Below are 115343 nucleotides of genomic sequence, written 5' to 3'. Positions count from 1 at the left end.
ACCGAGCGACGTGGCCAGCCCGGTGGCCGGCACCGGGCCGAGCCCACCCAGGCGTCCACGCACCAGGTCGATCAGCGCCGCGTCGGCCGTCCAGGCCTGGGCGGCGTAGTCCGCCGGCGCCACGATGGCGGGGGCCAGCGAGACCTGTGGATGCACCGCCTGCCACGCGGGCAAACGCTCCGCGGCGATCCACAGCGTCGTGCCGCCGATCGTCATCGCGGTGGCGCGGGCATCCTTCGCCAGGGCGGTCAACAGCTTTTTCCAGCCCGGCTCGCGCGCGGCTTCGTCGGCCGTGACCGCGCCGAGCTGCACCAGCGCCTCGTGCATTTCGTCCGCGCTGCGTGCTTCCGGCCAGGCTTCCTCGCACACCGACGCGATGGCCTCGGCATCCAGCCGGCCCAGGTCGTCCGCCGTTTCCGCTGTGTTCCAGCGGCGCGACTGCACGGCCTGGGTGCGCCGTTCTTCCAGCGGCGCATCGTCGAGGAACGCGTACGGCGCCGCACTGAGCACTTCCGCCGCGAGTGGCGATGGGGTGGCCAGGTCACGCGCGACCATGGCGATGGTGCCCGCTTCCAGGCCCCGCAGGATGGTGAGCAGCCCTTCGCTGTCCATTGCCTCGTGCAGGCAGTCTTCCAGCGTCTGTTTGACCAGCGGGTGGTCGGGCACCTCGCGCTCGCCGACGAGGTTCTCCGCGCAGGCCACCTGGTCCGGGAACACGGTGGCCAGCAGATCCTCGCTCTTCATGCGCTGCAACTGCGGCGCGACCTTGCGGCCGCCGGTGAACCGCGGCAGCGCCAGCGCCGTCGTCGCGTTCCAGCGCCAGCGCACGCCGAACAGCGGCGCATCCAGCAAGGCCTGGATCAGCACGTGCTCCGCGGAGTGGGAGTGCAGGTAGCGGGCCACTTCGTCCAGCGGAAAACTGTGGCTGGTGGACAGCGACAGCACGATCGCATCTTCCGTCGCCGCGGCCTGCAATTCGAAGTTGAACTTCCGGCAGAACCGCTTGCGCAATGCCAGGCCCCAGGCGCGGTTGATGCGGCTGCCGTAGGGCGTGTGGATGATCAGCTGGGTGCCGCCGGATTCGTCGAAGAACCGTTCCATCACCAGCGTCTCGCGCGTGGGCAGCGCGCCCAGTGCCGCGCGTGCACGGAACAGGTAGTCGACGATCTGCTCGGCCGCGGCTCGCGACAGGCCCAGGTCGTCCATCAGCCAACGCAGCGCGCCGTCACGGCCGCCCTCGTCGAACTTCGTCGAGATGTCCGTGCGCAGCCGCGACACGCCGATCGAGAGTTCGTCCGTGCGCCCGGGCGCCTCGCCCAGCCAGAAAGGGATGTTCGGCGGCTGGCCCTGCGCATCCTCCACGCGCAGGCGGCCCGTCTCCACGCGCATGATGCGATAGGAGCGGTTGCCCAGCTGGAACACGTCGCCGGCCAGGCTCTCGACCGCGAAGTCCTCGTTGACGGTGCCGACCACGGTGGACTGCGGCTCCAGCACGACGTTGTAATCGCCCGTCTCGGGAATCGTGCCGCCAGAGGTCACGGCGGTGAGTCGCGCGCCGCGCCGTTCGCGCAGGCGCTTGTTCACCGCATCGCGATGGATATACGAGCCACGCGGCCCGACCCGCGTGGTGAAACCGTCGGCCAGCATGCGCACGGTGTCGTCGAACGTCGCGCGTGGCAGATCGCGGAACGGATACGCCCGGCGGAACAGGTCGAACAACGCGTCCTCGTCCCATTCCTGGCACGACACCTCGGCGACGATCTGCTGCGCCAGTACGTCCAGCGGTTGGTGCGGCATGATCAGCGCGTCCAGTTCGCCGCGGCGCACGCAGTCCAGCAGCGCAGTGCATTCCACCAGATCGTCGCGCGAGGTCGGGAACAGACGCGCCTTCGGTGTGCCACCCACGGCATGGCCGGCCCGCCCGGCCCGTTGCAGGAAGGCGGCGATGGAGCGTGGCGAGGCGATCTGGCAGACCAGGTCGATGTCGCCGATGTCGATGCCCAGCTCCAGCGACGCGGTGGCCACCAGTGCGCGCAGCTGGCCCGCCTTCAGGCGTTGCTCGGCATCCAGGCGTTGCTCGCGCGACAGGCTGCCGTGGTGCGCCGTCACCGCGTCGCGACCCAGCCGCTCCGACAGGTGGCGCGACAGCCGCTCGGCCATGCGCCGTGTGTTGACGAAGATCAGCGTGGTGCGATGTTGCTCGATCAGGTTGGCCAGCCGGTTGTAGACCAGCTCCCACATGTCGTTGGACATGACGGCCTCGAGCGGCACGGGCGGCACTTCCAGTGCCAGGTCGCGCCGACGTGCGTGGCCGATGTCGACGATGGCGCAGTCGTCCGTGGCGCCGCCGGTAAGGAAGGCGGCCACCTTCTCGATCGGTTTCTGCGTGGCCGACAGGCCGATGCGCGTGATGCGTCGCTGGGCCAGCGCTTCCAGCCGCTCCAGCGACACCGCCATGTGGCTACCGCGCTTGCTCGCCGCCACGGCGTGGATCTCGTCGACGATCACCTCGCGCACATGGCTCAGCATGGCGCGGCCCGACGCCGAGCCGAGCAACACGTAAAGCGACTCGGGCGTGGTGACCAGGATATGCGGCGGTCGCCGTTTCATCCGCTCGCGTTCGGATGCCGGGGTGTCTCCCGTGCGCACGGCGGTGCGGATCTCCAGGTCGGGCAGGCCCTGCTGGCGCAGTTGCTCGCGGATGCCGGCCAACGGCGCCTCGAGGTTGATCCGGATGTCGTTGGACAAGGCCTTGAGCGGGGACACATAGACGATGACGGTGCGGTCGCTCAGCCCGCCGTCGCGCACCCCTTCACGCACCAGCATATCGATGGCGGAAAGGAAGGCGGTCAGGGTCTTGCCCGAGCCCGTGGGCGCGGCCACCAGCGTGTGCCGCCCGGAGCGGATCGCCGGCCACGCGGCCACCTGCGCCTCGGTGGGCGCCGGAAAGGTCTGTGCGAACCAGCCGGCGACGGCGGGATGGAACGCGGCGAGCGGCGTCGACTTTTGTGAATTCATTGAACCACTTAAGTGGGGTCGCGGGGCGGGACGGTCAAGGTTTCAGCATACCCCCGCCGGGTCTCGTGGGTTGCGATGAAACCGTTACTTGGCGATGGTGTAGGCCTGTCCCCCGGATCGAATGGAAGATCATGTCCGCTACCCTGCGCCGCTCCGCCCTCGCCTTTGCCGTCGCGGCGGGCCTCACCGCCTCCGTCGGCGCGGCCACGCCGCCCGCCCGCCCCTGGATGGATCGCTCGCTGTCGCCGGATCGCCGCGCGGAGCTGCTGGTGGCCGCGATGAACGACGATGAGAAGTTCCGTATTATCCGCTCGGACTTCGGCCTGGCCAGCGACAAGCACGGCGTGCCCGAGGGCGCGGTGGGTGGCGCGGGCTATGTGCCTGCCCTGCCCCGGCTCGGCCTGCCGGCCATCAACGAGACCGACGCCGGCCTTGGCGTCAACAAGCCCGGTATCGACGGCAAGGGTGCCATCTCGCTGCCGGCGGGCCTGGCCGCCGCGGCCAGTTTCGATACCACGGTCGCCCATGCCGGCGGCCGGATGATCGGCGGCGAGGCGCGCGGCAAGGGTTACGGCGTGCTGCTGTCCGGTGGCGTCAACCTGGTGCGCGACCCCCGCAACGGTCGCAACTTCGAATACGCCGGTGAAGACCCGGTGCTGGCAGGCACGATCGTGGGCGCGACGGTGAAGGGCATCCAGGAGGCGAAGATCGTCGCCACGGTGAAGCATTTCGCCATGAACGACCTGGAGACCGGCCGCAACACGCACAGCGCCGAGATCGACCCGGTCGCCATGCGCGAGTCCGACCTGCTGGCCTTCCAGATCGCCATCGGCCACGGCAACCCCGGCTCCGTCATGTCCTCCTACAACCGCATCAACGGCACCTACGCCGGTGAGGACGACTGGCTGCTCAACCAGGTGCTGAAGCAGGAATGGGGCTTCAAGGGCTTCGTCATGTCCGACTGGGGTGGCGTGCATAGCGCCGGCAAGGCGGCACTGGCCGGCATGGACCAGGAGTCGGCGGGCGAGGTGTTCGACAAGGAGTTGTACTTCGACCAGCCGCTGCGCAAGGCCATCGCCTCGGGCGAGGTACCCAAGGCGCGCCTGGACGACATGGCGAAGCGGATCATGCGCAGCCTGTTCGCCCACGGCGTCATCGACGATCCCATTCCGACCAAGGTCGTGACCCCGGTGCCCTACGTCGCCGACCGCCGTATCGCACGTGACACCCTGGAGGCCGGTGCTGTGCTGCTGCGAAACGAAGGCGGCCTGCTGCCGCTGTCGCGCAAGGGCCAGTCGGTGGTGGTCATCGGTGCGCATGCCGACAAGGGCGTGCTCGCCGGTGGCGGTTCCTCCACCGTCACGGACGAAGGCGGCGACCCGGTGCCGGGTCTCGAGCCGACCGGTTGGCCGGGCCCCGTGCGCTACCACGCGTCGGCACCGCTCACCTTCATGAAGCAGCTGGGTGAGAAGGTCAGCTTCGATGCCGGCACGGACCCCGCTGCCGCCGCCAAGGCCGCCGCGGCTGCCGACGTGGCGGTGGTCTTCGTGTCCAAATGGGCCGCCGAATCCTACGACGCACCGGACATGTCGCTGGCGCCCGCGGACGATGCGCTCGTCGCCGCCGTCGCCAAGGCCAACCCGCACACGGTGGTGGTGCTGGAAACCAACGGCGCGGTGAAGATGCCCTGGCTTAACCAGGTCGGCGGCGTCTTGCAGGCATGGTTCCCCGGCTCCGGCGGCGGCGATGCCATCGCGCGTCTGCTCTACGGCGAAGTTTCGCCATCGGGCCGCCTGCCGGTCACGTGGCCCAAGGACGAGTCGCAGCTACCGCGTCCGACGATCCAGGCCGCCGGCCTGGGCAACAAGGACGCACCCGCCGACACCATCGACTACAACATCGAAGGCGCCGATGTCGGCTACCGCTGGTTCGAGAAGACCCACCGCGAGCCGCTGTTCGCCTTCGGCTATGGCCTGACCTACTCGCACTTCGACTACAGCGACTTCGCCGTGGACAAGGACGCCAAGGGCCAGCCGGTGGCGCACGTCACGGTAAAGAACACCGGCAAGGTCGCCGCGGCCGACGTGCCCCAGATCTACGTGACCGCCCCCGGCGCACCGACGAAGCGCCTCGCGGGCTGGAGCAAGGTGGCCCTGAAGCCCGGTGCCAGCCGCCGTGTCGACATCCCGCTGGAGCCGCTGGCACTGGCGCGTTACGACGCGAACGGCAAGCGCTGGCGCGTGGCCCCCGGCAATTACACCGTGCGCCTGGGTCGCTCCGCCACGGACATCGCCGGCGAGAAGACGGTGACGGTGGCGGAGAGCTTCCCGGTGATGAAAGCGCCGAACTGAGCCTCTCGGCGGGGTCTGCAGGCAAACCCTGCAGCCCTCCGGCTGGTGTAGGAGCCCACGATGTGGGCGATCCCGCCAAGCCACACGCCTCGTCACTGCCACCTCCACACGACAACGACGCCCCACGGGCACAATGCCCGCATGAACCTACGCCCTGCCCTCACCGCCGCTTTACTCCTCGCCATCGCAGCGCCAGCTTTTGCCGATGCCCCCGACTTCGACCGCCCCGGTGCCGGCTTCGCCACCAGCGTGCTGCCCGCCGGCACACTGGCCCTGGAACAAGGGCTGCCGTCATACCAGCGGCAACGCCAGGACGGCTACCTCGATCGCACCTATACGGCCGACAGCGTCATCCGCATCGGTCTGGGTGGACCGGCGGAGTTGCAGGTGGCCGGCTCGGCCTGGAACCGGCTGGAAGAGCGCGGCATGGGCTCACGCCGGCACGCGGTGGGCCATGGTGACACCAGCGTCGGCCTGAAGATCGCGCCCGGTGGAGCCAACGATGGCGGTAACTTCAGCTGGGCGGCGCTGGGTAATGTCACGTTCGCGAATGGCGACAAGGACTTCGGCAATGGCGCCCGGGAAGTCAGCCTGGGTGCCACCGGCCAGTGGCAGGTCGACGAGACCCATCAGAACACCCTGTACGCCAACGTGGACCGTCTGAAGGGTCGCAATAGCTGGACACTGGCACCCACCTTCGGGCGCAAGTTCGGTGAGAACTGGATGGCCTACCTGGAGGCGGATGCCATCCATGACGCCGAAGACGGCAACGAAGTGCAGGCGGGCGGTGGCGTGGCGTACACCATTGGTGACCATGCGCAGCTGGATGCCTATGCGTTGCACCGGATCGGTAGCCGTGGGCCTTCGGTGGTCGCGGGTCTGGGCGTGTCGGTGTACTTTGGCGGAAAGCGTTAACGTACACAGTCAAGCAGGAGTGCTGGCGGAACATCGCGAGATGAGAAACGCTCGCGCGTGCACGGAGGGCGAGTTCTTCGACTTTCGCTATGGAGCAGAAATGGAAAGTATCAGCTTGAGCGTAGATCACGGCATCCTCTTCGTTGTCGATCCAACGAACAGGGAAGCGATAGTCCCTGAATACGTAGAGGGTGAATTGGTTGCCGCGACGGATTCCTGTCTGTCGATCGCGGTCGACCCCTACGTCGATGGCGAGGTCGAGGTTTCATTGACGACAGAAGACGTGGTCACTACCGGGCTTCATCTGGCTGCGACCCATACCCTGGCCGTGCCGGGTGGAGTCGTAGCGATCGGTACTGCAGAAGTGGATCGCGCCCTCGAATATCGGCTGTCGCCCGGCAGCGTGGTCATTTCGGTTTGGGCGGATTCATTCGTGAGCGCCTCGCGGGTGGTCGTTGCCATAGCTGTGACGGGGCACTAGGAAGGCTCGACCCCTTCGGCAGCGGATCTGGATTGCATGAGTGATGCGTTGGTTGTGGCCATTTGTACTATTCGTCGTCTTGTTTTTTGATATGCGTCAAGCATGCCTGGATCGAAGTCCAGCTCTTGACACGGTTGTTAGTGCGAGGTTTGTCATGGCCTTCGAGCGTTACCTTCATGAGTGGATCGATAAAGGTCCTTCCGAAAACGGCATTCCGGTGGAGTTGCTGAAAGCAGCGCCCGTTGGCCTGCCGGAAGACTATCTTTGCTTCATGGCGAAACGAAACGGCGGTGATGGATTCGTGGGGAAGAGTTACCTGGTGCTATGGCCGCTCGAGGAACTTGTTCCGTTCAACCGTGAGTATGAAGTTGCCACCTACGTACCCGGCCTTTTTCTCATTGGTTCCAATGGCGCGGGTGAAGGCTTTGGCTATGACCTTCGTCCGTCGTCTAAGCGGTCGTTGGTCATTGTTCCTTTCGTCGGGATGGACTGGAAGGAGGCGCTGCCGGTGGGTTCCAGTATGGCGGAGTTCCTCCGTGTGCTTTACAAGGGCAGGTTGTTTGAGTGAACCTTTCTTGAGGGCCAGCCTCGCCGTCTGTGCTCGCTGAACACGACGATCTGTAAGCTTTGTTCAAACGCTGTTTTTATAGCAACGAGAAGTAAAGGATGAGAGTGCGAATCAGCCAGAGGCAATACGAGCTTCTGAAGACGTCGGAAGAAACGATGACGTTACTTCCCTCATTCCTTGTCGCCGGCCCCGACCTCGTGTTGGAGGGAACAGGCTACGCCTTGTCCGAGTTTCGCGACGCATGCGAAGATGTTTTGATACGGCTTGGTCTGGACGAGAGCTATTATCCCAACAGCGATGGGGTCTTACTGGAAGACTTGATCGACAAGATGTTCGAAGGTTAGTCGAGCCATTCAGTCCATCGCAGCAGACTTATGGGTGGCCGCATACCGTCGGACATCCAAGGTGCCCGTACATCGATCATGAAGAATGTTCTACTGATCCTGCTGTGGCTTCCGATGATCGTGCTGGGTCACGTTCTGTCGGCACTGATCTTCAGGCAAGGGTCCCTGGTGAGCTATGTTTTCTTTATTGCGTGGCCAATTGCGAATTTCTGGGCGGCTTACAAGCTGTGTCGGAAGGGGCACGACATCCTGGTCATACGATTAGTCTCCTTCTTCATGGTGGAGCTTGCGGCGCTAGTCGTCTTGCTCACCTATGCCGCATGAGGAGATCCGGTTTTGCTGGTTCGCTTGCGGTTCCGTTGAAGCGAGGACGTGTCAGTGATGAAATCCCAGCTCGTGCTCCGGTGGTGTGAACCGAACCTTCCGGACTTCGATCAGCTTATCGCCATCGAAGAGTCACTGATCGCTGTCATCGGTCAATATGGCGAGATTGACGGTCACGATGTTGGAGCGGCGGAGTGCGATATCTTTATCGAGACCCACGAACCGATGAATTGCTTCGACGCACTCCGGTTGGCATACGGTAGGGAGTCCTGGTTCGCTACGCTAACAGCGGGATATCGCCGCCTGGATGAGCGGGCTTACAAGCCTGTCTGGCCTGCCGGTATGGTCAGCTTCAAGTTGTCGTAGTCCATACGTACCCTCAATGTCTTTGCCGCATTCCATCGAGTCGCTATGTCAAAAAACCTTGGTGTAAAAGAGCGCGGCCGTTTTCCATTTAACTCACCTCCATGAGTCTTCCTTGTTCACTGCACTGTTGTGGTATCGGTCATGAGTGCGCCTGACTACGGGGTATACGGATTTTTTCTTGGAAGCGCACCTGGCATCGCTTACGGCTTATGGAACCTCTCTCGCGTTCAGCGGGTTGTGAGGGAAGCACAAAGGATCGCTCGCGATCACGGCGAGTGGTTGGATATCGATTCTTCCCCGTCGATTCGCTTCGACTACATATTCAGGCCTAAGCACTTCAGTCGCCCGGAAGACGGTGTTGGCGTTCGTCTGGCAAAGTCACGGCTGCTTTCGATTAGGCGCCAGGCGATGCGTCGCCATGTGGCCAGCGCGCTTTTCGCGGCCATCGGAGCCCTTTTGGGTGTCATGGCGGCTGTCGGCGTAGCATCCGGCCCATGAGGTAGATTATCTCCGGTCGCTCTCGCGATTCGTCAGATGCGCTGCGATGATACCCATCGACCATCGACCATCGACCATCGACCATCGACCATCGAGGGAGCGGTCTGGCTTCAGGTCACGAAGGATGTTTAAGGCAATGCAAATCCAAAGATTTCCATGGAAGGCCAGCCTGGCATTGGCAATCTCGTTCGTCGTTCACTACCTCGTCTACGCCTACCGATTCATGTGGTACTTGAGCTATCCGGATTTCGTCATGCTCATAGAGATCTACCTTGCCTTTATGGCGATTGTCGTCGCCGAATTCATCTTTGCTCCGACGTGGTGGCTCATGGGGTCTACAGCCTTTGCTTTAATGTTCATGCCAGCCGTCGCCCGTATCAACTACATACTTCCCGTCGGAATACTCTTTGGTGTAGTTGCGCTTGTATCGGCATGTCCATTCGTTGCAGTAGCTCTTTTGAGGACGCGTAAACACACCGAAATTGTGTAGTCCTCCCCTGACAGACGTAAGCCAACCCCTCCTGAGAAAATAGCCCATGGCCCACCGGGCGGCCCCTGTCAGGAAGCGAACCGTGCATACGATGGATGAGATCGACTCAGGGGTCCTTACCCTCTTCGACGGTGGCCAGCCCGCTTGCCATGTCCTCCCGAGCAACCTCGTCGGCTGGACCAAGCAAGGCAATGCCCTGACCGTCATGCTGCGGGTGACCGGAGCGACGCGCGATATTGTCGAAGCGGTGCAAGTCTCCGTGGCCCCGGCCAACGCCGAGGCGCCTGCCGTGCTGGCGTCGTGGATTCCGCCGGGCTCGCCCGACCAGCTTCGGCAGGCGCATGCCGAAGCGACCGTCGTCGCCCCAGGGGCGCGCCAGGCCTGACCGGCATCGCGGACCCACGGCCTAGCCCGGTCGGTTCGCCCGCCGCATCGCGCGAATGACCAGCGCCGTGCCCGCCAATCCGATCACCAGACCCACGCCACCGCCCCAGAGCGAGCCGGGACGATCGTCGATCAGGTAGCCCAGCCCGAAGCCGAGCAGTGCGAAGAGGGGAATCGGTAGGCAGCCCATCGGGCGATGCTACAAAAAAACATGGCCCTCGCGCTCACGCGGAGGGCCATGACGACCGTCCCTGGGTCGGGTGGTCAGACCACCAGGACGCGGCCCGGCGAAGCCGGCGCAGCGTCACCGCCGATGAAGGGGGGGATCGATCCTGATTCTAGGGACAGACGGCATCCTGCCGTCGGATCGGTCATCGGCGATACGTTGGCCCGCCGGTATAAGCCGGTGGGCGTAACGCTATCTTCCTTGGCTGGTCCGATGACGGATATAGGAGGATTCTTAAAGTTGACTGCTATTTTCCCTACAAGAGCGCCAGCTTACGCTTACGTAGAGGCGCGCTTGCCGCGATCCTGGACGCCGGGCACGACGACTCTGCTGCCCTCCGGACGATCCTTGTGCTTGCTGCCCGCAGGCCTCGCCTGGGGCGAAGAAGGCGGCAGACCGCGACTGGCCAGGCTGCGCAGATGGGCGCTGTCGGACGAACCGTAATCGCGTTTTCCCGGTGTGCGTTGCATAAAACCTTCTCCAGTCGGACTCCCCGCCTTGAAGGCAAGTTGCACCGAAAAGACGAAAGTTTGAGTGGCGCGCCGGTGAAGTTTCCGTGACAGCCGAAAACGTGCCAAGCGCCTTGAAAAAGTTAAGGCGACGTGGGGGTCTTCGGCGGCATGCGTTGCAGAAGCTCGGTAGCCAGCGCTTCGTAGTTCTCGTCGAAGTGGTGCGAGCCCGGCTTCTTGTACACCGTGACGAACGACGGCAGCTTCGGATCGGTGCAGCCGCTGTCGTCCGCGTCCTCGGTGCCGTAGTAGCAGGCCATCGGCGGCCGGCCGGCCAGCGCCAGGATGGGCGGGATGGCGTCGGTGTGCACCACGGGATTCAGCCACTGGAGGAAATTATGGGTGTGGGTGGTCCACCAGCCCTGCTGCATGTAGCCCTCGAGTTCGATCTCGAAATTCACGTCGCGGCTGGCCGACAACAGCACCAGCTGGGCCAGCTTCGCCCGGTTGTCGGGGCGCAGCCGGCCCACGATGGTGGGCAACACGTCCGCACCGAACGAATAGCCGATCAGCAGCACGCGCTGCTTGTTCCACTGTTTGGTATAGCGATCCAGCAGGCCGTCCAGGTCGTGGGCGGATTCCTCCGGCGATCGGTAACGCCAGAAATACTTGAAGGTGCTGACCCCGGCTACGGGCAGGCCGCGACCTGTGAAGACCGCGCCCAGGCGCTGGTCCAGGTCCCACCAGCCGCCGTCACCGGAATAGATGACCACCAGCAGGTCTTCCTGTCCGGCCGGCGCGGCGGCCAGTGCCGGCAGCTCCACGGTGGATTTTTCCATCGATGCGTGGGTCCAGGGGTGCCAGGCCAGCAGGGCCAGCACGACGGCACCGGCCACGCACGACAGTACGACACGCAGCACGTTCCTCTTCTTTGGCGTGCTCACCGGCGCACCACGCCGCCCAGGCCGCCGGAGATGAGGCTGGCCACGTTGGCCAGCGCCAGGGGCAGCGCGATGCCGCCGGGTACCGCGATATAGCGCGGCTCCCACTCGGGATCGAACTTCTCCTTGTAGCGATGCAGGCCACGGAAGTTGTAGAAGCGCTCGCCGCGACCGAACACCATGGCGCCGAAGCGGCTCCACAGGGGCGCGGTACGGCGGTTCTGCAGACCCGACAGGGGGGCCATGCCCAGGTTGAACCAGCGGTAGCCCTGGGCCTTGGACCAGGACATCAGCTCGATAAACAGGAAATCCATGATGCCGGAGGGGCCCTCGGGAAGGTGGCGCATGAGGTCGACGGACGCTTCTTCCATCGACTCGGTAAGAAACATGTTGGCGAAGGCTACCGGCTGGTCGCCCTGCCACACCACCGCCATCGGCGTGCGGGATAGATAGCGTTCATCGAACAGGCCCAGCGAGAAGCGCTTCTCGCGTACCTTCTTGTCGCCCATCCAGGCATCGGAGATGACCTTCAGGCGGGGCAGCAGCGCGGGCACGTCCTCCACGGGTACGATCTCCATGCGCAGGCCGTCACGTTGCAGCTTGTTGACCGTGCCGCGCAGCGTCTTCTTCGACTTGCCGTCCAGGTTGAAGGTCTCCAGGCGCACGCGGGCTTCCTCGCCGATCTTCAGCAGGCTCATGCCCACGTCGAGGTAGAGGTCCAGGTCGGCCGGGCGCACCTGGTAGAACAGCGGCCAGCCACCGGCGCGCTCGCATTCCTCACGGAAGCTCCAGACCAGTTCGCGGCGGGCGTCTTCATCGGTGCCCACCGGATCGCCCATGGCCACCCAGCTGCGTCCTTCCACGTCGTACATGATGAAAGCGCGGTCGTCCGGCGCAAAGCGCAGCATCTTGTCGCCGACCAGCGCCAGGTGGGCCTGGGCGGAGTCGAAAGACTTGACCAGGGGCAGCACGCGGGCCAGTTCGGCGTCGCCGGGGCGGGTGCGACGGGCACGGGCCGGGCGGATCAGGTTGGCCAGGCCGAACAGCAGCAGCGCGGCGGTAGCGCCGACCAGCGCACGCAGCGCGCGAGGCGCACCGCCGTGGTGGAAGCTGAACTCCCACCAGAGGTTGTTGCTGTATTCGACGTGCTTGAAGCTGAAGAACACCAGCCAGGTGGAGCAGGCCAGCACCGCGCCGATGGCCAGCACCCAGCCCGGCGAGAAGCTGGCGCGGAACAGCGAGGCCCGGCGGTAGAAGTGCCGGTGGGCGGGCGCCAGGGCCAGGGCCAGCAGCGACAGCAGGGTGGCTTCCTCGTAGTCGATGCCCTTGAGCATGGACAACACGGCGCCCAGCACCAGCAGCACCAGCGTCAGCACGTAGGCGGCGTCCAGCCGTCGTTGCAGGCCGCGGGCCAGGATCAGCAGCATCATGCCGACCACGCTGGAGAGGAAATGCGATACCTCCACCAGCGGCAGCGGAACGAACCCCCGCAGGATCTCCATGCGGCCCGGAATGGCCAGCGTGGCGCCGGAGAACAGCAGCACCGCGCCGGCGACCAGGGTCAGGCCGGCGAAGAACGGCGGCAGCAGTCCGCTGAACCAGGGCGCGATCATGGCCGCGTGGCGCAGTGCGCGGATCTCGCGCCAGATCACCAGCACGGTGGCCACGCCCAGCGGCAGCAGGTAATAGACCGCGCGGAATGCCGCCAGCGAGCCGAGGATGGGGGCTTCCAGCCCGTGGTTGCCGGTGGCGCCGAAGCCGGCAAGCATCACCGCCTCGAACACGCCCAGGCCGCCGGGCACGTGGCTGATCAGGCCCGCCATCTGGGCGAGCACGAAGATGGCCAGGAAGTGGCCGAAGCCACCGGAGATCGCCTCCGGCATCAGCACGTAGAGCACGCCCGAGGCGAGGCCCCAGTCCAGCGCACCGATCAGGATCTGCCGGGCGGCCATGGCGGGCGTGGGCGTGGCGATCTCCCAGCGCCACAGGCGGATGGGCCGGCGCACGGTAAGCGACACCACGAACCACGCCAGCGGCACCAGCGACAGCACGATCGCCAGAGGAATCCGCAGGCCCGACAGGGGTACCTCGGGCGGAATCGGCACCGCCAACAGGGTGACGCCCGTGATCGCCGCCAGGCCCAGCCAGAAGCTGAGGGTGGTGTAGAGCACCACGCGGGCGATTTCGCCGGGGGTCAACCCGGCCTGCACGTAGAAGCGGTAACGGATGGATCCGGAGACCAGCAGCGACATGCCCAGCGCATTGGAGAACGCATAGCTGATGAAGGAGATCAGGCCGACCCGCGGGGCCGGCAGCCGCTTGCCCACGCTGGCCAGGCCGAACCAGTCGTAGAGCGTCATCACGGCGAAGCCGGCGCCGGTCAGCAGGATGGCAAGGGCGATATCGCTGTTGGGCAGCGCATGCACGTAGCCGCCGATCTGGCGATAGGTCACCTCGCTGGCCATGGCCTTGAGCGCCCACAGCGCCAGGCATAGCAGCACGACAGACAGCAGGGGACCGCCCGCGCGACGGAACAGGGTGACGTAGAGCGCCGGCTTGCCGGCTAGCGGCTGGTCGTTCATCGGGAGCTCCGCCCTTGTTTCTTCTCCCACAGTGCCGTGGCTCCCACAGATATGAATCGTAAGGCCGGGTAGGGTGCCACAAGGCACGTTCGCGCGGCAGATCGGCTTTTCCTACGGGGCCACGATAGCCGACATCGGGGGCCAAAGCTCGATCTAAGCTTCGGGAAAGCCTCACGTAAGCCCACCTGCTTACCCTCGTGGCCGAACCCGGGCGTATCGACGACCGGCATTTTCCTGCGAGGCGTCATGACTCCTGTTTCGTCGGCCCCCGGTGCGCTCCGCCAGCGCTTCCGGCCGTTGGTCTGGTTCGGCATCCTGTTCGTCGGCGTGGCGTTCCTCGTCCGTCTCATCCTGCTGATCAAGACGGGACACGAGATACCGCCCAGCCCGGGCAAGTGGCTCTACCTCTTCCTGGTCGGCTTCGGCTACGACGTGGTGGAGTACGTCTATTTCGCGTGGCCGATGCTGCTGGTGCTCTGGCTGCTGCCCCGGCGTGCCTATGTGTCCCGTTGGGGCCACCGCATCTTCCTCGGTTTCTGTTTCATTCTCTCTTTCGTCGTGCTTTATCTCGGCGCGGCGGAGCTGGTGTTCTGGGGCGAGTTCAGCGCGCGCTTCAACTTCATCGCCGTGGATTACCTTGTCTACACCCACGAGGTGGTCGGCAACATTCGCGAGTCGTACCCGATCGTCACCTGGTCGCTGCTGCTGCTGGCGGCGACCATCGCCGTGGTGTTCTTCAGCCGGCGCATGCTCGCCGCGCGTGACGACGGCTCGCGTTTCGGTGCCCGCAGCCTCGTGGTGGCGGTGTGGCTGGTGCTCACCGTGGTGGTCAGCTTCGCCGTCGACGGCACCATGAAGGATCGCTCGGACAACAACTACGTGAACGAGCTGGCCGGCAACGGCCCTTACCAGTTCGTGGCGGCGTTCCGCGAAAACGAGCTGGATTATGCGAAGTACTACCCGACCCTGCCGGACACGGCCATGTTCGCCAACCTGCGCAAGCAGCTGACGACGCCGGACGCCACGTTCGCCAGCGACGATCCGATGGACATCACGCGGCACATCGCCGGCGACGGTACGGAGCAGAAGCTCAACGTGGTGCTGATCAGCGTCGAAAGCCTGTCGGGCGATTACGTCGAGGGCCTGGATGTCAGCAAGCACAAGCACCTGACCCCCAACCTCGATGCCCTGGCGTCGAAAAGCCTGTTCTTCAGCCAGTTGTATGCCAACGGCACGCGCACGGTGCGCGGGCTGGAAGCGCTGGCGCTCTCGGTGCCGCCGACGCCCGGCGAATCCATCGTGAAGCGCCCGGGTGACGAAAACCTCTGGTCGCTGGCCGACGTGTTCAACGGCAAGGGCTATACCTCCGAGTTCCTCTACGGCGGTTATGGCTACTTCGACAACATGAACCATTTCTTCGCCAGTAACGGCTACACGGCGGTGGACCGCAACGCGATCGACAGCAAGGACATCCATACCGAGAACGTCTGGGGCGTGGCCGACGAGGACCTGTTCACGCTGGTGATCAAGCGCATGGACGCCTCTTACGCGAAGGGCAAGCCGTACTTCGGGCACGTGATGACCACGTCCAACCATCGCCCGTTCACCTTCCCCGAAGGACGCGTGGCGTTGCCGCAGGGCCGTCGCACGGCGGCGGTGGCCTACACTGACTGGGCGCTGGGCGATTTCCTGAAACGCGCGGCAACCAAACCGTGGTTCAAGGACACCGTGTTCGTCATCACTGCGGACCATTGTGCCACCAGCGCCGGCAAGACCAGCCTGCCGGTGGATCGTTACCATATCCCGCTGTACATCTACTCGCCCGCGCATATCGCGCCGGGACGCGTGGATCGCCTGATGAGCCAGATCGACATCGCGCCGACCGTGCTGGGCCTGCTGCACTTCAGCTACACCTCGCGCTTCTACGGCTACGACCTGTTCAAGCTGGAGCCCGGACGCGAGCGCGCCTTCATCAGTACCTACCAGGAACTGGGCTACCTGCGCGGCGACACGCTGACCTCGTTGGTGCCGCGCCAGCCGGTGAAGCAGATGCTGCCGCAACGCGATACGGGCGACGCCACCCCCGTCACGTCCGTCAACCAGGCCGATGCGGATGCCGCGATCACCTATTACCAGTCGGCGGCCCACCTGTTCACCAAGGGCCTGATGAAGCACGGCGCGCCGCACCAGACAGCGGCCACGCCGTAGGCTTTACTAGCGACCCGCGGCGGCGCGTGCCCGTACCTCGGCGAACGACCATTCGCGCCGCAGGTCGCCGTTTTCCCAGACGGTGACCATCGCATCCTCCCAGCCCTCGTCGAGGTGCGCGGCGGGCAACGACAGCGCATCGTCGGGCAGCGGCACCGTGCGATACGTGCCGTGTGTCCGGTGCCGCGCCAGGGTCATCCGTCCGCGCTTGGACAGCTTGCCCTGGTCGGTCACCGGGTCTTTCCAGACGTCGCGCCACACGCCGTCGATGCGAGCCGCCGAACACTTCAGCGCGAACTTCTGCGTGTCGCGCGTCAGCTTCTGCAACAACGCGCCGCCCATGCCGAAGGTGAGGTTATCGGCGGCGTACCCCGCGGCGGTCAACCGTTCCAGGATCGCGCGGATGCTTTCCGGGTTCACGCCGTCGCCCTGGATCACGCGCACGTGGTTCAGCACGCGGAAGCCCTTCGCGTTTACCGTGCTGCCGAACGCTTCGTCCAGCAGGGTGACGCAGCGATGCACCACGTCCACCGGGTCGCCCGAATCGGGTCGCACCACCACGGTGGCGCCGGAGGTGATGACCTCGTCGCGCAGTGTCTTGCCCCAGTGCTCGCGGATCGCGTGGTAGATGTCGTAGCTGTCCGAGACCACCGCCACCAGCGAACCGGGCCGGGCGAACCGGGCCAGCATGTTCCGGTAGGCATCCACTTCGTGTTCGCGCCCCCAGCTTGTGATCGTGCTGTGCTCGGCGGCGGGGATGGAATAACCGGCCATGGTCTCGCCGTAGAACGCACGTGCGGCCAGCACGCCGGCCACGGTATCGGTGCCCATGAAGTTGACCAGGTGCGCCATGCCGCCCAGGCCGGCGGATTCCGCGCTGGAGACGCCGCGCGCACCGAAGTCGTGCAGCTTGAACGGAATCTGCCCGGCCGGATCGTCGGACGTGGCATCGAGGTAATGCAGGATGGTGCGTCGGGCCTGCCAGCTGATGGTGGCGACGGTGACCGGATACCACAGCCGCAGCAGCAGGGTTTCCAGGTACGACGGCAGCCAGAAGGCGTCCGGATCGGTCGATTCGATGGTCAGCAACGCCTGGTGCGTGGGCACCACGAAGCCCTCGGGTACCGCGCGCACGCGTACCGGCAGGCGTCCGCCGTGCACATCGACGATGCGGCGCCAGCCGGTCTCGTTGAAGGGCTCGCCGTGCGCGGCGAAGAAGTCGCGGGCTTCGTCCACATGCGCGTGCGTGACGAGGCGGCCCAGGCTGGCCTTGAGGATGGCCTGCAGGCCGAAGAACACGGTGCTCTCGTAGGTGCCCCCGCGCGATTCCATGTAGAAGAACGTGGCGTCCGTGCCCGGCGGGTATTGCAGCCAGTGGCTGGCCTTGTAGCTGTCGGTATCGAGAACGGGATTGTCGAGGTAGGGCGTGCCGTGGGTCGTCATGACCCACAGCATACCCTCGGCGCGGATCACTCCGCGGTGTCGACCAGCACCAGCTCAGCATCCCTCGTCGCCGTGATGCTCAGCCGCGTCTCGTTGCGGATGGCCGCGCCGTCGCCCTTGTCCAACGCCTGCCCGTTGACCTGCACCGAACCGAAGGCCGGCACCATGTACGCATAGCGTCCTTCGCCCAGGGCGTACTCGATGGTCTCCCCCGCCTTGATGCTGGCGCCGAGCACGCGGGCATCGGTGCGGATCGGCAAGGCGTCGCCGTCGCCCGGCATGCCGCTGGCCAGCGTGACGAACTGACCCGAGCGCTCGCCCTTCGGGAACGGGCGGGTGCCCCAGGACGGCGCCTTGCGCTCGCCGTCGGGAATGATCCAGATCTGAAAGATGCGCGTGGTCTCGCTCTCCGCGTTGTATTCCGCGTGGCGGATGCCGGTGCCGGCGCTCATCACCTGCACGTCGCCCGCTTCGGTGCGGCCCTTGTTGCCCAGGCTGTCCTCATGGGTGATGGCGCCTTCGCGCACATAGGTGATGATCTCCATGTCCGAGTGCGGATGCGCCGGAAAACCGGTGCCCGCGGCGATGGTGTCGTCGTTCCAGACGCGCAGCGCACCCCAGCCCATGCGTGCCTCGTCGCGATAGGACGCGAACGAGAAATGGTGCTTCGCATCGAGCCAGCCGTGGTTCGCGCCACCGAGCGTGGCAAAGCGGCGAATGTCGATCATGTCGTGCTCCCCCGGCAATACCGGACTGGATGAGTGGATGGGTGCATTTTCCTCCTCCGCGCGGGCAGCGACGCATTGCTGGCCGGAACGGACTGTTTCCGTGGCGAGCCCGTGGGTTGCAATCCGGGCGTCCGCCGCCCATCTGGAATCATCGGCGGTTCGTCCGCCCCCCATTCTCGAGGTATGCGCGGATGATTCCGTTTTCGGTACTGGACCTTTCCCCCGTGGCGCGTGGCGCCACGCCGGGCGACTCGCTGCGCCACTCGCGCGACCTGGCCCGGCACGCGGAGTCGCTGGGCTTCCACCGCTACTGGCTGGCCGAGCACCACAACATGACCGGTATCGCCAGCGCGGCCACGGCCGTGGTGATCGGCTACATCGCCGAGGGCACGCACAGCATCCGCGTGGGCTCGGGTGGCATCATGCTGCCCAACCACTCCCCGCTGGTGATCGCCGAGCAGTTCGGCACGCTTGCTTCGCTGTACCCGGGGCGGATCGACCTGGGCCTGGGCCGCGCACCCGGCACCGACCAGGGCACGGCACGCGCGCTGCGCCGCTCGATGGGCCCCAGCGACGACCGCTTCCCGGACGATGTCCAGGAACTACAGATGTACCTCGGCCCGCAGCGGCCCGGGCAGACCGTGCGCGCCGTGCCCGGCATGGATACCAACGTGCCGCTGTGGCTGCTGGGCTCCAGCCTGTTCAGTGCCCAGCTGGCGGCGCACCTGGGGCTGCCTTTCGCTTTCGCCTCGCACTTCGCGCCGGACATGATGATGAAGGCGCTGGAGGTGTACCGGCACATGTTCCGGCCGTCCGAGGTGCTGGAGAAACCCTATGCCGCGCTTGGCATCAACGTGGTCGCCGCGGATACGGACGCGGAGGCCCGCCGCCTGTTCACCTCGCAGCAGCAGGCGTTCTGGAACCTGCGCCGCGGCGCGCCGGGGCAGCTGCCGCCGCCGGTGAACTCGATGGACGGCGTGTGGACGCCGATGGAGCAGGCCCAGGTGGACCATGCGCTGTCCTGTGCCGTGGTCGGCTCGCCGGACACCGTGCGTGACGGGCTGGCCGCGTTCATCGCGCGCACGGGCGCGGACGAACTGATCATCACCGCGCAGGTCTTCGATCACGAGGCGCGCAAGCGTTCCTACACCCTCGTGGCCGAACAACGCGCCGCCCTGGCCGAACGCGCCGCGGCCTGAGCGCGTGCGCATCGTGCTCGACACCAATGTGTGCCTGGATGCGTTCGTCTTCGCCGACCCGCGCGTCGCGGCGCTGGTCGGGGCCATGGTGTCGGGCACGCTGGAGGCCGTGACGCGTCCGGATTGCCGTGACGAGTGGCTGAAGGTGCTCGACTACCCTGCGTTGAAGCTGGACCCGCCGCGCCGGGCGGCCGCGGTGGCCGCCTTCGATCGCCTGGTCACGCTGTTGCCGCATGAGGCCACGGCCACGCGATTGCCGCGCTGCCGCGACCCGGACGACCAGAAGTTCGTGGAACTGGCGTCGACCGCGGGCGCGGGCATCCTGTTCTCGCGCGATGCGGAAGTGCTGAGACTGGCACGACGTACCGCGCTCGACAGCGGGTTCCGGATCCTGCGTCCGCAGGACTGGATGCCGGAACCCGGGCCCGGCCCTAGTCCTGCGGAACCAGCGCGATGAGGTTGCGCAGGCTGTAGTAGTGGTCGTGCCGTGGCCAGTCCACGGAGGCGATGGCCTTGTGGCCCGCCGCCCACGGCTCGTTATCCAGCAGCACCTCGATCTTGCTGCTGCCGTCGCCCACGTTGCCGTAGAACACGCGGATCCAGTGCACGTCGCCGGTCAGCGGGGCCGTGGCGATCGCGGCTTCCAGTGCGGAAAAGCCTTCCTCGGGAATCTCTACCGGTGCGTCTTTCTCGCCGCGCACCGTGAAATCGCCCACGTAGAGGGTGAAGCGCTGGGTGCCGGCCGACACCTCGCGCACGTGCAGCTTGTCCTTGTCCACGGTGTGCCAGCAGGCCGCCATCACCACGTAGAAATCGTTGCGCGCGAAGCTTTCCAGCGCGTCGCGACAGCCGGCCTTGCCGCCGCCGCTGCCACCGAAGCTTTCCTCGATGGTGCGCTCCTCGTCGAGGACGATATCGATGTCCAGGCGGCCCATGCCGCCGTCCTTGCCCTCGTGCCAGATGCCTCGCAGCGCCGGGTAATCGTCGCCTTCGGTAAGCAGCCAGTCTTCATCAGGCTCGAGCGGAATCCCGTGTTCGGCAAAAAGGTCGATCAGGTGGTTCTGGATAAGACGGTCCATGGGTCGTCCGGTGGGGGAATGGGAGGATTATGCGTCTTCGACGCGCTTGCCGAGTGCGACAGCCGCGGTGGGATTGCGTTCCTTCGCGGCGGAGATGAAATACACGAACACGTCGCGCGTGGGGCCCGGCGCCAGTGCATCGCCCACATGCGGCAGGTCGGACGGGTCTTCACCAGCCTGCCAGGCGCCCGCGTGCGTGGCCCACGCCTTCAGCTTCCTGGACGGGTAGCCGTTCGCCTCCTTCGCCCGGCTGCGCATCAGGCGCGCGTACACGAAGGGCCCCGTGATGTCGGCGAACGACGGATGGTCGGGCGAGTCCGTGAACACGGTGGCGACACCGCGCTGGCGCGCCAGGGCCAGCCAGGCCGGGTCCATGAAGCTGTCGTGGCGCACTTCCACGGCATGGCGCAGGGCCAGGCCGCCGTGGCGGTCGGGCAGCAGGTCGAGGAATGCAGCCATGTCGTCGGGATCGAAACGGCGTGTGGGCAGGAACTGCCACAGCACGGGGCCCAGTCGATCGCCCAGGCCTACCGCGCCGTCGAGGAACCGGCCGATGCGCTCGCCCGTGCCCGCCAGCGCGCGGCTCTGCACGATGTGCCGCGGCGCCTTCACCGAGAAGACGAATCCTTCGGGGGTTTCCGCGGCCCAGCGCCGGTAGATGTCGATTCCCGGCGAGCGGTAGTAGGTACCGTTGATCTCGATCGTGGACACCTGCCGGCTGGCGTACTCCAGCTCGCGCTTTTGCACCAGGTCGTCGGGATAGAACAGCCCGCGCCAGGGCACGTAGGTCCAGCCGCCCATGCCTGTACGGACACGGCCGGTGACCCGCGGCGGCGCGGGGGAACGTCGGGTAGCCATGCTCGGCGCCTCCGGAAGGATCAGCTCAGCGCGGTGGGCTGTTCGAACGGCAGGTCGATGGCGCCGGTGGCGCGGATCTCGCGCTGCGATCGTTCCAGCGCGTCGCCCTCGCCATCCACCACCACGAGGATGCGGCCCGATTCGATCTCGCCTTCGAATTTCTGGCGCACCGGGTCCGGTGCGGAGGCACCCATCAATGCGCTGGTCCATGCGCCGACCAGGGCGCCCGCCGCACCCGCCGCCACCGCGCCGGCTATGGTCACTCCCAGCGGGGGGATCGCCATGGCGACCAGGCCGGCCAGGATGCCGGTGGCGCCACCTTCGGCCAGCCCACGCGCCGCGGCGGGGGCGAAGTCGGAGTGCTCGTCCTTGCGGTGCTCGGGAATGGCATCCAGCTCGATGTCGTGCCGTGCGATGAGCGACAGGTCCTCGTCCGGAATGCCGGCATCGCGGGCGGCACGCATGGCCGCGCGTGCCTGATCCAGACCGGACGTGCTGTAAACGTGGCGGGTCTTCATCGCATGTTCCTCGGGCACGTGGGCTGGTCATCCTTCCGTCCAGGGGGTCGACCCGGTGTGACGGGAGGGTCAATCGCCTGCTTCCCGCGCGCTCGCCGTGTTTGATTCGAGAATCATTCGCACTTACGATGGCCGCCTTTCCAGCCCCGTCGGACCGTCACCATGGCAGCTCACCCGCGCCGGCTACGCCGCTGGCTGAAGACGCTGCACCTGTGGCTGGGCCTCACGCTGGGCTTGCTGCTGGCGCTGGTGACCCTGTCGGGCAGCGTGCTGCTGTTCGAGCAACCGCTGTTCGCGGCCATGCACCCCACTCTGGTCACGCGTCCCCTGCCGGACCTGGCAACGCAGGGCCACTCGCTGTCGGCGATGCTCGCCACACCCGCGGCGAAGGGCTGGCGGGGGGTGTCGCTTCCCGACCATGACCTTCCCGTATGGCAGGCCCAGGAACGCGGCGGCAGCCGTACCTATTACGACGCCACCACCGGCGCGCTGCTACTGCGGCGCACGCAGGCCGGCGATCCCTTGCTGGTGTTGCTCGACTGGCACACGCACCTGCTGGGCGGTGAGCCAGGCGAAACGGTGCTCGGCGTGGTGGCCTGCACTGGGTTGTTCATGCTGTTTTCGGGCGTCTGGCTTTACTGGCCCGGACGCCAGCGCGCTCTCCGGCACCTCCGGCCACATACCCAGCCGCCGCTGCTGCGCTGGGCGAGCTTCCATCGCGCGGTGGGTGTCGTCGCCCTGCCCTTGCTCATCGTGATGATCGGTACCGGCACGACGATGGCGTACCGGGGCGCCGTGCGTAACGGACTGGCGGCGGCCTTCGCCGAGCCGGCGCGCCCCCGGCCGCCGAAAACCGCGCCGATGCAGGGGCCGGTGGATTGGGCGGCCGTGCTCGTGGCGGCACACGCCGCCGCGCCCGATGCGGCGATCACCCGCCTGATGCTGCCCTCGAAGGACAACGGCACGGTGGTGGCGCGCATCCGCCGCCCCGGCGAATGGAACCCCGCCGGGCGCAGCGCCTTGTGGATCGATGCGCGGACGGCCACGGTGCTCGGCGGCGACGACGCCACGACGCTGGGCACCGGCAGCCGGCTGGCCAACGCCTTGTTCCCCATCCATTCCGCTGCCGTGGGTGGCCTGACGTGGCGTATCGTGGCCTGTATCGGCGGGCTGCTGCCCACCTTCCTGCTGGTTACCGGGGTGCTGTTCTGGCGCCGTCGGCTGAAGCGCCCCGCTGCCATGGGTTGACCGGGCGCACCGGTCCTACCTCGATCAGCCCTGCGCGGCCAGCGTGGCCGCGATACGCGCATCCTTCTCGGCCCACAGCGTGTTGATCCACGACTGGAACTGAGCGCGGAACGCGGCGTCGCCTTCGTAGTCGCCGCGCATGGCGTCGGGAATGGGCAGCCGGCGGATGTGCACGCGCACCTCGCGGATGCGGCCGGCAATCATGTCCATCATCGACGTGGGGCCGTCGGGATAGACGATGGTCACGTCGAGGATCTGGCGGATGGCCTCGCCCATGGCGTCGATGACGAAGGCCACGCCGCCGGCCTTCGGGCGGAGCAGGTGCGTATACGGCGAGCCCTGGGCATCGTGCTTGGTGCGGGTGAAGCGCGTGCCCTCGGTGAAGTTCATGATCGCCACGGGCAGGTGGCGGAACTTCTCGCAGGCACGACGCGTGGCTTCACGATCCTTGCCGCGCAGCTCCGGACGCGCTTCGATCTCCTGTCGCGAGTGACGCTTCATGAAAGGAAAATCCAGCGCCCACCAGGCGGGCCCCAGGAGCGGCACCCAGATCAGCTGGCTCTTGAGGAAAAAACGCATGAACGGAATGCGCCGGTTGAACACCTTCTGCAGCGCGGGGATGTCCACCCAGCTCTGGTGGTTGCACACCACGAGGTAGTTCTCGCGCGGGCTGAGGTCCTGGTCGCCCTCCACCCGCCATTGCGTGCGGGTGAACACGCCGAACATCCAGCCGTTCACGCCCAGCCAGCTTTCCGCGATCCACACCAGCACGCGCGACACCGCATGGCGAAACCCACGCAGCGGCACGATGAGGCGGATCACCGTCAGCAGCAGCAACGGCGTGACGTGCAGCACCGTGTTGACGAGCAGCAGCAGGCAGGCGAGGGGAATGCGCAGGAAGGCGGGAAGCGAGGCGAGCATGAAAGGCCGGCTTGGTGAGGATGCCGCAGTTTACCCCGTGCACGGCCAGGGGTACGTGACCCTGCGCAGCCCGGGGCGGGTTACTTGCCGGCGAGTTTGCGGGTGACGGCGGCGAGGTCCTGGCGAAGCGTGTCGATCCCCTCCCAGGGATCCTTCTTCAACCGGGCCAGGCGCCGGGGTACCGAGCGGATATCGAACGCCGCGCCGGAGCGCACCCTGCCCAGTTCCTCCCAGCGCAGCGGCACGGCTACCGGCGCGCCGGGGTGGGACCGCAGCGAATAGGACGCCACAGCGGTGGCGCCCCGCCCGTTACGCAGGTAGTCCACGTAGATCCTGTCCTTCCGGACGCGCTTGGCAGCGGTGGCGACGAACTCCAACGGATGCGCCTCGGCCAGCGCCTCGGCAAAGCCCCGCGCGAACGCCTTGACCTCCTTCCAGCCCGCGCCGGGACGCAAGGGCACCACCACGTGCAGGCCCTTGCCACCGGTGGTGCGTACGAACGAGGTGAGGCCCAGTTCGTCCAGGAAGCCCCGGGTCATGCGTGCCGCCACCACCACGCGCGACCAGGCCACGCCGTCGCCGGGGTCCAGGTCGAACACCACGCGGTCCGCGCGGTCGGCATCGTCCACGTGCGAGCCCCACGGGTGGAACTCCACCGCACCGAACTGCACCAGTTCGATCACGCCCGCCGCATCGCGCGGGTAGAGGTAATCCGCCGTGGCCCCGGTTTCTTCCTTCAGCCTGGCGACGCCGACGTGGTCCAGGCCCGCCATGACGTGCTTCTGGAAAAAGCACGGCGAATCGATACCGCCCGGGCAGCGAATGGTCGACGTGGGGCGATCGTGGATGCCCGGAAGCAGCCACGCCATCACGGCCTTGTAGTAATCCACGACATCCTGCTTGGTCAGCCCGTCGGCGGGAAACACCTTCCGGTCCGGATGCGTGATGACCACGGTATCGGGGTCGGCGGCCTTCGTTTTTCGGGTGGCTTTCGGCGGGGCACGATCGCTGTCGCGAAGGTCGTCTGGCGACTTGTCCATACGCAGTGTCCTCAAGCTGGGCTGGCGCAGCAGATCCTTGTTGCCGATGCCGCGGTAGTACACCTCGGCCACCACGGTGGGCGGTACCCACAGGGCGCCGCGGAGCATGGGGTCCACCGCATCGATGCGGACCGTCGGTGTCTTCGACCCACCTTTGGCAAGGGTGTCGCCCAGTTCACGCAGCATCGCGTCGGTGAAGCCGGTGCCGACACGGCCCGCGTACGTCCAGCCGCCGTCCGAATCGGGGCGGGCCAGCAGCAGCGAACCGAACGACAGCCGCGATCCCTTGGCCGGTGTGTAGCCGACCACGGCGAATTCGTCGCTTTCCAGCCGCTTGATCTTTTGCCAGTCGTCGCCGCGACCGCCGCGGTAACCACCGTCGACGCGCTTGGCGACGATGCCTTCCAGCTTCTGTGCCATCGCCATGGCGAACACGTCGTCGCCGTGGCCCACGGTATGCGAACTGAGGGTGAGGTGGGCCGGTGCATGGGCGAGCATGCGCGCGAGCAGCGCCTTGCGTTCGATCAGCGGCACGCGGCCGAGGTCGTGGCCCTGCAGGTAGGGCAAGTCGAACACCACGTACACCAGCGGCGCCTGCGCCTCGCCCGACAACGTGCGTTGCAGCGCGTTGAAGTCGCTGCGTCCTTCGCCGTCCAGGGCGATCAGTTCGCCGTCCAGCCGCGCACTGTCCAGGCCCAGCGCATCGATCGCCTGGACGATCTCCGGCACGCGGTCGTTCCACGGCAGGCCGTTGCGCGACCACAGGTGGGTGGCACCGTCGGCCACGGCGGCCACGATGCGGTAGCCGTCCCATTTCACCTCGTGCAGCCATGCATCGCCCTGCGGCGGGGTTTCACGCAAGCGCGCCAGTTGCGGGGGGAAGAAGTCGCCGGATGCGCGGGCCTTGCGCGCGCCGCCCAGCGCGGCCGCCGCCTTGGCGAGGCTTGCGGCGGATACGCGTCGTGTCGTCGGGGTCGCCTTCCGGCGCGCCGTGGAGCGGCTCGCGGCGACACGGGTGGCGGGTGTTTTCGCCGCCCGCCGGGTGCTTTCGCGCATCGTGGCGTCGAGCAGGTCGTCGGCCTCCACCTCGCCGGCATAGGCGTCATCGGCCTTGATCAGGAACCACGCCGGCTGACGCTCCTTCCTGCCGCTGCGGACCAGGTGCCAGCGGCCCTTGAGACGTTCGCCGAACAGTTCGAACTCCAGGTGTCCCTTGGCCAGTTGGGCTTCCGCATCGCCACGTGTGGCCCAGACGCCTTTGTCGAACAGGTCGACATGCCCCTTGCCGTAGCCTTCGTCGATGTCGCCCTCGAAGTCCGCGTACGACACCGGATGATCCTCGACTTCCACGGCCAGGCGTTTGACCTTCGGGTCGTAGCTGGGGCCCTTCGGCACCGCCCAGCTGCGCAGGGCGTCGCCCACCTGCAGACGAAAATCGAAATGCCGGCGCGACGCGTGATGCAGCTGCACCACGAAGATGGCGCGGCCGCCGCGTGCCGAGTCTTCCGGCGCCGGTTCACGGGTGCGCCCGAAGTTCCGCTTGCGCTTGTACTCGTGCAGGCTCATGCCCGGATCATTGGTGAGCCCCGGTGAATGGGCCGTGCAGCGGGCATAGCGCCGACATCCCGATTTCAGAACCGTCGTATGGGGTCGTACGGAACACGGGCGCACAGTCACCTGCGCCCCCTCCCACGCGGTGCCCCCATGCCGACCCGTCCTGCCCGTGCTTTCGCCCTCGCCCCTTTCGCCGCCATCCCCTTTGCCTTCGCCTGCCTCATCGCCTCGCCCGGCGCGTTCGCGGGCTGCCTGTCGCATCCCTCGCAGGGCATCGCGCAGCCGCTGTCCTTCGGCACCGTGTCCGTTCCCGCGGATGCACCCGTGGGCGCGGTGATCGCCGAACGGACCACGGCCGCCTGGAACTCCCCCGCCTTCAAATGCGTGAAGCCCAGGCGCACGGGCAGCCTCGGCCTGTTCAACACGCCCGCCGCGGGGGGCGACAACGTCCACGCCACCAACCTCCCCGGCGTGGGCATCCGCGTCTATTTCTTCAACAGCAGTTACGGGGAGCGTGTACTGCCGGAGCGCGAATTCATTCCCTGGACCTTCAAGGCCCAGCTGACCAACGCGCATTTCCGCGTGCAACTGGTCAAGACAGGGCCCATTCCCGAAGGCGGCAGCCTGCTCTATGGCACGCTGGCCCGCGCCGGCTACGACGACCAGGCGCAGGTCCGGGTCGACCTGGTCCAGGGGCGTGTCGAGCCGCAACGCCCCACCTGCGCCTTCGCCGCCAGGCGACTGGTTTTCGCCCTGGGCAAGGTGGATGCGCGCGATCTCGCCGTGGCCGGCAGCAGCGCGTGGGTCACGCGGTCGCTGGTGGTCACCGGCTGCACGGGTGCCACCCAGATGCTGATGACCTTCCGTGGCACGCCCGATGCGCGGCAGGCGTCGCTGTTCCAGCTCGGCGGGCCCGGTGCGGCCGGCGGCGTGGCGGTGGAGTTGCGCAGTGTCGATCCCGATGTCCAGGCCATCCCCAACAGTCCTGCACCCCTGGTGCTGCCCGCGCAGCGCGAAGGGCAGTCGTTCGGCTTCCGCGCCCGTTACCGCACCACGGGTGCCCCCCTGGTGCCGGGTACCGCCAATGCCCGCATCACGGTCAACGTCGCCTATCGATAACCCTTGCGGGGGCGCGCGGAGCCACGTCCAGAGTTGTCGTCGTGCAACCACCGTCGCTAGGCTGGCCCTTCGATCGCCACGAAGCCCTTGCCATGCGCCGTCCCGCCGCTCCCGCCGTGCACCTGCCTCGCCGCCGTTTCGTGCAGGGGCTGACCGTGGCCGGCATCGGCCTCGGTACCGGCATCGTTCGCCCCCTGTCCGCCACCCACGTGATGGCACCGGTGGCTTCGCTCAGCGGCAGCACGATGGATCTGGACGTGTGCGAGGCGGCGGTGGACTTCACCGGCCGCGCGCGCCGCGCCGTCACCGTCAACGGTGGCGTGCCCGGCCCCACCCTGTACTGGAAAGAAGGCGATACGGTGCAGGTGCGCGTGCACAACCGGCTGGACGTCGTGTCGTCCATCCACTGGCACGGCCTGATCGTCCCGGCCGACCAGGACGGCGTGCCAGGCCTGAGCTTCGACGGCATTCCCGCAGGCGACAGCTTCACCTACCGTTTTCCGCTGAAACAGTCGGGTACCTACTGGTACCACTCGCACAGCCGCTTCCAGGAACAAAGCGGTTTGTACGGGGCCATCGTCATCGCGCCCAGCGCCGGCGAACGCCGTGCGACCGAGCGCGACCACGTGCTGCTGATCAGCGACTGGACCGACGAAAACCCGGAACGGGTCTACGCAAAACTGCGTACGCGTAGTGACGTCTACAACACCGGGCGCCCCACGGTGGGCGACTTCCTGCGGGACGCGCGTGAGAAGGGTTTCGGCGATGCGGTAGCCCTGCGCCGCATGTGGAACCGCATGCGCATGAACATGACCGACCTGGCGGATGTTTCCGGCGCCACCTACACCTATCTCATCAACGGCGCGCCGCCCGCCGCCAACTGGACCGGCCTGTTCACCCCCGGTGAGCGCGTGCGCCTGCGCGTGATCAACGGGTCGTCCAACTCCATCTTCGACCTGCGTATCCCGGGGCTGCGCCTGCGCGTGGTCGCTGCCGACGGGCAAGACGTGGTGCCGGTCGAGGTGGACGAGCTACGCCTCTCGGCGGCAGAGACCTACGATGTCATCGTCACGCCAACGGCCGATCGTGCCTACACCATCATGGCGCAGTCCATCGACCGCTCCGGCTACGCGCGCGCCACGCTGGCGCCGCGCCAGGGCATGGCCGCGCCGGTGCCGCCGCTGGATCCGCGGCCCCGTCTGGCCATGCGCGACATGATGGGCGCCATGGCGGACGACGCCGACCAGGGCGGCGACATGGTCATGGCCGAGCACGCGCGGTCCGAGTACGGCCCCGGTGTGGACATGCGGGTGGACATGCCGCGCACCAACCTCGACGATCCCGGTGTCGGCCTGCGCGAGCGTCCCCATCGCGTGCTGACCTACGCGGACCTGCATACGCTCGGTGGTGCGCTGGATACGCGCGCGCCAGGGCGCAGCATCGAACTGCACCTCACCGGCAACATGGAACGCTACACGTGGTCGTTCGACGGGCTGCCGTACTCCGCGGCAAAGCCGGTGCACTTTCGCGCCGGTGAGCGACTGCGCGTCACGCTGGTCAACGACACGATGATGAACCACCCGATCCACCTGCACGGCATGTGGAGCGAGCTCGAATCGCCCTCGGGCACGTTCCAGGTGCGCAAGCACACCGTCAACGTGCAGCCGGCTCAGCAGGTCACCTACGCCGTCACGGCGGACAATCCGGGGCGCTGGGCTTTCCACTGCCACATGCTCTATCACATGGAGGCGGGCATGTTCCGCGAGGTGGTGGTCTCGTGACGCGGTGGATGGTGGGACCGCTGCTCGCCCTCGCGCCGTGCCTGGTCCAGGCGCAATCGAGCATGGGCGACATGTCGATGGGTTCGATGCAGGGCGGCACCGCGCCGGCCACCGCGCGCAGCGGCGACTGGTCCGACGGGGTAGCGCCGATGTCGGCGCACGGCATGTCGATGATGAACATGGACGACAGCTCGGCGTCCGGGACACTACTGCTGGACCGCCTGGAATCCTTCGCGGGACAAGGCGCGCATGGGCAGTCGTGGGAAGCCCAGGGCTGGTACGGCAACGACCGCGACAAGCTGGCCTTCCGCAGCGAGGGCGATCGCGCCGACGGTTCCACGCGCGGCGACGCCACGCTCGCGTGGAGCCACGCGGTGGCGGCCTTCTGGGATGCCCAACTAGGCGTCCGTCACGATATCGGGGCCGGGTCGGAGCGTAACTGGCTGGCCGCAGGTGTGCAGGGGCTAGCCCCATACTGGTTCGAGATCGAGGCCACCGCCTACGCGGGCCCTGGCGGGCGCACGGCCGCACGCTTCCGCGCGGAATACGAGCTGCTGTTCACCCAGCGGCTGATCCTGCAGCCCGAGATCGAAGTGAACGCGTATGGCAAGGACGACGAGGCTCGCGGTATCCGCGCGGGCGTGTCGGGCGTCGAAGCAGGCCTGCGGCTCCGCTACGAAATCCGCCGCTCGGTGGCGCCTTACGTCGGCATCGCCTGGGAGCATCTGACGGGTGGGACGGCGGATCTGGCCGCCGACCAGGGTCGGCGGGTCACCGATCGACGGTGGGTGGCCGGCATCCGCCTGTGGTTCTGAGCTTGGGTTGCACAGGTGCAGAAGGGCTTCTGACGGGCTGGACGCGCTGTTGACGGGGTAGGTGGTCTGCTGGGCGTCCTGCCTCGTGGAGCACCGCCATGCACCAGCGCGATCCCGACGACGAGCCCACCACCGGCTCGGGCGACCCCCAGCACCGCACGCCCGGCGCACCGGAGGAACCGGTCACTACCGGCTCCGGTGATCCACAACACCGCCCCGAACCGGAGAATCGCCATGGCGACCGGCTGGGCGGGTGATACCGCCGTACAGGACCAGATCGACGCCACGGTGGAGGATGCGGTCAAGCGGGCGCGCAGCCATCTGCCGAAGGGCCCCAGCCTGACGCATTGCGAGGAATGCGAGGCGCCGATTCCCGAGGGCCGGCGCAAGGCCATACCTGGGGTTCGCCTGTGCGTGGTCTGCCAGGAGAAGGCCGATCTCGGCGAGGCCGTGGCCACCGGCTATAACCGGCGCGGCAGCAAGGACAGCCAGTTGCGCTAGCGGCTTGGTGTCGACCTGCCCGGGCGGATCGGTGGATCGCCCGGGTAGGTCGGTATCGCCAGTCTTCCGGCTGACGTCAGTTCGGCAGCGGCAGCGAGATGGCCTTCTGCTTGACCGCGGCGCTCAGGGCCGGGAACGGGTCGATACCGGTCTCGTCCGTGATCGCCTTGACCGACATCACCGTGCACACCGTCGCATCGACGTTGCTGCAGCGCCACACGGCCGCTCCGCCTTCCGCCGGAATATAGACCGCCTTCCAGGTGTAGTTGGGCACGATGACCGCGTCGGCGCCGATGGTGCTGGGCGTCGGGCCGTCGAAGGCCGGGCCGGTCACGACCCAGGCTTCGCCGTCGTTGGTCACCATGGTGCGCAGGCTGGTTTCGATGCGCTCCCACTTGCCCGTGTTCAGCAGGTGGTCCTGCGGCACCATGTTGGCCAGCGAGAAACTCTGGCGCTGTGCGGTGGCGTTGGGCTCGTCACCCGACGGGGTCATGTGGCCGCGGTCGTAGCCGCTGCCCTTGTAGTCGGCCAGTTGCGAGCGGTCTTCCGCGGGAATGGCCGTTTCCGGATGGAAAGCGTCGGTACGCGGGGTGTTCTTGGCATTGGCGATTTGCGTGGCGGTCAGGTGCTCCGCGGACCACAGCGGACCCTTGGTCACGCCGGAGGCGATCAGCGCATAGGCGTCGTTGCACACCACGGTGGTGCGCTCGGCCAGCGAAGTGTCGATCAGGTCCGGGGCCTGCTGGCCCTGGAAGAACTGCGGACAGGCGGTATCGGACGCATGCACCGTGCCGGCGACGGCGAAGATGACGACGGCAACGGCACTCAAAAAGCGGTTTTGCATGATGTTCCCCAAGCGAATGGCAGTTCCCCTGCTCGCGAGCCCGGGTATTGTTGCCACGATCCATGACAGGAGTGGGACACCCGCGGGCGTGAAGTGAGACCTGGGTCGCACTTCGTATTCATGAAATCCACACACCGTTTCCTTTGATTCTTGCTATGAATCCCGCGTTACCTTCCGCCGGACCCTCGGCGGGCAAGGCAGGCCATCCCGGTCGATCGCATCGACGCAGACTACAGGCCCACCCAAGTGGACACGATAGACACACTGAAGATTTCCCGTCGCGGCTTCCTCAAGCTGAGTGCCGCGACGGCCTCCGCCGGCGCCGTGCCGCCGCTGGTCGCCAAGGCCGCGGCTCCTGCCGCGCCGCGTCCCCCGGTGACCGCCACGGTTACCCTGCACGTCAACGGCAAGCCGCAGACGCTTACCCTGGACACGCGCACCACGCTGCTGGATGCCTTGCGCGAGCACATGCACCTCACCGGCACGAAGAAGGGCTGTGATCACGGGCAGTGCGGTGCCTGCACCGTGATCGTCGACGGCCGCCGGATCAACAGCTGCCTCAGCCTGGCGGTGATGCACGAAGGCGCCCGGGTCACCACGATCGAGGGCCTGGGCACGCCGCAGGCCCTGCATCCGATGCAGGCGGCCTTCGTCAGGCACGACGGTTACCAGTGCGGCTATTGCACGCCGGGCCAGATCTGCAGCGCCGTGGCGGTGCTGGACGAGATCCGCGACGACATCCCCAGCCATGTCAGCGGCGACCTGGGCGTACACGCCACGCCCAGCCCGCTGGAAATCCGCGAACGCATGAGCGGCAACATCTGTCGCTGTGGCGCCTATTCAAACATCGTCGAGGCGATCGCCGAGGTAGCCGGGAGCAAGGCATGAAACCCTTTACCTACGAGCGCGCCACCAGCCCGGCCGCCGCCGCGGCCGCCGCGGTGCGCCAGCGCAACAGCCGCTTCATCGCCGGTGGCACCAACCTGCTCGACCTGATGAAGATCGAGGTCGAGCAGCCCGAGCACCTCATCGACGTCAACGGACTGGACCTGGCCGCCATCGCGGCCACGCCGGAGGGCGGCCTGCGCATCGGTGCGCTGGTACGCAACACCGACCTGGCCGCGGACGCCCGCGTGCGTCGCGACTACGCCCTGCTTACCCGCGCGCTGGTGGCCGGCGCCTCCGGCCAGCTGCGCAACAAGGCCACCACCGCGGGCAACCTGCTGCAGCGTACGCGCTGCCCCTATTTCTACGACACCAACCAGGCCTGCAACAAGCGCCTGCCCGGCAGCGGTTGCGCGGCCATCGGCGGCTTCAGCCGTTCGCATGCGGTGATAGGCAGCAGCGCCTCGTGCATCGCCACGCACCCCAGCGACATGGCCGTGGCCATGCGCGCGCTGGATGCGCGCGTCGAGACCGTGCAGCCCAATGGCACCACCCGGCAGATTCCCATCGCGGATTTCCACACGCTGCCCGGCAGCACGCCGCAGGTCGAGACCACGCTGGTGCCCGGCGAGTTGATCACCGCCGTGACCCTGCCCCGGCCGCCCGGCGGCACGCACATCTACCAGAAGGTACGCGACCGCGCGTCTTACGCGTTTGCCTTGGTCTCCGTCGCCGCGGTGGTACAGAAGGACGGTACGGGGCGGGTCGCCGTGGGTGGCGTGGCGCACAAGCCGTGGCGGGTGGAAGCGGCCGAGGCGTCGCTGCCGCAGGGCGCCAAGGCGTTTACGGCGAAGCTGCTGGCCGGCGCCACGCCGACCGAACAGAATGCTTTCAAGATTCCCCTGGTCGAGCGCACGCTCGGCGCGGTACTCGCCGAGGCAAAGGGCTGAGCCATGAAATTCGACACGCCCGCCACTACCAATCCCATCGACCGCATGAAGGTCGTCGGCCAGCCGCACGACCGCATCGACGGCCCGCTGAAAACCACCGGCACCGCGCCGTACGCGTACGAGCAGCACGCTGCCACGCCCGACCATGCCTACGGCTACATCGTCGCGTCGTCCATCGCGCGTGGCCGCATCGCCGGCATCGATACCCAGGCCGCGCGCCGTGCGCCCGGCGTGCTGGCCGTCGTCACCGCCGCGGATGCCGGCAAGCTGGGCAAGGGCAAGTACAACACCGCCCGGCTGCTCGGTGGCCCGGAGATCCAGCATTACCACCAGGCCGTAGCCGTGGTGGTGGCGGAAACCTTCGAGCAGGCGCGGGCGGCCGCGTCGCTGGTGCATGTGGACTACGTGCGTACGCCGGGACAGTTCGACCTGGCGGCCGTCAAGGCCGGCGCGGTGAAGCCCGACGACGCCGACGCGGACAGCGCGCACGGCGACTTCGCGGCGGGGTTTGCCGCGGCGCCAGTGACGCTGGATGCCACCTACACGACGCCGGACCACGCGCACGCCATGATGGAGCCGCACGCGTCCATCGCGAAGTGGGACGGCGACAAGCTCACCCTGTGGACATCCAACCAGATGATCGCCTGGGGCAAGGGCGACGTGGCCACCACGCTGGGCATGCCGAAGGAAAACGTGCGGCTGATATCGCCCTACATCGGTGGCGGTTTCGGCGGCAAGCTGTTCGTGCGCGCCGACGCCCTGCTGGCCGCGCTCGGCGCGCGTGCGGCGAAGCGCGCCGTGGCCGTCACGTTGCCTCGCCCGGTGATGTTCAACAACACCACGCATCGCCCGGCCACCATCCAGCGTATCCGTATCGGCACCGACACCGCCGGGAAAATCCAGGCGATCGCCCACGAAAGCTGGTCCGGTGACCTGCCCGGCGGCGGGCCGGAAACGGCGGTGCAGCAGACCCGCCTGCTCTATGCCGGGGCCAACCGCATGACCGCCACGCGGCTGGCCGTGCTCGACCTGCCCGAGGGCAACGCCATGCGCGCGCCGGGCGAAGCGTCCGGCCTGATGGCGCTGGAGATCGCCATCGACGAGATGGCAGAGAAGCTGCGCATGGACCCGGTGCAGTTCCGCATACTCAACGACACCCAGGTGGATCCGGAACATCCCGAGCGCCCGTTCTCCCAGCGCCAGCTGGTGAAGTGCCTGCGCGACGGCGCCGACCGGTTCGGCTGGGGCAAGCGTGGCACGGCGCCGGGCAGCCTGCGCGACGGCCGCTGGATGGTGGGCATGGGCGTGGCCGCCGCCATCCGCAACAACCTGGTGATGACCTCCGCCGCGCGGGTGCGCCTGGGTGCGGATGGCCACGCCACCGTCGAAACCGACATGACGGACATCGGCACCGGCACCTACACGATCATCGCCGCCACGGCGGCCGAGATGCTCGGGCTGCCGCTGGAGGCAGTGAAGGTGGTGCTCGGCGATTCTTCGCTACCAGTCTCCGCCGGCTCCGGTGGGCAATGGGGCGCTAACAGCTCGACCGCCGGTGTCTACGCTGCCTGCGTAAAACTGCGCGAGGCCATTGCGGGCAAGCTGGGCCTGGATCCGGCCACGGCCGTGTTCGAAGACGGCAAGGTCACCGCCGGTGGCCGCAGCCTGCCGTTGGCGCAGGCTGCACGCGACGGCGAACTGGTGGCCGAAGACAAGATGGAATACGGCAACCTGGCCAAGAAGTACCAGCAGTCCACCTTCGGCGCGCACTTCGTCGAGGTGGGCGTGGACGCCGCCACCGGCGAGATCCGCGTCCGGCGCATGCTGGCGGTGTGTGCCGCCGGCCGCATCCTCAACCCCAAGTCCGCGCGCAGCCAGGTCATCGGCGCCATGACGATGGGTGTCGGTGCGGCCTTGATGGAGGAGCTGGTGGTCGACAAGCGCCTGGGCTTCTTCGTCAATCACGACCTGGCCGGCTACGAGGTACCGGTGCATGCCGATATCCCGCACCAGGAGGTGGTGTTCCTCGACGAAGCCGATCCCATCTCCTCGCCGATGAAAGCCAAGGGCGTCGGCGAGCTGGGCCTGTGTGGCGTGGCGGCGGCCCTCGCCAATGCCGTGCACAACGCCACGGGTGTGCGTGTGCGCGATTACCCCGTCACGCTGGACAAGCTGCTCGATCGCCTGCCGGCGGTTGGCTGAGCCCGCATGGTCCAGTTCGATTGCACGATGTGCGGCCGCTGCTGCCATGGCCTGCGTCTGCCGCTGAGCCTGGCGGAGGCCATGGGCTGGCTGCGCGATGGGCACGACGTGCAGCTGTTCTGCGAGGCGATTCCCTGGCCGTCCGAGCCTCCCGAGGACAACCTGCCCGCGATGCACAAGCGGCGCCGCTCGTTCGAGGCCATGAGCGGCACCCTGCCGGTGCGCGTGATCGCCACGCTGATGGCCTCCTTCGACGGTCCGTGCCCCAACCTGCAACCGGACATGCGCTGCGGCATCTACGACCGGCGCCCCGCCACCTGCCGGATCTATCCGGCCGAGGTGAATCCGTTCATTCGCCTGGACCCGGCGGTGAAGCTCTGTCCGCCCGAGGCGTGGCAGGGCGAGACCACCATCCTTGCGGACGACGGCCGCTGGGCGAATGCGGACCTGGCCGCCACCATCGTCTGCGCGCGCGACGCCGATGCCTACGACGCGGTGCTCAAGCGTCAGCTGTGTGCCGCGCTCGGTTGCGCCACGGCGGCCTTGTCCAACGAAGGCATGGTGATCTTCTCGCCATCGCGTGAAGCGGCCCTGGCGGCCTTGAGCGACACCCTCGGCAGCGATGGCGACGAGCGCCTGGCCACCGACATGTCCTGGCAGCTGGTGAGCAACCGGTCGCAGACCCTGGGCGCTTTGCTGGAATCGGGCTCGTCGTGCGCCACGCCGGCCACGATGGGCGCCGCGGGGCTCAGGTATCTGGGGTATTTCGAGGGGGAGGTGGCGTGAATCGCTCCGGCTCGACGACGACCCGGTTGCGGCCTTCTCGTTTCGCCCTGTAGAGAGCATCGTCCGCGGCGCGACTGAGCCGCTTGGGGTCGTAGCCGATGGTGTCGGTGCAGGCCACACCGATGCTGGTCGAAAGGAGCACGATGGCGCCCTCCGACGTCAGCGGTGACGCGTCGATCGCCAGGCGGATACGTTCCGCGATGGCGCTGCCACGTTCCCGCGTGGTGCCGGGTAGGAAGATGCCGAACTCTTCGCCGCCCAGCCGGCCGAACAGGTCGGTCGAACGTAGCTGGCTCTTGCATACGGTAACGACGTGGCGCAGGGCGGCGTCGCCGACGGTATGCCCATGCGTGTCGTTCACCACCTTGAAATGATCCAGGTCCAGCGCGAGGAAACAACCGTTTACGGACCGCCGCTTCAGGGTATCGAGGCTGCGCTTCAGCTCGGCGATGAAATGCGCACGGATGAAGATGTCCGTGAGTCCGTCGTGGGCCGACAATCGTTTGTACCTGAGTTGCGAGCGCCGCAACCGTACCAATCCCCAGGTCACCCCCAGCACTACGAGCGCCAACAGTCCGATACGCAGCCGCTCGGTTTCCAGCGCCTTGGCATCCACTTCGCGCTGCAGCCGCAGGATGTCGTTTTCCCTGAGCAGGCTGGCAGCCTGCAGGCGTTGCGCGACGACGTGCTGGCGCGCCGCTTCGTAGGCAAGGGTTCGCGCGCTTTCGTCGCGCCGGTAGCCCTGGTCCTGCGCGACATAGTGCTCGTGGTACGCCAGTGCGGCATCGGCATGACCGCTGTCTTTCTCCACCTGGTAGAGCACCTGGTAGGCATCGCGCAGCCATTCGTTCACGTCGCCGGGATGACTCATCGCCACGGCGCGGCTTGCCCACTCGCGTGCCTTCGCCGGCTTGCCCAGCTGCTGGTACGCCTGTGCGCGTTGCTTGGTGACTGCCACGAGCGCCGGGAAATACGTGCTGGCGCGGATGCCTGGCTCGATGCGGTCGAGCAAGGCCATGGCCCTGGCCGGCTCGTGCTCGTCGAGGTAACGGTCCACCAGGATCAGCGACAGGGCGTTGGCGAAGACCGGTTGACCATCGGTCGTGCACTCGTCGATGGCACCGGTCAGTTCGTCACTGTGCGAGGTCAGCTGCCTGAGTCCTTCCAGCGCTGCCACCTTCATGTAGCGCGCGGGGCAGGGCGTTTCCCCGGCGGGTGTGGCCGGCACCATCAGCTGTGCGTATTTCAGGGCCAGGTCGTGTTGCCCCGCGAAGTTCAGGGTCTGCGACAGGTGGGACAACAGCGTGAAGCGGGCCAACGGATCGGTGGTGCCCGGCAACAGGTCGGTGGCCTCGTTCGCCTGCACATAGGCGTCGGTATAGCGGCCCTGCAACACCAGGTTGTCCATCAGCAGCGCGGTGGCCTTGGCGCGGAGGGCCGGGTCGCCCGAGCGTGCGATGACGTCACGGAACACGGCCTCGGACTCGGGGTAGTGCCCTTCGAACATGCGTTCCCACGCATCCATGTAGCGCAGGTGCCAGGACTGCGCCGCGTTCAGGTGCGTACCGTCGCGCCGGAGCTCGTCCAGCATGGCCAGGAAGCGTGGATGATCCTTCGTGCGTATCGCCTCGGCCTGCGTCAGGCGCGCGTCGATGGTATCGACCGCCGGTGTCGCGGCCGATCCCGCCATGAAAAGCGAGCATCCCATCCACGCCAGCGTGGCGAACGCCCGTCGCGGGGTCATGCCATGCCGTGGCGCGCGGGGTGGGGAAAGGGAAGAGGCAACGGCAAGCTGCCGGTGTCACCATCGTGGCCATCGATCACGACGCGATTGCGACCGGCGCGCTTCGCCTGGTAAAGCGCGGCATCCGAGGCACGGCAGAGCTGCGAAAGGTCGTAGCCCACCGTCTCCGTGCAGGCCAGCCCGATGCTGGCGGAAAACGGAACGACGAGGCCATCCTGGACCAGCGGCGAGGACTCGAATGCCGCGCGCAACTGCCCGGCGATCACCGAGCCCTGCAGGCAAGGCGCATCCATGAGGAGGATGCCGAACTCTTCGCCCCCCAGCCGTCCGAAGATATCCGAGCGACGCAGCTGCGCCTGGCAAATCGCTACCGCGTGCTTCAGAACCGCATCGCCGATGGCGTGGCCATGCGTATCGTTGACCTGCTTGAAATGGTCGAGGTCGAACGACACCAGGCACCCCGCGCCGCCGCGCCTCTCCAGGGCATGCAGCGCCTTCGCGGCTTCCGTCATGAAATGCTGGTGGTGGAAGATGCCGGTAAGGCCGTCGCATGCCGACAACCACTTGAAGCGAAGCTGCGACCGCTTGATGCGCACCGTCCAGAACACGATCGACAGCAAGGCCAAGCCGAGCACCACGATATAGAGCCGGCTGGTCTCGACGGCCTTGGCGTCGAGCGCCTGCTGCAGGCGGAGGATGCTGTTCTGCTTGCTTAGGCCTTCGGTTTCGAGCTTTTCGGCAAGGAAGTGCTGGCGGGCGGCTTCGTAGGCGACGTTGCGTACGTTGGCATCGCGAAGGTAACCCTGGTCCTGCACGACGTAGCGCTCGTAATAGCCCAGCGCGGTGTCTGCATGGCCGCGGCTTTTTTCAATGGTGTAAAGAATTTTGTATGCCGACCGTAATGCTTCATCCACATCGCCTGGATGGCTCATGGCGATGACTTCGAGAGCGGCCGCTTTCGCCGCCGTGTCGTCGCCCATCTTCTGATGAATCTCCGCACGCTGTGTTCCCACACTCATAAGGTGGGGGAAATACTGGGTGCTCTGAATCGTGGGCGTGGTCCGATCAACGACCGCCATGGCATCGGTCAATCGTCCCTCCTGTATGAGCCTGTCCGTAAGTATCAACGACGCCGTATTTGCGAAGACAGGCTGCCCAGCAGCCGTGCAAATATCGATCGTCTTTCGAAGTTCCGGGCTTCCTGAGTTAAGGGATCGGCTTGCCTCAAGCGCTGAGATGCGCTCTACCAGGGCCTGACACTGTGATTCGCCGGGAGGAGTGGCGGCGATCATCATGTTGGCGTATTCGAGGCCCAACTCCGGCTGCCCGGCAAACGTCAGCATCTCGGAAAGGTTGGCGAGAAGAACGAATCGAGCGACGGGATCGGTGATGCTGGGTAAGGTTTCAGCTGATCGAGTCGCGAGGGCGTAACTTTCCGCGTATTTGCCTTGCTGGCTCAGGTTGTTCATGAGTAGCGCAGCGGCACGGGTTTGCAGCGTATCGTCGTCGGCGTGGTCGAGGACGTCCCTTAGCACTACTTCAGCTTCGGGATACCGCCCTGCGAAATTTATGTCCCATCCATCCAGGAATCGGAGATACCAACGCTCACGAGGCGTCAGCGTGTCGACCTGGCGATGTAGCTGTGCCAGCGACTCGACAAATCGTGGATGGTCCGACGTACGTATGGCGTCGACCTGCTCGAGCTTTCCCTTACCCACGGCGGGCGCCGCCGAAATAGCTGATGCCGCCCACCAGAAGGCGATCAGGCTTGCCAGTGCAAACCTATTGCTGCGGAAAAAGAGGGCGAGAGCCACGGGTTTTGTCAGGGCGACGAAGTGTCTTTATTACTCTCGTCGGGGTTTTTGCCGTCCTTGTCTTTCTTTTCCTTGTCGTCATCGGGGTGATGGTGGTGGTCATGGTCATGATCACGGTCACCTTCATGTCCGCCGGTCTGGCTGTGGTGTTCCACATGCATCTGCACGAGACCGAGCTCCTTCGTAAGCGCTGTACTGTCGCCGGTGGCCACAAGTTTGCGAAGCCCTTCGGATGCGCCTGCGGCTTCGAGGGCCTTGGCCAGTTCCTCGGGCGAGGCGTGGCGCAAATCAGAATTCCGGCCGATGGCTTCCAGAAGATCGACGGTGTCATGCATGTGAATTCCCCTGTTTTCGTTAATGTGGAACCGGCCTGCATGGTGATTTCGTCATCACATGCGATGTACGTGGCGTGTAGCGGCAAATGCCATGATTTCTTTAGCCATCAGGCCGACACGGTCTGGTCGGAATCCGCACTATGAAGTGCATCGAGTAAGTCGAGTCGGGCACGCATAGCGGCATTGGGCTTGAGCGCGGTTGCAGGAGGCAGGATCAAGGTTTCCTGCCCCGTAAACTCGGCGCTAGCAAAATCCCGAAGTGCCACACGCTGGATTCGCGCCTGCTCGATGGGGAGCGTGGCTGCCCGGTAAACAATGACTTCATGGTCGGCCGGATAGTCGTGAAGCAGGCGCTCGGTGAGAAGTTCCCTGTAATCATCAGGAGTGCGGAAGCGGCCGAGGGAGCGATCACCAACGACGCATATCTGCCACAGGATCACATGACTCATCGTATCCAGGTTCCGCTCGAAGAACAGCAGCTGGCTGGCCTCGAGGTGCTGGCAGCCCACGCGGCCCGGGTCGATGCCGAGGTCGGCGTAAAGGCAATCCTCCGCGGAAATACCTGCTTCCATGTGCGCCTGGTAGCCCTCGGCACGCGCGACTTCGATCACCTTGTGCGGCGACCAGGCAAAGATGCCTGGGTGACCGTAGAACACCGCGCAAACGCGTTTATCCGCGCGTACTTCCACCATCATGAGGTCGACCCACTCGCGATAGGTCTTCATGCGTGACTTGCCGGGCTTGTAGTACGGCTGGAGGCTGCGAACGTCCGGATTGAGTCGCTGTAGCCAGAGCTCGACCACGTGATCCGACAGCGCCGCGAACACCACGTCGGCCTGCTCGATATGGCTTCTGGACAGTGGAGTCAGATGGGAGCCGAGCGTGATACCCATGCCCACGCACGCGATGCTGCCGCGGGGCTTGCGTTTTACGGATTCAGCGTCTGTATTCATGGCGTGATAGTAGGCGAAATGTCGTCATTCGGTGTAACGGGTCAGGCTGAAGGGATAAGGCGTTGGCCGGGCCGGGGCGATGGTGGCAAAGCGATGCGAGGCGACTTTTCCGGAAAGTCCTTGTGTCGCAATATCTTGCGATTTGGATGCTGCGCTAATTCGCCACCCCCAAATCGTCAATTACCCCCAACGGCCGATTGACGAGACGCAACGGAATCTTCACCATAATGTGACACAGCTCACACTTTGGCTGAGGGGACACCGTGAAGCAGTTGCTTATCTACGACCGCCCCCGGCCATTGAACCGGGAGGCGCACCGCGCCCTGCGCCTGGTTCCCGGCGCGCCCGACTGGACGTTCGCGCGCGCGGTGAATTCCGTGCCCATGGTGCTGGCGGAATTCGCCAACGCCGGGCTGGATTACCCCCTCGTCTTCGCGGGCGCCCCGGGTCAGGAACAGCCAGCGGTGCTGCTCGGGCTGCACAGCGGCGACAACCTGTTCGTCGACGAGGCTGGTCACTGGGCCCTGGATGCCTACGTCCCGGCATTCCTGCGGCGCTACCCGTTCGTGCTGGCCGAGGTCGATGGCGGGGAAGATTTCACCGTCTGCGTGGACGAAGCCTATGCCGGCTTCGACACCACTCGTGGCGAGCCCCTGTTCCATGAGGACGGCACGGACACCGCGCTGCTCGGCCACGCCGTGAAGTTCCTGTCCGATTTCCAGACCGGCCTGCGTGCCACCCAGGCGTTCACCGCCCGGTTGCGTGAGCTGGACCTGCTCGAGCCGCGCACGCTGCACGTGCAGCCGGCGCAGGGCAACGCCACCACGCTGGACGGTTTCCAGGTGGTGTCGGCCGAGCGCCTCGCGGCGATCGAGGGCAACGCGCTGGCCGCCCTGCACACCAGCGGCGACCTCGCCGCCATCCATGCGCACCTGAATTCGCTGAACAACGTGGCACGGCTCTCGGCGCGGCTCGACCGCCGCCGCTCGCCCGCGACCGCGTTGAACTGAGCCTTCGTACTTTCGTTCGACCGTCGCGGCGCATCGTCGCGGCGTAACAGGGGAAAAATCATGTCCAGGTCGCCGACCCGTTCCCACGGGCCGCAGGGTGTCGAGCGCGTTGCCGTCATCCCGCAGGGTATTGCCGCCCATCCGTTGCGCAAGCTGAGCGTGGCGTTGGCCAGTGCGATGGCGATCGGCGTACCCCACGCGGTACTCGCGGCCTCGACGATTACGGCGCGAAGCGGCCTGCCCACAGGCATGACCCAGGTCGCCACCAACGGCGCCACCATCGACGTGACCACCGTGCGCGCCAATGGCAGCACGACGACGGCGTTCAACAGCTTCCGCGACTTCAACGTGGGGCAGGGCGACACGGTCAACCTGCACCTGCCCACCGGCGCGAACAACCTGGTCAACCTGGTCGACAGCCAGGCCATCGTCAACGGCACGGTCAACGGCATGGTCGGCTCGACCAGCGGCGCGGGGCGGGTGTTCTTCGCCGACGCGAACGGCATGGTCGTCGGTGCCACCGGCGCGATCAACGTCGGCGCCCTCTCCATCGCCACGCCCAGCCAGGCGTCGATGGATGCGCTGTCCGGCGAGGCCCTGCTGGGCGGCGGCGCCTTCACCTCGAAGCTGCTCGACGGCAGCATCGACCACGACGCGGCCTCGGTGGTCGTCGATGGGCACATCACCACGACCTCCGGCGTGCGCATCCAGGCGCATGCCATCGATGCGTCCGGCACCGTGTTCGTCACGGGCGGCGCGACGGGCACCGGCCTGGATACCGCCGTGAACACCGGCAGCGACGGCACGGTCACCGTCGTCAAGGACGACCAGGGCATCCGCCTGGTGGCGGAAGACATCGCCATCAAGCAGGGCGCCCAGGTGAAGGCCGTGGACAGCCATGGCACCGGCGTAGCCGACGTGACCCTGGCCGCCTCGGGCGAGGCCACCGTCACTTCCGGTCAGGCCAGCGCGAACAGCAGCGTCACCGTCAACGGCACGCTTGCCGGCAAGAACGTGAGCATCGGTGCGACCAGCGCGGCCACCGCGGACTACCAGAACGCCGACGACGCCATCGCCACGCTGGGCAGCGTCGCCACCGACGCGGCGACCCGGCTCGGCGTGAGCAACCTGCCGATCGGCGTGGTTGCCGCAGCCAGCAATGCCGCCGTGACGCTCGGTGCCAACGCGATCATCGTCGCCGATGGCGATGTGGTGGTGCAGGCCGCCACGGCGGCCAAGGCCGCCACGTCCGCGTTGAATGACAAGGCCGGGCAGAGCCTGCTCGCCGCCGGCGTCTACGGCGAGACTACCGGCACCACCACCGCCACGGTGCAGTCGGGCGCAAGCATCGCCGCCGGCGGTAACGTCTCGGTGAAGGCGCTGCACAGCAGCGATCTCGACATCACCGCCAAGGTCTCGGGCAAGAACACCGTGGCCATCGCGGCGGCCATCGGCAACGTGTCCGCCGAGACGGATGCCAGCATCGCCCAGGGTGCCACGGTCACCGGCAACGGCATCGCCGTGCTGGCGCACAACAGCGGCAGCTATGGTGTCACCTCCACGGTGGAGGCGAACAGCACCAGCCCGGTCGGCGCGAACGCGGCGCTTCTGTTCGTCGACACCAACGCGAACGCGACCAACAACGCCAACCTGGGCACCACCGCCAAGCCGGTCGGCTCGCTTACCGTGCTGGCCGACTCCGTCACCTCAAAGACCGAGGTGAGTGCCGAGACCTCGGTGGGTGGTGCGGACAAGGACGCGGCGCCGAAGCCGGTGGTCGCTTCCGCGGGCGACGGCATGATGCCGTTCCTGCAGGGCAAGCTGGGCGACAACCTGTCCAAGGCCGACGACACCACGGCCAAGCAGGAAAACCAGCCGGCCCAGCCCAAGGGTGACGATGCCGCCGGAAAGAGTGCCTTGCGCGGTGGCGTGGGCATCAGCCTGGCGACCGTGGACCAGGGCGCGCACGCGTCGATCGGCAACGGCGCGGTGGTGAAAGCCAGCGGCGACCTGGTCGTGCAGGCCAACCTGGTCAGCGCAGGCACGAAGATCGCGGCCACTACCGAGACGGAATCGGGCGAAGACAACACGGCCAAGGTGTCGGCCAGCCTCGCCATCGGCGTGAGCCTGCTGCACAACGATGCCGCCGCCACCATCGGCGCGAACGCCGACCTCACGGCGCTGCACATCGGCGTGGGCAGCAACGTGTCGGTGCCGTGGGACCTTCCGTCCACGTCCGGCCTGAACGAATTCTCGAACATCCCGGAATTCCTGAAGGACATCTACACCGACCTGTCGAAGAACGGCGAGCCGCTGGCGGCCAGCTACGTCAATGCCAGGTCGCAGAGTGCCGATGTCGGCCTCGCCGGTGCCATCAGCTTCTTCGCGCTGGCCAACGACAACACCGCGTGGGTCGGCAGCGGCGCGAAGCTCAACGCCACGGCGGCCACCGACGCGGCGTGGACGAGCAGCGTCGCGCTGGGCAACGATGCGGAGGGGGCAGCGATCGCGCCCGTGGCGCTGTCGTTCAACCACGCGATCGGCGTGGCCGCGAATACCACGGTCCAGACCATCGACATCAGCGGCAACATCGACCTGCTCAAGGTCAACGGCACGGGTGGCACGTCCACCGATGCCGATGCCGTGGGCGGCGGGGTCAACCTCACCAACTACGCGGACAACACCATCGCCGGTATCGGCGACGGCGTAACCGCGACGGCGAAGGGTGTCGGCGTCGACGCCAACGACACCCAGCAGATGGTGGTGATCACGCCGTCGGCCGGTCGTGGCTCGGGCGTGTCGGGCAACGTCATCTTCGCCATGGCGAACATCGACAACGCGACGCATGCCTCCATCGCCAATACGGCGCGCATCGCCGCCGACGTGGTGGATGTGACCGCGCACCAGGGGGCGGGCATCTGGTCCATCGCGGGCGCCATCGCCCAGGGCACCAGCGTCGGCGTGGGCGTGGGTATCGCCATCAATCACCTCGATGGCGACACGCGGGCATATATCGGCAACAACGCGGCCGATGCGACGCAGGTCGATCCGGCCATGGCCGCCGCGACGGCCATGCCGACTGCCGGGATCGCTGCCGGTGCCGTCAACGTGCTGGCATCTACCGACGGGCGCAGCGGCGCCATCGCGATTTCCGGCGCGCAGGCGAAGGGCGAGGACACGAAGCCGGCCAGCGGTGCGGGCGGCAGCAGCGGCACTGGCACGGGCAGTGGCACGGGTACGGGCACGACGAGCGGCAGCACGCCCTCCGCGGAAGGTATCTCCAACGACCTCAGCCCCGATTTCCTCAAGACCACCCAGGCCAGCAGTGACAGCAGCACCAGCGGCTTCGGCGTCGATACGATCCTGTCCAAGCTACCGGTCATCGGCGACATGCTGGGCACGGCGAAGAGCAAGGAAGGCAAGACCGATACGGGGACACCGGCCCCGGCCAGCAAGCCGAAAGTTGCCGTCGGCGTGGCCGGCAGTGCCACCGTGGATATCGGCAACCTCGACACGCGCGCCTCGATCGACGGTATCGCCATCGATCGAGGCACCGGTGCCACGGCCAGCGACATCGGCGTGACCGCACTCAACCAGACCGACCTGATCAGCGCCAGCGGCGCGGCGGCACTGGCCTCGGCCAAGACCGAAAGCAAGGCCAGCACGGGCCTGGCCGGTGCGGTGGCCTACAGCTTCATGGACAACGACACCACGGCGACGCTGAGCAACGTCACCGCCCCGCATGCGGGCGATGTGACGGTGCGCGCGTTCTCCGGCGGGTCGATCCTGGACCTGGGCCTCGGCCTGGCGAAGAACGCCAACAGCGACCAGGACGCCTCCGCGGCGGCCGGCTCGTTCTCCATCGGCACCACGCACAACGACACCTCGGCGGGCATCAGTGCATCCACCCTGACCGCCACCGATGCCACCTCATCGCTGGGCGTTACCGCGTACGACCATACCGATATCGGTGCGGGCGGCGGTGCGTTCGCGATCGGCGGCAGCAAGGGCTTTGGTGTCGCCGTGACCTGGAGCGACATCACCAACAGCAACGCCGCCTTGATCGCCGGCGGTAGCTACACCGGTTTCGGCGGGTTGTCCGTGCAGGCGTTGACCGCCTCGCGCATCGCAGCCGCCGCCATCGGCACGGCGTATTCCAACACCACCGACAGCCAGGAACTGAGCGGGTCGTTCACCTTCAACCAGGTGAGCAACAGCGTGTCCGCCGGTGTCACCAACGCCACCATCGCCAGCGGCCAGGGCGATGTCACCGTGCAGGCAAGCGGCAGTGCACCGGTGCAGGCCTACGACGACCTGCTGGCATCGCATGGCCGTTCGGTCGCCAACTTCATCGACTTCAGCGGCTCCGCCATCGGCGGCGTCGCACCCACGGGCGCCGCGATCTTCGCGGTGTCCGGCGCCATCGCCGTCGGCGGCGAGTCGGCCGGCATGGCCGCGGCGGTCAATACCATCGCGGACAGCTACACCGCCGTGCTCTCGGGCGGCTCGGTGACCACCACGGGCAACGTGGCGGTCACCGCTACCGATGCCACGCGCATCGTGGCCCTCACCGCCGGCATCGGCGGTTCGAAGGGTCAGTTTGCCGGCGCGGGCTCGATGACGGCCAACTTCATCAACGACAACGTCACCGCCACGCTCGGCGACAGCAGCAAGCTCACCGGGACCACGGTCAGTGGCGCCACGGTGGCCGTGCAGGCGACCAACGCCGCGATGATCGACACGCTGGCCGGTGCAGTTGCCGTGTCGACCAAGGGCTCGTCGGCCGGACTGGCGGTGGCGTTCGACGAGATCGGCAGCCAGACCTCGGCCACCATCGTCGATGCGGGTATCACCACGAACGGCTCGGCCACGGCGGCCGGTTGCGCCGGTGCCGCGGCCGCTGTGTCCGCCACCGCCTGCGCCACGGGTACGATCAACGCGGCAGCCGTCGGCGTGGCGGGCGCGAGCCAGGTCGCGTTGACCGGCTCGCTGGCGATCAACGACATCGGCCTGGAAGACACCGGCGCCATCGGCAGTCTCGCCAGCGCCCTGCGCCCGACCTTCACCCGCGCAAGCATCGATGCCAGCCGGCTGGATACCTCCAGCATCGGCGTGCACGCGAACGACAGCGCCACCATCAACACGCTGGCCGGTGCCATCGCCGGGTCGAGCGAGGCAGCAGCCGGCGTGGGCGTTGCGCTGGAAAACATCGGTGCCAATACCAGCGCCGGCTTCACCAATAGCCAGGTCAAGGCGAGCGGCGCGGTGAATGTCGGCGCCGCCTCCACCGGCAGCATCGATGCCATCGCCGTGGGCGGTGCGCTCTCGGGTGATGTCGCGGTGGGCGGCTCGGTCACGGCTAATCTGATCGGCAACCACACCACGGCCACCGTCGACGGGCTGTCCGGCTATGGCGGCGCCACGCGCGCCAGCATGACCAGCCTCGACGTCAGCGCCACCGACAGCGCAGCGATCGACTCCCTGGCCGGCGCGCTCGCGGTCGGTCTCGAAGCCGGCGGCGTGGGCGCCGCCTCGTCGGTCAACGGCATCGCCAACCTCACCCATGCCACGCTGTCCAACAGCGTGTTGGACGTGCGTGACAGCACCACGGTGGAAGCGGCCTCGACGGCGGCGATCCGTTCGCTGGCCGCGGCGGCCGCCGGCGGCGAAGGCCTGGGCCTGGCCGGTGCGCTCACCGTCAACACGATCGGCAACGACATCGCCGCGACGATCTCCGGCGGCAGCCAGGACAGCGCGGGCAATACAACGCGCGTCACCGCATCCGACAACGCGTCCATCCTGTCCATGGCCGGCTCGCTGGGCGTGTCCGCCGGTGGCGGCCTGGGCGCGGCGATCGCGGTCAACGATATCCGTACGACGACCGCCGCCGAACTCGACGGCGCCACGTGGCATGCGAAGAACGTGACCGTGGCCGCCGACAGCAGCAATCCGGGTACCGGCGCCAACATCCGCACGGTAGCGGCCGGCGTGGGCGGCGGCTCGGTGGGCGGTGCGGCCTCCGCGGCCACCAACCTGTCCAGCGCCAAGGTCAGTGCCGCCATCACCGGCGGCGCGCAGGTCACGGCCGAGAACAACATCGCCGTGACGGCCGTGAACCGCCAGGGCATAGACGTGTTCGCCGGCAGCGCCGGCATCGGTGTGGGTGCGGTCGGCGTCGGCCTCGGTGCGGTGGTCAACTACCTGCACGACACCACCACCGCGTACATCGACGGCACGGGCACGCACGTCAACGCGCTTGGCAAGGACGCGAGCGACACCGTCAGCGTGGCCAGCGGCCAGCTGGCGCATCCGGAAAACCTCGATACCGGCACGATCCATGGCAGCGGCGACTACGTCAGCCCGGACCTGTCCGAGGGCAACGTCGCCATCAGCGGCCTGGCCGTGAATGCCAGCTCGACGCAGGCGGTGGCCACACTCGGTGCCAGCGTCGCTGCGGCGTTCGATCCGGTCGGCTCCGCCGCCATCGCGGTCATGGGTAATGCCAACGTGCTGGGTGGCACCACCAGCGCGTATATCGCCGATGCCAGCGTGAACCAGGACAACGCGAACACGGGTGCCGGCGCGGCACAGGTCGTGGACGTGCGCGCCAGCAGCCATGCCTACGATGCGTCCTTCGTGGCCGGCGTCGCGGGCGGTGCCAACGTGGCCGGCAGCGGTGCGCTGGGTGCCAACGCGTTCCAGCGCAGCACGCAGGCGTCCATCCAGGATGCCACCGTCACCACGAACGGTCTCGCCAACGTGGACGCCGAGTCCAGCCAGCGCAGCGTCGCCGCCGTCGTCGGCCTCGCCGCCGGCCTGGTCGGCGGTGCGGGCACCGGCGTGGTCAACGTGTTCGACGCCGGTACGTCGGCCGCCGTCACCCACGGCACGCTGAGCGCCGGTTCGCTCGATGTCACGGCGCACTCGCTCAGCCAGGCCAACATGATCGGTGGCGCCGGTGCCTTCGGTGGCGTGGCCGTGGCCGGCGCGTTCCTGTTGTCCGACAGCCACAACACCACGTCCGCCAGCATCGGCGATACCGCTGCCGATACGACCCTGCACGTCGGCGGGGATGTCGACGTGGACGCCCGCTCCGATGTCACGCTCGGCAGCGCCATGGTCAGCGGCGCGGGTGCCGGCGGCACGGCGGTGGCGGGCATGGCGTCCGTCACCGTGGTGGGCAACACCACCACGGCCACGCTGGAACGCGCGCAGCTCGATCGCGATGCGTCCGACACCGCGGCCAGCAGCCTCGAAGTGCATGCGGCCGAGACCATCGGCGTCACGCCGGATGCCGCCAGCGCCGCCGTCTCCTTCGGCAGTGCCGGCGTGGGTGCCGCCGCCAATGTGGTGATCGTGCAAGGCGCGGTCGGCGCATCGATCCTGGACAGCGCGGCCAGCGTCGCCGGCCATACCGACGTGGCGGCCACCAGCACCAAGACCCTCGACATCACCACCTTGTCCGGCGGCCTCGGTGCCGGCGTGGGCCTCAGCGGTGCGCTGGGCCTGGCGATCATCGGCAACGGCTCGCTCACCGACAGCGCGTCCGGCAGCAACCCGCTCGGTGAGCTGGACAAGGGCGGCAACGGCACGCTCAGCTCGATGAACGGCATGGGCGGCCAGGGGCTGGCCAGCGGCGCGCAGATGGGCGGCCATCTCTCGCAGTCCGATGCGGATGCGGTCAACGCGGCGACCAAGGTCAGCCTGCTGGATGGCAACCATCAGCTGCTGCGCCAGCGCGACGGCATCCAGGCGACGATCGGCAACAGCACCCTCGTCACCGGCAGTCTCGATGTCACCGCCACGGGCACCACCTCGCTGACCAACGTGGTCGGCAACGTGGCGGCCGGCGCGTTCCTCGGCGCCGGTGGCGCCATCGCTTTCAGCCTCGTCGACCAGAACGTCGGTGCCACGGTGGACGCGCAGTCGACCGTCACCAGCGGCGGGGCGATGAACGTCACCGCGCAGTCGCTGAACGGCACGGCGCACGCTTACGGCGCCAACCTGCAATCGGAAAGCGGCACTTATTCGGTCGCCTCCAGCGCCTACCAGGGTGCGGCCGGCTTCGTCGGCCTCGGCGGTGCCATCGCCATCTCGGAGCTGTCCAACCACGTCAGCGCCATCGGTGCCGGCACGATCCGGCTCGGCAACGGCAGTGCGTTGGCGATCACTGCGCAGGACCAGACGGCTGTTGCGGCGCGTGGCGGCGGCGCGGTCGCCGGCGGTCTCGCAGGCGGCGTGGTGGTCAGCCAGGCCGACAAGCATGGGGATACCACGGCGTCGATCGGCGACAACGCGTCGGTCTCCGGCGCCGGCACGGTCGGTGTCAACGCCGCCTCCACCGGCGCGGTGAGCGCGAAGGCCACAGCCGTCGCGGCAGGCCTGTTCGCGGCGGCCAACGGTGCCGATGCCAACGCGCGCGACCGTGAAAGCATCACGGCCATCGTCGGCAAGGAAGCGCATGTCTCGGCCTACGCCCTTGCGGTGCAGGCGGTGTCCACGCCGCAGGTGGACGCGCAGGCGTTCGGCGTCGCCGTGTCGGGTGGCGTGTCCCTGGGCGCCTCCGTCGCCACGGCGGAGGGCGACCAGCAGGTGCTGGCGAAAGTGGACGATTCCGCCTACCTCACCACCACCGGCGATAGCCGCCTCCTCGCCACCAACGGCACGACGGCCGGCAGCGGTGTACGCGCCACGGCCGTCGGTGGTGCTGGCGGCTTGCTGCTGGGCGCCAATGCCAGCGCGGCCACGGCGGTATCCAACGCCAGCGTGCAGGCGCTGACCGGCGACAGCGTGCGCCTGCCCGACGCCAACCTGACCCTGCAGGCGATCAACACCACGGCGCAGACCGCGTCGGCCACGGCCGGCGCGGCGGGTTTCATCGGCGTGGGCGCCGCGGTGGCCGAAGCCGACGCGAACACCGTGACCACGGCGTCGCTGGGTACCAATACCTTGAGCGGGGGCACCCGCACGGGCACCCTGCACCTGGACGCCGAAGGCAGCGACACCAACCTCGCCGATGCCACCGCCGGCAGCGGTGGCGTGATCTCCGGCAACGCGGCCGTGGCACGCACGTCCAACACGGGCAGCACCTCCGCCACGGTGGGCGACGGCAGCAGCATCCACGGCGGCGCGATGGCGATCACCGCGTCGCACCAGGCCGATTACGCCGTGGCCGTGAACGCGGCGGGCGCCGGTATCGCCAACATGAGCGGCGGCTTCGCTTCCACCAACGTCACCTCCAACGTGAGCGCGGGCCTCGGCAACGGCGCCGCCCTCTACGGCTCCGGCTTCATCGACATCGGCTCGAGCAACCACTTCATGAACGTCGGCACGGCACCGCAGGTGCAGGGTGGCGGCGGTGGCGTGCTCTCGGGCGCGGCGGCGACCAACAGCACCAGCCTGGGCGGCACGGCCTCGGCACGGGTCGGCGACAGCAGCACGATCGTCTCCGGTCTGGACGCGGGCATGGCCAACGCGCTCGCCAACCAGTACGACGGCTACGTGTACACCAGCGGTGCGGATCCCTTCGCCAACCCCGGTCGCATCCTGATCGGCGCCGATACCCAGATCGTGGACAACGCGACGGTGTCGCTGGATTCCGGCGGCGCGGTGGCGGGCTCGGGCGTGCGCAACAGCCTGACCGCGACGGTTACCAACGACGTGGGCACCGGCAGCAACGACAAGCTGCTGACCAACGGTGCCATCGGCCTGGGCAGCGACGTGCAGTCGATGACCTCGCAGTCGGCGCTGACGCATACCTATGGCGGCGGCGCGCAGGGTGCCGCTTCGGCCTCCACGTCGATCACCGCGACGCAGAACGTCACGGTCGGCGACAATTCGATGTTGCTCGCCTTCAGCCAGATCAACCTGACCGCGGGCATCGATCCCGCCGGTTTCGCACCCACGGTGTTCTCCGCCGACAGCGTCGGCCAGGCCTATGTGCGCGGCATCATCGCCATCGCCACGGGCTCGGCGAACACCACCGTGCACAGCACGGCCAACACCACCATCGGCACCGGTGCCCGCGTGCTCGGCGGTGCGGACATCAACCTCGGCAGCTATCGCGGCACGGCCAATGTCACGGCGGAAGGCGCAGGCCATGGTTACGAGCTGGGCTTCATCCCGGTCACCACGACCGACAGCAACGCGTCGGCCGACGGTAGCGAGAACCTGGCCCTGCGCGGGTCCGTCACCGCGGGCATCTACGCCGACAACGAGGTGAACATCGACGCCGGCATGCAGCTCACGCATGCCCACGGTGCGCCGCTGCTCTACAACCGCGACGACAACTTCAGCCCCTGGTCGTACATCGACCAGCATGCCGCCGGCCTGGGTGCCAATACCGACAGCAGCGGCAACAAGGGCGTACCGGTCGTGACCGGTGCGGGCCAGTTGCAGGCGCCGACCGGCCTGACCCCGGTCAACAACAACGGCGACTCGGACGTGGCACCCGCAGCCAGTTCCGGCACCACCGGTGTATCGCCGGGCTCGGCCAGCGCGGACGACCTGTCGGTGGCTGAGATCCTCAAGGGCACGACCACGCCCGGTACCACTTCCGCCTTCACGCTCGGCTCGATGTTCGCCTCGGGCGGCAACCTCACCGTGCACGCCGGCAACATCAGCGGCAGCGGCGTGCTTACGGCCAACGGCAGCCCGTCCGTCGCCGTGAACAACGCCAGCAGTGCGTACCTGGTGCTCAACGACATCAACGTGTCCGCCAACGCGGGCGGTGCGGTCACCTTCACCGGTGGGGCCAACGCGGCCAGCGATGCGGCGATGGGCGTGCGCAACGACACCAGCGGCATCGCGCCCTCGGTGACGTTGAACAACAGCTACACCGGCTCGATGCCGAACCAGCCGTCCTCGGTGACCCAGGGCCCGGCCATGCTGCTGGGCGGCACCATCACCAACCTGGGCGGTCTGGTCGACATCAGCAACGCCACCGGCTCGGTCGGCCAGTTCGCACCCATCTCCGCGCAGCAGATCAAGGAATACGTGCCCAACGGCGCGGTGGCCGTGTACCTGCCCAACGGCGCGTACCACTCCGGCTCCGATCCGGTGGCGTCGTACCTGCCGTACCAGATCGACCTGGGCAACGCGACCAACGCCGTGATGTACGCGGTGAACGCGATCTACAACGCCAACGGCCAGTACACGAGCAACGACGACCTCTCCAACCGCCTCTACAACACCCTGGGCACCGGCAACCTCGCCTTCAACAACGGCAAGGAGGGCGGCGTATCGATGATCTTCCTCGGCACCTGCCTGCCGTACGCCAACAGCACCTGCGGCACCAACCCCGGTACCGCCGGTACCTACGACTTCCACGGACAGGCGTTGCCGAAGCTGTGGGTGCTGCCGACGACCAAGACGATCGCCGCCGATCCGACGCCGACCAATGCCAGCGCGTCCGGGCTGATCGCCCAGACCATCGCGGTGAAGGCCAAGTTCATCGACATCGACAGCGCGATGACCGCCGGTCGCCCGACCGACTACACCATCACGCTGAGCGCGGCGGCCAAGACCTTCATCGACGGCCAGAGCGGCAGCAGCGGCCAGGTCGACCTGCCGACCAACCTGTGGTGCGCCTCCGGCGGTGCCACCTGCACGCCGGGCCTGGTCAAGTACGACCTGGGCACGAAGACGATCGTCATCGCCAACGTCAACGCATCCGGTGGCGGTTTCGTCTCGCTCGATGGCGGCATCATCAGCACCAAGGCGCTGGGCAACATCACCATCAACGACGGTTACGGCCATGTCACGCTGAACAATGCGCTGGGCCTGCCCGTGCAGCTGGCCGACATCAACACCGGCAACAATGCCGTCGGCGAACTGAAGATCACGGATACGTTCAAGCAGTACACCGATGCCGACGGCAGCTGGAGCCAGACGCAGTGGTACGTCGACACGCGCGGTGCCGGCACCAAGGTATATACCAACAGCAACCGGGCCACCGACCTCGCCGGTGCCGTGGCCGTGGCGCCGTCCACCGACGCCAGCGGCCTGTACTACGACCCCGAGGCCGGCCTGCGTTACCAGTGGCAGCAGCAGGTCAACCTCAAGCGCAGCATCCCGACGCTGCAGAGCGTGTCCAACTGGGGCTATGTGGACGCCAGCGGCGTGGCCGTGGCCACGCCGCAATACCTGCTGGTGTCCTCTGGCGTGATCGAGCACAGCAGCATCTCCGCCAACTTCACCGAGTCCATCGCCGCCACCGCCACCTATGGCGCGATCGGCAACTCCAACACCGCCAGTGTCGTGGACGTGTACTACCACGGCTGCGGCGGCAGCAACGGCTCGGGTTGCCACTACGGCTTCAGCCGTACGACGGATGCGGCGGGCGACATCCACAACGACAGTCACGGCGCGGGTGTGTGGCAGTACGTGCTGCCCACCGATGCGCAGCTGCTGCTGACCAGCTCGGTCAAGGCCGACAACCGCATCCGCATCAACTTCCAGGGCAATGCGTCGGGCCAGGTGCTGGTCAATTCCAATGCCAACGTGCTGCTCTCGGGCAACATCTACAACCCGAGTGGCAACACCACGATCGACGCTACCCAGGGGGCGGGCGGCGCCATCGTTGCCGGCGTGCATGGCGCGATCACCAGCAACGGGGTGACACTCAAGGCCACCGGCGGCATCGGTGACGCGGTAAACCCGCTGCAAATGGTGATGACCGGTGGCACGCTGGCCGCCGATGCCGGTGCGCAGGGCGTGAACATCAAGGCGTCCACCGCCCTGCAGCTCGATCATGTCAACGCGGGTAATGCGAGCGGCTGGGGTGACGTGACCCTCAACGCCGCCGGCAGCGTGACCGGCGGCACAGGCACGACGATCAGCGGCCGGGATATCACCGTCAACGCGGGCGGTGCGGTCGGCAACACCGGGCAGTCGCTGAACATCGCCGCGCATGGCGTGACCAATGCCTCGCACGGCATCGACCACGGCGTGGTCGACGTGCATGCGCTCAACGACATCAACCTGCGCCAGCAGGGCGGCGACCTGCGGGTCGGCCTGATCCAGTCCGACGGCGGCTCGGTGAACATCGACGTGCCGGACGGTGCGATCGTCGATGCCGCCGGTGTCACCTCGGGCCAGGCGCTGTCGCAGGCCCAGCTGGTCCAGGTGCGCGATACGCTGCACCTCACCACGGACGACGATGCCAACGGTGCCATCGCTGCCGCCAACCGCAAGCGCATCGAGCAGACGGCCGATGGCAACTACACGCAGTACCAGGGCCTGATGGCCAATGGCGCGGTGGTGGGCGGCAACTTCGTGCTCGATACGGGCAAGATCGCGCTCTACCGCGGGCTGGCCAGTGCCGAGCTCGGTCACGCCGCGTCGGATGTCGAGACGCTGACGTATGCCGCCGCGCGCTACGCCACGCTGGACGGTTACTTCACCGGCCTGCTGGGTAACGGTTACGCCAGCTCGTCCGCCTTCGTCACCCCGGTGGCCGATCTCGCCTATCACGCGACCGACGCGCAGCTTGCGGCGATCACCCAGGATGCCTACTGGAAGCTCGGCTGGCTGACCAGCTCGGTGAACAGCGCGGCGCTGGTCGATGCCGGTAGCGCCACGCCGCCGCCGCTCTCGTTCGTCGGCAGCGCCGCGCCCAATATCCAGGGCCGCGACGTGACGCTCTCCGCGCGTGGCAACATCGGCTCGCCGGGCGATGCCGTGAGCATCACCGGGCAGTCGCTCATCGACGGTACGGTGACCGATGCGCAGGCCGCCGCACTGGCCACCGCCAACGCGGCGGGCGACATCTCCGTGGTCAAGGATGCCAACGGCACCATCGTTCGCCTGGACGTGAAGCAGACGCAGCCGTTGTTCCTGACGGCGGGCGGCACGGTATCGGCCACCACGCAGGCCGGGCAGGGCGGTTCGGTTTACCTGCAGGCCAATGGCGACCTGAATATCGGCACGATCAACGCCGACCGCGACGTGCGCCTTGCGGCGGTGGGCAACATCCGCGCCGCCGGTGCGGACAACGGCCAGGCGCAGGTGCTCGCCAACGGCAACCTGACCATGCTGACCGGCTCCGGCAGCAGCATCGGCCAGGCGCTGGACGTGGCCAACCAGATCCCGCAGCGTGCGCTGGTCTACTCGATCGGTGGTCTGCTGGTGGACGCCACCGCATCGCAGGACATCGTGCTGCGCGCGAAGGATCACGATCTGCGTTTCGACCGCATCCGCACCAACGGCCTGGTGTCGCTGGATGCGGGCAGCGGCTCGATCGTGCAGCAGCTGGCCGGCCTGGCGCTGAGCGGTCGTGCGATCACGCTGAACGCAGGCGGCGATGTCGGCTATTACGACGGCACCGGCTACCTGCAGGTGGCGACAGGCACGGGCACCCTCGACGGCACCGTGGGCGGCAAGGTGCGCATCGCCAGCCCGGGCGCCGGTGCATTGAACATCGGCCAGTTGACGGCCGGCGGCACGGTCGACCTGGTTTCCACCGGTGACCTGACGGCCACCGCGGTGACCGGCAGCGCCGTGAACCTCTCCAGCGGCGACGATGCGACGCTCGGCACCGTCACCGGTATGGGCGACGTGGCACTGACCGCCGTGCACGACATCACCCTGGGCAAGGCCAAGGGTGCCACGCTCGCGGTACAGGCCGGGAGCAACATCACCGCGACCCACCTGGGCAGCGGCGTCGCCAACGCCACCGTGCTGAGCGGCGCCACCTTGCAGCTTCACGCGGGCAGCAGCATCGGCTCGCCGCTGCGGGTCTCCGCGGTCGCGGTCCAGGCGCGCGCCGACCAGGGTGCCCTGATCCTCGATATGGTCTCCGGGCTGCAGGACGGCACGTTCACCGCTGGCGGTGCGTTCACCCTCACGGGCAACTCGTTGCACGGCAGCAGCATCCAGGCCGGCGGCGATATCGCCGTGACGGGCACGGGCGACGTGGTGTTCGGCAGCGTGTCCGGCGCAAACACGTCGATGCGGGCCGGCACCTCGCTGGGCGTCACCACGCTGGCCGCCAACGGTGCGGCGCGGTTGCAGGCCGGCGCGGATGCGTCGGTGGGCACGCTGACCGCGACCGGCGACGCATCGCTGACCGGCGGCACGACGCTCGGCGTCACCAGCCTTACGGTCGGGCACGACCTGACGGTCGGCGCCGGCGGCAAGACGACCCTCGGTACGACGGGGGTGGGCAACGATGCCACGCTCACGCTGTCCGACGCGCTGGACAGCGGCACGCTCACGGTCGGTCACGACCTTGCTGCCGCGGTGACGGGGGCGGTGACGCTCGATACGACCTCGGTCGCCAACGACGCGACGCTGACGCTTGGGAGTGATTTCGCCAGCACGCAGCTGGGCGTGGGGCATGACCTCACGGCTACGGTCATGGGCAGCGTGGCCAGCAAGCAGCTCGATGTCGGAAACGACCTCGGAGCGACGATCAAGGGCAACGCTTCGCTCGATACCTCGACGATCCGCCACGATGCATCGGTGGACGTGGCGGGCACGCTGGACTCGGGCAAGCTCGACGTTACCCGCAACCTCACGGCGAAGGTCGGCGGCAAGACGACGCTGGCCGCAACGACGGTCGGTGGAGATGCGTCGCTCACGCTTTCCGATGCACTCGATAGCGGCAGCTTGTCTGTCGGTCACGATCTGATGGCCGCGACGACGGGTGCAGTCGCACTCGGTACGACCGCTGTCGCCAACGACGCGACGCTGACGCTCGGTAGTGATCTCGCCAGCACGCAGCTGGGCGTGGGGCATGACCTCACAGCTACCGTCACGGGTGACGTGCAGAGCAAGCAGCTCGATGTCGGCAACGACCTCGCGGCAACGATCGGAGGCAACGCGTCGTTCGATACTTCGGCGATACACAACGATGCGTCGGTGGACGTGGCGGGCACGCTGGACTCGGGCAAGCTCGACATCACGGACGATCTCACGGCGAAGATCGGTGGCAAGACGACGCTGGCGACGACGACGGTCGGCAACGATGCCTCGCTGACCCTCTCCGATGCACTGAACAGCGGCGGCCTCACTGTCGGTCACGATCTGCTGGCCGCGGTGACGGGTGCGGTGGCGCTCGATACGACCTCCGTCGCCAACGACGCCACGCTCGTGCTGGGTGGTAACTTCACCAGCACGCAGATGGGCGTGGGCCACGACCTCATGGCCAGCGTCACGGGTGACGTACAGAGCGCGCAACTCGACATCGGCAACGACCTCGGTGCGACCGTCAAGGGTCATGCGTCGTTCGATACCTCGACGATTCACCATGCTGCATCGGTGGATGTGGCCGGCACGCTGGACTCGGGCAAGCTCGACGTCACCGACAACCTCACGGCGAAGGTTGGCGGCAAAACGACACTGGCGACGACCACGGTGGGTGGCGATGCTTCACTCACGCTGGCCGATGCACTGGACAGCGGTAGCCTCACCGTAGGCCACGATCTGATCGCAGCCGTGACCGGTGCGGTCACGCTTGGCACGACGGCTGTCGCCAACGACGCGACGCTGACGCTCGGCGGCGACTTCACCAGCACGCAGCTGGGCGTCGGACATGATCTCACGGCTGCTGTCAGCGGTAACGTGGCCAGCAATCAGCTCGATGTAGGCAACGACCTCGGTGCGACAGTCAAGGGTAATGCCTCGTTCGATACCTCGGCGATCCACAACGATGCATCGGTGAATGTCGCTGGCACGCTGGGCTCGGGCAAGCTCGACGTCACTCGCAACCTCACGGCGAAGGTCGGTGGCAAGACGACGCTGGCGACGACCACGGTGGGTGGCGATGCTTCGCTCGCGTTGTCCGGTGCGCTCGACAGCGGCAGCCTGTCCATCGGTCACGACCTGGCAGCGGCCGTGACGGGTGCGGCGGTGCTCGGCACCTCCTCGGTAGCGAATGACGCGACCCTCACCGCCAGCAGTGACTTGACCAGCGCTCAGATGAGTGTGAATCACGACCTGACGGCGTCGGTCGGTGGCACCACGTCGAGCACGCGCCTCGATGTCGGCCACGACCTGAGCGCCATGCTTACCGGCAACGCGACGTTCGGCACGACCACAGTGGGCCGGGATGGCCTGTTCGAGGCTGCCGATCAGCTCGCCCTCGGCATGCTGTCGACGGGCCGGGACACTGTCGCCACGAGCAACAACGATCTCTCGTTCGCCGGCATCGACGCCGGTCGGGACATCACGCTGCGCTCGCTGCACGGCCAGGTGCTCGGCGGCACGGCGCATGCCGCGGGACGCCTGCAGGTCACGGCGGCGGGTTCACTCGTCGCGGATACGCTCACGGCAGGCCAGGATGTCACGCTCGCGTCCGGCAACGATGTGAGGGTAGGGATGATGGCCGCCGGCACCGTCGTCGGCATCGACGCCACGCACGACATCGTGCTGGGCAACGCCACCTCGCAGGCGGGCACCCGCCTGGCGGCCGGCAACGACATGGCCATGGGAACGCTGAATGTCCTCCAGGGCAACCTGCAGGGTACGGCCGGTCGCGATCTGGCCCTCTCGGCCTACGATGTCTCCGGCGACGTATCGCTCGTTGCCGGACGCGACATGCGCCTGGGCAACGGTCGCAACGGCGGCAACCTCACGCTGAGCCTGGGACGTAACCTCGACTTCGCCAGCCTGTCGTCGGGTGGACCGATCGCCATCGACTCGTCCGCTGGCACCATCCACGGCGGGGACCTGGTTACCGACACGGCCACGCTCGGTGCCCGCGACTCGATCGTCCTGGACAGCTCGCACATCGGCAGCCGCCTGAACCTGGCGGCCAGCGATATCGACGTGCACACGGTGCAGACGGCGGCCGGCAAGCCGATGACGATGACCCTCACCGGCTATCACGGCACGGTCGCGAAGAAGATTGTCATCGACCTGCGCAACGCCGACAGCTGGATGGTCCAGCGGCTGGCTACGGTACAGGCCGTGCTCGATACATCGGCCACCAAGGTGACGATCGCCGATGGCGTCGTGCAGGGCGACATGCTGCTGGTGACCCCGCAGGCCCGCGTCTACATGAACAACGTGACGCCCAAGCTAGTCATGGCCGACATCCAGTACTTCGAGCCGGACACCCGCTTCACCTTCGCGATGGATGCGAAGGCGGCGATGTCGGATGCCTATGTCTCGCGCTACACGGTGGGCTACGACGTCACCATGCCGAACTACATCCAGAGCCACCAGTCGGGCGACCTCGACTATTACGGCGGCAGCGTGCTGCGCTACCTGGGCACCACGCTCACGCTCCATACCAATGACGAACCGGCCCACGAGGACGTGCCCATGCCCGTCCGCCATGACGACCAGCGCAAGCGCGATGACGACGACCTCGTCGCGCCGGATGCCGCGGGTGCCGTCAACCTGGGGTCGGTCAACTGATGCTTCGGACCTATCGCACGATGAAACGCCGTACCCTGGTAAGCGCCTGCCTGCTCCTGTTGGGCACACAGGCGGACGTGGATGCACAGACCCTTCCCGCGCAGGCCCAGCAACAGCCCGCGCAGCGCACGGACCGCTATTACGACCAGCGCCAGGCACCGCCGGTGCCGGGGAGTACGGCGGATCCGCTTCCGGCTTCTGCTGCACCGGCCAAGGCCACGGTGCAAAGCGACGTGCGTTTCGTGCTCACGTCGGTCACCTTCGATCACTCGGCCTTCCTCGATGACGCAGCCGTGCACGCCGTCGCCCAGCCGTACACCGGCAAGGAAGTCGGAGCGGCGGAACTCAACGCCATCGTCGACGGTGTCAACGCTTTGTACACGGCCAAGGGCATCAGCACGGCACGCGCCGTCCTGGGCAAGCAGGGCGTCGTCGATGGTGTGGTCCATGTCGACCTCGTCGAAGGTCACCTGGGCGCGGTACGTATCCAGGGCAATCACCGGACGAAGGAAGCATTCGTCCGGCGTCGTATCCATGCGCAGGAAGGCGAGTTGTTCGATGCCAACGCGTTGCGCGACGATCTGGTCTACCTCAACCGCACCACGTCGCTGCATGGCGCCGCCTTGCTCCAGCCGGGTGCCACTCGCGGCATGACCGACCTGCTGGTCGACGTCACCGAGCCGGCACCGCGCAGCTTCGACGCCTTCGTCGATAACGCCGGTGTCGACACCAGTGGCACGACGCGTGTGGGCGTACAGGGCCATGCGGACGGATTGCTGGGCGTGAGCGACCGCCTGGACCTGAGCATCGCCAAGGCGCGGGGCGGTACTGACGGCTCGCTGTCGTACGCGGCCGTCGTCACTCCATCCAACGGCATGCTGGGCGCCAGCTACTCACGTAGCCAGATCGATATCGTCAACGGCGCCTACCGCGACCTCGACATCGTCGGCCATTCGTCGGTGGCGGCGCTGAACTTCACCCAGCCGTTCATTGCCAACCAGCGCTGGCTGTTCGAGGGCACGGCATCCTACTCGCACGCCAAATCGTCCACGGACATCGCCGGCACGTCGGTGGCCGATATCACCACCAACGGCCTCGGCGTGGGCATCCTGCTCAACCATCGTGTCGAGGGGCGCGAATGGACGCTGACCCAGTCCGTTACGCACCTCAACAGCGACCAGCCCATCGCCGATGCCGGTTCGTTCCTTACCGCCACCGGCAGCTTCGACGGCGTGCAGCGCCTGGGCGGCGCCTGGGCACTGCGGCTCGGCGCCGGGTGGCAGTACACCTCCAAGGACGCCCTGCCGTCGTCGTCGCTGTTCCAGCTGGGTGGCGTGGGCAGCGTTCGTGGCTACGACCGCGGCATCGTGGCCGGCACTCGCGGGTATTTCCTGGACCTGGAGCTGCACCGCCAGGTGGGCGCGGCGGATCTCTACGCCTTCGCCGATCACGGCGCGGTCTTCGCCGCCTTCCCGCGCGACCGCCAGATCACCGGCGGCGGCCTCGGCGTGCTGTGGAACTTCCGTCGCTGGCTCAGCTTCAACGGCGACGTGGCGCACGCGTTCACCAAGGTGATCCCCGGACAGGACAGCTGGCGGGTGGACTTCCGCGCGGCGGTGCACTGGGAGTAGGACGACCCACCGGTCGGTTAAACTTAGGGGGTGACCACCTCCACCCAGAACGGCTACATCCTGACGCGCCAGTGGCGGGACACGCGGGAGGGTAGCGAGGTGGAGCTCTGGGTGGCCATGGAAGGCGGCGCCCGCCGCGTCGTCCTTACCGGGCAGCGCAGCGTGGCCTTCGTTGCCGCCTCCGCCCGGGAAACCGTGGAATCCGCGATCCGGCGCGATGCCGCCGTCGAGCTGGCACCCCTGCCGCTGAAGACCTTCGCGCAGGAGCCGGTGCTCGGCGTCTACACGCGCGGGCATCGGGTCATGCAGGCGCTGGAGAAGCAGCTCTCGGAGCGGGGCGTCGTGCTGCATGAGGCGGACATCCGTCCCGACGACCGCTACCTCATGGAGCGCTTCATCACGGCGTCGGTGACGATCGAGGCCACGGAGGCCGATGCCGCCACCCTGGTCAATCCGCGCCTGCGCCCCGGTCAACGCTACCGGCCGACGCTGCGCACCGTATCGCTGGATATCGAAACCAGCGCGGAAGGCCAATTGTATTCCGTGGCCCTGGAAGGTTGTGGCCAGCGTCAGGTCTACATGCTTGGGGTGCCCGGTGCGGGCGACGAGACGCCTCACGATTTCGACCTGGCCTACGTCGACGACCACGCGGCGCTCATCGTCGCGCTGAACAACTGGTTCCGCCATCACGATCCCGACGTCATCATCGGATGGAACCTGATCCAGTTCGACCTGCGCCTGTTGCAGGCGTGCGCGGATCGCTGCGGCCGCGTGCTCACGCTCGGGCGGGGCGGCACGCCCATCGACTGGCGGGAGCACCGGCATCGCGAGCACTACGTGTTCGCGTCCATTCCCGGCCGCCTGCCGATCGACGGCATCGAGGCGTTGCGTTCGGCCTCGCTGAGCTTCGCGTCCTTCAGCCTGGAGGCCGTCGCCCGCGAGCTGCTCGGTGAAGGCAAGGACATCGACGATCCGTACAGCCGCATGGACGAGATCGAGCGGCGTTTCCATCAAGATAAGCCAGCCCTGGCGCGTTACAACCTGCACGACTGCGAACTGGTGACGCGGATATTCCACAAGACGCGCCTGCTCGAGTTCCTGCTGGAGCGCGCCGACGTGACCGGCCTGCAGGCCGATCGCTCCGGCGGCTCGATTGCCGCCTTCAGCTACCTCTACCTGCCGCGCATGCACCGGGAGGGCTACGTCGCGCCACGCACCGGCCGCGCCACGGGCGAATCCTATCCCGGGGGCTTCGTGATGGAGAGCCGTCCCGGTATCTACGATTCGATCCTGGTACTGGACTACAAGAGCCTTTACCCGTCGATCATCCGCACCTTCCTCGTCGATCCGATCGGCCTCGTGGAAGGCATGCGGGCGGTCGATCGCGATGCCTGGATACCCGGTCCGCTGGATACGCGCTTCTCGCGGACGACGCATTGCCTGCCTGCGCTCATCGCGCAGTTGTGGACGGGTCGTGATGCCGCGAAGGCGCAGGGCAACACCCCGCTCGCACAGGCATTCAAGCTGCTGATGAACGCGTTTACCGGGGTGCTGGGTGCCCCGGATGCGCGCTTCTTCGATCCGCGGCTGATCTCCGCCATTACCCTGCGTGGCCACGAGATCATGCAGCAGACGCGTGCGTGGATCGAGGCCGACGGCTACGAGACGATCTATGGCGATACGGATTCGATCTTCATCGGCCTGGGGCGTCCGCACGACGAAGCCGAAGCGCAGGCGGTGGCCGATACACTGGTGGCGCGTATCAACACGTCATGGGCCGCGAAGCTGCGCGACGAGATGGCGATCGACTCCTACCTGGAGATCGAGTTCGACACGCATTACCGTCGCTTCTTCATGCCGACCATTCGTGGCAGCGAGACGGGCAGCAAGAAGCGCTATGCGGGGCTGGTGCGTGACGGCGACGACGAGCAGCTCGTGTTCCGCGGGCTGGAAGCCGTTCGCAGTGATTGGACACCGCTGGCCAGGCAATTCCAGGAAGAGCTGTTCGGCATCATCTTCCGGCGGCAGCCTTACGAAGCGTACATCCAGGCTTATGTGCGCGACCTGCGGGAGGGCCGCCTCGACGAGCGTCTGGTCTATCGCAAGCGCCTGCGCGGCAAGCTGGACTCGTACGACCGCATGACGCCACCCCAGGTCCGGGCCGCCAGGCTGGCCGACGAGCACAACGCACGGCTCGGCCGCCCCTTGCAGTACCAGGGCGGCGGCTGGATTCGCTACGTCATGACCCTCAACGGGCCGGAACCCATGGAAGCGCGGCGCGCGGCCATCGACTACGACCATTACGTGGAACACCAGCTGCGCCCGATCGCCGACGCGATCCTGCCCCTGGTAGGCGGCCGGTTCGATACCCTGGTGTCGCAGCAGAGCCAGCTGTTCTGAACGCCTGTCGTGCCGCGGTCTTCACGTGCACTCGACCCCGCCTTACAGGGCAAGGGGGGAAGCTGGGCTTTCCCACCGAACCGGAGCCTTCCCATGGCCGAGTCGAACGAATCCACGAAACCGAAGAGCCCGCGCGAGTACGACGCCGGCACAAGCGACAGGGTTGAGAAGAACCCCAAGACGTCGGAGTCCCCCCAGCAGAAGCACGAAAACGAAGACCACGGTTGAACCGGGAGTAGCCCCTATGGCCGATCAGGAACATAAACCGCAGTCCGGCGATCGCAACAACGACTATGTCGCCCGCAACGACAAGCCCCAGCAGGTCAAGCGCGACAAGGCGATCGAGGAAGGTGAGCGAAAGATGGACGAGATATCCAAGCGGGACGAAGGCGTGCGCTAGCCGTTGGTAGTGTTGCCGCCCCACGCACTTCACGCTCTAATGCGCCATTGAATCCCGCACCTTGCTACCCGACACAGTGACCGTTTCCTCCCAGACCCTCGATTTCCGCGCCCGGCGCCGTCTCGTCACGCGTGACACTATCGCCCGTGAAGCGAGGCGGCTGTTCCTCGAGCGGGGATTCGACCAGGTGACGATCGAAGAAATCGCCGCGGCCGCCGAGGTGGGGCGGATGACGGTGTTCAATCATTTCCCCCGCAAGGAGGACATGTTCTTCGAACACGACGAGCCGGGCAGGGAGCTGATCCGCGAGACCATCCGCCGATACGATCCGGCCATCGGGCCGCTGGAAACGATGCGCCTGTTCGCCCATGAACTGGTGGGGCAGGGCAGCCCGTATATCCGCTTTACGTCGGCGCGGCAGAACTATGTCCACACCATCGAGTCCAGCGAGACCCTCAAGGCGCGCATTCGCGCCATCCGGGACGAGATCGCCCAGCTGATCGCGGTCGGGCTGGCCGAGCGGGTCGGTCGCGACCCTGCCGACGCCGAGGCCCACCTTGCGGCCGATATGCTGCTGGCCACATACACGGTGGCGATGTGGCAGGCCCACCGGCGTTATCGCCAGCATCCCGACGCCGGAGAAGCCGCAGCCACCTTCCTTCGTCTGGTCGACCAGGGCACCCGCGGCATCCAGGCCTCCCTGGTCGGCACGCCCTACGCCTGAAACGTCCGGAATCGGGGCGGCCAGGCCGCTAAACGGAGGAACCCGGGGATCGCTGGATCCCCGGGTTCGTCGTCCCGCTTCGCTTCACGTCAGGCGATCACACGCGTCCGAAAGCCTGGCGCAGGCGCTCGCCCGACCAGGCCTGCGCCTCTTCCGCTTTCTTCACCACCGCGGCGGCGCCGAAGAACTCGTGGGTCACACCCGTGTAGGTGCGCCGCTCGACCGGCACGCCGGCTTCCTTGAGCTTGTCTTCGAGGATGCCACCGTCCGAGCGCAGCGGATCCAGGCTGGCGTTGACGATCGACACCGGCGGCAGGCCACGCAGGTTGGCGTGCTCCAGGTCCAGGCGCGCGTCCTTCTTGTCGTCGTCCGAGCGGACCAGGTGACCGACGAACCATTCGATCATCGCCTTGTTCAGCGGCTTGGCGATGGCGTTTTCGATATACGACTCGGTATGCAGCGAGCCGGTCTGTCCCACCGGATAGACGGCCAGGACGTGCAGTGGCGCCTGTAGACCCGCATCCCGTGCCGCGACCGCCGTGGCGACGGCGAGGTTGCCGCCGGCACTTTCACCGGCCAGGGCCAGGCGGGAGGGATCGCCGCCCAGTGATGCGGCGTTGGCGATGACCCACTTGTAACTGGCCAGGGCGTCGTCCCACGCAGCAGGGAACTTGTGCTCCGGCGCCTGACGATAATCCACGGACACCACGATGGCGCCGGCCTGCTTCGCCAGGCCACGTGCGCCCGCGTCGTAGACATCGGCATTGGCGATGACCCAGCCGCCGCCATGGAAATAGAGGATCACCGGCGGGTTGGCGATACCGGTCGGGGTGAACACGAACGCGTTGAGCGCGCCGGCGGGTGTGTCGACCACGATGGTGCGACGGGTGACGCCGGGCACGAGCACTTCCGGCGTCGCGTCACGGTTCTGCTTCTTCAGCAGGTGGTTCACGGCGTCCTTCATCGTCGGCTGGGTACGCGCTTCCGCCGGCGTGAGTTTTTCGATGGCTTTCGGTTCGAGTTCGTTGAAGGCGATCGCCACTTCGTGCATATCGTGGTCGGCGCGAATCGCGCCGACCGCGTCAGCTAGGGCATTCTTGATGGGATTGGGCTTGCCATGGTCTGACATGAGGTCTCCGGTCGTCGGCACGGGAATCGCGCCCGACTGAAGATACGGGGCACCGACCCCGTCAGACGACGAGGCAACCATTTCGATTTAAGGACGATGCACGCAGTTGAAATCGGTTCGAACCTCCACGTGACATGGCTCTCACCGATGTGAACCGGCATCACCTCACCTTACCTACTGGCGCAACACATCCTGCGGCAACGGCTGGTTGTCGTCCGGCTGGGATGGCCCACCCTGCGTCTGGTTCTGCCGGATCAGCACGTCCTTCATCGACAAGGCGTTCTGCAGTCGCACCCTGCGGACGTAGTTGTTTTCGATAAGCGAGTTGCCCACGGAATCCCAGAGGCCCACCTCGCCATCCCCAGCGAAGAAGTTGTGCCGAATAATATTCGTCTGGGTCACGGTGCCGTCGTAACCCGTGCCAGTTGTCTGCTGGCCGTCTCGCCGCGTCGGCCCTTGCCCGGACAGTCCTGTCTGGGCGTCGGCAGTCTGGGAGACGGTGTTGCCGAGCAACTGGAAGTGCCAGCCCGGCGTGTAGCCGGTGCCGGTCACGTACTCGCCGGCCTGCTGCACGATGCCGCCAGCGGCCGTGATCCGGTTGCCCGCCTGGATCACATCCGAGGATGGATAGAAGACATTCTGGATACCGGGCACGCCGTAGTCGTTGTTGACGAACAACATGCGTCCGAGGGTACCCGTCAAGGTCAGGACGGACGTGGCGTCCGGATCGACGTCCCAGGGCCGATCGACCGTCACCTGGCGACGCTGGTCGCTGGCGGTGACGAAGCGCATCTGGCCGGAACCGGTGCCGGCTACCACCATGGCCGAAAAGCCGGTGGCGGGGAACTCGGCTTCATCGGTGATGTTGCCGGTGAGCGTAAGTGCCGTCCCGTTCACCCCCGCTACGCCGCCGGAATAGATGTTCTTGTTCTCGTCGAAGGTTAGTCCCCATACGGACGGATTGCTGCTGGAAGCCCGGCGGCTGAGGTTGTCCGCGTAGTAGACATCGCGCGTGGGCATGGCAAATCCCCTTTCGACATCGAGCCCCCCTTCCGGCGACGCCGCCTGCATGAGCGTGTTGCCGGTGAATACGCCGTTTTCCGAGTAGAAGCGGAACGACAGGGCGATGTGACGCCAGGTGAGCGTAGACCCGGTAACCGACGCGCCATACACATGACCATTCATGAAAACCGGCTGGCCCGCCGTCACTTCGCTGTCGCGAATGCGCAGGTTGGACACGTTGCTGGCCTGCACGCCTGTCGCAACGGTCGTGCCGGACGATCCGAGGTTCATGACGACGTTATCCACGAACGGTACCGAATGCACATCGTTTATCGCCATGTGGTCGAACACGATGCCGGTGCCGCTCGTCATGTTGGGCGCGGTTATCTTGACGTTCCTGATACCGAAGACGCCTTGGGCGTAGTTGTTGTCGACATTGTTCTGGCTAACAACGTTTCCCTCGCCGCTGAAGAGTTCGCCGCCATTGGCATCGGGGAAGCGCACTTCGGTATTCGAGCTCTTCCCGCCGTCGATGATCGAGTGGTTGGGTATGGCGTGCTCAAAGCCCTGGGCGTATTTCCCCGAAAGAACATACGCGCCATAGCCGAGCGTGATGGTCGCCCCCTCGTTCTCCCAGGTGGCGCGCGTGCCGTTCCCTTTGGCGTCCAGGCCCCTCGCACAGTTGAAGGCGATGTCGAAACTGTCGTCGTCGGGCAGTCCGCCGCCGTGGGGGCCGGCGACGGTGCATGTCCGTGCCGGCCAGGCGACGGGCGCTGCGATCGTGACCTTGCTGTCGGCGGTGGGTCCGATGGAGCGGTCCGCGCCCAGGCCGAAGTGATCGAACTTCTTCCACGCCGCCGGGCCTCCCGATCCGTTATGGAAATAGAGTTCATATGAGCCAGCAGGAAGGTCGGCAGGTAGCGCGAAGCTCGCGCTGTAGTTGCCGTCGATGGCCGACCCGGGTCGATCCGCGGTCAGCGTCCTCACGACCGCCCCGTTTTGTACCAGCGCAAGGAGCGGCGACCGTGCCGAGGCCGATACGCCGCCCATCGCGGTGCCATACAAACGAAGATACCCGCCAGGTGATGCCGTCGAGCCCCGGTCACCCTGCACGAACCAGATATCCGGCACGTTCACCAGGCTCATCGGCCCCACGGCCCCCGAGCCCGGTTCGACCAGCCGGAAGGCGTAGACGCCGGATACCGGGTCGTTGGGCAGGAACTTGACCGAGTGCGTGCTGGCCTGCAGCGGCACGATATCGGTGGTCTGGGCCTCCGATATCGAAGCATGGGCCAGGGGACTGCCTGCATCGTCGTCGGCTAGCCGTTGGTACCTGACCACGGTATTCGGTGAGGTGTGCGCGGCACTGACGACGATCGTGTCGCCGGCGACCACGGGCTGCGATGCCCAGAACGCCGTGGGCAATCCCGTATCACCGGCGTGGCTCGGCGCCATGATGCAGGCCGCGATCGCCAGCGCGATCCCCTGGGTGACTATCCTGTTACGTGAAGCGCTCATACGTTTCATCTCCGCTATCCGTGTCAGTAAAATGGCAACGTCAGCGGTTCTACCTGTGCCGCACAGCGAGTGCCAGCACTAACGGCTTTCAAGCGATCATCGAAAGGTAACGCTGTGACGTCGGTCCCACATAGAAGGCCATAACAGGCATCGTCAGTTATCGCCATGTCGTCCGGTGGTGCCGCCGAACGTAACGTGATGCGCCGTTTTGCGTCATTGCCAGAGGCGCGTCACGCCTGCGCGATGAACGAGCCGTTGGGATACTGGCTTGCCATGAAGTCCACGAAAGCCCTTACCTTGGGGCTTTCCAGTCGCCGCGACGTGTGCAGTACCCAAAGCTCGACATCGTCACCGGCAATGCCCCATGTCACTAGCTGTCCGCTGTCCAGCATGCCGCCGACGATCGATCGGGGCAGCAACGCCGCACCTGCGCCAGCCGCGACGGCATCGCGCACCATCAACAGCGAAGACAGGCGCAGCACGGGTTGCGGCACGATGGCGCGTCCGTCGCGTGTCTTCCATATATCGCCGTCGCGATGGCTGGACATCACGACGGCGCGCACCGGCAAGGTATTGCCATCGCTGTCACTGGGTCTCGCGATCGACGGCGGGGCCACCAGCAGCAACCGGTCGTGCGCGAAGCAACGACCGACGAGGTCGGAGTCCTTGCGTGGGTTGATCCGGATGGCGACGTCGAAGCGTTCCTCGACAAGATCGACGATGCGATCTTCGGCAACGGCCTCGATCTGCACGTCGGGGTAAAGAGCGATGAAGTCCGCCGCCAACCTCGCCAGCGCCACTTGCGCGAACAACTGCGGTGCGGCCACGCGCAGCAGGCCCCGGGGTGTGTCCATCCCGTCCCGCGCCGCCGCCAGGGCCTCGGCCACCTCGTGCATCGGGCCTTCCGTGCGGCTAAGCAGGCCACGTCCCGCCGCGGTCAGGGCCAGGCTCTGGCCGCCTCGCTCGATGAGCCGCACCCCCAGGGCTTCCTCCAGGTCCGCCACGCGTCGCGACAGCGTGGCTTTCGATCGACCGCTGGCCCGGCTGGCCTTGCCGAAGCCGCCGTGCCGCGCCACCAGCTGAAAATCCTCGAGCGCGCTCAGGTCCATGGTGTCTCAATAATGATACGGATGGTCTCGATCTTAGCGTCTGTGTTTCTTATTCACTACCACCTATTGTTCTTTCCACCCAACCACCCACGGCCGTCCCGGCCATTCAAGGAGTCATGTCATGACCATTCTCGTTACCGGTGCCACCGGCCAGGTCGGCCGCGAAGTCGTCAACCAGCTCGTCCGTCGCGGTGCCGACGTGCGTGCCTTCGTCCGCGATCCGTCGAAGGCGGAGCTTCCCGCTGGCGTGGACGTCGCCAAGGGCGATCTGCTCGATGTCGATGCCCTGCGCGCAGCGTTCCAGGGGGTGTCGACGCTGTTCCTGCTCAACGCCGTCACCCCCGACGAATACACCCAGGCCATCGTGACGCTCAACGTCGCCCGCGAAGCCGGCATCGAGCGCATCGTGTATCTCTCGGTCATCCACAGCGACCGCTACGTCAACGTGCCGCACTTCGCCGGCAAGTTCGGTGTCGAGCGCATGCTCGAAACGATGGGCATGCACGCCACCATCCTGCGTCCGGCGTACTTCATCGGTAACGACCTGAGCATCAAGGATGTAATCACTGGCTACGGCGTGTATCCCATGCCGGTCGGTAGCAAGGGCCTGGCCATGATCGATACGCGCGACCTCGCCGAGGTTGCCGCACTCGAACTGCTGCGTCGCGATAACGCCGCGCAACCGTTGCCGCTGGAGCACATCAACGTGGTGGGGCCGGACACCCTCACCGGCGCCGCCATCGCGCAGATCTGGACCGACGTGCTGGGCCGCCCCATCGCTTATCCGGGCGAGGACTTCGCGGGTTTCGAGGGCAACCTTCGCCAGTTCATGCCGTCGTGGATGGCGTACGACATGCGCATGATGACCGAGCGTTTCGTCACCGAGGGCATGCAGCCGGAGCAGGGTGACGTGGCACGCCTGACGGCCATGCTCGGCCGGCCGCTGCGCTCGTATCGCGAGTTTGCCGCCGATGTGGCGGGCCATTCGGCGACGTGATACTTCGTCCGAACGCATTCGTGGCGGCTCACGTTTCCGTGAGCCGCCACGATGGGCTTTCACTGCCCGAGGTACTTCCGGGCGTGTGCTCAGCCGGCGAGGTGCTTCATCAGTACCGTGGCCGCTTCCGACGAGGACGCGGGGTTCTGCCCGGTGATCAGCAGGCCGTCGGTCACGACGTACGAGCCCCAGTCCGGACCCTTCGTATAAACGCCGCCCTTGGCCTTGAGCTCGTCCTCGACGAGGAAGGGCACCACCTTCGTGAGGCCGACGCCGTCTTCCTCGGTGTTGGTGAAACCGGTGACCTGCTTGCCTTCGACCAGCGGCTTGCCGTCGGAGGCCTTTACGTGGCGCAGCACGCCCGGCGCATGACAGACCAGGGCGACCGGCTTGCCCGCCTCGATGAACGACTCGATCAGCGCGATGGAGTGCGCATCTTCCGCCAGATCCCACAGCGGACCGTGGCCACCCGGATAGAACACGGTGTCGAAGTCGGCCTGCGATACGGTGTCGAGGCGAACGGTGTGGGCGAGCTGGTCCTGCGCCGTGGCATCGCCCTCGAAGCGGCGGGTCGCATCGGTCTGGGAAGACGGCTCGTTGCTCTTCGGATCGAGCGGCGGCTGGCCACCCTTGGGCGAGGCCAGGACGATTTCGGCACCGGCATCCTTGAAGGTGTAATAGGGTGCGGCGAGCTCTTCGAGCCAGAAGCCCGTCTTTTTGCCCGTGGTACCGAGCTGGTCGTGCGATGTGAGAACGATGAGGACTTTCATGGTGACTCCTTGGATTGCCGTAAGTAGACCAGTCGTCTAATTACCGGCCATTAGAAAACACATGGCGTGTAGGAAGCGTGCGGTGCAAAGACCTCGCCCGCTCAGGTGGAAAAGTGCAGGATCCGGCGCGTGGTGATCATGGCCTTGTGGAACGGCTCGACGTTGCGAACGATCTTGACCATGACGCTGGCACCTAGCCATAGCTGGTAAAGGCTTTGCGCAACGTCCAGCGGTGGGTCGTCCACAGACAGCGACCCATCGGCCACGCCCGCCTCGATCGCCTGGGACAGATACGTCACGATGCCCGCCGTGCCGCGCTTCATCGACGCACGCATCGCCTCGGACAGGTCCGCCACTTCGGCGCCGAGCTTCACCGCCAGGCACTTGCCCTGGCAATCCTCGAACGACTGGTTGTGCTCCCAGGCCTGGAAATAGTGCTCCAGCCGCTGCGCCGCCGTACCACCGGCCTGCCGGAGCAGGCGATCCATGTCGGCGAGGTAATCCCGGAAGTAGGCCTCGAGCATGGCCTCGCCGAAGGCTTCCTTAGACGCGAAGTAGTGGTAGAACGAGCCCTTCGGAACGCCAGCGGAGGCGAGCACCTCGTTGAGGCCGACCGCCGAGAAGCCCTTGCCGCCCATGATGCGCTGGCCGGTGGCGAGGATCTTCTCGCGGACGTCGGAGGATTCGGGGATGGCGGTGGCGGGGCTCATGGGTAGAGACGATACATGGAATTAGACCAGTCGTCTACTACGCATCCTGGCGCGAATGATCGACGCGCTCGTGGCGTACCGTCCTCACTTGTCTGGCCTGACGAGCACCAGCTTTCCAAGCATGCTGCCGGCTTCGAGCTGCCGGTGCGCCTCGATAAGACGTGCAGCATCGATACCGTCGATGCGCTGCGTCAGCGTATGCGTGATGTCGCCCCGGTCGACCAGCTCCGCCACCCGCCGCAGCAACGCGTGCTGGCGCGCCATGGTGGCCGTGCCGAACATGGCACGGGTAAACATGAGCTCCCAGTGGATCGCGATCGACTTGCCCTTGAAGGGGCTGATATCGAGGCCGACTGGATCGTCGATCAACGCGAACTGCCCTTCCGGGAGCAGGACGTCGGCGATCTGCGGCACATAGGTCGCACTGTGGTTGAGGCCGACGACGTAGGCGACGCCATCGATGCCCAGCTTCTGCAACTGCGGTTTCCATGGCTGGTGGTGGTCGATCGTGTGATGGGCCCCGTGACTCATCACCCAGTCGCGCGTTTCCGGGCGGGACGCCGTGCCGACGATCGTCACGCCGGTAAGCCGACGGGCAAGCTGGGTCAGGATCGAGCCGACACCTCCGGCTGCGCCCACCACCAGCAGGACGCGGTGCTCCGTGGGGTCCGCTTCGTGCACGCGCAGCCGGTCAAACAGGAGTTCCCAGGCGGTGATCGCCGTCAAGGGCAGCGACGCGGCCTCGGCAAAGTCCAGCGAGGCAGGCATGGGACCGACGATGCGCTCGTCCACGGCCTGGCGCTCCGCATTACTGCCCGGGCGCGTGATATCGCCGGCATACCAAACGCGGTCGCCGGCCTTGAAGCGTGTCACGCCCGGGCCGACTTCCCTGACCATACCGGCGGCGTCCCAGCCCAGGATGCGCGGCTGCCCGGCCGGCACATCGCCATGGGCACGGACCTTGGTATCCACCGGGTTGACCGACACGGCCCGCACGTCGACCAGCAGGTCGTGCTCGCGCAGCTCGGGCTCGGGCACGTCGATGTCCTGCAACGCCTGGGGCTGGTCGATGGGAAGGTTCTTGAAGAAGCCGACGGCTTTCATGGGGGGTATTTCTCCGTGACGGGTGCGGAAGCGATGACGCTATTCTTGCCTGGGCTGGGGTTGCGTACGTGTATACGCCCCGTTGCTCGAGCAGGACGAGCTTGTCTTGCCGCGGAGGCAGGCGAGTTGGCCGCGCCTTGTTTGACGACCTAACGCAGCGCAAAATTTGCACATGTCGCCGTCGGCCATCCATCTTCGCAGCTACCAGGCATCCACTGGCCTCGATAAACACGATGAGATTCAGTGGGTCTTCTCGTTCCGTCGGGAGCTGGGCCTGCCGCCTGGCGCGTGGCGAAGGCTGCGGCAGTAGGCTGGGTCAAGACCGCTGGGTCGAGTCTGGCTACGCTGCTCGCCTGTCACGGACACAGGCCAGTCATGAACCGATCCATCCCCTGGGGCATCGCCAACGGCGCCGCCGCCGGAGCCCTCTGGGGCATCATTTTCCTCGTGCCAGCGGTGCTCCACGGCTTCAATCCCTTGCAGCTCGCGCTTGGGCGCTACCTTGCCTATGGCGCCCTTTCCCTTGCCGTGCTCCTGCCGCGGATCAGGCACCTGTCGCGGCGGCTCGTCGCTCACGACTGGCTCAGCCTCTTGTGGCTGAGCCTCACCGGCAACCTGGTGTACTACGCCCTGGTGGCGTTCGCCGTGCAGAGCGCGGGCGGCGCAGCGACGTCGCTGGTGGTCGGCCTCGTCCCGGTCGTCATCGCGCTGGCCGCATCGTCCGCACCTGGCGCGGTTCCCTTGCGACGGCTAGCCGTCGCGCTGTCGTTGAGCGTGACAGGCGTCTGCCTGATCGCCTGGCAGGCGCTGTCCAGCGAGACCATGAGCACGCCATGGGCCGCGCGATGGCTGGGCCTGTTCTGCGCTGCTTGCGCGCTGGTGTCCTGGTCTGCCTACTCCATCGGCAACAGCCGGGCACTGGCCCGCCTTCCTGACGTAACGGGCCACGACTGGTCGCTGCTTACCGGACTCATGACCGGATTTATCGCGCTCCTGTGCTCTCCGTTGGCATGGGTGTGGCAGGGAACCGCGCATACCGGCGGTGACTGGTCGGTGTTCTGGCTTACGTCCACCGGCGTCGCAGTCCTTGCCTCCATCCTCGGCAGCGCCTGCTGGAACCGCGCCAGTCGCATCTTGCCGCTGTCGTTATCGGGGCAGATGATCGTCTTCGAGACGCTATTTGCGCTGGTGTATACGTTTGCCTGGCAGCGCCGGTGGCCTACGGGAATGGAATACGTGGCGATGGTGTGTTTGCTGGCGGGGGTGGTGTTGTGTGCTCGGGCGCACCGCCGACGCACACCATGCCGTCATCTCTGACGGTCGCATGCTTACCCGGTTTTTGAATATCCATCCGGGGTGACGTCATGTGCATACGAGCCTTGCCGGCTAGTCGCCCTCGACCGCCGTGACCAGGAGTGACAGGAGTATGTGCCGTCGGCCTATTACACCAGTCGAGGCGATGCGATAGCCGTCTCGCCGGGCGTCATGTCATGTTGCTTCGATTGCTCGGCGACAAGCTGGGTGTTTGTCTCCTGAAGCTTGCCATTACTGACTTCGACGGTTTGCTGCACTGCCGTTGCAACATCCACACTGGATCGCCTGCTCCAAGGCGCGCTGATGTCTTGCGTGTCTACGGCAAAAGCACGCGACCGGTCGTCATTCATGACGATGTGATGGATGGTATCGAGCCCATCTGCCTTACTTTGAGCTGTCACGGCGGCGGCCAGTCGTTCACTATGCTCGTCGGGCGTCCGTCCCATGCCTCGATCAATCTGAGTCACGTGCTGATAGGCCTGGACATACATCGCATGGTCTCGATGGGTTGGGTCGCGCATATCTGAACCAGCGTGCCTATTTGCGGCATCGTGGTGCTCAGGGGTAGAGCCGCTATCAAACGATCCTTTAGATGGTTTGTTGCCCGCTTCGATGGGCACCGTGGGCCCATCCCCCTGCGGAGGTTTGATCTTTTGTCCATCGTCGTTGCACCACTGCTTGCCATCGAAGCGGTTGCCGCTTCGGTGTGAAGCCAGGCCAACGTCCTTGTATAGGTCTTCACCAAAGTCCGGTGCACGTACTTTCTCGCCATTCTTGTCTGTCGGCAGGTCAGGCTTGATGTCGACGGTCTTCAGTAGATTACTGGTCACGCCGTTACTATTGTTGTTGAGCGGCGAGTACTCCAGCTTCGCATTGTTGATTTGCTGTGCGGCTTCGAGCGCCGCATGCAGTTTTTCATCCAGTTCGGCATCCGACCCGTTCCATACCGTCAGCCGCTCATGATGCTCGTTGGGGCCGGGCCAGTCGGGCGAGACATGCTCCTGCGTAATCGGCTGTCCGTTCGCGTCGCGCACCAAGGAAGGATCATTGATGTCTGCACGATCCGCATGAAGCGGTGTGAGCGAGCCATTCTTTTCGCGCCGATAGACGGCCTCATAAGGAGGCTCATAGGGACTTGAGTCCACACGGATGTTGCCGAACTTGTTTGATCCAAGGACGGTGCTTTCGGCGAAGTTTGCCAAATCATTTCCTTCGGACCGGCCGTCGGGGCCGCCTCGGACGACCGTGCGGGAGCCATCGGCGCGTTCGAACAGAAGGTATGTATGACGCCGATCACCCGCAACCTCGCTGGCTCCAACTATTATTTTCGCTTGTCCATCCGCCACTTCAGCCTCCGATATCCTCGGGCAAACGCGCGACCTGTGCTTCGCTCAGCTTTGTGCCGTCGCTTGAATTGAGTGTGATAAACCAACTCACTGGCGCGCCGGGCGCCGTCAATCGCTGCGCTGGCGCAGGCGGCGGCTGCAGCTTGAACCGGCAGAGTATCGAGGCGCGTGTCTCTGATCCGGCTGGCTTCGCTGGCTGACACGAAAAGCCGTGTCGCTCTAATGCGTCGACTGCGTCAGCAAGCGCGATGCCATTCGGAATCCATCGCTCAACCTGAGCCTTCGCCTCGCGCGCTGATTGCCGCGGCTGAAAGGTGTCGTTTGGATCGTTTCCGCTCATGGCGTTACATCCTTGGATGGCGAAGGAGAGAGGAAAGATACAAATCAATAGCGTTCGGGTCGATCTTGTCACGACGCCATACTCCCTGGCGATGTGGGTATCGCCGTCTGGATGATGACATTACGTGATCTTGGCCAGGTTCTGAACGACCGCTTGGCGGGTTGGCGCTACGCTCAGGAAAATGTAAAAATCAAGGGTTGAACGCCTCCTTCATGCCACCGGTCCCCGAAATAAATTGAAGACCCCCCAAGGCCTGCAGCCGTTGATCGATGACGGCATCATTGACGACGTGCTCCGGCCACTCAAGAGCGGCAAGGAAGCGGCGGTTTATGTTGTCCGTAGCGGCAACGATGTCCGCTGCGCCAAGGTCTACAAGGACATGGCGCACCGAAGCTTTCAGCAGCGCGTGCAGTACCAGGAAGGCCGCAAGGTGAGCAGCAGCCGCGAGGCGCGCGCCATCGGCAAGGGCAGCAAGTACGGGCGCAAGCAGCAGGAAGTCGCCTGGAAGAACGCCGAGGTCGATGCGCTTTACCAACTGCGCGACGCCGGTGTTCGGGTGCCCGAGCCGTTCGGCTATTTCCACGGCGTGCTGGTGATGGAGCTGGTAACGGACGCCGATGGCCTCTCCGCACCCCGCCTGGGCGAGGTCGATCTCAGCGCTGATGAGGCTCGGGAATACCACCGGATCCTCGTACGGCAGGTGGTGCTGATGTTGTGTGCCGGCCTGATCCACGGCGATCTTTCCCCGTATAACGTCCTTGTCGGTCCGGATGGCCCTGTCGTGATCGATTTTCCGCAGGTCGTCAGTGCTACGGGAAACAATGCGGCGCGCAACATGCTGCTGCGTGACGTCAATAATCTCACCGCTTATCTTGGGCGCTCGGCACCCGAGTTGCTGGAGACGTGGTATGGCGAGGAGATGTGGTCCTTGCTGCAGGCCGGCGATCTCCGCGCCGATACGGAACTGACCGGTCATTTCGAGCCGGATGAATCCGAAGTCGATCTGGACAGCATCCGGCAGTCCATCAATGACGCGCGAGAAGAAATGCTTATCCGGCAGCAGGGACGTGAGGCGGCGGAAGAAGACTAGGGGTCAAGGACGCCATTGCATCCACCCAACCCCTTCCCTAAATTGGTGCAATGCAAGCACCAACCCAAGCCGACCTCCTGACGCTCCTGGGCACCGGCCTAGCCGTCGTCTCCACGGACGGCCGCGTCACCTGGATCAACCCAGCCCTCGGCGAACTCCTCGACGTCGGCCCGCGCACCGCCCCCGGTCATGACCTCACCGCCCTGATGCGCAACCCGGCCCTGGCGGCGCAGCTTGACCGCGTCGCCCTCGAACGCCGCGCCTACAACCTCCGCGCCGTCACCTTCGGCGTCGCCCGCGGCCGTGAACTCACTGCCGACCTGATCCTCCAGCCCCTGGACGACGGCAGCATCCTCGTCGAGGTCCATCCGCTGGCGCCCGAACTCGCGGCGGCCAGCGCCGGCACCCCGCTCTCCGCCACCCTGCGCGGCTTTGCCCACGAGGTGAAGAACCCCCTGGCCGGCCTGCGCGGTGCCGCCCAACTGCTGGAACGCCGCGTCGTCGACAAGGACCTGCGCCAGCTCGCCGCCATGGTTATCGCCGAGGCCGACCGCCTTGCTGCCCTGGCCGACGGTCTGCTTCGCCACGGCGGTGCGCCGCGGTTGGGTCCGGTCAACCTCCACGAATTGCTGGAGCGCCTGGAAAGCCTGGTGGTCGCCGAGGCCGCCGCGCCGCGCGTCCGCCACGACTTCGATCCCAGCCTGCCGGATACCCTGGGCGATGCCGACCGCCTGTTGCAGGTGTTGCTCAACCTCACCCGTAACGCCAGCGAAGCGGGGGCGTCCACGCTCACCCTGCGCACCCGGGTAGAACACGGCGCGCGCGTCGGCGAGCGCACGGTTCGCGCTGCCCTGCGCGTGGACGTGATCGACGACGGCCCGGGCGTGCCCGACGAACTGCGCGACACCTTGTTCCAGCCGCTGGTGTCCGGTCGCCCTGACGGCACCGGGCTGGGGCTGGCGCTGTCGCGGGAGATCGCGCTCGAGCACGGCGGCGACCTTCGCTACACCAGTCGTCACGGCGAGACCGTCTTTTCCCTCTACCTCCCGATGGAGCGTCCGCATGACTGAGATATGGATCGCCGACGACGATCGCGGGGTGCGTTTCGTGCTGGCCGAGGCCCTGCGCGATGCCGGTCACAGCGTGCGCGAATTCAGCGCGGGCGACGCGGTGCGCGCGGCGTTGCACGAAAGCCGCCCGGCCTTGCTCGTCACCGACGTACGCATGCCCGGTGAGAATGGATTAAGACTGCTCGAAGACCTCACCCGGCGCAACATCGGCCCGGTGATCGTCATGAGCGCGTTCACCGATGTCGCCACCACGGCGGCGGCGTATCGTGCCGGTGCCGCCGACTACCTGGCCAAGCCGTTCGACCTTGACCGGGCCGTGGAGGCGGTGGGCCGCGCGCTGGCGGCCGCGCACGAAGAAGTGATCGCACCCGCGCCGCGGGAGGACGAACACGCCCTGCTCGGCGAGAGCGCCGCCATGCGGGAAGTGTTCCGCCTCATCGGCCGTGTCGCGGCCAGCGACCTCAACGTGCTGATCACCGGTGAGACCGGCACGGGCAAGGAACTGGTGGCGCGCGCGCTGCACGAGGAAAGTGCCCGGCACGGCAAGCCCTATGTCGCGCTCAATACCGCGGCCATTCCGTCGGAACTGCTGGAAAGCGAGCTGTTCGGCCACGAGGCCGGCGCGTTCACCGGCGCCACGCGGCGGCACGCCGGCCGCTTCGAGCAAGCCGAAGGCGGCACGCTGTTCCTCGATGAAATCGGCGACATGCCGATCGGACTGCAAACCCGCCTGCTGCGCGTGCTGGCCGGTGGCGAGTTCTACCGCGTGGGTGGGCGCGAGGCGATCCGCAGCAACGTGCGCATCGTCGCCGCCACGCACCAGGACCTGGAGGCGCGGGTGGAGCAGGGCCTGTTCCGCGCGGACCTCAAGCATCGTCTGGACGTGGTGCGCATCCAGCTGCCGTCGCTGCGCCAGCGCAGTGGCGACATCCCCTTGCTGGCCCGGCACTTCCTCGCCCGGGCGGCCGCCGAACTGGGCGTGCCGCCCAAGCGGTTCTCGCGCGGCGCGATGAAGGCGGTGGAGCAGCGCGATTACCCGGGCAACGTGCGAGAACTTGAAAACCTCTGCCGCCGGCTTGCCGTGGTTGCGCCGGGCCTGGAGATACTGGCCAGCGACCTGGGCAGCCTGCCGGCGCGGGAGACACGCGGCGTGGAATGGACGGATGCCCTGCGCATCTGGACGCAGGATGCGCTGGCGCAGGGCGAGCCGGATATCCATGCGCGTGCCCGCGAGGCGCTGGACAAGACCTTGTTGCAGGCGGCCCTGCTGGCTAACGACGGCCATCGGCAGCACGCCGCGGCGGCGCTGGGCGTCGGCCGCAACACCCTCACACGCAAACTCGGTGCGTCGCGCAAGCGGCGGCCGTCCAACGGACAACCCACATGAGCCTCGACATTCGTCGCGCCGGTCCCGCCGACGCGGATAACCTCGCCCGCTGGAACATCGCCATGGCCTGGGAGACCGAACAAAAACGGCTCGATCCCGCTACGGTGGCGCGCGGCGTGCGCGCCGTCCTCGACGAGCCTCGCCGTGGTTTCTATCTCGTGGCCGAACGCGGTCGCGTGCCGGTGGGCTGCCTGATGGTCACCTACGAATGGAGCGACTGGCGCTGCGGCGATTTCTGGTGGGTGCAGAGCGTCTACGTGGAAGCCGATTCGCGTGGCACCGGCGTGTTCGGTGCCCTCTACCGGCAGGTGAAGGCGATGGCCGAGGGCGCGGGCGCGGTGGGGCTGCGCCTGTACGTGGAGCATGAGAACGAACGCGCGCAGCGCACCTACAGCGGCCTGGGGATGCAGCGCTGCCATTACCACATGTACGAAACGCCGCTGGGCGACTGATCAGTCCACCAGCAGGCGCATTTCGCCCGTATCCACGGCGGCGATGCGGGCCTCGAACTGGCGCGCCGACATGGCCTTGCCGAACAGGAAGCCCTGCATCTGCGGGCAGCCCGCATCGCGCAGGAAGCGCGCCTGCTCGCCGGTTTCCACGCCCTCGGCGAGCACCCGCTTGTTCATGCCACGGCCCATCGCGATGATCGCGCTGACGATGGCCGCACTGTCGTTGTCCCAGGCCACGTCGCGGATGAAGGCGCGATCGATCTTCAACGTATCGACGGGGAAGTGCTTGAGGTACGACAGGCTGCAATAGCCCGTACCGAAATCGTCCAGGCTCAGCGACACACCCAGCGACTTCACGCGATGCAACAGCCGGGCGATGTGATCGCCGCCTTCCATCACCGTGCGCTCGGTGAGCTCCAGCTCCAGCAGGGTGGGATGGATGCCGCTGTCGGTGATGATGCCGCTGAGCGATTCGAAGAACCGCGTGTGCTGGAACTGCAAGGCGGAGACGTTGACCGATACCGAGAGCGGCCGATAGCGCCGCGTCCATAATTCCGCCTGGCGGCAGGCTTCGCGCAGCGCCCATTCGCCGATCGGAACGATCAGTCCGCAGTCTTCCGCCACCGGGATGAACTGCTCGGGCGTATAGACGTCCACGCCATCCACCTGCCAGCGCAGCAGCGCCTCGGCACCGACGATGGCACCCAGGTCCACATCCACCTTGGGCTGGTAATGCAGGCACAGCTCGCCGCGCGCCAGCGCCTTGCGCAGCTCCACCTCGATCCGTACACGGGCGGCATTGCGCTCGTTCATGCTGGGATTGAAGAAGCGGTAGCCGTTGCGGCCCTGCATCTTCGCCTCGTACATGGCGGCGTCGGCGTGGCGCAACAGCGACTCCGCATCTGCGGCGTCGTCGGGGTACACGCTGATGCCGATACTGAAACTGATGGCCAGCGCGGCGGCATCGATGCTGACCGCCCGGCTACAGGCGGCCAGGACCTTCTCAGCCACGATGCTGGCGTCTGCGGGGCCGTCGATCACCGGCAACAACACCACGAACTCGTCGCCGCCCAGCCGGCTCACCGTGTCGTCGGCGCGCACGGCCGCGCGGATACGTCGCGCCACCTCCTGCAGCAGCGCGTCGCCGGCGGCGTGGCCCAGGCTGTCGTTGATCTGCTTGAAGTGGTCGATGTCGACGAAGAGGAGGGCGGCGCGCTGGTTGCGTCGTGTGGCCACCGTGGTGGCGAACTCCATGCGCGATTGCAGCAGGGCGCGGTTGGGCAGGCCGGTCAGGGTGTCGTGGTGGGCCAGATGCGCCATCTTCAGCGCCAGCGCGCGCGTCTCGCTCACGTCGTGGAACACCACCACCCCGCCGACGACGTTGCCGGCATGGTCGTGGATGGGCGCGGCCGAATCCTCGATGGGGCTTTCGAAGCCGTTACGGTGGATGAGGATGGCGCCGGTGGTGAGGCCGACGATGGTGTGCCTCTCCACCGCGGCCCGCAGCGGATTGGCCAGCGGCACCCCGGACAGGGGCTCGCGCAGATGGAACACCTCGTCCATCGGCCGGCCCACCGCTTCCTGGCTGGACCATCCGGTCATGGCTTCGGCGATGGGATTGAGCGAGGTGACGACCAGGTTCGTATCGGTGGTGATCACGGCGTCGCCGATGGATTTCAGCGTCACCTGGGCCAGCTCGCGCTCGCGGAACAGCGCGTCCTCGAAGGCCTTGCGCTCGGTGATGTCCTGCACCTGCGAAATGAAGTAAAGCGGCTCGCCGTGCTCGTCGCGTACCAGCGAAGCGCTGAGCAGGCCGTGCACCGTGTGCCCGTCGCGATGCACGTAGCGTTTTTCCAGCAGGTACGACGGACGATCGCCGGTCATCAAGGTGTCGACCAGCGCCAGGTCGCCGGCCAGGTCGTCCGGGTGGGTCACGTCCTGGAAGGCGGTGCTGAGCAGTTCGTTCTCGGTATAGCCGAGCATGCCGCACAGCGCCTCGTTCACCTGCAGCCAGCGGCCGTCCGGCCAGACCAGCGCCATGCCGATGGAGGCGTGGCGGAATGCGAGCGAAAAGCGGCGTTCGCTTTCGCGCAGCCGTCCTTCGAGCAGCCGTCGGCTGGAAATGTCGGCGAGCACGATGGACACACCGATCGGCTGTCCGGCGTCGTCGTGGTCGGGGGTAAAGGTGGCCTGGGCGTACCGCCCCGAGCCGTCGGCCATGCCCTGGTCGAAAAACGGGCGGGAGTCCAGTGCGTCGCGGATGCCGTCGGCGATCAGTACGCCGATCGGTGCGGGCAAGGCATCTTCCGCACGGCAGCCGACAAGGGATTCCCCGTCCCGTCCCATCCAGGCGAGAAACGCCGGGCTGGCATAGCGAAAGCACGCGTCGGCATCCACATAGGCCAGCATCGCCGATGAGCGATCCAGGAGGTAGGCGGGCCAGTCGGTGGGATGATCGTTGTTCACGTCGTCCCACTCTAGTCCGTCCGTCTACGGTTAACTATGCGAAGACGTCCTAATCGTGGGGCCGTACCGGCAGGGTCAGTGCAGCGCGGGTGCCGGGGCCGTCAGCGTGCCTTCGCCATCCAGCATCACCCGGCCCAGGGTCTGCACTTCGCTGGCGGCACCGTAACGCTCGGCCAGCGTTTCCAGTAGCGGCACGAGGGCGTCGGGTGCCAGCGGGTAACCGTGGGCCAGGATGCGCGCCTTGCCCGGCACCGGTTGCGCCACGGTGATCGCGGCCATGCCCAGGCCGGGTGCCTCGTGGGCATAGAGACGCGGTGCCTCGGCCGCGGGGTCGGCCTCGGCCAGCGCCTCGACCAGGTAACCGGCAGGACCGGGCGGCATACCGTCCATGTCCAGGGGCACGTGATGGGCCGCGAGCAGCGCCGCGTACTGGCGCAGCTCGAACAGGGTGCCGGCAAACTCGTGCGCGGCGTTGCCGCCCTTGCTCGCGTCCCGGGCAAACCAGTCGGCGAGGCCGGGAATACCGACGCGCCCCTCGGCGTAGCGCAGGGGCAGGCCCCGTGAGCCCAGCGCGGTCTCTTCCTTGTACGGCGTGAGCAGCGCGGCTTCCAGCATCGTCCACAGGGGCGCGAGGTTGACGTGCTCGTACTGCACGCAGGTGAGCGCCAGCAGGTCGTCGCGGCTGAGGTAGCGCGCGTGTTCCAGCCGCATGCCCAGCGTGCGCATCAGGAAGTCGGCCGTGGCCGCGCCGGCCTCGCCCTTGGCGGCCAGTTCGCGCTCCATCGCCTGCGACAGGTCTTCCGCCTGATCGGCCGGCGCCAACAGCATCCACGGCACCAGCCGCATCGGGCCGCCGGCGTAATGCGGGTCGGGCACCAACGGCTGGGCGGGCATGTGCCCCTCGTGCGAGCCGAAGGCCACCACGCCACCGGCGGTGACCACGCGCGGCACGCGGCGGGCCAGTTCCTCCAGCGTGGCGAACACCGGGAACCCCGGGCGGAGCAGTTCCACCCCATCGAACAGCGCGCCGGCCAGCGCGAAACGTGACGCTTCGACGCCGGGCAGCAGGGTGCGCAGGTCGTCGGCCACCAGGCCGGCCAGGGCCTGCGCCTCGTCGCGGGTCAGCTCGAGCCGGTCGGGCATCTCGCCGTCGGCCAGCTCCAGGGCGAGGACGGCGGGGCAGGCGATCAGCGACTCGTTCACGGCGGGGATTTCCGAACGGCAAAGGAATGCGATTCTACCATCGGGGTCTATCGGGGTTTCCCCGGGACGGGATGCGGGTTAGCCTTGCCGATACGCGTTCGTCGGCGATCGTCGGCGTCCGCGATCCCTTCGCCTTCGATCCGGTCCTTTATAAAGCATGGAAAAGACGCAAAAGCGTGTGGGTGTGGTCGGCGGCGTCCGCATTCCTTTCTGTCGCAACAACACCGCCTATGCCGATGTCGGCAATTTTGGAATGTCGGTGAAGGTGCTGGGCGCCCTGGTCGAGAAATTCGGCCTGCATGGCGTGGAACTGGGCGAAGTGGCCATGGGCGCGGTCATCCGTCACTCGTCGGACTGGAACCTGGCGCGTGAAGCGCTGCTTTCGTCCGGCCTGGCGCCGACCACCCCGGGCATCACCTCGGCGCGCGCCTGTGGCACCTCGCTGGACAACGCCATCGCGATCGCCAACAAGATCGCCACGGGCCAGATCGAGGCCGGCATCGCCGGGGGCTCGGACACCACGAGCGACGTTCCCATCGTCTACGGGCAGAAGCTGCGCAAGCGGCTGCTGGCGCTCAACCGTGCCCGATCGTTGAAGGAAAAACTGCAGGTCGCCACTCGCGGCTTTTCGCTCAAGGAACTCAAGCCCTCGTTCCCCGGGGTGGCCGAGCCGCGTACCGGCAAGTCCATGGGCGACCACTGCGAGCAGATGGCGAAAACCTGGAAGATCGGCCGCGTGGAGCAGGACGAACTGGCCCTGGCCAGTCACCGCAACCTGGCGGCCGCCTATGACTCCGGCCTGCTGGATGACCTCGTGGTGCCGTTCCGTGGCCTCAAGCGCGACGGCTTCCTGCGTGCGGATTCCACCCTGGAAAAACTCGGCTCGCTCAAGCCCGCGTTCGACAAGACCTCGGGGCAGGGCACGCTGACGGCCGGCAATGCCACGGGTTTGTCCGATGGCGCCGCCGCGGTGCTGCTGGCCAGCGACGAGTGGGCCGCGGCCCGCGGCCTGTCCATCCAGGCCTATTTCACGCATGCGGAAGTGTCGGCGGTGGATTTCGTCCATGGCGAGGGCCTGCTGATGGCCCCGACCGTGGCGGTGCCACGCATGCTCAAGCGGGCGGGCCTGACCTTGCAGGATTTCGACTTCTACGAGATCCACGAGGCCTTCGCTGCGCAGGTGCTGTGCACATTGCGTGCATGGGAGAACGAGGACTATTGCCGTACCCGGCTGGGCCTCGACGGTCCGCTGGGTTCGATCGATCCGGCCAAGCTCAACGTCAACGGCTCCAGTCTCGCGTCCGGTCACCCGTTCGCGGCCACGGGGGCACGCATCGTCGCCACCCTGGCGAAGATGCTGGAAAAGAAGGGTTCGGGCCGCGGCCTGATCTCCATCTGCACCGCAGGCGGCATGGGCGTCACGGCGATCCTCGAACGTCCCTGATCCTGTCCGTTCCCGAGACCGCATGCTCGCACTTCGTACCAGTACCTCCCTCAGTGCCCTCGGGCTCGTCATCGGCATTGCCGGCACCAGCTGGCTCACCGCCCTGACCTACGAACGGGCGCCGGCCACGCGGCCGTTCGCCGAGGTGGTGATGCCCGGCACGGGCCGCAGCACGCCGCGACCGACGGCCCGACCCTCCCGTACCGATGCGGCCGACGCTGCCGATGCCGTCACGGAAAACCGGTCGATGCGGGAGCGGAGCCGCGTGGCTCGCGATGGCACCCCGGTGGCCCGGCCGTCCGCCCCGCGCGTCGCGACGGCGCCCCGGCAGGCACCGGACGACCTGGTGCCTGTCTATACCCCGTCGCCGCGCTATCCGATGTCGGCCTTGCGTGCGCACCGCGAGGGCCAGGTGGTCCTCAGCGTCACGGTGACGCCGGAGGGTGGCGTGGCGGATGTGGCCGTGGGTCGTTCCAGTGGCGACACCGACCTGGATCGCGCCGCCGAGGAGGCCGTGCGCAACTGGCGCTTCGCCAGCGCGGAAGATCGCGCGCCCCGCTACACCGCCGACCTGCCGGTGCGCTTCGAGCTCACCCGCCCCGACTGATCCTCAGCGGCTGCCCGTCACAGGATGCCCGCGGCCGACGACCCGAAGGCCGTGATCATGCGCGTGTAGATCAGCTTTAGTGACACGTCCACCTCGGGAAAGTCGCCCACCGCCTCGTAGCAGTCGAAGAAGCGGGGGTCTTTCCAGCGCATGGGGATGCAGCCTGGCTTGAGCTGGTAGCTGGTGGCGTAGCGGAACGGCCACAGGTCGAAGAACGGCAGCCGCTCGGACACGTCGCCGATGAATTCGTTGACCGACGACAGCACGGGAATGGTTTTCTGTCGCGGCCCGATCGACCACGCGTTCTCCGGGCGGATGTCCTGCATGATCGAATTGCGCAAGCGGTCGGAAAAACGCTTGTCGTAGATGATCACGCCTGATTCGGTGTTGTAGTGGTCCGATCGCGGGTCGAAGTTGTGCGTGCCGACCATGGCGAAGGTGTCGTCCACCACGATCGACTTGGCATGCAGGCCGAAGCGCACGCCCTCGGTCAGCAGCGGTGCCGGGCGGGATCGCGGCCCCTGATGCGGTCGGCGGCCGCCGAAGGCCATGAAGCTGGCGGATTCCGAGGGCGCCGCCGCGGGCAAGGCACGGCGGCCGCCGCGGCGTCCCGACTTGCTGGCGCCGCTGCCGCTCCCGCTAGCGGTCAGCAGCGGTGGCGAGGGTTCCTCGCCGGTCTGCCATTCCCGTGCGTCGGGGTCGCCATTGGCCGGGTGCGGCTTCATCTCGTAGATCTCGAAGCCGTAGTCGATCAGATAACGCTTGCGATGCTTGTATGACATGGCATACACCGCGAACGCATCGGTGGAGGCCAGCGAATTGGTCGAGACCACCACGCGCGGCGGTGACGGCTTGCGTTGCAGCGTGCTGAAGATCTTCTTCGCCGGCTTGCTCATCACCAGGTACGGCGTCTGCAGGAGCACCTCGCTATGCGCGTTACGCACCAGGCCCATGATGTGGCGGGTGAGCGCACGCGCCTCGCGCCGCTTCGGCTCGTCGGTCTTGCCAGGCAGGTCGGACAGGTATTCGACGCGGTTCATGCGCAACGTGTCGCGCTGGATACGGTCGGCGATCCACTCGGGGTCCTCCGCATCCGCGACGATGTCGACCACGCGCTCGGGATGCTCGTAGGTGGGCGTGACCCAATGGCGTGGATCGTCGGTGTCGCGCACCAGTTCCTTGTTGACGTCGCGCAGGTGCGTGAGCTGCACGGCGCGCTTGTGGTTCCAGAACTGGGCGAAGCTGGCGCCCATGGCCCGGGCGGCCGGGCCGCCGATCATGACGTCGCGGTCCACGTAGTCGAACGTGCCGTCCCAGTCGAAATAGCGATCCTCGTAGTTGCGGCCGCCGGTGATGCCGATGACGTCGTCCACCACGATCAGCTTGTTGTGCATGCGCTGGTTGAACTTGAAGAAGCAGCACACGATGCCCGCCGCGAAGGCCATCGGTGTGGTGTGCGCGCTGTGGAAGGTGGGGTTGTAGAGGCGGATCTCCAGGTGGTCGCTGGCGCGCGCCAGCCCGGCCAGCAGGCCGGCATCGCGGAAGGAGAACAGCTGGTCGGCCAGGATGCGCACGCGGACGCCACGGCGGGCCGCCCGCACCAGTTCGTCGAGGACCAGCTTGCCCGCGTCGTCCTGTTCCCAGATATACGTCTGCACGTCGATCGTCCGCGTCGCCGCGCGGATCAGGTTGATGCGCGCCGCCATGGCCGTCTCGCCGTCTTCCAGCAGGGTGGCCACGTGCACCGGCCGCGTGTCGGTGGACGCCGCGTCCGCTTCCCGGGCCGCGTCCACCAGGGTGGACGGCGCGGCGCAGTGGTCCGCCTGGGTGCAACTGCTCTGCCGGTCCACGGTCAGCGCGACCACGGCGTCGGCCTTCCGGATGCGCTGAGCGGACAGCGAACAGCCCGAAATCGCCAGGACGGCGACAAGAAGAAGGAGGAGGTGGTGGCGTCGCATGGCGGGGATCATAGGTGACCCGTCACAACGCGACGTGAGTGTCTGTCAGGGCGGGCTGAGGACGATCGCCATGCCGAGGTTCACCCGGTCGGACAGCGCACCCCGGCGCCCGCGCATCTCGAAGTCGGTGCGGTCGATCATGCCTTGCAGCTGGAGCACGCAGCCGGCCAGCGCATCCGGCGGGCAGCGGTTGGCCTGGAGGTGGAAGGTTACGGGACGGGTGATGCCGCGCATGGTCAGCTGGCCCTTCACGTCGCCGCCCTGGCTGATGAGGTCCAGCGGCAGCGGCTCGGATACGAACTGGATCTGTGGGTAATGCACCGCGTCGAAGAATTCGGGGGCCAGCACCCAGCGCCGCAGGCGGGCCGATTCCATGGTGATGCTTTCGGTGGCCAGGTCGGCGCGCACGATGGCCGTGCGCGCCTCATGGTCGATGGCCAGCTCACCCCGGATGTTTTCGAAGCTGCCGGAGACCGTGCTTACCCAGAGCAGGCGAACGCTGAACTCGGCCCGCGAACGGGTCGGGTCGATCCGCAGGTCGGCGGCCGACACCGGCATCGTCGACAGCAGCAAGGCGATAGCCCAGAGCAGGTGGCGCATTCATGGGACTCAGTTGGGAGGGGACCAGAAGGTCTCGAGTTTGGCCTTGCCCGGTTCCAGTCCATCACTGAATACCAGTCGGGCCATGCCACCCGGCGGCATGCCGCGATAATCCTCTGACCTGCCTTCGACAAGAAAGGCGACCAGTTGTTCAATGCCGGGGTTGTGCCCGACCAGGACTACGCGCTCCACGTCGGCTTGCTGGTCCAGCAGGTCGTAGAGGTCGCCCGGTGTCGCGTCGTAGATGTCTGCCTCGTAGGAGGGCTCGACCTGGCCGAGCGCCAGGGCGGCGGTTTCCTTGGTGCGCTCCGCCGGGGAGCAGAGGATGCGGTCGTATTTCACGCCGTGGCTGGCCAGCCATTCGCCTGCGGCGCGCGCTTCGTTGCGGCCGTGCTCGGTCAGTTTTCGCTCGCGATCGTCCTTGCCGTCGGTGCCGGGCTCCGCCTCGGCATGGCGCAACAGGATGAGTTCGTGCATGGGTACCGTCCTCCGCTAGGCCACGTGTGTGGCAGGTCATGACGCGTCCCAGCCGGCTCAGGTGCTCCGCTTGATCCAGCGAAGCAGTTTTCCCCAGTCGTCCTGGTGTCCGCGTACGTTTTCCGAGTGGTAATCGAAGATGCCCTTACCGAGCGCCGTGAGCAAGACGTACGCCTGCGAGTCGCGAAGTTCCGCCACGACGGGAAACGGCGCGCGTTCGCCCAGTTCGGCGATGGCGGCCTGGCTGGCGTTGGTCCACGGCTTGAGGCGATTGCCCACGAGGCCCACCGGCAGCTTGCCGCGCTTCACCCGCGGGATCGCGCGGAGCACGGCCAGGAAGTCCAGGGTGGCATCGAGGTCGAAATGCGACGGCAGCACCGGCACCAGGATGACGTCGGCCTTGTCCAGGTAGGGTTCGAGGTCCTTCTCGGTGACCCCGGCGGGGGTGTCGACGATCACCCGCTGGATGGTCTCGGGCAGGCGATCGAAGGCCTTGCGGCTGCCTTCCAGGGCGGTGACGGCCGGTACGTTTTCCGGCCGCCGGGCGGTCCAGCGCAGGCTGGACTGCTGTCGATCCGCATCGATGATGGCGGTCTGCTTGCCGGACTGGGCCCAATGGGTGGCGAGCTGGGTGACCAGTGTGGTCTTGCCGCAACCCCCCTTGCTGCTTGCCACGAGCGTCGTAAGCATTTGCGCGCACCTGCTTTGGGCTGGCCCCTAGCCTACACACCCGTGGGCCACAGGCAAGGGCGATCAGAACAGTTTATTGCGGACCTTGGGCATGACCACGAGGATCAGCGTGGCGATCGGTCCGAGGAACAGCGACAGCAGCCACCAGGCCAGGCCACCGCGGTTCTTGCCTTGGGCCAGGCCGGCGTTGATAAGGGAAAGCGTGCCCCAGCCGACAAAGAAGCCAGCGCGTTCGCTGGCGAAGAGTGCGAATTGGTCCATCGTAAACTCCTGTTCTATCGCAGGATTGTGCAGCGGTCATGCTGACATGAGATCGGCGGTCCCCCCGCATCGGAGGCCGATGGTAGCAATGTCCGTCGTCGACCGGGCCGAAACGGCGCAGGCTGCGTTCATGGTCGAACCGTATTCTTGTCGTTTTATTTCATGGAGATGGCTGATGCGCGGATGTCGCGTGCTGACCCTGGCCCTTGCGGGCCTGCTCTCGCTGCCGGCTTTCGCGGCAACGCCGTGGGCGGGTGCCCAGGGCCCCGCGCAAGGTCCCGTCAAGGGGCCCGCGGTGCAGAAAGACCAGACCAAGGCCTTGCTGCAGTTCCAGAAAGACCTGGCCAGCGTGCTGGCACTGCGTACCGAAGCCGAGCCCCTGCTGGGCGCGGCACTGCTGGCGCGTCCGCTGACCAACCCGCCCGCCGTGCTCAGCTATCACGCCCTGCTGGAGCGCGCGTCGCGTAACGCGGACGCCGGCCCGGCCGTCACCTGGGCCCTGCTGGCCGACTGCGATGCGAAGGCCGGCGCCTGCCCGAACACGGAAGCCCTGGCCACCCTGCAGAAGCAGGCGCCGGACAACGCCGCCGTGTGGTTGCTCAAGCTCGGCGTGGACGAGCACAACGGCGCGAGCAAGGACGTGCGCAGCGATCTCACCCGCGCCGCCAATGCCAAGCTCTACGACGACTACCTCGGTTCCAGCCTCAAGGCGCTGGCCAACTCGGTCAGCCAGCTGCCGCCTCCCGCGGATACGTTCAACCCGTTGCAGGGCGCCGGTGCGGCCGGCGTGCAGATGGTCATCGTCTACGGGCTGGCCAGCTCGCAGCCGTTACCCGGTTTCCAGGTCACGGCCAAGTATTGCGAAGACAACAAGGCCGACGCCGGTGTCGTGGGCGACTGCCTGAAACTGGCCAAGGTGCTGGAATGGGGTAGCAGCCCGCTGGGCCGCTCGCTCGGCCTGCACCTGCGCGAGACCCTGTCGACGGATACCGCCGACCAGCAGTCCGCGAAAACCGCGCGTATGAACCTGATCTGGCAGATGCAGCGCTTCGCCCAGCTCAACATCCAGGCCCAGGGTGACAAGGCCACGGCACAGAAGCTGCTCTCGCTGGCCCGCAGCGGCGGCACGGAAATGAGCGTGGTGCTGGCCGCGCTGCGCACGTACGGCATGCCGGCGGAAGCACCGGCCGGCTGGGAGCCGGCCAAGGTCGAGCACTGACGACACCCTCCAAAACGCTGTAGGAGCGCACGATGTGCGCGACATGTGTTGAGGCCAAACCCCGGAGCTGGCGCGCCAGCCCCAAGGTTTCGCGAAAACATGTCGCGCACATCGTGCGCTCCTACATCGACATCCAGTCCGCTAATCGTACGGCGACGCTCAGTCGCCCAGCTGCTCGCGCATGAACTCGGGCTGGGCCAGGGCGCCCTTGTGGATGTCGGCGTTGTAGTACTTCGTGGGGAAGCCCTTGCTGATAGCGCCGCGCTCGCGGAAACCGGACAGGTCGCCGTCCTTGCGCGCCATGGTGCAGCTCCACCAGCCGGTGGGGTAGCACGGCTGCGGGAAGGGCAGGGTGCGCACGGCCTTGAAGCCCGACGTACGCATGGCCGAACGCATGGCCTTGATCAGCTCGATGTGCGCCAGCGGCGACTCCGACTGCTGCACGAGGATGCCGCCATGACGCAGCGCCTTGTAGCAGCTGGTGTAGAAGGCGGCGTTGAACAGGCCCTCGGCCGGGCCGACCGGATCGGTGGAGTCGACGATGATCAGGTCGATGGATTCCGGATCCGCCTCGGCCATGTACTTGATGCCGTCGATGAAGAGCAGCTCGGCGCGCGGGTCGCCGTTGGACTCGCACAGTTCGGGGAAATACTCCTCGGCGAGGCGGGTGACGCGCTCGTCGATCTCCACCTGCGTGGCCTTCTCCACTTCCTCGTGCTTGAGCACCTCGCGCAGCGTGCCGCAGTCGCCGCCGCCGATGATCACCACGCGCTTGGCCCGCGCATGCGTGAACAGCGCCGGGTGGGTCATCATCTCGTGGTACAGGAAGTTGTCGCGGCTGGTCAGCATGACGCAGCCATCGATCACCATCAGGTTGCCCCAGTCGGTCGTCTGGTAGATCTCGATGGTCTGGAATTCGGTCTTTTCGGCGTGCAGCAGGCGCTCGACGCGGAAACCGATGGAAGAGCCCGATGCCTGATGGGCTTCGGTGAACCAGGTGAGCTGCTGTTGCGACATGACTCGAATCCTGAAAGGAGGTAGGGGGCCAAACCAGGGATTGTACCGGCTCCCGGCCCGAAATCGGCCAAGTCGCCGCCCTGCCGGGCCGGTAGGCGCGATACACGGATGTCATCCGGCGCCGTTACACTAGGAGGTCTGTCCCGCCCTATCCGGCGGGGCGGGCCCAGTCTGGTCGGCCCCGCGGCGTGCGAGGCTCCCGGTCGCCAGACCCGCTTCAGGTCAAGGTTCGCCGCTGCGACTGTTCCGCGCCCCCCACGGGGACACGACACAATCACTTGGAGATCGTCGCCACCATGACGAACTGGACCACCGAACGCGCGAAGCTGACCTACGCCATCCCGCACTGGAGCAATGGCTATGTCGATGTCGCGGCCAACGGCCACCTGCAGATGCGCCCGCGTGGCGACGAGGGCCCGACCCTCGATCTGCCCGCCATCGTCGAACAGGCCACGGCCGAAGGACTGCGGCTGCCGCTGCTCGTCCGTTTCCCGGACATCCTCGCCGACCGCCTCGCCCGCTTGCAGGAAGCCTTCGCCAAGGCGATCGACGATGTGGACTACGCCGGCTCCTACACGGCGATCTACCCGATCAAGGTCAACCAGCAGCGCGGCGTGGTCAGCGAGCTGGTCGCGGCGGGCGAAGAAGGTTTCGGCCTCGAAGCCGGTTCCAAGCCCGAGCTGATGGCGGTGCTGGCCTACGCCCGCCCCGGCAGCATGGTGGTCTGCAATGGCTACAAGGATCGCGAATACGTCCGCCTCGCCCTGATCGGCCGCAAGCTAGGCCTGCGCGTGCACGTCGTGATCGAGAAGCTGTCGGAGCTCGATCACGTGTTCGCCGAGGCGAAGGCACTGGATGTCGAGCCGCTGCTCGGCGTGCGCGTGCGCCTGGCCTCGATCGGCGCCGGCAAGTGGCAGAACACCGGTGGCGACAAGGGCAAGTTCGGCCTCAGCCCCGGCCAGGTGCTGGAGCTGATCGAGCGCCTGGAGGCCGCGGGCCTCAAGCACACGCTGAAGCTGCAGCATTTCCACATGGGCTCGCAGATCTCCAACGTTCGCGATATCGCGGCTGGCATGCGCGAAGCGGTGCGTTACTTCGTCGAACTGCACCGGCTGGGCGTGCCCATCGACGTGGTCGATGTCGGCGGTGGCCTGGGCGTGGACTACGAGGGCACGCGCTCGCGCAGCTACAACTCGATCAATTACAGCCTGGGCCAGTACGCCGCCAGCATCGTCCAGCCGCTGGCCGAGGCCGTGGCCGAACACGGCATGCCGGCGCCGACCATCTTCACCGAGTCCGGTCGAGCCATGACCGCCCATCACGCCGTGATGGTGGTGAACGTGTCGGAAGTGGAGCCCGTACCGGAAGGCGCCATACCCGAACCGCGCGCGGACGAGCCCACGGTGCTGCGCCACCTGCGCGAGACCCACGCCGAACTGGATAGCCGTCCTCCGCTGGAGCTCTTCCACGAGGCGCAGCACCATTTCGCCGAGGGCCAGGCGCTGTACGCACTGGGCCAGCTGGACCTGCGTGACCGCGCGAAGCTGGACGACCTGTTCTACGCCATCGCCAATGCCGTGCGCCCGCGCCTGCTGCCGGCGGAGCGCGCTCATCGCCAGGCGCTGGACGACCTGGACGAGAAGCTGGTCGACAAGTACTTCGTCAATTTCTCGGTGTTCGAGTCGGTGCCGGATATCTGGGCGATCGACCAGATCTTCCCGATCGTGCCGATCTCACGGCTGGACGAGGAGCCCACGCGGCGCGGCGTGATCGCCGACCTGACGTGCGATTCGGATGGTCGCATCGACCACTACGTGGATGCCGAAGGCGTGGACGTCAGCCTGCCGCTGCATGCGCTGCGGGACGACCAGTCGTATCGCCTGGGTATCTTCATGGTGGGCGCATACCAGGAGACCCTGGGCGACATCCACAACCTGTTCGGCGACACCGACGCGGTGAATGTTCGTGCCACGGCCAGCGGGTACGAGTTCGCCCACATCCGCCATGGCGACACCACCGATCTCATGCTCGATTACGTCGGCTACGACGTGAAACAGCTGCGCCAGTCCTACGCCGATCGTCTTGCCGCCGCCGGCATTACCGGCGAGGAAGCGGAGGTGTTGTCGGCATCGCTGGACAAGGGCCTGACCGGCTACACCTATCTGGCGGAGACCGTCGGCAAGGACGCCCCGAAGTAAGGGGCGTTACCGTTTACGGCTTGCGGGGGTCAGCTGCCTTCCTTCAAGGCGATGGCGCTGATCCCCGCCGACTGCAGCCGCTGCTTGGTGCCTTCCAGGTCGGTCGCCGACTTGAATGGCCCCAGGCGTACGCGGTTGTAGGTCTGGGCGCCGACCTTTACCGACTGCACGTTGGCGACAAACCCCTGCAGGGCCAGCTTGGCCTTCAGGGCTTCGGCATCGGCCGCGCTAGGGAACGCGCCCACCTGCAACAGGTAGCCTGAACCGCCCGTCGCAGCGGGAGCGGCCGGCTGGGCCGGCACGGCGGTGACGGTCTGTGTCGCGGCCTTCGGCAGGTTGGCCGCGGCCTGCTGGGCCTGTGCCTGCTGCTGTTGCGCGGCGGCCGCCTGCTGGGCCTGCGCCTGCTGCGTGGCCTGCAGCTGCTGCTGTTGTTTCTGCTGCTGCGCCTCGGCGCTGGCCTGGGCGCGGATCTCGGCATCCGGAATGCGGACTTCCTTCTCCGACAGCACCGAGTAGAAGTCGTACGAGGGTTTCTTGGGCTTCTCCGGCGCGGTCTGCTCGACCACGCCCGGATCGCTGCCCTTCTGGGCGGTGGCTTCGGGATTCGGCGCCGGCCCCTGCTGCTTCTGCATCATGGGGATCAACGTGCCGCGCATCGCGAAGGCCATCAGCAGCGCGCCGGCCAGGATGCCGATCAGCGCCCAGCCCCAGCCGGGCATGCCGCTGGAACCGTTGCGGACGGCCTGACGGCCCTTCGTCGCCTTCTTGCGTGTCGCCATTACATGCTCTCCGGGGCGGAAATGCCCAGCAGATCCAGGCCGTTACGCAGCACCTGCTGTGTTGCCGCCACCAGGGCGAGGCGGGCATCGCGCAGGTCGGCGTCGTCCACGATCCACTTGTGCTCGTGATAGTAGCTGTGCAGCGCGCCGGCAAGCTCGCGCAGGTATTGCGCGATCAGGTGCGGTTCCAGGTTGGCCGCCGCGGACTCGACCATCTCCGGGTACCGCGACAGCTCGACCATCAGCGCCGACTCGTGCTCGGTGGCGAGCAGGTCGAGCTTCGCCAGCCCGTTGCCCCGATCCGTCGACAGGCCACGATCGGCCAGTTCGCGGAAGACGCGGCAGGCGCGGGCATGCGCGTACTGGATGTAGTAGACCGGGTTGTCGTTGCTCTGCGAGCGCGCCAGGTCGATGTCGAAGACCAGCTGCGAGTCGGCCTTGCGGGCGATCAGGAAGTAACGCGTGGCGTCGCGTCCGGCCTCGTCGATGAGGTCGCGCAGGGTGACGTAGGAGCCGGCTCGCTTGGAGATCTTCACCTCCTCGCCGCCGCGCATCACCGTCACCATCTGGTGCAGCACGTATTCGGGCCAGTGCTTCGGGATGCCCGTGTCGAGGGCCTGCAGGCCGGCCTTCACGCGGGCCAGCGAGCCATGGTGATCGGAGCCCAGCTCGGTGATGGCGCGTTCGTAGCCGCGCTGCCACTTGGTGCGGTGGTAAGCCACGTCTGGCAGGAAGTAGGTGAACGTGCCATCGGACTTGCGCATGACGCGGTCCTTGTCGTCACCGAAGTCAGTCGAGCGCAGCCAGAGCGCGCCGCCTTCCTCGTAGGTATGGCCATGCGCGACCAGTTCCTTCACGGTCTCGGCGACCTTGCCCTCGCTGTAGAGCGACGACTCCAGGAAATAGACGTCGAACTCGACACCGAAGGCCTTCAGGTCCAGGTCCTGCTCGTGGCGCAGGCAGGCCACGGCGAAACGGCGGATATCGTCCAGGCTGTCCACATCACCGCTGGCGGTGACGGTCTCGCCATCGGCCTCGACCGACTCGCGGGCCAGGAAGGCCCGCGCCACTTCGGCGATGTAGTCGCCACGATAGCCGGCCTCGGGCCAGCCTGCCTCATCCGGGGCGATGCCCTTGGCGCGCGCCTGCGTGGACAGCGCCAGGTTGGCGATCTGTACGCCGGCGTCGTTGTAGTAGAACTCGCGGAACACGTTCCAGCCGCTGGCGGCCAGCAAGCGGCTGAGGCTGTCGCCAATGGCCGCCGCGCGGCCGTGGCCGACATGCAGGGGACCGGTCGGATTGGCCGAGACGAACTCGACGCCCGCCGTGCGGCCGCCACCATCGCGGTTGTGGCCGTAGCGGTCGCCTTCGGCCAGCGCCCTGTCGATCTCGGCATGAAAGGCCGCCGGGGCCAGGAAGAAGTTGACGAACCCGGGACCGGCGATGTCCACCTTGCCGACCAGCGGGGATGCCGGCAGCGACTCGACCAGGTCGGTTGCCAGGTCGCGGGGCTTACGGCCGGCGGCCTTCGCCATCATCATCGCGACATTGGTCGCAAAATCGCCGTGCTCGCGGCTGCGCGTGCGTTCGATCACGAACGTCGGCGCGACGAAGTCGGACGGCAGCTTGCCGGACTCCCGCATGGCCCCGATGGCCTGCAGGACGAGTTGTTTAAGCTGTGCTTTCACGGGATGGGCGACGCGGATATGGAACCGGCAATCCTATCAGAAGGGGCACGAAACCCGGTCGCGGGTATCGCCATCGGCCTGCGCCAGCCTGTGGATAAGTCTGTGGGCAATAAGTGCTGCCGGCATGCCACAAGGCCACGACGGCCGTCTGACACGTTTGCGTAACAAGAAAAGACCATCCAAAACAATTGGTTGAGTCACTCTCCTGTGCCAGGACAGCAAGTGTGACGTCCAAGTGGCAAATCGCGGGAATGTGCATAAGTCGAATCGCGCAAGTGCCCCGGCGCGTCGTCATGGCCCGTGATGCAGGGCGTCATGTCGTTGTCATCGCGCTTGGCCACACTTCTTTCCGTGCCCCGGCGTCTCCCCGGCCCAAGGGCACATGGGCTCACCGCGCCCCTCCCTCGAAGTGGTGACCCCCAACGGCGCGAGCGGCACTCGCGCCGTTTTTTTTGCCTGTCATCCTGCCTACAACAGCCCGATAGCGGCCATCGAGACCGGTGCCCCCTGGCCGATAACCAGGTGATCCAGCACCCGGATATCCATCAGCGCCAAGGCGTCCACCAGCACGCGGGTGATCTCGCAGTCCGCCTGGCTGGGCTCGGCGGCGCCCGAGGGGTGATTATGGGCGAGGATCACGGCACCGGCGTGGTAGCGCAGGCACGCACGCACCACCTCTCGTGGATAGACGCTGGCGCCGTCCAGCGTCCCACGGAACAGTTCCTCGTATCCGAGCACCCGATGACGACTGTCCAGGAACAGGCAGGCGAACACTTCGTAGGGTAAGTGCCTCAACCGCGCTGTGAGGTAGTCCGCGCTGTCCTCGGGGGAGGTGATCGCCGGGAGGTCGGCCAGCTTCTCGCGCAGCGACCGGCGTGCCAGTTCGATCGTGGCGACCAGCCGCGCGCGTTTGGCCGGCCCGACACCGGCCAGCCTGGGCAGGTGGTCCGGGTCTGCCAGCAGTCGCCCCAGGCTGCCCGCCTGCGCCAGCAACGCCCGGCCGGTGGCTACGGCATCGCGCCCGGGCACGCCGTTGCCCAGCACGACCGCCAGCAGCTCTGCGTCGGACAGCGCCGCCGCGCCGTGGGCATGCAGGCGCTCGCGCGGCCGATCGCCCACCGGCCACTGCCGGATGGTCAGGGCGGGCGGCGCCCGCGTAACAAAAGCCGGTGCGCCGTCGCGCACTGCCGAGTGAGGATGATGGCCCTGTTTCATGGGCTTGGTTTCCGAAGGCCGGCCGACGGCTGGCGTGATCTCCACGGTAGGCGTGTCGGGTGCCGGTGGCGATAGAACGATTCTGAAAAAGTGAGCCGGCCATTGCGGTCACACCCCGGTAACCAACCCTACCTACGCTCAGCCTCCCAAGGCTCTGCCGAGGCGTAACCGCCTCACGTGCCGCTCCGCCCCTGTGAGTCCGATGTCCGATTCCCCCTCCGGCCTGGCCCACGTCCTGCTCGAACAGGACGGGCCGCTGCATCGCTACGTCCGGAGCCGCACCGGTCATGCCTGGGATGCGCAGGATCTGGTCCAGGAGACCTACCTGCGCCTGTTGTCCGCCGATCCGGAGAGCATCCGCAACCCGGAGGCCTACCTGTTCACCGTGGCCACCAACCTGCTTCGCCAGCGGGCGGGCGGTCGGCAGCCGGGCGCGCGGGAGGAGGGCGGCCGCGACGACCTGCTGGAGCGCCTGGCGACGCCGTGCCATGCCGAGGCCGAAGTGGATCGCGATGTGCGCAGCAAGCGACTGCTAGCGCTGATGGAGAAGCTTTCCCCGAAATGCCGCGCGGTGATGCTGCTGCACTACCGCGATGACCTGAGTTACCGCGACATCGCCGACCAGCTCGATCTGTCGGTGCACATGGTGAAGAAGTACATCGTCAAGGGACTGGCCGCGTGCCGGCAAGGGATGGCGCGTTATGCATGATCCGACCACGCTCGCGGCACGGCGTATCGCCGAGGAAGCCGGCCACTGGCTGCTTGCCAGTCGCGAGGGGCTGGACGAAACCTCGCGCGTCGCCTTCGTGAACTGGCTGCGCCACTCGCCGGCGCATGTCGCCGAATACATGGCCGCGGTGCAGCTCGACCAGGACATGAAGGAGGCCGCCGCCCGCGATCCGGTCGCCGCGTCGGTCCTGGTCGCGCAGGCCGCCTGCGAACCCGCGGTGGTCGCGCTGCGTCCGGGTGCCGTGGAGCCTGTCCGCCGCGCGCCGCCATGCCACGTCGCGAAGCGTGCCCGGCGCTGGCCGTGGATCGCTGGCGCGGTAGCCGCGGCCGCCGCTGTCGCGTGGGTCGTGGTTACTGCATGGCCACGGCAGGACACGCCACCCGGCATCGTCTACACCGCGCCGATCGATGCCGTGCGCAGCATCGACCTGGCCGACGGCAGCCGCATCCAGCTCGATCGCGGCAGCCGTATCCGCGTGAGCCTGGACGCCGCCCGCCGCGACGTTGCCGTCCTCGACGGAACGATGCTGCTCGACGTGGGCCACCGTTCCGACGCGCCGCTCACGGTGACCTTGGGGCGTACCACCCTCCGCGACATCGGCACCGTTTTCCAGGTCACGGCCACACCCCGCGCGGGCGAGGTCATCGTGCTGAGCGGGCAGGTCGATGTGATGGCGCCGCACGACGACCGGCCATGGTCGTGGACGGCGAAAAGCGCACCCCAGGTCGTCGCCCACCTGAAAGCCGGCGAACACGCCACCCTGGCCAGCGACGGCAGCCTCACCCATCTGGAGCCGCACGCGGACCTGTCGACCGACCTCGCCTGGTTGCCTGCGGAGATCGATTTCCACGATGCGCCCGTGGCGGACGTCGCCCGGCGCTTCAACCACTATGGCCAGCCGCCCCTGCTGATCGACGATGCGCAGGTGGCCGGCACGCGGATCAGCGGGCGCTTCCACGCGCGTGACCCGTCCGGTTTCATCGCCTACCTGCAAACGCTGCCCGGGGTGCAGGTGCACCGTGACGGCGAGGGTATCCATATTGCCCGTCGCGGGCATGGCGGCGCCGCGGCGCGGCTGTAAGAAAAGATTCACGAAGAAAACGGTACCCGACCTGGTTCCCCCTGACTCGTATGTGACATGCGCCACGTTGCGCCCTGTCTCCCTTCACGAGTTCCACCACATGCGAAACACACTCGCCTTCTCCCTCGCCGTGCTGCTCGGTACGCTGCCGCTGTCGGTGTTCGCGGCCCAGGTCGCCAACGAGGCGCCGATCGCGGCCTTGCCGCTCGATCAGGCCCTGGATACGTTCGCGCGCCAGACCGGCCTGCAGGTGGTGTACACCCCGGATGCCGTGCACGCCCTGCGTAGCACGGCGGTTCCCGCGGGGCTGGAACCACGGGGGCAACTGCACACGATGCTCGAGGGAACGGGGCTGAACTATCGCTTCGTCACCGCCTCCACGGTCACACTGCTGCCGGCAGGCCATCCCGACAAAAGCGCCGCGGCCGCCCGCCGCGCCGACACGCTCCCCCCGATCGACGGGGCCGAAAGTGCGCCGCGCGACCTCGCTCCGGTAAGCGTGCAGGCCAACACCGTCGATACGCTCGCGCCCAGCGCACCGCCGCTGGAGGCCACGCAGCCCACCTCGGTGATCGACGAGCGCTTCATTCGCGACGGCCTGCGCTTCAACGCCAACTTCGACGACATCATCAAGTACTCGCCCAGTGTCACCGTTACCTCGCCGGAAGGCCCGGGCATGGGCAAGAACGAAGGCATCAGCATCCGCGGCTTCCAGGACGGCCAGTTCAACATCACCTTCGACGGCATTCCTTTCGGCGACGCGAGTGACCTGCATCACACCACCTCGGCCTACTTCAATAACCACGTGCTGGGCCAGGCGGAGATCGATCGCGGTCCGGGCGGTGGCGCCACCCTCGGTAACGCCACCTTCGGCGGCACGGTGGGCCTGCGTTCGCGCGATCCCGCCAAGGTCGACGGGGTGACGCTCTACACCACCGCGGGCAGCTGGAACACGCTGGCCGGCGGCGTGAGCGCCGACGAGACCATCGGCAACACGCGCATCTTTGCCGATCTCTCGAAGGAAAAGAGTGATACCTACCTGAAAGGGGTGGACGACGAGCGCGAGCATGCGTTCATCAAAACCCTCACCACGCTGTCGCCGGGTACCACGCTTACCTTCGTCAGCAGCTACAACCGCGAACACCAGAACACGGTGCAGGGCGCCACGAAGCAGCAGATCGACCAGTTCGGCTGGCGTCGCGGCCTGACCGACGATCCGTCGCTGCAAAGCTACAAGGGCTACAACAACGCCGCGTACTACTCCAGCTTCACCTACGTGGGTCTCGTGACGCAGCTTGGCGCGTGGACCATGGACAACAAGGCCTATCTCAATACGTTCGATCACTGGGCCCGCAAGACCACCGACGCCACCGACGACAACCCGGCGGATAACGGGGTGACCGTCTACAACGCGGCGGGCAAGAAGGTGTCCACGCTGAAGCACGACGTGCCCGGCAAACTGTCCGACTCCGGCTTCCATGCGTTCGGTGACGTGCTCCGGTTCGAGCGCGAATTGGGCCCCGGGCAGTTGCAGACCGGTGCATGGCTGGAACGCAGCCAGGATGCCCGCTACCAGTACCCGCTCGACCTGACTACCGGCGTGGCGACGGGTACCAAGTACGGCTCGACGTATAACTATCTCCTGCGCGACCGCACCGACACGTTCCAGCCCTATGTGCAGTACGACTGGTCGATCACCGATGCCCTCACCCTGAGCCCGGGTGCGCGCTACAGCACCGTTACGCGGCAGATGAGCGCGCCCGTCAGCAAGCAGAATGCGCGGGCGTCGCAGTACGACTCCGCCAACTACAACGCCCTGCTGCCGTCGCTCAGCCTGCACGACAGCTTCAGCGACCGGTGGGCCGGCTATGCCCAGGTGGCGAAGGGCTTTCTTGCGCCACCCATCGACGTGATCGAACTGTCGGGGTCGCGCAAGCTCGATCCGGAAACCACCACCAACTACCAGATCGGCACGGCGTATGCCGATCGCGGGCTCACGTTCGGGGCTGATGTCTATTACATCGACTTCCGGAACTACCTCGCTTCCACGCTCGTCAACACGGATGTGGGTCAGCAGCCGACCTACCTGAATGCGGGCGGCGCCATCTACAAGGGCGCCGAAGTGGAGGGCACCTTCGCGTTGACGCCGACGCTTAGCCTCTACGGCAATGCGACCTACAACGAGGCGACCTACAAGCACACCGACACGCGCGTGGCCGGTACGCCGAAGCTCACCGCCGCGCTGGGTGTGCTGTACAGCAGTCCGCTCGGTTATTACGGTTCGGTGATGGCCAAGTTCATCGGTACCCAGTACGGCAGCGACAACGCGACCGACGGCAGCGGCAACACGGTGTTCGTCGACGACCACCGCCTGGCCGCATACGTCTCCACCGACGCCGCCCTAGGCTACCGCAGTGCCGACGGCGGTCCGACCGGCAAGGGCTGGTCCGTCAGCATGGACGTCAACAACCTGTTCAACGTCCACAAGTTCATCGGGTACGCGGGTACGCAGAGCGTCAGCGGCGACGCCCTCTACTGGGGCCTGCCCGGGCGCGGCGTCTTCCTCGACCTGTCGCTGAAGCTGTGAGGGCGCCGATCGTGTGGCGCCTGCTGGCCATGGTCGCGGTGCTGGGCCTTGCCGCACCGGCGGCCGGGGCCGTGGACGCCGGCACGTCACCGCGCGTGCTGGCCCGGGTGGTCCTGATGCGCCATGGCATCCGCTCGCCGACCAAGGCACCGGCGGACCTGGCCCGGTATGCCAGCGATCCCTGGCCCTCGTGGCCGGTGCCGCCCGGGCAACTCACGGACCATGGCCGCGACACCTTGCGCTCGCTTGGTGGACGCCTGGGCCAGGACCTGCGCGACGCCGGGTTGCCTCACGACAGCTGCAAGGGCGAAGTACGGGTGATCGCGGACAGCACCGCGCGTAACCAGGCCAGTGCCGTGGCGCTGCTGGCGGGCCTGTCGCCCGGCTGCGCGCCCGTCTACCAGGCGTTTCCCGTGGGTCAGGACGATCCGCTGTTCCGCGGCGTGGCCGCCGGCGATGACGACGATGGCGATGGCATCCAGGCCACGGCCATCGACGCGCCGATCCTGCAGACTCTGGCCGTCTTGCAGCAGGTGCTGCTGGGTTGCCACGACGACGCCTGCCTCGCCCGGGCGAAGGCCGGGGGCAAGCAGGTGCTGCTGGGAGGCGACGCGGCGAAGGCCCTGAAGACGGCGGGCTCGCTGTCCGAGAACATCATGCTCGGCTACGTGGAAGGCATGCCCGGGGCGCAGTACGGCTGGGGTCGAATCGACGCCGCGGGCGTCGCGCGCCTCATCGGACTGCACAATGCGTCGTTCCGGCTGGCGCACGCCACGCCCGCCGCTTCACGGACGCGTGGGGGCACGATGCTGGCGCATGTCACGGCGACGCTGGCGCAGGCGGCCGCCCAACCGACCTCGGCCAAGGCCCTCGTCCCGCCGGGCACGCGCGTGCTGGTGCTGCTCGGTCACGATACCGACCTGGCGGCGCAGGCGGGCCTGCTCGGGCTGGACTGGCACGCGGCCACGCGGGGTGACGACTACCCGCCCGGCGGTGCCCTGGTCTACGACCTGGTGCAGACGCCCACCGGCAAGGCCGTTCGCCTCACGGTCGTCATGCCGACGCTGGATGCGTTGCGAGCGGGAAACATGACGGCGGCCGGTGCCCTGGTGCGACAGGTGCTGGCACAGCCGGCGTGTGGCGGCGTGACGCTCTGCCCCGTGGGCCGGTTCACGGCGGTGGCCGCCATGGCGGCAGGGAACGCGGTATCGCCCCATGTCGGCGACGAGCCCGTGGTGAAGCCCTGAGGTGAGGTACCTCCCGGCTTGCCCCGCGGCGCCCGCTTCACGGAAATCCGCTAAGCTGACCGACCCCCGCCACTGCGCCGTTCCGCCATGAGTCTTCATCAGCGTCGCATCCTGATCGGCGTCACCGGCGGTATCGCCGCCTACAAGATCTGCGAGCTCGTTCGCCGCCTGCGCGACCTGCAGGCCGAGGTACGTGTGGTGATGACCGAGGGCGCCACGCACTTCGTCACGCCGACCACCTTCCAGGCGCTCTCGGGCCAGCCCGTGCGGGTCAGCCTGTGGGATGAACAGGGCGAGGCCGCGATGGGCCATATCGAACTCGCCCGCTGGGCCGAGCGCGTGCTGATCGCGCCGGCCAGTGCGGACACGCTGGCGCGGCTGGCCCATGGGCATGCCGACGACCTGCTCACCACGGTGGTGCTGGCCACGGCGGCGCCTGTCTACGTCGCGCCGGCCATGAACCAGCAGATGTGGGCCCATCTCGCCGTCCAGGCCAACATCGGTACGCTGCGTGTGCGCGGCGTCGAGGTGCTGGGGCCGGCCGATGGCGACCAGGCCTGCGGCGATATCGGCTCGGGCCGCATGCTGGAGCCGCACGAACTGCGCGACATCCTCGTCGCCTCGTTCGGCGAGCAGCCGTTGCGCGGCCGGCGTGTCGTGGTCAGTGCCGGCCCCACGTATGAAGACATCGACCCGGTGCGCTTCATCGGTAACCGCAGCTCCGGGCGCATGGGTTTCGCCGTGGCCGCCGCCGCGCGGGACGCCGGTGCGGACGTCACCCTGGTGGCGGGCCCCGTCGCGATGACCACGCCCGCCGGCGTGCGCCGCGTGGACGTGCGCAGCGCACGGCAGATGCACGATGCCGTGCTGGACGCGGCGGACGGCGCGGACATCTACATCGGCGCCGCCGCCGTGGGCGATTACCGTCCCGCGGAGCTGGCCGGGCACAAGCTGAAGAAAACCGCCGGCTCGCCGCTGCGTCTCGAGCTGACCGAAAACCCCGACATCATCGCCGCGCTGGCCGCGCGTCCCGTCCATCCCTTCCTGGTCGGTTTTGCCGCCGAAACGCGCGATGTGGCCGGGTATGCGCAGGACAAACTGCGGCGCAAGGGCCTGGACATGATCGCCGCCAACGACGTGGGCGCGGGCAAGGGTTTCGAGGTGGCGGACAACGCCCTGCACCTCTACTGGCGCGATGGCGACATCGCGCTGGCCCGCATGGCCAAGACCGAACTGGCCCGTCATCTCATCGCGCATGTCGCCCGACATTTCCTCGCCGGACACGGAAGCACCCCTTGATCGACATCGAACTGAAGCTCCTCGACCCGCGCCTGGGCACCAGCATTCCCCTGCCGGAGCCGGCCACGGCAGGCAGCGCGGGTATGGACCTGCGCGCGGCGGTGGACGCCCCGGTCACGCTCGCTCCCGGCGAAAGCCGGCTGGTGCCCACTGGCCTGGCCATCCACATCGGCGACCCCGCCTGGTGCGCGCTGATCGTGCCGCGTTCGGGCCTGGGCCATAAGCAGGGCCTGGTCATGGGCAACCTGGTCGGCGTGATCGACGCCGACTACCAGGGCCCCCTGATGATTTCCTGCTGGAATCGCGGTAACGCCGATGTCACCATCGCCCCAGGCGATCGGGTGGCACAGTTGCTGCTCGTGCCGGTGGGGCGTCCACGTTTGCGCGTGGTGGAAGGGTTCACGCCGTCGCAGCGGGGCGAGGGCGGGTTCGGTTCGACCGGTATCGGCTGATTCGCCAGGGGAAACGAGGGGCACCATGGCTGGGATAAAGGGCGGGGAAGGGCGGGCATCATCCCGTGCCGATCTGCGACGCTTGCTGCCGCTGGCCGGCGCGACGCTGTTCATCGTGGTGGGCGCGTTCTGCGCCTGGCAGGCGTGGCTGATCGCCGATGAGGGCGCCGCGGCGGAGCGCACGCGCGACGCGCAGCGCCAGGTCGTGCGCGATCTCGGTCATCTCTATAACGCCAAGCGCCAGCAATTCCTTCAGGCGACCGCCGCCCCCGCCGTCCAGGCGGCGATCGACGACCACGCCGCCGCAGCCGCGCAACTGCATGCGTTGCTGCCGGCCGCCGCCGTGGTCGAGGTGTACAGCGCCGGCCTGGACGAGGTCGTTCGCGCCAATTTCCGTGAGTTCGGTTACGCCAAGGCGGCGCAGCTGCTGGCCGCGCTGGGCTCGTCCGAACCGCCCGTCGCCGCCACCGCCGTACGCGACAATCGGCGTTTCCTTTCCGTGGCCGAGCCGATCGCCGTCGGCGGCACGCTGCGCGCCTGGGCCTGGCTGGAGTACCCGTTCGACGACATCGTGGCGCGTTTCGACGCCGCCTCGCCCGGCGGCGGTCGGCTCTCGCTCCGGCAGGGCAGCGGGGAAAGTGGCATCACGTTGCTGGCCAAGGGCTCGACCTCGGTCGATGCGGACGGCCAGGAGACGGTCGTCCCCGGAACATCCCTGTATGTCGTGGCGGCGATGCCGCAGGCCTTCATCGTCATTCCGCACTCGGTGCCGCTGGCGGCGCTGCTCAGCCTGATCGGCCTGGGCGCGGGTGGGTTCCTGCTCTGGTCCAGCCGGCGCCGGCCGGTACGGATCGATGCGCCGGCGGAGCCCGAACTGCTGGTGGCCGAGGTGCCGCGCAAGCCTCGCCTGCCGCCCGCATCGGCCCACCCGGGCGATGCCCCGGGTGAACGTGAGCGGGTGGCCCCGGCGCCGCAGACCACTCCCGCCGTGGCGACGGCGCTCGACGCGTCGATGTTCCGCGCCTACGACATTCGCGGCGTGGCCGGCACCTCGCTCACGCCGGATGTGGCCCATCGCATCGGCCAGGCGATCGGCGGCCTGATGGCCGAGCGTGGCCTGCACGAGATGGTGATCGGGCGTGACGGCCGGCTGTCCGGGGAGTCGCTGGCCCGTGGCCTGTCCGAGGGCCTGCGCGCCGCCGGTATCGACGTGATCGACATCGGTCTGGCGCCTTCGCCGCTGGTGTATTTCGCGGCGTTCCACCTGGGCACCGGCTGTGGCGTGGCGGTCACCGGAAGCCACAACGCGGCCGACCACAACGGGTTCAAGATCGTGGTCGGCGGCGAGACCCTGGCCGAATCGGCCATTGCCGACCTGCACCGCCGGATCGTCGAGGGCGGCCTGCGCGACGACGGCGTCGGCACCTGGCGCGAGCAACCCGTGCTCGATGCCTACGTGGCCCGCATCGTGGGCGACGTGTCCGCCGAGCGGCGACTCAAGGTCGTCGTGGATGCCGGCAACGGCGTGGCCGGCGTGGCGGCCCCCCGCGTCCTCGAAGGGATCGGCTGTGAAGTCATTCCGCTGTATTGCGACGTCGACGGCACCTTCCCCAACCACCACCCCGATCCGTCCGATCCGCGCAACCTGGCGGACCTGATCGCGGCGGTGCACGCACTGGGCGCGGATCTGGGCGTCGCCTTCGATGGCGACGGTGACCGCCTCGGCGTGGTCACCGCCAAGGGTGAGGTCATCGACGCGGACCGGCTGCTGATGCTGTTCGCGGGCGACGTGCTCGCGCGCAATCCCGGGGCCACGGTGATCTACGACGTGAAATGCACGGGCCACCTGCGCAAGGTGATCCAGGATGCCGCGGGGGTGCCGCTGATGTGGCGTACCGGGCACTCGCTGATCAAGGCGAAGATGCGCGAGACCGGCGCCGCCCTGGCGGGCGAGATGAGCGGCCATTTCTTCTTCGCCGACAACAACCGCTGGTACGGTTTCGACGACGGCATCTACGCGGCGGCGCGCCTGCTGGAGATCGTCGCCGGCGACCTGGAAGAACGTAGCGTCGCCGAGCTGTTCGATACCTTGCCCCGCAGCGTGTCCACCCCCGAGCTGAAGATGCCGGTGGCGGAGGAAGGCGAGGCATTCCGCTTCATGGACGCGTTCCGCGCCGGGGCCACGTTCGACGACGCCCGGGTAACGACGATCGACGGTGTCCGCGTGGACTGGCCCGACGGCTGGGGCCTGGTGCGTGCATCCAACACCTCGCCCGCGTTGATTTTCCGTTTCGACGCGGACAGTGGCAAGGCGTTGGAGCGGATCAAGCAGGCTTTCCGGCAGCGTCTGCTGGCGCTGGCCCCGGATCTGCCCCTGCCGTTCTGACCGGTGTGTTCCGGTCGGGGCGGGATCAGCGGCCGGACGAGTCCGCAGCCTTCAGTTCGCGATAATGCTTCAGCTGCGCATCCATGTTCACCTGGGCGGCATCCTTGGCGGCCTGCTGTCGCTGTAGCGCCGCGCGCAGGCCGGCCACCGTGTTGCGCTGCTCGGTGATCCGGTCGTTCAGGTAGGGCGGCACCGGTTGCTTGCCGCGCTCGAGATCGCCGGCGCGGTTGAGCAGGTCGGCCAGCGCCTTTTCCTGGCCCTGCAGGTTCATGCGCGTGGTGCGGGCGGCTTGCTCGACGTTGTCCAGTTCGGCCTGCTTGGCGGTCGAGAATGCCGCTTCATCGGGATACGCATTGAGCAGCTGCGCATCGTCACGCTTGCGCTGGTCGGCCGCCGCCTGCGCCGCGGCCTGCTGATCGGCCACCTTGCGTGCGGCCGCGCGTTCGTCGGCCGTCAGCTGGCGATCCACATGGCGCACCGTCAGTCCCTGCGCATTGACCACGTCGTAGCCCGCCTTCATGGCATCGGGGGTCAGGCTGTCGCTGAAGAACGAATGCCCACCGGCGTCCTTCCACTTGTAGCGGAAGTTGTTGTTGTTCGTGGTGTTGTCCTGGGCCAGCGCCATCGTGCCGAAGCACAGGGCCGTCGCCGCCATCATGTAACGCACTGCTCGCATGGTGTCCCCTCCTGTGCAAGGAGTATAGCCAGCCGGGAGTGACAGGCTACGCCCGCCTCCCCCAAGGCTGGACACCGACGGCCATCCTGGCCGGATACGCTCAGGCCTGGACGCCGTATCGCTCGCGGTAGGCCAGCAGTCGCTGATGTTCCGTCGCCAGATCGGGCCGCTCGCCGGCATAGGTCAGCACGTCGGCCAGTGTGGCGATGGCAATGACCGGAATGCCGAACTGGGCGGCCACTTCCTGCGCCGCCGACAGCTCGCCTTGCCCGCGTTCCTGCCTGTCGAGGGCGATCAGCACGCCGGCGGGTTCCGCGCCCTGGGCACGGATCAGCTCGAGGGATTCGCGTACCGCCGTGCCGGCCGTCATCACGTCGTCGACGATGAGCACGCGGCCGGTAAGCGGCGCGCCGACCAGGTGGCCGCCTTCGCCGTGATCCTTGGCTTCCTTGCGGTTGTACGCCCACGGCACATCCCGCCCCTGGGTGTCGGCCAATGCGATGGCCGTGGCGGCTGCCAGGGCGATGCCCTTGTAGGCCGGCCCGAACAGCATGTCGAACGGTACGCCCGAGCGGGTGGCCGCGGCCGCATATGACCGGCCGAGGCCGGCCAGGGCGGCGCCTGAATCGATCCGGCCCATATTGAAGAAATACGGGCTGCTGCGCCCCGATTTCAGCGTGAAGTCGCCGAAGCGCAGCACGTCACGGGTCAGGGTGAGTTCGATGAATTCGCGCTGGTAGTCGTACACGGGGGATCTCTCAGTGGGTCCAGGGGTGCAACGGGCGCCACATCACGTATTGCGGGCCGGCCGGACCGCCATGGTACAGCTCGTCGTCTTCGCGATAGCCCGCGCGGCGGTAGAGGTGCACGGCGGCCTCGTTGCGCAGGTTCACCGTCAACACGATGCGCTCGCGGTCGGGATGGCGGCCTTCGATATAGGCCTGGATGGCATCCAGGGCGCGACGGCCGAGGCCCTGTCCCTGCCGACATGCGTCGATCATGAAAGAGCGCAGTGCCACCGCGCCGTCCGCCAGCGGGTGGTCGCCCAGGGCCGTCGCGCGCCGGTCGATCCGGACGTAGCCGACCACCGCCTCGTCGACCAGCAGCGCCAGCGCCTCGCTGCCCGGGCACACCGCGGCGTCGGCCAGCGAATCGGCGGTGCGCCCGGCAAACGGCAACTGCACGGGATGCACGGCCACCGCGAGGACGGCGGCGCGAAGTTCGGCGGTGACGGGCGTGACGCGGACAGGCGGGCTCATGCGCGCATTGTAGGCGCAGGTATGATGGGCGGGTCATCGAATGCCCGATCAAGGTCCCATGCGCATCATCTCGCTCAACGCCAACGGTATCCGTTCCGCCGCCACCAAGGGTGTCTTCGAATGGTTGCGTACGCAGGAGGCGGACGTGGTCTGCCTGCAGGAAACCAAGGCCCAGGAATACCAGCTCACCGACCCGATGTTCCGGCCCGACGGGCACCATTGCTTCTACCACGACGCGCGCAGCAAGAAGGGCTACAGCGGCGTCGCGATCTACTCGCGCCGTGAGCCGGACGAAGTGCGCGTGTCGCTGGGCCGCGAGGATTTCGACTGCGAAGGTCGCTATATCGAGGCGCGCTACGGCAACCTCAGTGTGGTGTCGTTCTACATCCCGTCGGGTTCCTCGGGCGACGAGCGCCAGCAGTACAAGTTCCGCGTGATGGAGTGGCTGACGCCGATCCTCCGCGAATGGGCGGCCAGCGGGCGCGACTACGTGCTGTGCGGCGACTGGAACATCGTCCACACCAAGAACGACATCAAGAACTGGACCTCCAACCAGAAGAACTCCGGCTGCCTGCCCGAAGAACGCGCCTGGCTCGACCTCCTGTTCAAGGAGATCGGCTGGGTCGACAGCTTCCGCGCGCTGAAGCCGGAGGCGGTCGAGTACACCTGGTGGTCCAACCGCGGCCAGGCCCGCGCCAACAACGTGGGTTGGCGGATCGACTACCAGATCGTGACCCCCGGCCTGCGCGATCGCCTGCGCGACTGCTCGATCTACCGCGACGAGCGCTTTTCCGACCACGCGCCCTTCATCGTGGACTACGCCGAGTGACCGATACCGCCGCGGCGCCGCGCTACAAGGGCTTGCGCGGTATCGCCGCCGCGTTCGCCCAGCCGGGCGCCGTCACCATGCTTTTCTTCGGCCTGGCGTCGGGGCTGCCGTTCCTGCTGGTGGGCAACACGCTGTCGGCGTGGCTCAAGGAATCGGGTGTCGATTACGGTGCGATCGGCGTCGCCAGCTACGTCACGTTTGCCTACAACTTCAAGTTCCTGTGGGCGCCGCTGGTCGACAAGTGGCGCCTGCCGCTGTTCGGTCGCCTGGGCCTGCGTCGCGGCTGGCTGATGTTCGCCCTGCTGTTGCTGGGTGTCGGCCTGCTCGGCATGGCCTCTTTCCCGCCGACGCTCTCGCTGGCGCGCTTCATGGCGGTCACCCTGGTGGCCGCCTTCGCCGGCGCCACCATCGATATCGTGGTGGATGCCTATCGCGTGGAGATCGCGCCCCCCGAGGCCCAGGGCGCACTGGCCGCCACCTACACCCTCGGCTACCGGTTGGGCCTGATCGCCGGCGGGGCCGGCATCCTTCTCGTGGCCGATGCGTTCGGCTGGCAACGCGGCTATGTGGCCATCTGCGCCTTGCTGGTCATCCCCCTCATAGCCGTGCTGCTGGCCCGCGAGCCGGAACATCGCGTGCGCGAGCGTGTGCCCATGCGGGTAGCGATCCAGGAGGGGTTCGTCGGGCCGTTCCGCGATTTCCTGTCGCGCTACGGGCTGGGGCTGGCGCTGGGCCTGCTTTTGTTCGTCGCGCTGTTCCGCCTGCCCGACCAGATGCTCGGGGTCATGGCGTACCCCTTCTACCTGGACGCCGGTTTCAGCAAGACCCAGATCGCCGAGGTGTCGAAGGTGTACGGCGTGATCGTCGGCATCGTCGGCGCGCTGCTGGGCGGCTGGGCGGTGACCCGCTTCGACATGCGCCGCCTGCTGGCGATCTCAGCCATCGGCGTCGCGGTGTCCAACCTGCTCTATCTGCTGATGGCGATGAATCCGGGGCAGACCTGGGCGTTCGTGGCCACCCTGTCCGGCGACAACTTTGCCCAGGGCTTTGCCGGGCCCGTGCTGGTGGCCTTCATGTCGGGGCTGGTCAACCGCCGCTTCACCGCCACGCAGTACGCGCTGCTGAGTGCGCTGGCCAACCTGCCGGGCAAGCTGCTGGGCGGGCTTTCGGGCTTCCTGGTCAAGGACTCGGGTTACGCGGCGCTGTTCATCGTCAGCACCGTGTCCATCGTGCCCACACTCGTCCTGCTGGCACTGCTATGGCGCCGGATGTCGCGCCCCATGGCTGTCGAGGCGGCGTAGGCCGGACGACCGGTTTCTGTCGCCGGCCGGATGTGTGTAAGATTTCCGGCACAGGGGGCATGCGCGAGGAGTAAAACGCACGTGCCAGATATTATCGTGAGACACATCGACGAGCAGATGGCCGAGCGGATCAAGTCGCTCGCGCGCGAGCGCCGCTGGTCGATCAACGAAGTGATCCTCCACGCATTGCGCTACGGGCTGGGTCTCAGTCCCGGCGACGTGTTCAGTGAACTGTTGCTCGAGCCCGGCGACATCGCGCACCTCACCGGTGCCTGGGATGCCCAGGAGCAGGCCGCTTTCCAGGAGGCACTGTCCGCGTTGACCCAGGCCTCGCCGTCGTCCCTGGCGGACGCGGCAGCGCGTAGCGACGCCAGCCCCGCCGAGCGGGTCTAGCCGTCCAGCGGTCCTGACGGCGACGCCGCATACAGTGCGCCCAGCAATCGCGGACCGCGCGCTCCCGTGACGGCAGCCAGGTTGCCCGGCTCGCCGCGAAGGCGGCGGTAGGCCAGCCAGGCGAAGGCCATGGCTTCCAGCATGTCGGGATCGATGCCGAAGTCGGTGCTCATCCGTAGGCGTGACCCGCCGAGTCGATCGGCAATGGCCTGCATCAGGCCCGCATTGTGCACACCGCCGCCGCAGGCAACGACGTCGATGGCGTCGGGCGCATGCCGTTCGATCGCTTCCACCACGCTTACCGCGCTCAGTGCCAGCAGGGTGGCCTGCACATCCTCGGGGGACAGGTCGTCCACACGCTGGTGTGCCGCCAGCCAGGCAAGGTGGAAGTGTTCGCGTCCCGTGCTCTTGGGGGGCGGGAGCGCGAAATAGGCATCTGCCAGGAGTGCATCCAGCAGCGGCGTATCCACTTGGCCCGACGCGGCGAAACGTCCGTCGCGATCGAAGGCTTCCCCCCGATGGCGCAGGCACCAGGCGTCCATCAGGCCATTGGCGGGGCCAGTATCGAAACCCGTCACGCCGCCGTCGGCGTCCAGCAGGGTGATGTTGGCGATGCCACCCAGGTTGAGCACCACGCGCGTGCCGGACACGGGGCGCAACACCGTGGCGTGGAAGGCCGGCACGAGCGGAGCACCCTGGCCACCGGCGGCGACGTCCGCGCGGCGGAAATCGGCCACGGTGTCGATGCCGGTGCGTTCCGCGATCACCGAGGCGTCGCCGATCTGCAGGGTGAATGGGTGATCACCGCCGGGACGGTGGCGGATCGTCTGGCCGTGCGAGCCGATCGCGATGATGTCGGACGCACCCACGCCGGCGTGTGCGAGCACGGCCTGCGCCGCTTCGGCGAAGGCCATGCCCACGGCCACGTCGAGCCGGCCATAGCGGTCCAGGTCGAGGCGTTCCTCATCCTGCGCCATGGCCAGGATCAGCTCGCGCAGGGAGGGGGCCCAGGGATGCGTCAGCCCGGCGACGAGGGCCGGGCTTTCGTTCTCGAAGCGGACCAGCGCGGCGTCGATGCCGTCGGCGCTGGTCCCTGAAATGAGGCCGATGTACAGGCCGTCCGCACGCGCCATGGATCAGTCGGCGCCGTTCGCGCCGGTGTCGGCACGGGCGAGCTTGGTGCTGTTGTCGATCTGCTTCAGGCGGGCCAGCTGCGGTCCGACCACGTCCTTCCGGAACTTCGCCAGCTGGGCGGCCGGCAACGGCTCCGGCTTCGGCAGCGTCACCGTCTGCGGATCGCGCTGCACGTTGTTGACGCGGAATTCGTAGTGCAGGTGGGGACCGGTGGCCAGGCCGGTCATGCCGACGAAGCCGATGGTGCTGCCCTGGCTGACCCGCTGGCCCACGCGCAGGTTGGCGAACTTCGACATATGGCCGTAGGCCGTGCTGATGGTGGCGTTGTGCTGGATCACCACGAAGTTGCCGTAGCCGTTCATCCAGCCGCGGAACTTGACCACGCCATCGCCCGCCGCATGGATCGGCGTGCCGGTGGGGGCCGCGTAATCCACGCCCTTGTGCGCGCGCATCTTGCCCAGGATCGGATGCATGCGTCCGGCGCTGAACTGCGAGGAGATACGTGTGAAGTCGACCGGGATACGCAGGAACGAACCGGTGAGCGGCCGCCCTTCCTCACTATAGTAGCTGTATTTGCCGTCGCCGTTCTTGTAGCGGTAAGCGGTATAGCGCTTGCCCTGGTTCACGAACTCCGCGGCGGAGATGTCGCCGTCGCGCAGGAACGAGCCGTCGCTGTACACATCGTCGTAGATGACGGTGAAGCTGTCGCCGACGCGCAGGTCCTGCACGAAGTCGATGTCGAACTTGAACACCTCGGCCAGCTTCAGCACCATCGCGTTGCTCATGCCGGCCTGGGAGGCCGCGCCGAACAGGGAGCCG

The 115343-nt window shown here is 67.0% G+C and carries 90 protein-coding genes (2 of these 90 running past the window's edge); 49 read left to right on the top strand and 41 right to left on the bottom strand.

Annotated features, from left to right (window positions below):
• Positions 1-3018 carry the 5' portion of a DEAD/DEAH box helicase gene (locus AB8808_RS20305; protein ID WP_369925453.1) on the bottom strand. Its footprint begins 1284 nt before the window's first position, so 3018 of the gene's 4302 nt are visible here — the first part of the coding sequence; its start codon is at positions 3016-3018; the stop codon falls past the left edge of the window.
• 131 nt (positions 3019-3149) lie between these two features.
• Here AB8808_RS20305 and AB8808_RS20300 point away from each other — a divergent pair, with 131 nt between their 5' ends.
• The 9 genes from AB8808_RS20300 to AB8808_RS20260 all read left to right on the top strand — a co-directional run bounded on the left by AB8808_RS20300 (position 3150) and on the right by AB8808_RS20260 (position 9740).
• Positions 3150-5369, top strand: coding sequence for a glycoside hydrolase family 3 C-terminal domain-containing protein (locus AB8808_RS20300; protein ID WP_369925451.1), 2220 nt, complete (start codon positions 3150-3152; stop codon positions 5367-5369).
• Positions 5370-5510: 141 nt separating this feature from the next.
• The gene (locus AB8808_RS20295; RefSeq protein WP_369925449.1) at positions 5511-6284 is read left to right on the top strand and encodes a transporter; all 774 of its coding nucleotides are present in this window, start codon (positions 5511-5513) and stop codon (positions 6282-6284) included.
• A gap of 100 nt (positions 6285-6384) precedes the next feature.
• Positions 6385-6765, top strand: a complete 381-nt coding sequence (locus AB8808_RS20290; protein WP_369925446.1) for a hypothetical protein — start codon at positions 6385-6387, stop codon at positions 6763-6765.
• A gap of 154 nt (positions 6766-6919) precedes the next feature.
• The gene (locus AB8808_RS20285) at positions 6920-7333 is read left to right on the top strand and encodes an SMI1/KNR4 family protein (protein WP_285403338.1); all 414 of its coding nucleotides are present in this window, start codon (positions 6920-6922) and stop codon (positions 7331-7333) included.
• 155 nt (positions 7334-7488) lie between these two features.
• Positions 7489-7677 (top strand): hypothetical protein, encoded by a 189-nt coding sequence (locus AB8808_RS20280; RefSeq protein ID WP_185754237.1) that lies wholly within the window; start codon positions 7489-7491, stop codon positions 7675-7677.
• A gap of 78 nt (positions 7678-7755) precedes the next feature.
• Positions 7756-8001, top strand: coding sequence for a hypothetical protein (locus AB8808_RS20275; protein ID WP_369925443.1), 246 nt, complete (start codon positions 7756-7758; stop codon positions 7999-8001).
• Between the two features lie 57 nt (positions 8002-8058).
• Positions 8059-8367 (top strand): hypothetical protein, encoded by a 309-nt coding sequence (locus AB8808_RS20270; RefSeq protein WP_285403335.1) that lies wholly within the window; start codon positions 8059-8061, stop codon positions 8365-8367.
• Positions 8368-9001: 634 nt separating this feature from the next.
• Complete coding sequence (locus AB8808_RS20265; protein ID WP_354516836.1) at positions 9002-9355, top strand: hypothetical protein; 354 nt, start codon at positions 9002-9004, stop codon at positions 9353-9355.
• 82 nt (positions 9356-9437) lie between these two features.
• Positions 9438-9740 carry a hypothetical protein gene (locus AB8808_RS20260; protein ID WP_369925441.1) on the top strand — a complete coding sequence of 101 codons (303 nt, stop codon included), beginning with the start codon at positions 9438-9440 and terminating at the stop codon, positions 9738-9740.
• A gap of 21 nt (positions 9741-9761) precedes the next feature.
• Here AB8808_RS20260 and AB8808_RS20255 read toward each other — a convergent pair whose 3' ends face one another.
• The 4 genes from AB8808_RS20255 to mprF all read right to left on the bottom strand — a co-directional run bounded on the left by AB8808_RS20255 (position 9762) and on the right by mprF (position 13937).
• Positions 9762-9929, bottom strand: coding sequence for a hypothetical protein (locus AB8808_RS20255; RefSeq protein WP_285403330.1), 168 nt, complete (start codon positions 9927-9929; stop codon positions 9762-9764).
• Positions 9930-10243: 314 nt separating this feature from the next.
• The gene (locus AB8808_RS20250) at positions 10244-10435 is read right to left on the bottom strand and encodes a hypothetical protein (protein WP_036138912.1); all 192 of its coding nucleotides are present in this window, start codon (positions 10433-10435) and stop codon (positions 10244-10246) included.
• Positions 10436-10557: 122 nt separating this feature from the next.
• The gene (locus AB8808_RS20245; protein WP_369925438.1) at positions 10558-11334 is read right to left on the bottom strand and encodes an AcvB/VirJ family lysyl-phosphatidylglycerol hydrolase; all 777 of its coding nucleotides are present in this window, start codon (positions 11332-11334) and stop codon (positions 10558-10560) included.
• 20 nt (positions 11335-11354) lie between these two features.
• Entirely contained in the window at positions 11355-13937 is a 2583-nt protein-coding gene (mprF, locus tag AB8808_RS20240; RefSeq protein WP_369925437.1) for a bifunctional lysylphosphatidylglycerol flippase/synthetase MprF, read from the bottom strand.
• Positions 13938-14183: 246 nt separating this feature from the next.
• Between mprF and AB8808_RS20235 the strand changes: the two genes are divergently transcribed.
• The gene (locus tag AB8808_RS20235) at positions 14184-16145 is read left to right on the top strand and encodes an LTA synthase family protein (protein ID WP_369925435.1); all 1962 of its coding nucleotides are present in this window, start codon (positions 14184-14186) and stop codon (positions 16143-16145) included.
• Between the two features lie 6 nt (positions 16146-16151).
• Here AB8808_RS20235 and AB8808_RS20230 read toward each other — a convergent pair whose 3' ends face one another.
• Together AB8808_RS20230 and AB8808_RS20225 are read right to left on the bottom strand one after the other, a co-directional pair.
• On the bottom strand, positions 16152-17588 hold the full coding sequence (locus tag AB8808_RS20230; RefSeq protein ID WP_369925433.1) for a nicotinate phosphoribosyltransferase: 1437 nt from the start codon (positions 17586-17588) through the stop codon (positions 16152-16154).
• A gap of 26 nt (positions 17589-17614) precedes the next feature.
• Positions 17615-18316 carry a pirin family protein gene (locus AB8808_RS20225; RefSeq protein WP_369925430.1) on the bottom strand — a complete coding sequence of 234 codons (702 nt, stop codon included), beginning with the start codon at positions 18314-18316 and terminating at the stop codon, positions 17615-17617.
• A gap of 191 nt (positions 18317-18507) precedes the next feature.
• Between AB8808_RS20225 and AB8808_RS20220 the strand changes: the two genes are divergently transcribed.
• Both AB8808_RS20220 and AB8808_RS20215 read left to right on the top strand, forming a co-directional pair.
• Complete coding sequence (locus AB8808_RS20220) at positions 18508-19515, top strand: LLM class flavin-dependent oxidoreductase (protein ID WP_369925428.1); 1008 nt, start codon at positions 18508-18510, stop codon at positions 19513-19515.
• 13 nt (positions 19516-19528) lie between these two features.
• On the top strand, positions 19529-19972 hold the full coding sequence (locus tag AB8808_RS20215) for a PIN domain-containing protein (RefSeq protein ID WP_369925426.1): 444 nt from the start codon (positions 19529-19531) through the stop codon (positions 19970-19972).
• Here the strand turns inward: AB8808_RS20215 and AB8808_RS20210 are convergent.
• The 3 genes from AB8808_RS20210 to AB8808_RS20200 are packed head-to-tail and all read right to left on the bottom strand — an operon-like array spanning position 19947 to position 21970.
• A complete protein-coding gene (locus AB8808_RS20210; protein WP_369925424.1) occupies positions 19947-20594 on the bottom strand; it encodes a DUF6348 family protein in 648 nt (215 codons plus the stop codon). The genes AB8808_RS20215 and AB8808_RS20210 overlap by 26 nt on opposite strands.
• Before the next feature lie 27 nt (positions 20595-20621).
• Positions 20622-21452: a DUF72 domain-containing protein gene (locus AB8808_RS20205; RefSeq protein WP_369925422.1), complete on the bottom strand. Its 831-nt coding sequence runs from the start codon at positions 21450-21452 to the stop codon at positions 20622-20624.
• A 20-nt stretch (positions 21453-21472) separates the two neighbouring features.
• Complete coding sequence (locus AB8808_RS20200) at positions 21473-21970, bottom strand: hypothetical protein (protein WP_369925420.1); 498 nt, start codon at positions 21968-21970, stop codon at positions 21473-21475.
• Between the two features lie 162 nt (positions 21971-22132).
• Between AB8808_RS20200 and AB8808_RS20195 the strand changes: the two genes are divergently transcribed.
• A complete protein-coding gene (locus AB8808_RS20195) occupies positions 22133-23218 on the top strand; it encodes a PepSY-associated TM helix domain-containing protein (RefSeq protein WP_369925418.1) in 1086 nt (361 codons plus the stop codon).
• 24 nt (positions 23219-23242) lie between these two features.
• Here AB8808_RS20195 and yihG read toward each other — a convergent pair whose 3' ends face one another.
• Positions 23243-24139, bottom strand: coding sequence for a 1-acylglycerol-3-phosphate O-acyltransferase, YihG family (gene yihG / locus AB8808_RS20190; protein WP_369925416.1), 897 nt, complete (start codon positions 24137-24139; stop codon positions 23243-23245).
• Positions 24140-24219: 80 nt separating this feature from the next.
• On the bottom strand, positions 24220-26745 hold the full coding sequence (gene ligD / locus AB8808_RS20185) for a DNA ligase D (RefSeq protein WP_369925414.1): 2526 nt from the start codon (positions 26743-26745) through the stop codon (positions 24220-24222).
• Positions 26746-26883: 138 nt separating this feature from the next.
• Here ligD and AB8808_RS20180 point away from each other — a divergent pair, with 138 nt between their 5' ends.
• From AB8808_RS20180 to AB8808_RS20160, 5 genes are all read left to right on the top strand, one after another.
• Entirely contained in the window at positions 26884-27852 is a 969-nt protein-coding gene (locus tag AB8808_RS20180) for a fimbrial protein (protein WP_369925412.1), read from the top strand.
• Positions 27853-27944: 92 nt separating this feature from the next.
• Positions 27945-29633 carry a copper resistance system multicopper oxidase gene (locus AB8808_RS20175; RefSeq protein WP_369925410.1) on the top strand — a complete coding sequence of 563 codons (1689 nt, stop codon included), beginning with the start codon at positions 27945-27947 and terminating at the stop codon, positions 29631-29633.
• The gene (locus AB8808_RS20170; protein ID WP_369925408.1) at positions 29630-30448 is read left to right on the top strand and encodes a copper resistance protein B; all 819 of its coding nucleotides are present in this window, start codon (positions 29630-29632) and stop codon (positions 30446-30448) included. Before AB8808_RS20175 ends, AB8808_RS20170 begins: the two co-directional genes overlap by 4 nt.
• A 98-nt stretch (positions 30449-30546) precedes the next feature.
• The gene (locus AB8808_RS20165; RefSeq protein WP_354516805.1) at positions 30547-30705 is read left to right on the top strand and encodes a hypothetical protein; all 159 of its coding nucleotides are present in this window, start codon (positions 30547-30549) and stop codon (positions 30703-30705) included.
• Positions 30683-30949: a DksA/TraR family C4-type zinc finger protein gene (locus tag AB8808_RS20160; RefSeq protein ID WP_369925405.1), complete on the top strand. Its 267-nt coding sequence runs from the start codon at positions 30683-30685 to the stop codon at positions 30947-30949. The genes AB8808_RS20165 and AB8808_RS20160 overlap by 23 nt, the downstream gene beginning before the upstream one ends.
• Positions 30950-31025: 76 nt before the next feature.
• Here AB8808_RS20160 and AB8808_RS20155 read toward each other — a convergent pair whose 3' ends face one another.
• Complete coding sequence (locus AB8808_RS20155) at positions 31026-31793, bottom strand: DNA/RNA non-specific endonuclease (protein ID WP_036138948.1); 768 nt, start codon at positions 31791-31793, stop codon at positions 31026-31028.
• A gap of 255 nt (positions 31794-32048) precedes the next feature.
• On the opposite strand from AB8808_RS20155, the gene paoA reads away from it, so the two are divergent.
• The 4 genes from paoA to AB8808_RS20135 are packed head-to-tail and all read left to right on the top strand — an operon-like array spanning position 32049 to position 36616.
• Entirely contained in the window at positions 32049-32681 is a 633-nt protein-coding gene (gene paoA / locus AB8808_RS20150; protein WP_285403487.1) for an aldehyde dehydrogenase iron-sulfur subunit PaoA, read from the top strand.
• Positions 32678-33628 carry an FAD binding domain-containing protein gene (locus tag AB8808_RS20145; protein ID WP_354516801.1) on the top strand — a complete coding sequence of 317 codons (951 nt, stop codon included), beginning with the start codon at positions 32678-32680 and terminating at the stop codon, positions 33626-33628. The genes paoA and AB8808_RS20145 overlap by 4 nt, the downstream gene beginning before the upstream one ends.
• A gap of 3 nt (positions 33629-33631) precedes the next feature.
• Positions 33632-35830: an aldehyde oxidoreductase molybdenum-binding subunit PaoC gene (gene paoC, locus AB8808_RS20140; protein ID WP_369925402.1), complete on the top strand. Its 2199-nt coding sequence runs from the start codon at positions 33632-33634 to the stop codon at positions 35828-35830.
• A 6-nt stretch (positions 35831-35836) separates the two neighbouring features.
• The gene (locus AB8808_RS20135) at positions 35837-36616 is read left to right on the top strand and encodes a YkgJ family cysteine cluster protein (RefSeq protein WP_369925400.1); all 780 of its coding nucleotides are present in this window, start codon (positions 35837-35839) and stop codon (positions 36614-36616) included.
• On the opposite strand, the gene AB8808_RS20130 is transcribed toward AB8808_RS20135, so the two are convergent.
• From AB8808_RS20130 to AB8808_RS20115, 4 genes are all read right to left on the bottom strand, one after another.
• Positions 36579-38360, bottom strand: a complete 1782-nt coding sequence (locus AB8808_RS20130) for a tetratricopeptide repeat-containing diguanylate cyclase (RefSeq protein WP_369925398.1) — start codon at positions 38358-38360, stop codon at positions 36579-36581. The genes AB8808_RS20135 and AB8808_RS20130 overlap by 38 nt on opposite strands.
• A complete protein-coding gene (locus AB8808_RS20125; protein ID WP_369925396.1) occupies positions 38357-40174 on the bottom strand; it encodes a diguanylate cyclase in 1818 nt (605 codons plus the stop codon). Before AB8808_RS20125 ends, AB8808_RS20130 begins: the two co-directional genes overlap by 4 nt.
• An 8-nt stretch (positions 40175-40182) precedes the next feature.
• Positions 40183-40509, bottom strand: coding sequence for a hypothetical protein (locus tag AB8808_RS20120; protein WP_369925395.1), 327 nt, complete (start codon positions 40507-40509; stop codon positions 40183-40185).
• A gap of 107 nt (positions 40510-40616) precedes the next feature.
• A complete protein-coding gene (locus AB8808_RS20115; RefSeq protein WP_369925393.1) occupies positions 40617-41462 on the bottom strand; it encodes an SAM-dependent methyltransferase in 846 nt (281 codons plus the stop codon).
• Positions 41463-41725: 263 nt separating this feature from the next.
• Here AB8808_RS20115 and AB8808_RS20110 point away from each other — a divergent pair, with 263 nt between their 5' ends.
• From AB8808_RS20110 to AB8808_RS20080, 7 genes are all read left to right on the top strand, one after another.
• Entirely contained in the window at positions 41726-42472 is a 747-nt protein-coding gene (locus AB8808_RS20110) for a SapC family protein (protein WP_369925391.1), read from the top strand.
• A 60-nt stretch (positions 42473-42532) separates the two neighbouring features.
• Positions 42533-60835, top strand: coding sequence for a leukotoxin LktA family filamentous adhesin (locus tag AB8808_RS20105; protein WP_369925389.1), 18303 nt, complete (start codon positions 42533-42535; stop codon positions 60833-60835).
• 20 nt (positions 60836-60855) lie between these two features.
• The gene (locus AB8808_RS20100) at positions 60856-62466 is read left to right on the top strand and encodes a ShlB/FhaC/HecB family hemolysin secretion/activation protein (protein ID WP_369925387.1); all 1611 of its coding nucleotides are present in this window, start codon (positions 60856-60858) and stop codon (positions 62464-62466) included.
• 30 nt (positions 62467-62496) lie between these two features.
• Positions 62497-64866: a DNA polymerase II gene (locus tag AB8808_RS20095; RefSeq protein ID WP_369925384.1), complete on the top strand. Its 2370-nt coding sequence runs from the start codon at positions 62497-62499 to the stop codon at positions 64864-64866.
• Positions 64867-64959: 93 nt separating this feature from the next.
• Positions 64960-65094 (top strand): hypothetical protein, encoded by a 135-nt coding sequence (locus AB8808_RS20090; RefSeq protein ID WP_369925383.1) that lies wholly within the window; start codon positions 64960-64962, stop codon positions 65092-65094.
• Between the two features lie 16 nt (positions 65095-65110).
• Positions 65111-65266 (top strand): hypothetical protein, encoded by a 156-nt coding sequence (locus AB8808_RS20085; protein ID WP_185754244.1) that lies wholly within the window; start codon positions 65111-65113, stop codon positions 65264-65266.
• Between the two features lie 76 nt (positions 65267-65342).
• The gene (locus AB8808_RS20080; RefSeq protein ID WP_369925380.1) at positions 65343-65990 is read left to right on the top strand and encodes a TetR/AcrR family transcriptional regulator; all 648 of its coding nucleotides are present in this window, start codon (positions 65343-65345) and stop codon (positions 65988-65990) included.
• Positions 65991-66087: 97 nt separating this feature from the next.
• On the opposite strand, the gene AB8808_RS20075 is transcribed toward AB8808_RS20080, so the two are convergent.
• From AB8808_RS20075 to AB8808_RS20065, 3 genes are all read right to left on the bottom strand, one after another.
• Positions 66088-67119 (bottom strand): alpha/beta hydrolase, encoded by a 1032-nt coding sequence (locus AB8808_RS20075; RefSeq protein ID WP_369925378.1) that lies wholly within the window; start codon positions 67117-67119, stop codon positions 66088-66090.
• Positions 67120-67293: 174 nt separating this feature from the next.
• A complete protein-coding gene (locus AB8808_RS20070; RefSeq protein WP_369925376.1) occupies positions 67294-69639 on the bottom strand; it encodes a hypothetical protein in 2346 nt (781 codons plus the stop codon).
• 230 nt (positions 69640-69869) lie between these two features.
• Entirely contained in the window at positions 69870-70748 is an 879-nt protein-coding gene (locus AB8808_RS20065; protein ID WP_369925374.1) for a LysR family transcriptional regulator, read from the bottom strand.
• A gap of 121 nt (positions 70749-70869) precedes the next feature.
• Between AB8808_RS20065 and AB8808_RS20060 the strand changes: the two genes are divergently transcribed.
• Positions 70870-71745, top strand: coding sequence for an SDR family oxidoreductase (locus AB8808_RS20060; RefSeq protein WP_369925372.1), 876 nt, complete (start codon positions 70870-70872; stop codon positions 71743-71745).
• Positions 71746-71834: 89 nt separating this feature from the next.
• Here AB8808_RS20060 and AB8808_RS20055 read toward each other — a convergent pair whose 3' ends face one another.
• The 3 genes from AB8808_RS20055 to AB8808_RS20045 form a co-directional block, all read right to left on the bottom strand.
• A complete protein-coding gene (locus AB8808_RS20055) occupies positions 71835-72515 on the bottom strand; it encodes a type 1 glutamine amidotransferase domain-containing protein (RefSeq protein ID WP_369925369.1) in 681 nt (226 codons plus the stop codon).
• A gap of 101 nt (positions 72516-72616) precedes the next feature.
• A complete protein-coding gene (locus AB8808_RS20050) occupies positions 72617-73225 on the bottom strand; it encodes a TetR/AcrR family transcriptional regulator (RefSeq protein WP_369925367.1) in 609 nt (202 codons plus the stop codon).
• A gap of 84 nt (positions 73226-73309) precedes the next feature.
• Positions 73310-74329, bottom strand: coding sequence for a zinc-binding alcohol dehydrogenase family protein (locus AB8808_RS20045; RefSeq protein ID WP_369925365.1), 1020 nt, complete (start codon positions 74327-74329; stop codon positions 73310-73312).
• 375 nt (positions 74330-74704) lie between these two features.
• Between AB8808_RS20045 and AB8808_RS20040 the strand changes: the two genes are divergently transcribed.
• The gene (locus tag AB8808_RS20040) at positions 74705-75646 is read left to right on the top strand and encodes a DMT family transporter (protein ID WP_369925363.1); all 942 of its coding nucleotides are present in this window, start codon (positions 74705-74707) and stop codon (positions 75644-75646) included.
• Positions 75647-75771: 125 nt separating this feature from the next.
• Here the strand turns inward: AB8808_RS20040 and AB8808_RS20035 are convergent, their stop codons facing one another.
• Together AB8808_RS20035 and AB8808_RS20030 are read right to left on the bottom strand one after the other, a co-directional pair.
• Positions 75772-76845 carry an XVIPCD domain-containing protein gene (locus AB8808_RS20035; protein ID WP_285403260.1) on the bottom strand — a complete coding sequence of 358 codons (1074 nt, stop codon included), beginning with the start codon at positions 76843-76845 and terminating at the stop codon, positions 75772-75774.
• Positions 76846-76990: 145 nt separating this feature from the next.
• Complete coding sequence (locus tag AB8808_RS20030; protein WP_369925361.1) at positions 76991-77329, bottom strand: hypothetical protein; 339 nt, start codon at positions 77327-77329, stop codon at positions 76991-76993.
• Positions 77330-77564: 235 nt separating this feature from the next.
• On the opposite strand from AB8808_RS20030, the gene AB8808_RS20025 reads away from it, so the two are divergent.
• Genes AB8808_RS20025 through AB8808_RS20010 form a run of 4 tightly spaced genes read left to right on the top strand, consistent with a single transcriptional unit; the run spans position 77565 to position 81328 of the window.
• Positions 77565-78419: a PA4780 family RIO1-like protein kinase gene (locus AB8808_RS20025; protein WP_369925359.1), complete on the top strand. Its 855-nt coding sequence runs from the start codon at positions 77565-77567 to the stop codon at positions 78417-78419.
• Positions 78420-78469: 50 nt separating this feature from the next.
• On the top strand, positions 78470-79489 hold the full coding sequence (locus tag AB8808_RS20020; RefSeq protein ID WP_369925357.1) for a two-component system sensor histidine kinase NtrB: 1020 nt from the start codon (positions 78470-78472) through the stop codon (positions 79487-79489).
• Positions 79482-80876: a nitrogen regulation protein NR(I) gene (gene ntrC / locus AB8808_RS20015; protein WP_369925356.1), complete on the top strand. Its 1395-nt coding sequence runs from the start codon at positions 79482-79484 to the stop codon at positions 80874-80876. Before AB8808_RS20020 ends, ntrC begins: the two co-directional genes overlap by 8 nt.
• Positions 80873-81328 carry a GNAT family N-acetyltransferase gene (locus tag AB8808_RS20010; RefSeq protein WP_369925354.1) on the top strand — a complete coding sequence of 152 codons (456 nt, stop codon included), beginning with the start codon at positions 80873-80875 and terminating at the stop codon, positions 81326-81328. The genes ntrC and AB8808_RS20010 overlap by 4 nt, the downstream gene beginning before the upstream one ends.
• On the opposite strand, the gene AB8808_RS20005 is transcribed toward AB8808_RS20010, so the two are convergent.
• Positions 81329-83794, bottom strand: coding sequence for a sensor domain-containing protein (locus AB8808_RS20005; RefSeq protein WP_369925352.1), 2466 nt, complete (start codon positions 83792-83794; stop codon positions 81329-81331).
• Positions 83795-83869: 75 nt separating this feature from the next.
• A complete protein-coding gene (locus AB8808_RS20000) occupies positions 83870-84997 on the bottom strand; it encodes a hypothetical protein (RefSeq protein ID WP_369925350.1) in 1128 nt (375 codons plus the stop codon).
• A gap of 157 nt (positions 84998-85154) precedes the next feature.
• Between AB8808_RS20000 and AB8808_RS19995 the strand changes: the two genes are divergently transcribed.
• Positions 85155-86441, top strand: a complete 1287-nt coding sequence (locus AB8808_RS19995) for an acetyl-CoA C-acetyltransferase (protein ID WP_369925348.1) — start codon at positions 85155-85157, stop codon at positions 86439-86441.
• Positions 86442-86463: 22 nt separating this feature from the next.
• The gene (locus AB8808_RS19990) at positions 86464-87048 is read left to right on the top strand and encodes an energy transducer TonB (RefSeq protein WP_369925346.1); all 585 of its coding nucleotides are present in this window, start codon (positions 86464-86466) and stop codon (positions 87046-87048) included.
• A gap of 17 nt (positions 87049-87065) precedes the next feature.
• Here AB8808_RS19990 and AB8808_RS19985 read toward each other — a convergent pair whose 3' ends face one another.
• From AB8808_RS19985 to AB8808_RS19965, 5 genes are all read right to left on the bottom strand, one after another.
• Entirely contained in the window at positions 87066-89006 is a 1941-nt protein-coding gene (locus AB8808_RS19985) for a phospholipase D family protein (RefSeq protein ID WP_369925344.1), read from the bottom strand.
• Positions 89007-89051: 45 nt separating this feature from the next.
• Complete coding sequence (locus AB8808_RS19980; RefSeq protein ID WP_369925343.1) at positions 89052-89606, bottom strand: YceI family protein; 555 nt, start codon at positions 89604-89606, stop codon at positions 89052-89054.
• A gap of 9 nt (positions 89607-89615) precedes the next feature.
• Positions 89616-90083 carry a SixA phosphatase family protein gene (locus tag AB8808_RS19975; RefSeq protein ID WP_285403236.1) on the bottom strand — a complete coding sequence of 156 codons (468 nt, stop codon included), beginning with the start codon at positions 90081-90083 and terminating at the stop codon, positions 89616-89618.
• Positions 90084-90140: 57 nt separating this feature from the next.
• Entirely contained in the window at positions 90141-90773 is a 633-nt protein-coding gene (locus AB8808_RS19970) for a nucleotide-binding protein (protein ID WP_369925341.1), read from the bottom strand.
• 63 nt (positions 90774-90836) lie between these two features.
• Complete coding sequence (locus tag AB8808_RS19965) at positions 90837-91034, bottom strand: hypothetical protein (protein WP_036139016.1); 198 nt, start codon at positions 91032-91034, stop codon at positions 90837-90839.
• A 175-nt stretch (positions 91035-91209) separates the two neighbouring features.
• On the opposite strand from AB8808_RS19965, the gene AB8808_RS19960 reads away from it, so the two are divergent.
• Positions 91210-92253, top strand: coding sequence for a hypothetical protein (locus tag AB8808_RS19960; RefSeq protein WP_369925339.1), 1044 nt, complete (start codon positions 91210-91212; stop codon positions 92251-92253).
• A 159-nt stretch (positions 92254-92412) separates the two neighbouring features.
• Here the strand turns inward: AB8808_RS19960 and speE are convergent, their stop codons facing one another.
• Positions 92413-93270 (bottom strand): polyamine aminopropyltransferase, encoded by an 858-nt coding sequence (speE, locus tag AB8808_RS19955; protein WP_036139019.1) that lies wholly within the window; start codon positions 93268-93270, stop codon positions 92413-92415.
• A 296-nt stretch (positions 93271-93566) separates the two neighbouring features.
• Here speE and speA point away from each other — a divergent pair, with 296 nt between their 5' ends.
• Entirely contained in the window at positions 93567-95468 is a 1902-nt protein-coding gene (gene speA, locus AB8808_RS19950; protein WP_369925337.1) for an arginine decarboxylase, read from the top strand.
• Positions 95469-95497: 29 nt separating this feature from the next.
• Here the strand turns inward: speA and AB8808_RS19945 are convergent, their stop codons facing one another.
• The 3 genes from AB8808_RS19945 to radC form a co-directional block, all read right to left on the bottom strand.
• The gene (locus AB8808_RS19945; protein WP_036139021.1) at positions 95498-96247 is read right to left on the bottom strand and encodes an SPOR domain-containing protein; all 750 of its coding nucleotides are present in this window, start codon (positions 96245-96247) and stop codon (positions 95498-95500) included.
• Positions 96247-97935, bottom strand: a complete 1689-nt coding sequence (argS, locus tag AB8808_RS19940; RefSeq protein ID WP_369925334.1) for an arginine--tRNA ligase — start codon at positions 97933-97935, stop codon at positions 96247-96249. The genes AB8808_RS19945 and argS overlap by 1 nt, the downstream gene beginning before the upstream one ends.
• A gap of 468 nt (positions 97936-98403) precedes the next feature.
• Complete coding sequence (gene radC / locus AB8808_RS19935; protein WP_369931298.1) at positions 98404-99075, bottom strand: RadC family protein; 672 nt, start codon at positions 99073-99075, stop codon at positions 98404-98406.
• 277 nt (positions 99076-99352) lie between these two features.
• On the opposite strand from radC, the gene AB8808_RS19930 reads away from it, so the two are divergent.
• From AB8808_RS19930 to AB8808_RS19900, 7 genes are all read left to right on the top strand, one after another.
• Positions 99353-99859 carry an RNA polymerase sigma factor gene (locus AB8808_RS19930; protein ID WP_369925333.1) on the top strand — a complete coding sequence of 169 codons (507 nt, stop codon included), beginning with the start codon at positions 99353-99355 and terminating at the stop codon, positions 99857-99859.
• Positions 99852-100961, top strand: a complete 1110-nt coding sequence (locus tag AB8808_RS19925; protein WP_369925331.1) for a FecR family protein — start codon at positions 99852-99854, stop codon at positions 100959-100961. Before AB8808_RS19930 ends, AB8808_RS19925 begins: the two co-directional genes overlap by 8 nt.
• Before the next feature lie 100 nt (positions 100962-101061).
• Positions 101062-103548: a TonB-dependent receptor gene (locus AB8808_RS19920; protein WP_369925328.1), complete on the top strand. Its 2487-nt coding sequence runs from the start codon at positions 101062-101064 to the stop codon at positions 103546-103548.
• Positions 103549-103559: 11 nt separating this feature from the next.
• The gene (locus tag AB8808_RS19915) at positions 103560-104795 is read left to right on the top strand and encodes a histidine-type phosphatase (protein WP_369925326.1); all 1236 of its coding nucleotides are present in this window, start codon (positions 103560-103562) and stop codon (positions 104793-104795) included.
• A gap of 87 nt (positions 104796-104882) precedes the next feature.
• Positions 104883-106094, top strand: coding sequence for a bifunctional phosphopantothenoylcysteine decarboxylase/phosphopantothenate--cysteine ligase CoaBC (coaBC, locus tag AB8808_RS19910; RefSeq protein ID WP_369925324.1), 1212 nt, complete (start codon positions 104883-104885; stop codon positions 106092-106094).
• Positions 106091-106546 (top strand): dUTP diphosphatase, encoded by a 456-nt coding sequence (dut, locus tag AB8808_RS19905; RefSeq protein ID WP_036139035.1) that lies wholly within the window; start codon positions 106091-106093, stop codon positions 106544-106546. Before coaBC ends, dut begins: the two co-directional genes overlap by 4 nt.
• Positions 106547-106571: 25 nt before the next feature.
• Positions 106572-108932: a phosphomannomutase/phosphoglucomutase gene (locus tag AB8808_RS19900; RefSeq protein ID WP_369925321.1), complete on the top strand. Its 2361-nt coding sequence runs from the start codon at positions 106572-106574 to the stop codon at positions 108930-108932.
• Positions 108933-108957: 25 nt separating this feature from the next.
• On the opposite strand, the gene AB8808_RS19895 is transcribed toward AB8808_RS19900, so the two are convergent.
• The 3 genes from AB8808_RS19895 to AB8808_RS19885 all read right to left on the bottom strand — a co-directional run bounded on the left by AB8808_RS19895 (position 108958) and on the right by AB8808_RS19885 (position 110867).
• Positions 108958-109608 carry a DUF4124 domain-containing protein gene (locus AB8808_RS19895; protein ID WP_369925319.1) on the bottom strand — a complete coding sequence of 217 codons (651 nt, stop codon included), beginning with the start codon at positions 109606-109608 and terminating at the stop codon, positions 108958-108960.
• A 100-nt stretch (positions 109609-109708) separates the two neighbouring features.
• The gene (gene pyrE, locus AB8808_RS19890) at positions 109709-110356 is read right to left on the bottom strand and encodes an orotate phosphoribosyltransferase (protein WP_036139042.1); all 648 of its coding nucleotides are present in this window, start codon (positions 110354-110356) and stop codon (positions 109709-109711) included.
• A gap of 10 nt (positions 110357-110366) precedes the next feature.
• Positions 110367-110867: a GNAT family N-acetyltransferase gene (locus AB8808_RS19885; protein ID WP_369925317.1), complete on the bottom strand. Its 501-nt coding sequence runs from the start codon at positions 110865-110867 to the stop codon at positions 110367-110369.
• 58 nt (positions 110868-110925) lie between these two features.
• Here AB8808_RS19885 and AB8808_RS19880 point away from each other — a divergent pair, with 58 nt between their 5' ends.
• The 3 genes from AB8808_RS19880 to AB8808_RS19870 all read left to right on the top strand — a co-directional run bounded on the left by AB8808_RS19880 (position 110926) and on the right by AB8808_RS19870 (position 113390).
• Entirely contained in the window at positions 110926-111696 is a 771-nt protein-coding gene (locus AB8808_RS19880; protein WP_285403478.1) for an exodeoxyribonuclease III, read from the top strand.
• Positions 111693-112997, top strand: a complete 1305-nt coding sequence (locus AB8808_RS19875; protein WP_369925314.1) for an AmpG family muropeptide MFS transporter — start codon at positions 111693-111695, stop codon at positions 112995-112997. The genes AB8808_RS19880 and AB8808_RS19875 overlap by 4 nt, the downstream gene beginning before the upstream one ends.
• Positions 112998-113093: 96 nt before the next feature.
• The gene (locus tag AB8808_RS19870) at positions 113094-113390 is read left to right on the top strand and encodes a hypothetical protein (RefSeq protein WP_369925312.1); all 297 of its coding nucleotides are present in this window, start codon (positions 113094-113096) and stop codon (positions 113388-113390) included.
• Here AB8808_RS19870 and AB8808_RS19865 read toward each other — a convergent pair.
• Positions 113387-114523 (bottom strand): anhydro-N-acetylmuramic acid kinase, encoded by a 1137-nt coding sequence (locus tag AB8808_RS19865; RefSeq protein WP_369925310.1) that lies wholly within the window; start codon positions 114521-114523, stop codon positions 113387-113389. The two genes, AB8808_RS19870 and AB8808_RS19865, sit on opposite strands and share 4 nt — an antisense overlap.
• Positions 114524-114526: 3 nt before the next feature.
• A protein-coding gene (locus AB8808_RS19860; protein ID WP_369925308.1) for an OapA family protein crosses the window boundary here: on the bottom strand, positions 114527-115343 show its 3' portion. 662 nt of this gene lie beyond the right edge of the window; only the last 817 of its 1479 coding nucleotides appear in the window; its start codon lies beyond the right edge, outside the window — the gene reads right to left on this strand; its stop codon occupies positions 114527-114529.

Source organism: Xanthomonas sp. NCPPB 2632 (genome assembly GCF_041228075.2).
Taxonomy (GTDB): Bacteria; Pseudomonadota; Gammaproteobacteria; order Xanthomonadales; family Rhodanobacteraceae; genus Luteibacter.
This window is presented reverse-complemented; position numbering and strand designations above follow the sequence as displayed.

What these genes read in the sequence shown, in the direction of transcription:
- AB8808_RS19960 (WP_369925339.1), top strand. Translation starts at nt 91,210, where the DNA reads ATGCGCGGATGTCGCGTGCTGACCCTGGCCCTTGCGGGCCTGCTCTCG.
- AB8808_RS20180 (WP_369925412.1), top strand. Translation starts at nt 26,884, where the DNA reads ATGCCGACCCGTCCTGCCCGTGCTTTCGCCCTCGCCCCTTTCGCCGCC.
- paoC (WP_369925402.1), top strand. Translation starts at nt 33,632, where the DNA reads ATGAAATTCGACACGCCCGCCACTACCAATCCCATCGACCGCATGAAG.
- AB8808_RS19895 (WP_369925319.1), bottom strand. Translation starts at nt 109,608, where the DNA reads ATGCGAGCAGTGCGTTACATGATGGCGGCGACGGCCCTGTGCTTCGGC.
- AB8808_RS19925 (WP_369925331.1), top strand. Translation starts at nt 99,852, where the DNA reads ATGCATGATCCGACCACGCTCGCGGCACGGCGTATCGCCGAGGAAGCC.
- AB8808_RS19945 (WP_036139021.1), bottom strand. Translation starts at nt 96,247, where the DNA reads ATGGCGACACGCAAGAAGGCGACGAAGGGCCGTCAGGCCGTCCGCAAC.
- AB8808_RS19965 (WP_036139016.1), bottom strand. Translation starts at nt 91,034, where the DNA reads ATGGACCAATTCGCACTCTTCGCCAGCGAACGCGCTGGCTTCTTTGTC.
- AB8808_RS20070 (WP_369925376.1), bottom strand. Translation starts at nt 69,639, where the DNA reads ATGAGCGCTTCACGTAACAGGATAGTCACCCAGGGGATCGCGCTGGCG.
- AB8808_RS20085 (WP_185754244.1), top strand. Translation starts at nt 65,111, where the DNA reads ATGGCCGATCAGGAACATAAACCGCAGTCCGGCGATCGCAACAACGAC.
- AB8808_RS20300 (WP_369925451.1), top strand. Translation starts at nt 3,150, where the DNA reads ATGTCCGCTACCCTGCGCCGCTCCGCCCTCGCCTTTGCCGTCGCGGCG.
- coaBC (WP_369925324.1), top strand. Translation starts at nt 104,883, where the DNA reads ATGAGTCTTCATCAGCGTCGCATCCTGATCGGCGTCACCGGCGGTATC.
- AB8808_RS20220 (WP_369925428.1), top strand. Translation starts at nt 18,508, where the DNA reads ATGATTCCGTTTTCGGTACTGGACCTTTCCCCCGTGGCGCGTGGCGCC.
- AB8808_RS19980 (WP_369925343.1), bottom strand. Translation starts at nt 89,606, where the DNA reads ATGCGCCACCTGCTCTGGGCTATCGCCTTGCTGCTGTCGACGATGCCG.
- AB8808_RS20105 (WP_369925389.1), top strand. Translation starts at nt 42,533, where the DNA reads ATGTCCAGGTCGCCGACCCGTTCCCACGGGCCGCAGGGTGTCGAGCGC.
- AB8808_RS20210 (WP_369925424.1), bottom strand. Translation starts at nt 20,594, where the DNA reads ATGGACCGTCTTATCCAGAACCACCTGATCGACCTTTTTGCCGAACAC.
- AB8808_RS20205 (WP_369925422.1), bottom strand. Translation starts at nt 21,452, where the DNA reads ATGGCTACCCGACGTTCCCCCGCGCCGCCGCGGGTCACCGGCCGTGTC.
- AB8808_RS20115 (WP_369925393.1), bottom strand. Translation starts at nt 41,462, where the DNA reads ATGAATACAGACGCTGAATCCGTAAAACGCAAGCCCCGCGGCAGCATC.
- AB8808_RS20045 (WP_369925365.1), bottom strand. Translation starts at nt 74,329, where the DNA reads ATGAAAGCCGTCGGCTTCTTCAAGAACCTTCCCATCGACCAGCCCCAG.
- AB8808_RS20145 (WP_354516801.1), top strand. Translation starts at nt 32,678, where the DNA reads ATGAAACCCTTTACCTACGAGCGCGCCACCAGCCCGGCCGCCGCCGCG.
- AB8808_RS19930 (WP_369925333.1), top strand. Translation starts at nt 99,353, where the DNA reads ATGTCCGATTCCCCCTCCGGCCTGGCCCACGTCCTGCTCGAACAGGAC.
- AB8808_RS19865 (WP_369925310.1), bottom strand. Translation starts at nt 114,523, where the DNA reads ATGGCGCGTGCGGACGGCCTGTACATCGGCCTCATTTCAGGGACCAGC.
- AB8808_RS20050 (WP_369925367.1), bottom strand. Translation starts at nt 73,225, where the DNA reads ATGAGCCCCGCCACCGCCATCCCCGAATCCTCCGACGTCCGCGAGAAG.
- AB8808_RS20090 (WP_369925383.1), top strand. Translation starts at nt 64,960, where the DNA reads ATGGCCGAGTCGAACGAATCCACGAAACCGAAGAGCCCGCGCGAGTAC.
- AB8808_RS20290 (WP_369925446.1), top strand. Translation starts at nt 6,385, where the DNA reads ATGGAAAGTATCAGCTTGAGCGTAGATCACGGCATCCTCTTCGTTGTC.
- AB8808_RS20075 (WP_369925378.1), bottom strand. Translation starts at nt 67,119, where the DNA reads ATGTCAGACCATGGCAAGCCCAATCCCATCAAGAATGCCCTAGCTGAC.
- AB8808_RS20280 (WP_185754237.1), top strand. Translation starts at nt 7,489, where the DNA reads ATGACGTTACTTCCCTCATTCCTTGTCGCCGGCCCCGACCTCGTGTTG.
- AB8808_RS20040 (WP_369925363.1), top strand. Translation starts at nt 74,705, where the DNA reads ATGAACCGATCCATCCCCTGGGGCATCGCCAACGGCGCCGCCGCCGGA.
- ligD (WP_369925414.1), bottom strand. Translation starts at nt 26,745, where the DNA reads ATGAGCCTGCACGAGTACAAGCGCAAGCGGAACTTCGGGCGCACCCGT.
- AB8808_RS20235 (WP_369925435.1), top strand. Translation starts at nt 14,184, where the DNA reads ATGACTCCTGTTTCGTCGGCCCCCGGTGCGCTCCGCCAGCGCTTCCGG.
- AB8808_RS20250 (WP_036138912.1), bottom strand. Translation starts at nt 10,435, where the DNA reads ATGCAACGCACACCGGGAAAACGCGATTACGGTTCGTCCGACAGCGCC.
- AB8808_RS20270 (WP_285403335.1), top strand. Translation starts at nt 8,059, where the DNA reads ATGAAATCCCAGCTCGTGCTCCGGTGGTGTGAACCGAACCTTCCGGAC.
- speA (WP_369925337.1), top strand. Translation starts at nt 93,567, where the DNA reads ATGACGAACTGGACCACCGAACGCGCGAAGCTGACCTACGCCATCCCG.
- AB8808_RS20200 (WP_369925420.1), bottom strand. Translation starts at nt 21,970, where the DNA reads ATGAAGACCCGCCACGTTTACAGCACGTCCGGTCTGGATCAGGCACGC.
- AB8808_RS19900 (WP_369925321.1), top strand. Translation starts at nt 106,572, where the DNA reads ATGGCTGGGATAAAGGGCGGGGAAGGGCGGGCATCATCCCGTGCCGAT.
- AB8808_RS20230 (WP_369925433.1), bottom strand. Translation starts at nt 17,588, where the DNA reads ATGACGACCCACGGCACGCCCTACCTCGACAATCCCGTTCTCGATACC.
- AB8808_RS19990 (WP_369925346.1), top strand. Translation starts at nt 86,464, where the DNA reads ATGCTCGCACTTCGTACCAGTACCTCCCTCAGTGCCCTCGGGCTCGTC.
- AB8808_RS19885 (WP_369925317.1), bottom strand. Translation starts at nt 110,867, where the DNA reads ATGAGCCCGCCTGTCCGCGTCACGCCCGTCACCGCCGAACTTCGCGCC.
- AB8808_RS20265 (WP_354516836.1), top strand. Translation starts at nt 9,002, where the DNA reads ATGCAAATCCAAAGATTTCCATGGAAGGCCAGCCTGGCATTGGCAATC.
- AB8808_RS20225 (WP_369925430.1), bottom strand. Translation starts at nt 18,316, where the DNA reads ATGATCGACATTCGCCGCTTTGCCACGCTCGGTGGCGCGAACCACGGC.
- AB8808_RS20195 (WP_369925418.1), top strand. Translation starts at nt 22,133, where the DNA reads ATGGCAGCTCACCCGCGCCGGCTACGCCGCTGGCTGAAGACGCTGCAC.
- AB8808_RS19995 (WP_369925348.1), top strand. Translation starts at nt 85,155, where the DNA reads ATGGAAAAGACGCAAAAGCGTGTGGGTGTGGTCGGCGGCGTCCGCATT.
- AB8808_RS20030 (WP_369925361.1), bottom strand. Translation starts at nt 77,329, where the DNA reads ATGAGCGGAAACGATCCAAACGACACCTTTCAGCCGCGGCAATCAGCG.
- mprF (WP_369925437.1), bottom strand. Translation starts at nt 13,937, where the DNA reads ATGAACGACCAGCCGCTAGCCGGCAAGCCGGCGCTCTACGTCACCCTG.
- AB8808_RS20175 (WP_369925410.1), top strand. Translation starts at nt 27,945, where the DNA reads ATGCGCCGTCCCGCCGCTCCCGCCGTGCACCTGCCTCGCCGCCGTTTC.
- AB8808_RS20295 (WP_369925449.1), top strand. Translation starts at nt 5,511, where the DNA reads ATGAACCTACGCCCTGCCCTCACCGCCGCTTTACTCCTCGCCATCGCA.
- AB8808_RS20065 (WP_369925374.1), bottom strand. Translation starts at nt 70,748, where the DNA reads ATGGACCTGAGCGCGCTCGAGGATTTTCAGCTGGTGGCGCGGCACGGC.
- AB8808_RS20285 (WP_285403338.1), top strand. Translation starts at nt 6,920, where the DNA reads ATGGCCTTCGAGCGTTACCTTCATGAGTGGATCGATAAAGGTCCTTCC.
- AB8808_RS19880 (WP_285403478.1), top strand. Translation starts at nt 110,926, where the DNA reads ATGCGCATCATCTCGCTCAACGCCAACGGTATCCGTTCCGCCGCCACC.
- AB8808_RS20165 (WP_354516805.1), top strand. Translation starts at nt 30,547, where the DNA reads ATGCACCAGCGCGATCCCGACGACGAGCCCACCACCGGCTCGGGCGAC.
- AB8808_RS19920 (WP_369925328.1), top strand. Translation starts at nt 101,062, where the DNA reads ATGCGAAACACACTCGCCTTCTCCCTCGCCGTGCTGCTCGGTACGCTG.
- AB8808_RS20010 (WP_369925354.1), top strand. Translation starts at nt 80,873, where the DNA reads ATGAGCCTCGACATTCGTCGCGCCGGTCCCGCCGACGCGGATAACCTC.
- AB8808_RS19975 (WP_285403236.1), bottom strand. Translation starts at nt 90,083, where the DNA reads ATGCACGAACTCATCCTGTTGCGCCATGCCGAGGCGGAGCCCGGCACC.
- AB8808_RS20100 (WP_369925387.1), top strand. Translation starts at nt 60,856, where the DNA reads ATGAAACGCCGTACCCTGGTAAGCGCCTGCCTGCTCCTGTTGGGCACA.
- AB8808_RS20055 (WP_369925369.1), bottom strand. Translation starts at nt 72,515, where the DNA reads ATGAAAGTCCTCATCGTTCTCACATCGCACGACCAGCTCGGTACCACG.
- AB8808_RS20275 (WP_369925443.1), top strand. Translation starts at nt 7,756, where the DNA reads ATGAAGAATGTTCTACTGATCCTGCTGTGGCTTCCGATGATCGTGCTG.
- speE (WP_036139019.1), bottom strand. Translation starts at nt 93,270, where the DNA reads ATGTCGCAACAGCAGCTCACCTGGTTCACCGAAGCCCATCAGGCATCG.
- AB8808_RS20135 (WP_369925400.1), top strand. Translation starts at nt 35,837, where the DNA reads ATGGTCCAGTTCGATTGCACGATGTGCGGCCGCTGCTGCCATGGCCTG.
- yihG (WP_369925416.1), bottom strand. Translation starts at nt 24,139, where the DNA reads ATGCTCGCCTCGCTTCCCGCCTTCCTGCGCATTCCCCTCGCCTGCCTG.
- AB8808_RS20130 (WP_369925398.1), bottom strand. Translation starts at nt 38,360, where the DNA reads ATGACCCCGCGACGGGCGTTCGCCACGCTGGCGTGGATGGGATGCTCG.
- AB8808_RS19985 (WP_369925344.1), bottom strand. Translation starts at nt 89,006, where the DNA reads ATGCGACGCCACCACCTCCTCCTTCTTCTTGTCGCCGTCCTGGCGATT.
- AB8808_RS20155 (WP_036138948.1), bottom strand. Translation starts at nt 31,793, where the DNA reads ATGCAAAACCGCTTTTTGAGTGCCGTTGCCGTCGTCATCTTCGCCGTC.
- AB8808_RS20060 (WP_369925372.1), top strand. Translation starts at nt 70,870, where the DNA reads ATGACCATTCTCGTTACCGGTGCCACCGGCCAGGTCGGCCGCGAAGTC.
- AB8808_RS19970 (WP_369925341.1), bottom strand. Translation starts at nt 90,773, where the DNA reads ATGCTTACGACGCTCGTGGCAAGCAGCAAGGGGGGTTGCGGCAAGACC.
- AB8808_RS20120 (WP_369925395.1), bottom strand. Translation starts at nt 40,509, where the DNA reads ATGCATGACACCGTCGATCTTCTGGAAGCCATCGGCCGGAATTCTGAT.
- AB8808_RS20160 (WP_369925405.1), top strand. Translation starts at nt 30,683, where the DNA reads ATGGCGACCGGCTGGGCGGGTGATACCGCCGTACAGGACCAGATCGAC.
- ntrC (WP_369925356.1), top strand. Translation starts at nt 79,482, where the DNA reads ATGACTGAGATATGGATCGCCGACGACGATCGCGGGGTGCGTTTCGTG.
- AB8808_RS20255 (WP_285403330.1), bottom strand. Translation starts at nt 9,929, where the DNA reads ATGGGCTGCCTACCGATTCCCCTCTTCGCACTGCTCGGCTTCGGGCTG.
- AB8808_RS20020 (WP_369925357.1), top strand. Translation starts at nt 78,470, where the DNA reads ATGCAAGCACCAACCCAAGCCGACCTCCTGACGCTCCTGGGCACCGGC.